This window comes from Pollutimonas subterranea (assembly GCF_002849655.1).
Taxonomy (GTDB): Bacteria; Pseudomonadota; Gammaproteobacteria; order Burkholderiales; family Burkholderiaceae_B; genus Pollutimonas; species Pollutimonas subterranea.
Window position 1 is genome coordinate 1 of the sequence record NZ_PDNW01000016.1, and the last position, 95011, is coordinate 95011.

The 95011-nt window shown below is 59.0% G+C and carries 84 protein-coding genes, 2 tRNA genes, 1 other RNA gene and 1 pseudogene; 35 read left to right on the forward strand and 53 right to left on the reverse strand.

The genetic code is table 11. The features are described 5' to 3' along the window. The 6 genes and pseudogenes from CR159_RS16330 to CR159_RS16355 form a co-directional block, all read right to left on the reverse strand. A pseudogene (locus CR159_RS16330) lies at nucleotides 1-192 on the reverse strand (HTH domain-containing protein); the annotation flags it as partial. A gap of 258 nt (nucleotides 193-450) precedes the next feature. After that, on the reverse strand, nucleotides 451-678 hold the full coding sequence (locus CR159_RS16335; RefSeq protein WP_102075041.1) for a helix-turn-helix transcriptional regulator: 228 nt from the start codon (nucleotides 676-678) through the stop codon (nucleotides 451-453). A 75-nt stretch (nucleotides 679-753) separates the two neighbouring features. Further along, nucleotides 754-1494: a hypothetical protein gene (locus CR159_RS16340; protein WP_102075042.1), complete on the reverse strand. Its 741-nt coding sequence runs from the start codon at nucleotides 1492-1494 to the stop codon at nucleotides 754-756. 3 nt (nucleotides 1495-1497) lie between these two features. Then, the gene (locus tag CR159_RS16345) at nucleotides 1498-2724 is read right to left on the reverse strand and encodes a tyrosine-type recombinase/integrase (RefSeq protein WP_102075043.1); all 1227 of its coding nucleotides are present in this window, start codon (nucleotides 2722-2724) and stop codon (nucleotides 1498-1500) included. Between the two features lie 162 nt (nucleotides 2725-2886). After that, nucleotides 2887-2961, reverse strand: a tRNA-Arg gene (locus tag CR159_RS16350). A gap of 88 nt (nucleotides 2962-3049) precedes the next feature. Beyond that, nucleotides 3050-4039 (reverse strand): tripartite tricarboxylate transporter substrate binding protein BugE, encoded by a 990-nt coding sequence (locus CR159_RS16355; RefSeq protein WP_102075044.1) that lies wholly within the window; start codon nucleotides 4037-4039, stop codon nucleotides 3050-3052. A 198-nt stretch (nucleotides 4040-4237) separates the two neighbouring features. On the opposite strand from CR159_RS16355, the gene CR159_RS16360 reads away from it, so the two are divergent. The 5 genes from CR159_RS16360 (at nucleotide 4238) to miaA (ending at nucleotide 10066) form a co-directional block, all read left to right on the forward strand. Further along, nucleotides 4238-5137, forward strand: a complete 900-nt coding sequence (locus CR159_RS16360) for an AEC family transporter (protein ID WP_102075045.1) — start codon at nucleotides 4238-4240, stop codon at nucleotides 5135-5137. 9 nt (nucleotides 5138-5146) lie between these two features. Next, a complete protein-coding gene (gene tsaE, locus CR159_RS16365; protein WP_102075046.1) occupies nucleotides 5147-5665 on the forward strand; it encodes a tRNA (adenosine(37)-N6)-threonylcarbamoyltransferase complex ATPase subunit type 1 TsaE in 519 nt (172 codons plus the stop codon). Further along, complete coding sequence (locus tag CR159_RS16370) at nucleotides 5635-6978, forward strand: N-acetylmuramoyl-L-alanine amidase (RefSeq protein WP_102075047.1); 1344 nt, start codon at nucleotides 5635-5637, stop codon at nucleotides 6976-6978. The genes tsaE and CR159_RS16370 overlap by 31 nt, the downstream gene beginning before the upstream one ends. Before the next feature lie 257 nt (nucleotides 6979-7235). Next, entirely contained in the window at nucleotides 7236-9116 is a 1881-nt protein-coding gene (gene mutL, locus CR159_RS16375; RefSeq protein ID WP_102075048.1) for a DNA mismatch repair endonuclease MutL, read from the forward strand. Further along, nucleotides 9113-10066 (forward strand): tRNA (adenosine(37)-N6)-dimethylallyltransferase MiaA, encoded by a 954-nt coding sequence (gene miaA, locus CR159_RS16380; protein ID WP_102075049.1) that lies wholly within the window; start codon nucleotides 9113-9115, stop codon nucleotides 10064-10066. The genes mutL and miaA overlap by 4 nt, the downstream gene beginning before the upstream one ends. Before the next feature lie 28 nt (nucleotides 10067-10094). Here the strand turns inward: miaA and purM are convergent, their stop codons facing one another. Further along, a complete protein-coding gene (gene purM / locus CR159_RS16385) occupies nucleotides 10095-11147 on the reverse strand; it encodes a phosphoribosylformylglycinamidine cyclo-ligase (protein WP_102075050.1) in 1053 nt (350 codons plus the stop codon). 135 nt (nucleotides 11148-11282) lie between these two features. On the opposite strand from purM, the gene hda reads away from it, so the two are divergent. The 4 genes from hda to folK are packed head-to-tail and all read left to right on the forward strand — an operon-like array spanning nucleotide 11283 to nucleotide 14554. Then, nucleotides 11283-11969, forward strand: a complete 687-nt coding sequence (gene hda, locus CR159_RS16390; RefSeq protein WP_102075051.1) for a DnaA regulatory inactivator Hda — start codon at nucleotides 11283-11285, stop codon at nucleotides 11967-11969. Between the two features lie 18 nt (nucleotides 11970-11987). Next, nucleotides 11988-12689 carry an HAD family hydrolase gene (locus CR159_RS16395; protein ID WP_102075052.1) on the forward strand — a complete coding sequence of 234 codons (702 nt, stop codon included), beginning with the start codon at nucleotides 11988-11990 and terminating at the stop codon, nucleotides 12687-12689. A 9-nt stretch (nucleotides 12690-12698) separates the two neighbouring features. After that, on the forward strand, nucleotides 12699-14048 hold the full coding sequence (gene pcnB / locus CR159_RS16400; RefSeq protein ID WP_102075053.1) for a polynucleotide adenylyltransferase PcnB: 1350 nt from the start codon (nucleotides 12699-12701) through the stop codon (nucleotides 14046-14048). Between the two features lie 20 nt (nucleotides 14049-14068). Further along, nucleotides 14069-14554 carry a 2-amino-4-hydroxy-6-hydroxymethyldihydropteridine diphosphokinase gene (gene folK, locus CR159_RS16405; RefSeq protein WP_102075054.1) on the forward strand — a complete coding sequence of 162 codons (486 nt, stop codon included), beginning with the start codon at nucleotides 14069-14071 and terminating at the stop codon, nucleotides 14552-14554. Between the two features lie 419 nt (nucleotides 14555-14973). Here the strand turns inward: folK and CR159_RS16410 are convergent, their stop codons facing one another. Genes CR159_RS16410 through CR159_RS16420 form a run of 3 tightly spaced genes read right to left on the reverse strand, consistent with a single transcriptional unit; the run spans nucleotide 14974 to nucleotide 17842 of the window. Next, nucleotides 14974-15792 carry an HpcH/HpaI aldolase/citrate lyase family protein gene (locus tag CR159_RS16410; RefSeq protein ID WP_439650558.1) on the reverse strand — a complete coding sequence of 273 codons (819 nt, stop codon included), beginning with the start codon at nucleotides 15790-15792 and terminating at the stop codon, nucleotides 14974-14976. Next, nucleotides 15789-17018 carry a CaiB/BaiF CoA transferase family protein gene (locus CR159_RS16415; RefSeq protein WP_102075056.1) on the reverse strand — a complete coding sequence of 410 codons (1230 nt, stop codon included), beginning with the start codon at nucleotides 17016-17018 and terminating at the stop codon, nucleotides 15789-15791. The genes CR159_RS16410 and CR159_RS16415 overlap by 4 nt, the downstream gene beginning before the upstream one ends. Continuing rightward, entirely contained in the window at nucleotides 17015-17842 is an 828-nt protein-coding gene (locus tag CR159_RS16420; protein WP_102075113.1) for an HTD2 family dehydratase, read from the reverse strand. The genes CR159_RS16415 and CR159_RS16420 overlap by 4 nt, the downstream gene beginning before the upstream one ends. Before the next feature lie 222 nt (nucleotides 17843-18064). Here CR159_RS16420 and araD point away from each other — a divergent pair, with 222 nt between their 5' ends. Together araD and CR159_RS16430 are read left to right on the forward strand one after the other, a co-directional pair. Then, nucleotides 18065-19798, forward strand: coding sequence for an L-arabinonate dehydratase (gene araD / locus CR159_RS16425; RefSeq protein ID WP_102075057.1), 1734 nt, complete (start codon nucleotides 18065-18067; stop codon nucleotides 19796-19798). Between the two features lie 13 nt (nucleotides 19799-19811). Next, nucleotides 19812-20528: a ribonuclease activity regulator RraA gene (locus CR159_RS16430; RefSeq protein ID WP_102075058.1), complete on the forward strand. Its 717-nt coding sequence runs from the start codon at nucleotides 19812-19814 to the stop codon at nucleotides 20526-20528. Between the two features lie 68 nt (nucleotides 20529-20596). Here CR159_RS16430 and CR159_RS16435 read toward each other — a convergent pair whose 3' ends face one another. Next, a complete protein-coding gene (locus CR159_RS16435; RefSeq protein WP_102075059.1) occupies nucleotides 20597-22123 on the reverse strand; it encodes a fumarate hydratase in 1527 nt (508 codons plus the stop codon). 73 nt (nucleotides 22124-22196) lie between these two features. Further along, entirely contained in the window at nucleotides 22197-22964 is a 768-nt protein-coding gene (locus tag CR159_RS16440; RefSeq protein ID WP_102075060.1) for a crotonase/enoyl-CoA hydratase family protein, read from the reverse strand. Between the two features lie 169 nt (nucleotides 22965-23133). Between CR159_RS16440 and glyQ the strand changes: the two genes are divergently transcribed. From glyQ to gloA, 6 genes are read left to right on the forward strand one after another with little or no spacing between them, the layout of a single operon-like run. Beyond that, nucleotides 23134-24045, forward strand: coding sequence for a glycine--tRNA ligase subunit alpha (gene glyQ / locus CR159_RS16445; protein ID WP_102075061.1), 912 nt, complete (start codon nucleotides 23134-23136; stop codon nucleotides 24043-24045). Next, nucleotides 24042-26192 (forward strand): glycine--tRNA ligase subunit beta, encoded by a 2151-nt coding sequence (gene glyS, locus CR159_RS16450; protein ID WP_102075062.1) that lies wholly within the window; start codon nucleotides 24042-24044, stop codon nucleotides 26190-26192. Before glyQ ends, glyS begins: the two co-directional genes overlap by 4 nt. Continuing rightward, the gene (gene gmhB, locus CR159_RS16455) at nucleotides 26189-26728 is read left to right on the forward strand and encodes a D-glycero-beta-D-manno-heptose 1,7-bisphosphate 7-phosphatase (protein WP_102075063.1); all 540 of its coding nucleotides are present in this window, start codon (nucleotides 26189-26191) and stop codon (nucleotides 26726-26728) included. The genes glyS and gmhB overlap by 4 nt, the downstream gene beginning before the upstream one ends. 2 nt (nucleotides 26729-26730) lie before the next feature. After that, nucleotides 26731-27459, forward strand: coding sequence for a lysophospholipid acyltransferase family protein (locus CR159_RS16460; RefSeq protein WP_102075064.1), 729 nt, complete (start codon nucleotides 26731-26733; stop codon nucleotides 27457-27459). Further along, nucleotides 27446-28315, forward strand: a complete 870-nt coding sequence (locus tag CR159_RS16465; protein WP_102075065.1) for a M48 family metallopeptidase — start codon at nucleotides 27446-27448, stop codon at nucleotides 28313-28315. The genes CR159_RS16460 and CR159_RS16465 overlap by 14 nt, the downstream gene beginning before the upstream one ends. A gap of 49 nt (nucleotides 28316-28364) precedes the next feature. Then, the gene (gene gloA / locus CR159_RS16470; RefSeq protein WP_102075066.1) at nucleotides 28365-28760 is read left to right on the forward strand and encodes a lactoylglutathione lyase; all 396 of its coding nucleotides are present in this window, start codon (nucleotides 28365-28367) and stop codon (nucleotides 28758-28760) included. Here gloA and CR159_RS16475 read toward each other — a convergent pair. Continuing rightward, nucleotides 28757-31021, reverse strand: coding sequence for an acyl-CoA dehydrogenase (locus tag CR159_RS16475; protein WP_255398921.1), 2265 nt, complete (start codon nucleotides 31019-31021; stop codon nucleotides 28757-28759). The two genes, gloA and CR159_RS16475, sit on opposite strands and share 4 nt — an antisense overlap. A gap of 51 nt (nucleotides 31022-31072) precedes the next feature. On the opposite strand from CR159_RS16475, the gene CR159_RS16480 reads away from it, so the two are divergent. Both CR159_RS16480 and CR159_RS16485 read left to right on the forward strand, forming a co-directional pair. Then, nucleotides 31073-31573, forward strand: a complete 501-nt coding sequence (locus CR159_RS16480; RefSeq protein ID WP_439650561.1) for a hypothetical protein — start codon at nucleotides 31073-31075, stop codon at nucleotides 31571-31573. 41 nt (nucleotides 31574-31614) lie between these two features. Further along, nucleotides 31615-31986: a glutathione S-transferase N-terminal domain-containing protein gene (locus CR159_RS16485; protein ID WP_102075068.1), complete on the forward strand. Its 372-nt coding sequence runs from the start codon at nucleotides 31615-31617 to the stop codon at nucleotides 31984-31986. Here the strand turns inward: CR159_RS16485 and CR159_RS16490 are convergent, their stop codons facing one another. Further along, on the reverse strand, nucleotides 31987-32820 hold the full coding sequence (locus tag CR159_RS16490; protein WP_439650562.1) for a helix-turn-helix domain-containing protein: 834 nt from the start codon (nucleotides 32818-32820) through the stop codon (nucleotides 31987-31989). Between the two features lie 87 nt (nucleotides 32821-32907). On the opposite strand from CR159_RS16490, the gene CR159_RS16495 reads away from it, so the two are divergent. From CR159_RS16495 to CR159_RS16505, 3 genes are all read left to right on the forward strand, one after another. Continuing rightward, complete coding sequence (locus CR159_RS16495) at nucleotides 32908-33273, forward strand: putative quinol monooxygenase (protein ID WP_102075070.1); 366 nt, start codon at nucleotides 32908-32910, stop codon at nucleotides 33271-33273. Nucleotides 33274-33379: 106 nt separating this feature from the next. Then, on the forward strand, nucleotides 33380-34369 hold the full coding sequence (locus tag CR159_RS16500) for a ligase-associated DNA damage response exonuclease (RefSeq protein ID WP_102075071.1): 990 nt from the start codon (nucleotides 33380-33382) through the stop codon (nucleotides 34367-34369). 7 nt (nucleotides 34370-34376) lie between these two features. Further along, nucleotides 34377-35984, forward strand: a complete 1608-nt coding sequence (locus CR159_RS16505) for an ATP-dependent DNA ligase (RefSeq protein ID WP_102075072.1) — start codon at nucleotides 34377-34379, stop codon at nucleotides 35982-35984. Nucleotides 35985-36018: 34 nt separating this feature from the next. On the opposite strand, the gene CR159_RS16510 is transcribed toward CR159_RS16505, so the two are convergent. Both CR159_RS16510 and CR159_RS16515 read right to left on the reverse strand, forming a co-directional pair. Then, a complete protein-coding gene (locus tag CR159_RS16510; protein WP_102075073.1) occupies nucleotides 36019-36723 on the reverse strand; it encodes a glutathione S-transferase N-terminal domain-containing protein in 705 nt (234 codons plus the stop codon). 84 nt (nucleotides 36724-36807) lie between these two features. Next, nucleotides 36808-37131: a hypothetical protein gene (locus CR159_RS16515; protein WP_102075115.1), complete on the reverse strand. Its 324-nt coding sequence runs from the start codon at nucleotides 37129-37131 to the stop codon at nucleotides 36808-36810. Nucleotides 37132-37331: 200 nt separating this feature from the next. On the opposite strand from CR159_RS16515, the gene CR159_RS16520 reads away from it, so the two are divergent. Beyond that, nucleotides 37332-39476 carry an ATP-dependent helicase gene (locus CR159_RS16520; RefSeq protein WP_102075074.1) on the forward strand — a complete coding sequence of 715 codons (2145 nt, stop codon included), beginning with the start codon at nucleotides 37332-37334 and terminating at the stop codon, nucleotides 39474-39476. A 51-nt stretch (nucleotides 39477-39527) separates the two neighbouring features. Continuing rightward, complete coding sequence (locus tag CR159_RS16525; RefSeq protein WP_102075075.1) at nucleotides 39528-40757, forward strand: nucleoside recognition domain-containing protein; 1230 nt, start codon at nucleotides 39528-39530, stop codon at nucleotides 40755-40757. A gap of 6 nt (nucleotides 40758-40763) precedes the next feature. Here CR159_RS16525 and rsmA read toward each other — a convergent pair whose 3' ends face one another. The 3 genes from rsmA to CR159_RS16540 are packed head-to-tail and all read right to left on the reverse strand — an operon-like array spanning nucleotide 40764 to nucleotide 45448. After that, nucleotides 40764-41549, reverse strand: a complete 786-nt coding sequence (gene rsmA, locus CR159_RS16530) for a 16S rRNA (adenine(1518)-N(6)/adenine(1519)-N(6))-dimethyltransferase RsmA (RefSeq protein ID WP_102075076.1) — start codon at nucleotides 41547-41549, stop codon at nucleotides 40764-40766. Nucleotides 41550-41555: 6 nt separating this feature from the next. Beyond that, nucleotides 41556-43070, reverse strand: a complete 1515-nt coding sequence (locus CR159_RS16535) for a peptidylprolyl isomerase (protein WP_199173343.1) — start codon at nucleotides 43068-43070, stop codon at nucleotides 41556-41558. Next, entirely contained in the window at nucleotides 43067-45448 is a 2382-nt protein-coding gene (locus tag CR159_RS16540; RefSeq protein ID WP_439650559.1) for an LPS-assembly protein LptD, read from the reverse strand. Before CR159_RS16540 ends, CR159_RS16535 begins: the two co-directional genes overlap by 4 nt. 155 nt (nucleotides 45449-45603) lie before the next feature. On the opposite strand from CR159_RS16540, the gene CR159_RS16545 reads away from it, so the two are divergent. The 3 genes from CR159_RS16545 to CR159_RS16555 all read left to right on the forward strand — a co-directional run bounded on the left by CR159_RS16545 (nucleotide 45604) and on the right by CR159_RS16555 (nucleotide 48208). Beyond that, nucleotides 45604-46635, forward strand: coding sequence for an aminoglycoside phosphotransferase family protein (locus CR159_RS16545; protein ID WP_500796518.1), 1032 nt, complete (start codon nucleotides 45604-45606; stop codon nucleotides 46633-46635). Next, nucleotides 46635-47324 (forward strand): N-acetylmuramate alpha-1-phosphate uridylyltransferase MurU, encoded by a 690-nt coding sequence (murU, locus tag CR159_RS16550; protein WP_102075080.1) that lies wholly within the window; start codon nucleotides 46635-46637, stop codon nucleotides 47322-47324. The genes CR159_RS16545 and murU overlap by 1 nt, the downstream gene beginning before the upstream one ends. 182 nt (nucleotides 47325-47506) lie before the next feature. Further along, nucleotides 47507-48208: a DUF6776 family protein gene (locus tag CR159_RS16555; RefSeq protein ID WP_102075081.1), complete on the forward strand. Its 702-nt coding sequence runs from the start codon at nucleotides 47507-47509 to the stop codon at nucleotides 48206-48208. Nucleotides 48209-48249: 41 nt separating this feature from the next. Here CR159_RS16555 and glnQ read toward each other — a convergent pair whose 3' ends face one another. The 7 genes from glnQ to CR159_RS16590 all read right to left on the reverse strand — a co-directional run bounded on the left by glnQ (nucleotide 48250) and on the right by CR159_RS16590 (nucleotide 53516). After that, a complete protein-coding gene (gene glnQ / locus CR159_RS16560; RefSeq protein ID WP_102075082.1) occupies nucleotides 48250-48978 on the reverse strand; it encodes a glutamine ABC transporter ATP-binding protein GlnQ in 729 nt (242 codons plus the stop codon). Next, nucleotides 48975-49814 carry an ABC transporter permease subunit gene (locus CR159_RS16565; RefSeq protein WP_233208364.1) on the reverse strand — a complete coding sequence of 280 codons (840 nt, stop codon included), beginning with the start codon at nucleotides 49812-49814 and terminating at the stop codon, nucleotides 48975-48977. Before CR159_RS16565 ends, glnQ begins: the two co-directional genes overlap by 4 nt. Nucleotides 49815-49928: 114 nt before the next feature. After that, the gene (glnH, locus tag CR159_RS16570) at nucleotides 49929-50690 is read right to left on the reverse strand and encodes a glutamine ABC transporter substrate-binding protein GlnH (RefSeq protein WP_102075117.1); all 762 of its coding nucleotides are present in this window, start codon (nucleotides 50688-50690) and stop codon (nucleotides 49929-49931) included. Nucleotides 50691-50766: 76 nt separating this feature from the next. Next, complete coding sequence (locus CR159_RS16575) at nucleotides 50767-51558, reverse strand: MetQ/NlpA family ABC transporter substrate-binding protein (RefSeq protein WP_102075083.1); 792 nt, start codon at nucleotides 51556-51558, stop codon at nucleotides 50767-50769. A gap of 18 nt (nucleotides 51559-51576) precedes the next feature. Continuing rightward, entirely contained in the window at nucleotides 51577-52236 is a 660-nt protein-coding gene (locus tag CR159_RS16580) for a methionine ABC transporter permease (protein ID WP_102075084.1), read from the reverse strand. After that, complete coding sequence (locus CR159_RS16585; RefSeq protein ID WP_102075085.1) at nucleotides 52233-53243, reverse strand: methionine ABC transporter ATP-binding protein; 1011 nt, start codon at nucleotides 53241-53243, stop codon at nucleotides 52233-52235. Before CR159_RS16585 ends, CR159_RS16580 begins: the two co-directional genes overlap by 4 nt. Before the next feature lie 197 nt (nucleotides 53244-53440). After that, nucleotides 53441-53516 (reverse strand) — tRNA-Lys (locus CR159_RS16590). A gap of 73 nt (nucleotides 53517-53589) precedes the next feature. Here CR159_RS16590 and CR159_RS16595 point away from each other — a divergent pair. Continuing rightward, entirely contained in the window at nucleotides 53590-54384 is a 795-nt protein-coding gene (locus tag CR159_RS16595) for a metallophosphoesterase (RefSeq protein WP_233208365.1), read from the forward strand. Here the strand turns inward: CR159_RS16595 and CR159_RS16600 are convergent. The 5 genes from CR159_RS16600 to mnmC form a co-directional block, all read right to left on the reverse strand. Next, a complete protein-coding gene (locus CR159_RS16600; protein ID WP_102075086.1) occupies nucleotides 54381-54797 on the reverse strand; it encodes a c-type cytochrome in 417 nt (138 codons plus the stop codon). The genes CR159_RS16595 and CR159_RS16600 overlap by 4 nt on opposite strands. Further along, entirely contained in the window at nucleotides 54794-55369 is a 576-nt protein-coding gene (locus CR159_RS16605) for a ferritin-like domain-containing protein (RefSeq protein WP_102075087.1), read from the reverse strand. Before CR159_RS16605 ends, CR159_RS16600 begins: the two co-directional genes overlap by 4 nt. Before the next feature lie 45 nt (nucleotides 55370-55414). Then, a complete protein-coding gene (locus CR159_RS16610) occupies nucleotides 55415-56113 on the reverse strand; it encodes an RNA polymerase sigma factor (protein WP_102075119.1) in 699 nt (232 codons plus the stop codon). 125 nt (nucleotides 56114-56238) lie between these two features. After that, on the reverse strand, nucleotides 56239-58458 hold the full coding sequence (locus CR159_RS16615; RefSeq protein WP_102075088.1) for a glycoside hydrolase family 31 protein: 2220 nt from the start codon (nucleotides 58456-58458) through the stop codon (nucleotides 56239-56241). A gap of 117 nt (nucleotides 58459-58575) precedes the next feature. Further along, nucleotides 58576-60444: a bifunctional tRNA (5-methylaminomethyl-2-thiouridine)(34)-methyltransferase MnmC2/FAD-dependent 5-carboxymethylaminomethyl-2-thiouridine(34) oxidoreductase MnmC1 gene (mnmC, locus tag CR159_RS16620; protein WP_102075089.1), complete on the reverse strand. Its 1869-nt coding sequence runs from the start codon at nucleotides 60442-60444 to the stop codon at nucleotides 58576-58578. 95 nt (nucleotides 60445-60539) lie between these two features. On the opposite strand from mnmC, the gene CR159_RS16625 reads away from it, so the two are divergent. Beyond that, complete coding sequence (locus CR159_RS16625; RefSeq protein ID WP_102075120.1) at nucleotides 60540-61388, forward strand: inositol monophosphatase family protein; 849 nt, start codon at nucleotides 60540-60542, stop codon at nucleotides 61386-61388. A 24-nt stretch (nucleotides 61389-61412) separates the two neighbouring features. On the opposite strand, the gene CR159_RS16630 is transcribed toward CR159_RS16625, so the two are convergent. After that, nucleotides 61413-63104: an AMP-binding protein gene (locus tag CR159_RS16630; protein WP_102075090.1), complete on the reverse strand. Its 1692-nt coding sequence runs from the start codon at nucleotides 63102-63104 to the stop codon at nucleotides 61413-61415. 96 nt (nucleotides 63105-63200) lie between these two features. Between CR159_RS16630 and CR159_RS16635 the strand changes: the two genes are divergently transcribed. From CR159_RS16635 to mgtE, 3 genes are all read left to right on the forward strand, one after another. After that, entirely contained in the window at nucleotides 63201-64403 is a 1203-nt protein-coding gene (locus CR159_RS16635) for a M20 aminoacylase family protein (protein ID WP_102075091.1), read from the forward strand. Nucleotides 64404-64553: 150 nt separating this feature from the next. After that, complete coding sequence (locus CR159_RS16640; RefSeq protein WP_233208368.1) at nucleotides 64554-64898, forward strand: acyl-CoA thioesterase; 345 nt, start codon at nucleotides 64554-64556, stop codon at nucleotides 64896-64898. Nucleotides 64899-64912: 14 nt separating this feature from the next. Next, entirely contained in the window at nucleotides 64913-66394 is a 1482-nt protein-coding gene (gene mgtE / locus CR159_RS16645) for a magnesium transporter (protein WP_102075092.1), read from the forward strand. Nucleotides 66395-66486: 92 nt separating this feature from the next. Here mgtE and secA read toward each other — a convergent pair whose 3' ends face one another. Next, nucleotides 66487-69228 (reverse strand): preprotein translocase subunit SecA, encoded by a 2742-nt coding sequence (secA, locus tag CR159_RS16650; RefSeq protein ID WP_102075093.1) that lies wholly within the window; start codon nucleotides 69226-69228, stop codon nucleotides 66487-66489. Nucleotides 69229-69326: 98 nt separating this feature from the next. Continuing rightward, a complete protein-coding gene (locus CR159_RS16655; protein WP_233208366.1) occupies nucleotides 69327-70277 on the reverse strand; it encodes a M23 family metallopeptidase in 951 nt (316 codons plus the stop codon). Nucleotides 70278-70320: 43 nt separating this feature from the next. Between CR159_RS16655 and CR159_RS16660 the strand changes: the two genes are divergently transcribed. Further along, nucleotides 70321-70812 carry a DciA family protein gene (locus CR159_RS16660; protein ID WP_102075095.1) on the forward strand — a complete coding sequence of 164 codons (492 nt, stop codon included), beginning with the start codon at nucleotides 70321-70323 and terminating at the stop codon, nucleotides 70810-70812. A 36-nt stretch (nucleotides 70813-70848) separates the two neighbouring features. On the opposite strand, the gene lpxC is transcribed toward CR159_RS16660, so the two are convergent. The 16 genes from lpxC to rnpB all read right to left on the reverse strand — a co-directional run bounded on the left by lpxC (nucleotide 70849) and on the right by rnpB (nucleotide 89697). After that, nucleotides 70849-71772, reverse strand: coding sequence for a UDP-3-O-acyl-N-acetylglucosamine deacetylase (lpxC, locus tag CR159_RS16665; protein WP_102075096.1), 924 nt, complete (start codon nucleotides 71770-71772; stop codon nucleotides 70849-70851). Nucleotides 71773-72023: 251 nt separating this feature from the next. Further along, on the reverse strand, nucleotides 72024-73196 hold the full coding sequence (gene ftsZ / locus CR159_RS16670) for a cell division protein FtsZ (protein ID WP_102075097.1): 1173 nt from the start codon (nucleotides 73194-73196) through the stop codon (nucleotides 72024-72026). 170 nt (nucleotides 73197-73366) lie between these two features. Beyond that, nucleotides 73367-74593: a cell division protein FtsA gene (gene ftsA / locus CR159_RS16675; protein WP_102068761.1), complete on the reverse strand. Its 1227-nt coding sequence runs from the start codon at nucleotides 74591-74593 to the stop codon at nucleotides 73367-73369. A 6-nt stretch (nucleotides 74594-74599) separates the two neighbouring features. After that, a complete protein-coding gene (locus tag CR159_RS16680; RefSeq protein ID WP_102075098.1) occupies nucleotides 74600-75391 on the reverse strand; it encodes a cell division protein FtsQ/DivIB in 792 nt (263 codons plus the stop codon). Between the two features lie 13 nt (nucleotides 75392-75404). Next, entirely contained in the window at nucleotides 75405-76352 is a 948-nt protein-coding gene (locus tag CR159_RS16685) for a D-alanine--D-alanine ligase (RefSeq protein WP_102075099.1), read from the reverse strand. Beyond that, complete coding sequence (gene murC / locus CR159_RS16690) at nucleotides 76349-77755, reverse strand: UDP-N-acetylmuramate--L-alanine ligase (protein WP_102075100.1); 1407 nt, start codon at nucleotides 77753-77755, stop codon at nucleotides 76349-76351. The genes CR159_RS16685 and murC overlap by 4 nt, the downstream gene beginning before the upstream one ends. Further along, nucleotides 77752-78828 (reverse strand): undecaprenyldiphospho-muramoylpentapeptide beta-N-acetylglucosaminyltransferase, encoded by a 1077-nt coding sequence (gene murG, locus CR159_RS16695; RefSeq protein ID WP_102075101.1) that lies wholly within the window; start codon nucleotides 78826-78828, stop codon nucleotides 77752-77754. The genes murC and murG overlap by 4 nt, the downstream gene beginning before the upstream one ends. Next, the gene (gene ftsW / locus CR159_RS16700; RefSeq protein WP_102075102.1) at nucleotides 78825-80018 is read right to left on the reverse strand and encodes a putative lipid II flippase FtsW; all 1194 of its coding nucleotides are present in this window, start codon (nucleotides 80016-80018) and stop codon (nucleotides 78825-78827) included. Before ftsW ends, murG begins: the two co-directional genes overlap by 4 nt. Continuing rightward, nucleotides 80015-81544: a UDP-N-acetylmuramoyl-L-alanine--D-glutamate ligase gene (gene murD, locus CR159_RS16705; protein ID WP_102075103.1), complete on the reverse strand. Its 1530-nt coding sequence runs from the start codon at nucleotides 81542-81544 to the stop codon at nucleotides 80015-80017. The genes ftsW and murD overlap by 4 nt, the downstream gene beginning before the upstream one ends. After that, nucleotides 81541-82713 carry a phospho-N-acetylmuramoyl-pentapeptide-transferase gene (gene mraY / locus CR159_RS16710; RefSeq protein ID WP_102075104.1) on the reverse strand — a complete coding sequence of 391 codons (1173 nt, stop codon included), beginning with the start codon at nucleotides 82711-82713 and terminating at the stop codon, nucleotides 81541-81543. The genes murD and mraY overlap by 4 nt, the downstream gene beginning before the upstream one ends. Continuing rightward, a complete protein-coding gene (murF, locus tag CR159_RS16715; RefSeq protein WP_102075105.1) occupies nucleotides 82703-85483 on the reverse strand; it encodes a bifunctional UDP-N-acetylmuramoyl-L-alanyl-D-glutamate--2,6-diaminopimelate ligase MurE/UDP-N-acetylmuramoyl-tripeptide--D-alanyl-D-alanine ligase MurF in 2781 nt (926 codons plus the stop codon). The genes mraY and murF overlap by 11 nt, the downstream gene beginning before the upstream one ends. Continuing rightward, nucleotides 85480-87216, reverse strand: coding sequence for a peptidoglycan D,D-transpeptidase FtsI family protein (locus CR159_RS16720; protein ID WP_102075106.1), 1737 nt, complete (start codon nucleotides 87214-87216; stop codon nucleotides 85480-85482). The genes murF and CR159_RS16720 overlap by 4 nt, the downstream gene beginning before the upstream one ends. Beyond that, nucleotides 87213-87518, reverse strand: a complete 306-nt coding sequence (gene ftsL / locus CR159_RS16725) for a cell division protein FtsL (RefSeq protein WP_102075107.1) — start codon at nucleotides 87516-87518, stop codon at nucleotides 87213-87215. Before ftsL ends, CR159_RS16720 begins: the two co-directional genes overlap by 4 nt. Continuing rightward, the gene (gene rsmH / locus CR159_RS16730; protein ID WP_102075108.1) at nucleotides 87518-88585 is read right to left on the reverse strand and encodes a 16S rRNA (cytosine(1402)-N(4))-methyltransferase RsmH; all 1068 of its coding nucleotides are present in this window, start codon (nucleotides 88583-88585) and stop codon (nucleotides 87518-87520) included. Before rsmH ends, ftsL begins: the two co-directional genes overlap by 1 nt. An 8-nt stretch (nucleotides 88586-88593) precedes the next feature. Further along, complete coding sequence (gene mraZ / locus CR159_RS16735; RefSeq protein WP_102075109.1) at nucleotides 88594-89022, reverse strand: division/cell wall cluster transcriptional repressor MraZ; 429 nt, start codon at nucleotides 89020-89022, stop codon at nucleotides 88594-88596. A 260-nt stretch (nucleotides 89023-89282) separates the two neighbouring features. Further along, nucleotides 89283-89697, reverse strand: an RNA gene (gene rnpB, locus CR159_RS16740) — RNase P RNA component class A. A gap of 65 nt (nucleotides 89698-89762) precedes the next feature. On the opposite strand from rnpB, the gene CR159_RS16745 reads away from it, so the two are divergent. Further along, nucleotides 89763-91568, forward strand: coding sequence for an ATP-binding cassette domain-containing protein (locus CR159_RS16745; RefSeq protein ID WP_102075110.1), 1806 nt, complete (start codon nucleotides 89763-89765; stop codon nucleotides 91566-91568). Nucleotides 91569-91583: 15 nt separating this feature from the next. Here the strand turns inward: CR159_RS16745 and pyrC are convergent, their stop codons facing one another. Together pyrC and CR159_RS16755 are read right to left on the reverse strand one after the other, a co-directional pair. Continuing rightward, nucleotides 91584-92645 carry a dihydroorotase gene (gene pyrC, locus CR159_RS16750; protein ID WP_102075111.1) on the reverse strand — a complete coding sequence of 354 codons (1062 nt, stop codon included), beginning with the start codon at nucleotides 92643-92645 and terminating at the stop codon, nucleotides 91584-91586. 32 nt (nucleotides 92646-92677) lie between these two features. Next, nucleotides 92678-93877: a M20 aminoacylase family protein gene (locus tag CR159_RS16755; protein ID WP_102075122.1), complete on the reverse strand. Its 1200-nt coding sequence runs from the start codon at nucleotides 93875-93877 to the stop codon at nucleotides 92678-92680. A 203-nt stretch (nucleotides 93878-94080) separates the two neighbouring features. Here CR159_RS16755 and CR159_RS16760 point away from each other — a divergent pair, with 203 nt between their 5' ends. Further along, the gene (locus CR159_RS16760) at nucleotides 94081-94353 is read left to right on the forward strand and encodes an SWIB/MDM2 domain-containing protein (protein WP_102068777.1); all 273 of its coding nucleotides are present in this window, start codon (nucleotides 94081-94083) and stop codon (nucleotides 94351-94353) included. A 66-nt stretch (nucleotides 94354-94419) separates the two neighbouring features. Here CR159_RS16760 and CR159_RS16765 read toward each other — a convergent pair whose 3' ends face one another. Continuing rightward, nucleotides 94420-94785, reverse strand: a complete 366-nt coding sequence (locus CR159_RS16765; RefSeq protein WP_102075112.1) for a DUF4870 family protein — start codon at nucleotides 94783-94785, stop codon at nucleotides 94420-94422. Nucleotides 94786-95011: the final 226 nt, after the last annotated feature.

Sequence of the window (95011 nt, forward strand, 5' to 3'; positions counted from 1 at the left end):
GTGGATCAGAAAATCCCGATGCGCGTCCAGGTGCTTGTGGCGCGACCCGTCATCCTTGTAGGCGCTGATTTGCTTCTCTTCCAACTGCAAATACTTACGCACCGTATTGCGCGAGATGCTCAGTTCCCGACTAATGGCACGGATCGACAGCCCCTTGCCCCGGTCATACAGCCCTTTGATCTTGTGTATCACTACCCACTCCTTCACTGACGCGCTCCCGTTGTCTTTTATATGGCAGGAACGCTACACGTTTCATGGCTTTGCAGCCACCGTCAGGTGGGTCAAAACTATTGGCCATTAGTGGGTCATTTTAATTGGCCATTAACAGCAAGCCAAGATGTTGGGCAATCACGCGAGAGTCTATGCGCGGTTCTGTTCTGACGGTTGCGACCGTGATAGGATCGTTTTGGTCTTTGGCACTCTCAGTGCTATTTGTGGTGGGGACGTTGTTCATTGCACACCCCCCTCATTGCTAGCTTGCCAGCCTTGCGGGTCCGCCATCCATTCACGCACTGCAGACAGACGCCACCGTGTGCATCGTGCAGACAGCTTTATGGGGGCGGGGAATTTGCCGGCCTGCGCGAGCTTCCAAGGCCAGCTACGGGATATACCCAAGAGGCGGGCTACTTCTTTATCGGTAATCAGCCGATCTTCGGGTCGTGTTTGTTGCAGTTCCATGGCCATATCCTTGTGGAAACAATGTTGTGACAAGGATATCTACAAGGGTTTTGCAGCTCCCCCCGAAACTGCAAACTATTTTTTCGGAGCTTCCGTCAGTACGTCATAGACAGTACGCCAGCCATACCCTACTTCAGGTCTACCATCTCTACCAGGATGATGACCTTCTATTCTCTTGGCGATCTGGCTTTTGCTGAGTTTAGGATTCTTTCCTCGGACTTCCTTAGCTTCTCTGAGAATTAGGAGGCGACGCTCTGTCTTTTGTTCGGCCCTATACGATGAAGCATTCCCCTTCTCGGAGCCCTTTTTTACTTTTCGTCCAATTGCTACAGACCCAGCTTCCCGTTCACGACTTGCCCATTGATACCATTGGCTCGCGCTCGTAACTAGCGTTTGGGATTCAGGGGATACTGTCACGGGCAATACGCCCAAACCTATCGGCTCAGACCATAGCGACGCCAAGGCCTGTTGAACGCTATGCAACGCCACTACTGCGACAAGCTCCCAGTTCTCAACATTGTTAGCCTTTACTTTCAACTCCTCCGGTAGGGCACAAATCGCTCTCCAAATAACGGTTCCATGCAGTTGCCAATTGAATCCAGGGGGCGGCAGCTCGTAATCCCAGCCACCCGCACCAATGCCGTTTATGTGCTCACACAGCACGTCCCTCATTGCTTCAACATCAGAAACGGTTCGGCGAGATAACAAGAAACAAATATTCCAGCAAATCGCATGCAAGCCCAATGCCTTTCCGTGCTCAGGAATCGCCCCCAGCCATTGCATCAAGCTCTTTTGATTATCGCTGAGAGTGCTCATGTCTCAAGCACGCTTTGTTGTCAGAGGAACGATATTGCTCCCCGCCTTGCTGTACAGATAATCTGCCCACCATTGCATCATCGTGGTGCGCTCTGCCAGGCGCTGCGAATGATCGTAAGCACGCCGTACCTGATTCCCGTCTTTGTGACTCAACTGGCGTTCGATTGCATCCTGGTTGAAACCATTCTCGTTCAGTATGGTGCTGGCCAGCCCCCGGAAACCATGCGTACTCTGCTCATCGCCATAGCCAATGGACGCCAGTGCCTTATTGACGGTGTTCTCCGATATGGAGAAGCCACGCTTTAGCCCCTCGAACATCAGGGGGCGACCGCCGGTATGCTGCTCAAGCTCTCGTAGTAATTCCAGCGATTGCCTGGACAACGGAATAATGTGTGGGATACCTGAAGCTTTCAGGGTTTTAGTGCCCTTGCGATGCGCCGATGGTATGCGCCATACCTTGGCTTCCCAGTCTATTTCCCCCCATGACGCCTGCCGTAGCTCGTTGCTACGCATGAAACACAACATAATCAACTTTGTGGCAATACGAGTCTGAGGTAGGCCGCCGTAGCTATCGATCAAGTTAATGAATTTGCCCAGCTCGTTCACATCCATGTAACGGTGATGTCTGGCGGGGGGCTTAGGCTTTAAAAACTCACTCAGGCCCGCTGCTGCATTCGACGCAGCACGCCCAGACACCGCAGCATACAAACAAACCTTGCCGATATGAGCAAGTGCCTTGTAGCAAGATTCACCCAGCCCTTTCGCCTCCATCTTGCGTATGGTATCCAGGATCTCCATAGAGGTAAGCTCGGCAATGGGCTTGTCTCCTATCTCAGGGTCTATATGTGTCGTGAAGAGGCTATCTACCCGTTCTGCATGCACATCCGACCAGCCCGTCATTTTCGATGCTCGCCATTCCTGAGCGACGGCCTTAAAACTCGTATCTTTCGACAACCGATCAGCAAGCGCCTTGCCTTTCTTGGCCGCCATCGGGTCCACGCCATCGGCCACCAAGTCTTTTGCTTCTTGGTGCTTGATGCGTGCCTTCGTGAGGCTCACAGAAGGGTACACACCGTAGGCCATTGTCTTGCGTTTGCCGTGATATCGATAGTCCCAGCGCCAGTACTTACCCGCCGCTTTCACTTCGAGATACAGGCCAGTGCCGTCCGTGAGCTTGTAGGGCTTTTCTTTCGGCTTTGCCTGCTTTGCTTGTATGTCGGTCAGTGCCATGACGGTATTTTCCTATCGCTATCTAAGCGTACCGTCAAAAGTACCGCCTAAGTACCGTCCATGTCAATCAATTGCTGTATACGGGGATAGGCAACAAAAAACCCGCAATGCTAGTAAACATGCGGGCCTTTATACAACCTTCAACTGCTATATATCTTAATTTGGCGTCTCCAGCAGGAATCGAACCTGCAATCTTCCCTTAGGAGGGGAAAGTTATATCCATTTAACTATGGAGACAATAAAAATCAGAGCCGAATTATAAGGCAGTCGGCATCAAATAAAAGCCGGGCATGCATGCCCGGCTTTCATCATGCTTGAGTAACGCTTATTTGAGCGAGATATTGCCTTTGGCGACAACGTCTTTGGCCCAATCATATTGCACTTTGATTTCCTTGGCGAACTCTTCAGGCGTGTTGCCTGAACCCGCAGCGCCTTGTTTTTCGAGTGCTTCAGTCACTTTGGGATCCTTCAATGCCACGACTGCCGCGTCGCGCAGCTTCTTGACGATTTCCGGAGGTGTGCCTTTAGGCGCCAACAAGCCGTACCACGCAGGTTGATTAAGCTGCGGGTATCCAACTTCGGCCAGGGTCGGCACGTCTTTCAGGGTAGGCAAGCGTTCCGGCCATGCAACGGCAATGGCGCGCAGATTGCCGGCTTGAATCTGAGACATCGAAGATGGCAGGTTGTCGAACATGATTTCGATCTGACCGCCCACGGCATCCGTTACCGCGGGACCTGAGCCTTTATAAGGAATGTGTACGGCATCGGTGTCGGTAGCAAGCTTGAATGCTTCGCCGAACAAATGCAACACCGAGCATGTGCCCGAACTTCCGTATGAATACTTTCCGGGATTGTCCTTAAGGACTTTGACGAATTCCTTGAAATCCTTTGCCGGGAACTTGGGATTGACTTCGATAACGTTAGGCACGTTGGCAAAGTTAGTGACCGGCACGAAGTCGGTCAGAGGGTCGTAGGGCAAATCATCGGGGCGGCAAGCGGGCAGCACAGCAAGCGTGGACACCGTTGCGATCGACAGGGTATAGCCATCGGGCTTGGCGCGAGCCGCCTCGGCTGCACCGATTGCGCCACCTGCCCCTCCTTTATTTTCGACTACCATGGTTTGGCCGAGCTCCTGGCTCATGCGCTGAGTGACGATACGCGCCACGATATCAGTGGATCCGCCTGGAGCAAACGGAACGATCACGCGTATGGCCTGTTCAGGATAATCGGCGGCGACTGCGACGCCAGCTCCGCCGAGGGAAGCAATACCGGCGGTCAAAGCCAATACTGCAAATCTATTTTGAAATTGAACCATTGGAAGTCTCTCTGTAAGAAATTTTATTTGAGCAACGAGACCGAAATTGTAGACCGGCTTCGCCAACTCCAAATTTAGGATAACAGTAATTTATTGTTGACGTCTGCTACGTTGTGCTACAAGCGCTATGTACGGGCCGGATGCGCATCGCGCAAATGCGCCTAAAATAGCGTCCCACAGTCGCGTTGCCAAGAACCCATGTCCGTCATTCAGCTTGTCCTCCCGGATTTTCTTTCTATCGCCTTGGGATGGATACTGTTTCACAGGTTACGGTTCTCCATGGACTTTTTCAAGGGTGCCGAGCAGCTTGTCTACTTTGTACTGTTTCCCGCCCTGCTGTTCCATTCCATTACCCAGACACCGTTAAGCCCTTCAGGCGCTTATTCACTTTTACAGGCCACTGTGGCCATTATGGCTTTCGGCGTGGCGATTTCCTGGCTCGCGGTGCCAGTATTAAAGCCAAGCGCGCTCGATCATGCATCCGTGGCGCAATGCGCTTATCGCTTCAATACCTATATTGGCTTATCCGTTGCCGGCGGCCTCGCTGGGACAGCCGGTCAGACCATCATGGCGGTTATCGTGGGGTTTGCCGTACCCATCGCCAACATGGCTGCCGTCCATAGCCTGGCACGTCAGAACGGGGGAAAGGTACTCAGGGAAATAAGCCGCAATCCCTTTGTTATCGCCACCGTACTGGCATTGCTGTGCAACATCCTTGCCATACCGATCCCGGAATTTGTCGACGCCACATTGGGCCGCCTGGGCGCGTGTGCCATTGCCCTTGGACTGATATGCGTAGGCGCCACGCTCTCATTGCACGGCGGAAAAGGCGCTGCCAAACTCATGACGTGGATGATCGCCGCACGTTTGCTTGCAATGCCCCTGGCCGCTATTCTGATCGGCTGGATCCTAGGTCTTTCCTTGCTTGAAAAGCAAATGCTGTTGCTTTTTAGCGCCTTGCCTACTGCCTCATCGGCACACGTGCTGGCGGCCCGGATGGGCGGAAACGGGCCTCTTGTTGCCGTCACTATGTCGCTCAGCACCTTGTTGGCCGCACTCACCATACCGCTCTGGCTAACAGTAGGCACTCATCAATAGAGTATGCACATGACATCAAACAGCGCGATCTTAGCGGAAAGATCGATACGTTTACCGGATGAAGAAGCCACTATTCAGCTGGCGACGCGGCTTGCTCCCATGCTTTGCGGCTCCCACCCGGCCGTAAATCCCGATCAACGGGGCGGAAGAATACATCTGCGCGGCGACCTGGGTGCCGGCAAAACCAGCTTCGCGCGAGCCTTTTTACGCGCCGCCGGAATCACCGGAAGAATAAAAAGTCCTAGCTATGCACTGCTTGAAAGCTATAATCTTTCTAACTTAAACTTCTATCACCTTGATTTCTATAGATTTAGCGACTCTCGCGAATGGATGGACGCTGGGTTTCGAGATATACTCCACCCCGAAGCGGTGGTTTTGATTGAATGGCCGGAGCAAGCGGGCGCGCTGCTGCCGCCCCCCGATCTCGACATCAATCTCGAATACGAAGACAACGGGCGACACGCCAGCTTGACTGCCCATAGCAACAAAGGAAAATTATGGCTGACGATACTTGCCCTTCCCGCCTAGGGATTTCGCGGCGCCGGCTCATAGCGACGGCCAGCACTCTTTTTCTCCTTCCCGTGGTGCCTCGCCTGGCCATGGCCGGAACGATACTGGCCGTGCGCACGTGGCCGGCCGACGAATACACACGTGTCACGCTCGAAATGGATAGCGAGCTGAAGGCGGAACACTTCACGCTCGAAGGACCGGACCGGCTCGTGGTCGATATTCAGGGTCTGACGATGAACCGGGCCATCAATGACTTGGTATCGAAAATCAAACCGAACGATCCGTACATTGAGTCGGTGCGCGTGGCGCAGAACCGACCCGACGTGATCCGGCTGGTCATGGATCTGAAACAGCCCATTGCGCCACAGGTCTTCACACTGAAGCCCGTCGGAGAATACAAGTATCGCCTCGTGCTGGACCTGTATCCGCGGGTCGCGCAGGATCCTTTGCTGGCCATCATGAACAACCAGGACAGCGACCCATTGGCGCAGGTGCTGGAAGAACTGGCGCAGAACAATCCGTCGCCCGCCCCTATTCCTTCCGTCGAGGGACAGAAGCTTCCGCCCGTCGTCAAAAGCCCGAATGTCCCGGTAAAGCCTCCCAGCGTTTCCCAGCCACGTGACGAGAACCGTGCCATCCTGGTGGCTCTAGACCCCGGCCATGGCGGTGAAGATCCGGGCGCCATAGGACGCAGTGGTACACGCGAAAAAGACATCGTACTGAGCATTGCGCGCCGCCTGAAGAAGCTCATTGACGCCCAACCCAATATGCGCGCCTACCTGACGCGCGATAACGATTACTTTGTGCCCTTGGGCGTGCGCGTACAGAAAGCCCGCCGCGTGAAAGCCGATCTGTTCATTTCCATACATGCCGATGCATGGATCAAGCCCAGCGCCCGCGGCTCGTCGGTGTTCGCCTTGTCGCAAAACGGCGCCACCAGTTCGGCTGCCCGGTGGATGGCCCAGCGTGAAAACGACGCCGACCTGATCGGTGGAATAAACCTTGGCTCACACAACAAACAGGTTGCCCAGGTACTTCTCGATTTATCCACCGCAGCCCAGATCAACGATTCCATGCGCGTCGGCGATCGCATACTGAGCGAAATCGGCAAGATCAACAAACTGCACAAGAATCGTGTCGAACGTGCCGGGTTCGCGGTACTCAAGGCACCCGATATTCCATCCATATTGGTGGAAACGGCATTCATCAGCAATCCCCAGGAAGAGACCCTGCTACGCAGTCCGGCTCACCAGGATCGCATCGCCCGCGCCATGCTCAGCGGGATCAGCGACTACTTCGCCACAAGCCCCGCGCTCGCGCGCAAGGCATGACTCCTCGCCCGCTTCAGACAGCGGGCGATTTCTGCTTGAAGAGTTTCCACAAGGCGCCAAAGATCACCGGCCCGGCCACCGCATGCTTAACAATTCGGCATGTTCAGCGCTACCTGGAAAAAGATACTGCAATATAGCCCGTTGATTGAAGCAAAGAAGAAACACTGTGATTCAAGACAGTTAAAATCAAGGCTTCGATGCCTGCGCATGTGGGCGCAGTCTTACCACCGCCGCCTCTAGTCAAACGGAACGCCTTTATGCCTGAACGCCGCGTCATAGCGCCTTTGCCCGACTTGCTGATCAGCCAGATTGCCGCTGGCGAAGTCATCGAGCGCCCGGCATCCGTCCTGAAAGAATTGCTTGAAAACGCCATCGACGCCGGCGCGCGGGCGATCGAAGTACGACTGGACGGCGGCGGAATACGCCGGATTGCAGTCACGGACGATGGCTGGGGCATACCCGAAAATGAACTGCACCTTGCACTGACCCGACATGCGACCAACAAGATAAACAGCCTGCATGAACTCGAGTCCGTCGCATCCATGGGGTTTCGAGGCGAAGCACTGGCGTCTGTGGCGTCCGTCGCACGCCTGACCCTGACGTCCCGTACCGCCCAGGCTGCGCATGCCTGGCAGATCGAGGCGGCCCAGGCACAGCCGACCGCGGCTTCTGGCCCTGTCGGCACCACGATCGACGTGCGCCAGCTGTTTGACGAAGTGCCCGCCAGGCGGAAATTCCTGCGCGCCGAGGCCACCGAATACGGCCATTGCGTCGATGCGCTTGATCGCATAGCGCTCGCACAACCGCACATTGCGTTTCGGCTGTTCCATAACGACAAGGCGCAACGCCATTGGCGTGCCGCCGACATTGCGCACCGTGTGCGCGACGTCCTGGGCGCCGAGTTCGTCGAGCAAGGCCTGGAAGTGGAACAGGAACATGGCTTGATCACGCTGCGCGGCATAGTGACCAAGCCGACCTACGCGCGTAGCCGCGCCGATCGCCAATACCTCTACGTCAATGGGCGCTACGTTAAGGACCGCACTGTCTCGCACGCTATACGTCAAGCTTATGCCGATGTCCTGCATGGCGATCGGCAGCCCGCCTATGTGCTGTTCCTGTCGGTCGATCCTGCCGGTGTCGACGTCAATGTGCATCCGGCCAAACACGAAGTACGATTCCGCGACAGCGGTGCGATCCATCGCTTCGTGTCGCAAGCTCTGGCCCATACGCTGGCAAGCGCCGGTGGACAGGCGCTTGCCAGCGGTGCACCTGGTGCCGTCACGTCAGCCGAAGCTTCCGACAACAGCTCCGCCAACCAGCAGGGCGGCTACGGCCATGTCTACGGTATGCCTGGCGGCGAACATGCCTTGCCGGTCACTGACGGCGCACCCAATACCGGTCCCGGTACTTTTCGCGCCCATCAATTCCAGCGTACGTTTTCCTTGCGCGATCCTGCCGCGCAGCCCAGCGCCAACTGGCAGTCGTTCTATCGTCCCATGGAGTCGACAGCTTACGAGCCTGGTCGACAGGAAGAACCGGCAGACGCCGGACAGGAATTTCCCCTGGGCATGGCCTTGGGTCAACTTCATGGCATCTATATATTGGCCCAGAACCGTCACGGACTGATCCTGGTCGACATGCATGCCGCACATGAACGCGTGGTTTACGAGCAATTGAAAAATGCGATGGATGCACAAAGCCTGCCCTGCCAGGAACTCCTGGTGCCCGTCGTATTCGCCGTCACCGAGAAAGAGACCGCCCTTATTGAAGAGCATGGCGACGCGCTGACGGGGTTGGGACTGACCATCACGCCCGCCGGACCAGCCTCTCTTGCGGTGCGGGCCGTACCCGCATTGCTGGCCGGCGGCGATATCGAATCGCTTGCGCGTAGCGTCCTGCGCGACCTGGCCAGCGTAGGCTCTTCGCCACGCCTTACCGAACAGCGCAACGAACTTCTTTCAACGATGGCATGCCATGGCTCCGTCCGGGCGAACCGGCGCCTCACGCTTGACGAAATGAATGGTTTGCTGCGCGAAATGGAGCAAACCGAAAGGGCCGATCAATGCAATCATGGCCGGCCCACCTGGGTGCAGTGGAAGATCGGCGAACTCGACCGAATGTTCATGCGCGGCCAATGAAAATGCCCATAGTATGTCTGGCCGGACCTACGGCCGCAGGGAAAAGCGCTACGACGCTGGCACTGGCCAGTCGCTGGCCGATAGAAATCATTGTCGTGGACTCGGCGACTGTCTATCGCGGGATGGATATAGGCACGGCCAAGCCGACAGAAGATGAGCAAGCCGCCGCCGCACACCATCTGCTCGATATCCGCGATCCCGCTGAAAGCTATTCCGCAGCCGAGTTCCAGGCCGACGCAAGCGCGCTTATCGAAGCCATCCAGGCCAGGGGTAATATTCCGCTACTTTGCGGTGGCACGATGCTGTATTACAAGGCGCTGCGTGAAGGATTGAACGAGCTCCCGCCGGCGGATCCCCAGGTGCGAACCGACATCGACAACGAAGCCAAAGAATGTGGTTGGCCGGAACTGCACCGGCAATTGGCCGCCTACGATCCCCTCACGGCGGCAAGGCTGGCACCCAACGACAGTCAGCGGCTGCAGCGAGCGATTGAAATATACCGTGTCAGCGGCACGCCCATGTCGGTGTGGCTCGCCCAGGCCCGCCCCCAGCAGGACATCAAGCACGAGTTCGTCACGATCAGCCTGGAGCCCTCGGATCGCCTGGCCTTGCATGCAAGAATCGCGCAGCGCTATCAGCAAATGATTTCGCACGGCCTACTGCAAGAGGTGCAGGCTCTGCATCAACGGCCGGATCTGCACACCGGCCTGCCATCGGTGCGATGTGTCGGCTACAGGCAGCTATGGGACTTTCTGGATGGGAAGATCGATATGCAGACCGCGGTGGAACAGGCCGTTGCCGCCACCAGGCAGTTGGCCAAGCGCCAGCTGACGTGGTTGCGCTCGCAACCAGAACGCCATGTTATTGACTGCCTGGCCCCGGACGCCTCAGCGCAGGCGGTCGACAAGATTTCGGCGTTCTGGTCAAGCTCGGCGCCCGCGGGCTCTTAGCTGTATCAGCGTCTACAGCCCAATTGTTCTACACGACCACGGCTTGGGGCGCATCGCCGCTTTCGCGGTCGACGATTTCGCCCAGGATGCTGACTTGCTCGCCATGAGCCGCCAAGGTGGCTTTCACGGCGTCGGCCTGATCGGCGGGCACGACAAGAATCATGCCGATGCCGCAATTGAATACGCGATGCATTTCCGAGTCGGCAACCCCGCCGTTTTCCTGCAGCCAGCGGAAGAGTTCCGGCATGACCCACGCATCGCGATGCAGGCGCGCGGCCAAGCCGGACTGCAGGATACGTGGAACGTTATCGAGCAGGCCGCCGCCGGTGATATGCGCGAGCCCCTTGATCGCCGGGCCGTGCGCAGCCAATGCCGCCAGCACCGACTTCACATAGATGCGAGTGGGTTCCATCACGACATCTTCAAGACGACGTCCGCCCAGGTCCTGGCCGGGCCTGGCATTGGCGTGCGTGAGAATCTTGCGCAGCAACGAGAATCCGTTGGAGTGAGCGCCGCTGGAAGCAAGCCCCAGGATGACGTCGCCCGCGACAATGGATTTTCCATCGATAATGCGCGATTTCTCGACCGCCCCGACAGCAAAGCCCGCAAGGTCGTACTCGCCATCGGGATACATGCCGGGCATTTCGGCCGTTTCGCCGCCGATGAGGGCGCAGCCGGAGAGTTCGCAGCCCTTGGCGATTCCGCCGACCACGCTGGCGGCCGTATCGACCGACAATTTGCCGCAGGCGAAATAGTCGAGGAAAAACAGCGGTTCGGCCCCTTGCACCAGGATATCGTTGACGCTCATGGCGACCAGATCGATACCGACGGTATCATGGCGCTGCCATTCGAAGGCGAGCCGCAATTTCGTGCCCACGCCATCCGTTCCGGACACCAGCACGGGCTCTTTCAGGTGCTTGGGCACTTCGAACAAGGCACCGAAGCCGCCAATGCCCGCCATCACGCCCGCACGCATGGTTTTCGCGGCAAGCGGCTTGATACGGTCGACAAGCGCATCGCCGGCATCAATATCGACCCCTGCATCGCGGTAGGTCAGGGAAGCTGAATGTTTGTTTGTCATGAGAAATGCCGTGGGATGTGCAAGAATTGCGTGTTTAATTAAATACCAGGGTTGATTTTACGATGAACGGAGCCACTGCACGTAACTTGGCCGCCACATGCCGGCCATGCCGCAGCGTCCTTCATTAGACAACACATGACACAGCAACTGATACTGGACTTGTTACCGCCCTCTGCCCCCACGCTCGAGAACTTCGTCGTCGGCGAGAACGGCGCCGCGCTCGACGCATTGCGGCACTGCGAACCCGGCCGCGCCATTTACCTGTGGGGCGCACCGGGCGTGGGCCGCAGCCACTTGCTGCAGGCCGTCTGCGCGCGCCCCGACGCGCTCTACCATGGACCTGGATCAAGTGCTGCCATGCTAAAGAGCATAGCCACCGGCGAGCTGCTGCGGCACAAGCTCATTGCCATCGACAATGTTGAGTTCCTCGACGACGAGGGCCAGGCAGCCTTGTTTGCCCTGTACAATCGCTGGCGTGAGGTTGCCGCCGCCCGGCATGGATTTACGCTGGTCCTGGCAGGCGACCACGCCCCCATGGCGATGCTGGTACGTGAAGACCTGCGTACCCGCCTTGGCTGGGACCTGGTGTTTCGCCTGGAATTGCTCTCCGACCAGGACCGCGCCGAAGCCCTTAAAGCCAGGGCTGCCGAACGAGGCCTGCAGCTTTCGCCCGAGGTAATAAGCTGGGTTCTCACCCACTATGCCCGCGACATGAGCCGCCTGACCTCGCTGATCGATGCGCTGGACCGTTACTCGCTGGAGAAGCACCGGGCAATTACCTTGCCTTTACTGAAAGACCTGCTGGCATCCAGCCAGACCTGATAATTACTTGCGATCTTAATGACAACCCCTAAACGCCTGGCCCTGTTTGACCTTGACCATACCTTGCTGCCCCTGGATAGCGATTATCAATGGGCCGACTTCCTGGCACGCACCGGCCGGGCCGGCGATCCGGCCGAAGCCCAGCGACGCAATAACGACCTCATGGAGCGCTATAACGCAGGCGTACTCACGGCCGAGCAATCGGCTGAGTTCATGCTGGGTTTGCTGACCGGTCCCGAGCCTGCGGAGCTTGCCGCCTGGCATGAGGCTTTCATGCAGGAAGTGATCGAGCCGGCAATTCTACCGATCGCAACCGACCTGGTCCGCGAACACCTCGATCGCGGCGACCTGTGCGCGATCGTGACAGCCACCAACGAATTCGTCACGGCGCCTATTGCGCGCGCATTCGGCATCCCACATCTGATTGCGACGGTGCCCGAAATGCACGAGGGCCGCTACACAGGACGTATCCAGGGAGTGCCCAGCTTCCAGGCCGGGAAAGTGACCCGCGTCCAGCAATGGCTGGATGAAATGGGAATGACACTGGCCGGGTTCGACAGCTCCTTCTTTTACAGTGACTCTCCCAATGACCTTCCCCTCCTGGAAGTCGTGACGCACCCGGTCGCCACTAACCCCAGCGAGGTGTTGCGCGAAGTCGCCGTACACCGGAACTGGAAAATCCTTGACCTGTTCAACGACATGCAAGACGCAAAGTCCTAAAATACATTCATGCTTAAAGAAACAATAAAAAACTTTGTCGGGCGGCTTTTTGCCGCCCCACGCCGTGGACCTGAACGGGTATCCAGGGAAAAACACGGTATAGACCGGCGCAACGTGTCGCGCCATGCCATCAAAGTGTGCGAAGTGTTGCAGCATGAAGGCTACGCGGCCTACATCGTGGGCGGAGCGGTGCGGGACCTCATCGTAGGACTCGAACCCAAAGACTTCGATGTTGCAACGAACGCGACACCCAACCAGATCAGGTCCCTGTTTCGCCGGGCCCGCATCATCGGCAAGCGTTTCCAGCTGGTCCACGTCGTATTCGGCCAGGAAATCATCGAGACGTCCACCTTCCGCGCACCGGCATCGGTCGAGCAGGACACCGACGAACATGGCCGCATCCTGCGCGATAACTTGTTCGGCACGCACGAGGAAGATGCGGCCAGGCGCGACTTCACGCTCAACGCTTTGTACTACGACCCTGTCACCGAAGAAGTCATCGACTACCATCGAGGCTTGCCCGATCTGAAAAAACGGGTTGTGCGCATGATCGGCGACCCGGAGACACGCTATCGCGAAGACCCAGTACGCATGCTGCGCGCGCTGCGCTTTGCGGCCAAGCTAAGCGCGACGATCGATCCGGCTACGCGTGAACCGCTGGTGCGCATGGCACACCTGATCGAAAACGTGCCGTCATCGCGCCTGTTCGACGAAATACTCAAGCTGCTCACCTGCGGGCACGCCATGGATTGCCTGCGCCAGCTCCAGGCGGTCGGATTGCACCAGAGCGTGCTGCCGTCCATGGACCTGACCTTCAAGGAAGAAGGCGGCGAAGAGTTCATCGAACTGGCCCTGGCTCGTACCGATGCACGGGTACGCGCCGGCAAGACAATCAGTCCCAGCTTCCTGTTCGCCGCTCTGCTCTGGAAGCTGGTCAACAAGCGGTGGCAAAAAATTTGCGCCGATGGCGAGCATCCCGCTCAGGCGCTCATGCAGGCTGCCGATTCGGTCGTGGCGGAACAAACTCGCAAACTGGCCATACAGCGGCGCTTCCAGGCGGATATGCGCGAGATCTGGTTCATGCAGGCCCGCTTCGAGCGCGCCAATGCCAAGACAATCTGGCGACTGGTCGAACAGCCCCGCTTCCGCGCCGCGGTCGACTTTCTGCAATTGCGTGCCGAGGCTCATGAAGTGGATAGCGTCCAGGCGCAATGGTGGATGGACTTGGCTAATGCCGATGACTCGAGCCGCGCCGAGATGATCGAAGAGTACGAGGCCGAGCATCGCAGCAAACCGGCGGCGGCACGGCGAAGGCGCAACCCGCGGCGGCGTCCACCCGCCCAGGCAAGCAGGCCCTAGCCCCATGGCGGTCCGCGGCGATGCACGATGATGAGACGGTATATGTAGGCCTGGGAGCCAATCTGGGCGACGCCCGGGCCTGCATCGAGCAAGCGGCCGACCAGCTGGCAACATGGCCCGGCATCTGCCGGTTTGTGTTATCGCCCTTGTACCGCAGTGCTCCTGTCGACTCGACCGGGCCGGACTACGTCAATGCCGTCGCGCAATTCACGACGAACCTTCCAGCAAATGACTTGCTGCGCGTCCTGCAAGACATCGAGCTGGCGCACGGACGACTACGTCCCTATCGAAATGCGCCGCGCACCCTGGACCTGGATTTGCTGCTGTACGGCACCCAGGATATCCGCGAACCGGATCTTACCGTGCCGCATCCCCGCATGCATGAACGCGCGTTTGTGCTCAGGCCGCTAGCCGATCTCGCGCCCGGCCTGCGGTTGCCGCAGGGACCGATCACCGTTCTGCTGGCAGCCTGCTCGGACCAGGTGCTGAGCCGAATGCCCGAATAGACCATTTTTGGTCGAGGTGGTTACAAAGCTCGCTGCAGCGCGGAGGCGTTGGGGACTTTCAGGTTCTTGAGAAAGGCGGGTGTGTCGGGGACTGTTTCGGCTTCACGCGCCACGCCCTGGCGTTGCCAGGGTGCCCGTTCCGGTCAGCACCATCGAGGCGCCCGCGGAACTCGCCCCGGTCGGACCGGTGGTCCGACACCCGTCGGGCTCAAACAGCCGCGGCCTTGCCTCCTCGATGGCACTGACCGGAACGGCGTGCGCGAGGCGCCTGCACAGCCCCCGACACACCCGCCTTTTTGCCTCGGCGAAGCTTGGACGAGCCCACCCACCCCGGACAACGTCATCAGAACAGGACAGCGTCACTAAAGCAACGTGCCGTAAACACTTGAACCGAAAATGCGCTAAAGAGCGGCTTGGCGTCAGGCCGCCTGCGCCAGGATTTGCCTTGCACGCTGTATGACGGGTGCGTCGACCATTTTTCCATCCAGCTGAAAAGCGGACGAACCCGTGGAATTGGCAATATCGATGACACGTTTCGCCCACTCCGCATCGGCTGCCGTGGGCGCAAACGCGGCATGAATCGTGGCGACTTGCTTGGGATGTATGCACAGCATTCCACCGAACCCCATATCGCGGACCTGCTGGGCCAGCTGAAACAAACCGTCCTCATCGGAGAAGTCGGGATAGACGCCATCCAGCGGGGCGGCGAGTCCGTGGGCGGCGCTATGCAGCAGTATCTGGCAGCGTATGTGGTTCAACAGAAGCGCAGCGCCCGCCGTGTCTGGCGCCGTGCCCAGCTCCAGCATGAGATCCAGGCTACCAAAGGAAAGGCGGGCCACTCCCTGTTGCCCCGCCATTTCACCCAGCGCCAGCACACCTTTGGCACTTTCGATAATGGGCAGAACCGTGCTGACGGCTTGAGCGACCTGCTGGACCTGAAGGGCGGACTCGGCCTTGGGCAGCAAAACGGCACGTATGTTCGGATTATCGGCGCATGCGGCAAGGTCGGCGTTGAACCACGGCGTGGTCGCGCCGTTGATGCGAACGCAGAAATCGGCTTGCCGGTTGGCACTCGCGAAATCGCACAGATGCTTGCGGGCCTGGTCCTTGAACGCGTGCTCGACGGCATCTTCGAGATCAATGATTACGGTATCGGCGCCTGCCGCAAGCGCCTTGGAAAAACGCTCGGGACGAGTGGCCGGCACGAACAAGGCCGACCGGATTTGCTGCTGCATCAAATTACCCCTTTTTGCGCCAGACCGCTGATTTGCTCTTCCGAGTATCCCAGGCTGGCAAGAATCGTGGCGGAATTTTCTCCCAATGCGGGAATCTTGTCCATCCGGGCTTGAAAGGCCGAACTCGTCGCCGGCGGCACAAGGGCCGGCAAGGGACCGACGGCGCTGTCCACCTGGCGCCAGCGCTCGCGCTGAGCCAGCTGCGGGTGATTCCAGACATCCTGCATCGTGCTTACATTGGCATTGGCAATACTGGCGGCCTCGAGGCGTTCAATGACCTTCGCGCGCGACAGGGATGCAAACGTGGTCACGATAAGAACGCGCAAGGCTTCCTTGTTGGCAACGCGCTGTGAGTTCGTGTTGAACCGGGAATCAGCGGCCACGTCGGGTTGCATCAGGACGGTGTTGCAGAATGCCGCCCATTCACGCTCGTTCTGCAATCCCAGCATGACTTCACTGCCGTCCCCGACGGGAAACGGACCATAGGGATAGATCGTGGCGTGCGATGCGCCGGCCCGCGGCGGCGGGGCGGCGCCATCGAAGGCGTAGTACATGGGAAAGCCCATCCACTCGACCATGCTCTCCAGCATGGAGACATCAATGCGGCTGCCTTGCCCGGTACGCTGGCGCAGGAGCAGTGCCGACAAGATGCTGCTGTAGGCGTACATTCCGGCGGCGATGTCCGAGATTGAACAACCCGCCTTGGCCGGACTGTCGGGTGTCCCGGTGACGGAAAGAAAGCCGCTCTCGCTTTGAATGAGCAGGTCGTAGGCTTTTTTATCTTGATACGAACCGCCTTCGCCATAACCTGAAATATCGCACACGATCAGCCGCGGATGTTGTTCACGCAGCGCTTCATACGACAGGCCCAACCTGGCGGCGGCGCCGGGAGCCAGGTTCTGCACCAGGACGTCCGCCTGCCCGATCAGGGCTTGCAGGATATCGGCCGCTTCCGGACGCTTCAAATCCAGCGCGAGGCTTTCCTTGGAACGATTGGTCCACACGAAGTGCGAGGCCAGTCCTTTCACCCGCTCATCGTAGCTGCGCGCAAAATCACCAACTCCCGGCCGTTCCACTTTGATGACGCGCGCGCCCATGTCGGCAAGCTGGCGCGTGCAGAATGGCGCCGCAATGGCATGCTCAAGGCTTACCACCGTAATGCCATCCAGCGGGCGTGGTGCCAGGGACGCACCGTTGGAAGCGTTGCTTGACTGCGATGACTGACTCATGCCTTAAACCTCAATTCTGCCTGGTGCGCCAGGGTATCGTCCTGGGCCGCCCAGAGTGTGGCGCCGTCGTCGGTGAGGGAGCCGGCGACCTGGAAAGGCCGAGGCGCAATCAGTGGCCGCAGGCCTCGATAGGCGAATGAAGTGACCTGCTTGTCCGGATTGGCATGGACGAATGCGGCGCACATCAGCGTGGCGATCATGGGCCCGTGCACGACCAGGCCGGGATAACCTTCGACTTCGGTCGCATAGGGCTCATCGTAGTGAATCCGATGACCGTTGAAGGTGACGGCGGAATAGCGAAACAGCCTGACACTGGAAGGCTCGATGGTTTCGGACCATTGCGCCTGGGGCGCCGGCACGCTGCCTTCGAGCTTGGGCGCGGTGGGTTCGCGATAAACGATATCCTGCTCTTCCGAGATGCAAAGTTCGCCGTTCTGGCGATACTCGTGCTTTACCGTCACGAACAGCAGCTTGCCGGTACGGCCTTCTTTTTCCTTGACGGCGAAGATTGTGGATCGCCGCGCAGCGGGACTTCCCACGAGCAAGGGACGCAGGAATTCCAGCCTGCCTCCCGCCCACATGCGATTTCGGTTGTCGGCGGCGGGAAGGAAACCGCCGCGCTGAGGGTGGCCGTCGTCGCCTATCTCGTCATAAGGGACGCCATTGACGAACAAGGCCCAGTGCCATAAAAAGGGCAAGGCCTGGCCAGGGGCCGGCGCTGCGGCATCGAGGCTGAGGGCGATCTTTCGGATATGCCCGATATCGACCGAATCGTCGCATTCTTCAGTGCGGCCCAGCCAGGACGATGGATTCACGGTTGTCATGCTGATCTCTTCGCCTTGCGTCATTTAAAACTGTAGCTTGAATGGTTATAGTGAACTTGTGAATTCGATTTTAAATAACACCGCCTTCACCGCATCTGAACCACGATGGATCAGGGCACGAAAAACCAGCGCAAACCGCCCGATGGCCCACCTTTACACGCTAATATATTAGTGTTTTAATCGCTGCACACGCCCGCTCAACTTACACAGGCTTGATACCGTATGTCAAAACGCTCTTATGAATCGCTACGCAGTGCCCGCTGGTTTGCCCCCGATGACCTGCGCTCTTTCGGCCATCGCTCACGCATCATGCAAATGGGCTACGCGCCCGAAGACTGGGCGGGTCGCCCCATCATCGCCATCCTCAACACCTGGTCCGACATTAATCCTTGTCATTCCCACTTCAAGCAGCGCGTTGAAGACGTAAAACGAGGCATATTCCAAAGCGGCGGCTTTCCCATCGAGCTGCCCGCCATCTCGCTGTCCGAGAACTTCGTCAAGCCGACCACCATGCTTTATCGCAACATGCTGGCCATGGAAGCCGAAGAATTGCTGCGCAGCCATCCCGTGGATGGCGCCGTATTGATGGGCGGCTGCGACAAGACAACCCCCGGCCTGCTCATGGGCGCCATCAGCGCCGGCCTGCCGTGCATCTTTCTTCCGGCTGGCCCGATGTTGCGGGGAAACTGGAAAGGCAAGGTGCTGGGTTCCGGGTCGGATGCCTGGAAATATTGGGACGAGCGTCGCGCCGGCAAAATCACCAAGACCGAATGGATAGGGGTGGAAGGCGGTATTGCCCGCAGCGCCGGCACCTGCATGACCATGGGAACGGCAAGCACCATGATGGCCATCGCCGAATCGATAGGCATGTCGCTGCCCGGCGCGTCATCGATCCCCGCTGCCGACTCCAATCACATTCGCATGTCTTCCGAATGCGGTCGACGCATCGTCGAAATGGTCTGGGAAGACTTGACGCCCAAGCGCATATTCACGCGTGAGAGCTTCATAAACGCCATTGTCGTGGCCATGGCCATGGGCTGTTCCACCAATGCGGTCATTCATCTGGTTGCCATGTCGCGACGGGCAGGATGCCCGGTAAGCCTGGACGACTTCGACGCAGCCAGCCGGAACATACCTGTCATTGCCAACGTGCGGCCCAGTGGCGACACCTACCTGATGGAAGACTTCTTCTACGCCGGAGGCCTTCCCGCACTGATGGAGCGCCTGGGCGACCGCCTGGACCGAAGCCAGCTTACCGTCACGGGCCGTACGCTCGGCGAGAACATCGCCGGCGCCGAAGTCCATAATGACGACGTGATCCGTCCTTTGGACAACCCGCTGTACCATGAAGGCGCCCTGGCCGTCTTGCGCGGCAACCTGGCGCCCTCCGGCTGCGTCATCAAGCCCAGCGCTTGCGCGCCGCAGTTCTTGCAACATACCGGACCCGCGCTGGTATTTGACGACTACCCCAGCATGAAGGCGGCGGTGGAAGACGAGAACCTCGACGTCACGCCTGAACACATCATGGTGCTGCGCAATGCCGGTCCTCAAGGAGGGCCGGGCATGCCGGAATGGGGCATGTTGCCCATACCCACCAAATTGCTCAAGCAAGGCGTACGCGACATGCTGCGTGTGTCCGACGCCCGCATGAGCGGAACCAGCTACGGCGCCTGCATTTTGCATGTCGCACCCGAAGCCTATGTAGGCGGCAACCTGGCCCTGGTAAAGACGGGCGACCTGATCACCGTCGACGTGCCGGGGCGCCGCATTCATCTCGAAGTCAGCGACGAAGAGCTGGCGCAACGCCGGGCCGCCTGGACGCCTCCGCCCAAGGTTTTCGAGCGGGGCTACGGATGGATGTTTTCCAAGCATATATTGCAGGCCGACTCCGGCTGCGACCTTGATTTCCTGGAAACCGAATTTGGCGCCCCAAACCGCGAACCCACTATTTTCTAATTAGGAGCAACACGTGTCCCTGAGTCCCGACCTACGCCAGAAGCTGGCTACCATCAGCACCGCAACGCTATGCACGGCATTGTTCAAGCGCGGCTTGCGCAACCAGTTCATCCAGGATGTCCGCCCGCTAAATCCCGCCTTGCCGAATATGGTGGGCGTTGCGTACACCTTGCGCTACATTCCCGCGCGTGAAGACCTGAATCCCCTGACCGTGTTCCAGAACCGCGATCATCCGCAACGGGTCGCCGTGGACCAATGCCCTGAAGGCGCTGTCCTCATGATAGACAGTCGCAAAGATGCGCGCGCCGCGTCAGCCGGCTCCATACTGGTGTCGCGCCTGATGATGCGCGGCGCCGCCGGCGTGGTCACGGACGGAGGCTTTCGCGATTCACCCGAGATCGCCGGCCTTCCCTTTCCGGCCTACCATAACCGCCCTTCGGCCCCGACCAACCTGACATTGCACCAGGCGCTCGACATCAACGTTCCCATCGGCTGCGGCGACGTTGCCGTTTTTCCCGGGGACGTGATCGTGGGCGATGGCGAAGGCGTGGTGGTCATTCCCGCTCACCTGGCCGAGGAAATCGCCACCGAGGCCGTCGACATGACGGCCTACGAAGACTTCGTGACCGAGGAAGTACTCAAGGGAAGGTCCATCATCGGGCTGTATCCCGCCACCGATGAGCAGGCCCGCGCCGACTTTTCCGCATGGAGGCAGGCGCAGGGTCGATAAGCGGAACAAGAAGTAAAAAACCCACTGCTCAGATGACGCAGTGGGTTTTTGCCATTGAGGCCTAACGCTTATTTCACGGCCATCAATGGAATCTCCGCTATGCGCGCCTTCCACTCCTTGGGTCCTGTTTCATGGACCGACGTACCTGTCGAGTCGACGGCCACCGTCACCGGCATGTCTTTGACGTCGAACTCGTAAATGGCTTCCATGCCCAGGTCTTCGAAGCCGACGACCTTGGCACCGCGGATGGCCTTGGAGACCAGGTAAGCCGAACCACCGACCGCCATCAAATAGGCCGACCCGTGACGCCGTATGGACTCGATGGCCACCGGGCCACGCTCGGCCTTGCCTATCATGGAAATCAGGCCGGTTTTTTCGAGCATCATGTCGGTGAACTTGTCCATGCGCGTAGCGGTGGTCGGGCCGGCGGGGCCGACGACTTCGTCGCCTACCGGATCGACCGGGCCGACGTAATAGATAACCCGGTTGGTGAAGTCCACCGGCAACGGCTCGCCATTTTCCAGCATGTCATTGATACGTTTATGCGCGGCATCCCGTCCTGTCAGCATTTTCCCGGACAAGAGCAAGGTTTGACCGGGCTTCCAGCTGGCGACCTGCTCTTTGGTCAGCGTGTTGAGGTCCACCTGCAGCGACTTGTTGTAGTCGGGAGCCCAATGCACATCGGGCCAGTCCGACAACGACGGCGGCGTCAGCTGCGCAGGTCCCGAGCCGTCCAGCTCGAAATGCACGTGGCGCGTTGCCGCGCAGTTCGGGATCATGGCCACGGGCTTGGACGCGGCATGGGTGGGGAAGGTGTGAATCTTGACATCCAGCACCGTCGTTAGCCCGCCCAGGCCCTGCGCGCCTATGCCCAATGCATTCACTTTCTGATAGAGCTCGATACGCAGCTCTTCCAGTTTAGTCTGCGGCCCGCGCTGCAGCAGCTCGTACATGTCGATGTCTTCCATCAGCGACTGCTTGGCCATCAGCATGGCCTTTTCAGCCGTTCCGCCTACACCTATGCCCAGCATGCCGGGCGGACACCAGCCTGCGCCCATCTGGGGCACTGTCTTCAGAACCCAGTCGATCAGCGAATCGCTGGGATTGAGCATGGCGAACTTTGACTTGTTTTCGGAGCCGCCGCCCTTGGCGGCAACCTGCACGTCGACCTTGTTGCCCGCAACCAGCTCGACACTCACGATACAGGGGGTGTTGTCGCGGCTGTTCTTGCGTGTGAACAAGGGGTCGGTAAGAATCGATGCGCGCAAGGGATTATCGGGATTCAAGTATCCCTGGCGCACGCCTTCATCACACACTTCCTGCATACTGCGGCGCGTGTCGAATCGCACGTCCATACCCACTTTAAGAAATACATTGACCACGCCCGTGTCCTGGCAGATAGGGCGATGGCCTTCCGCACACATGCGTGAATTGGTCAGGATCTGGGCAATGGCATCTTTGGCGGCCGGGCTTTCTTCGAGTTCGTATGCACGCGCCAGATGCTGGATGTAATCGGCTGGATGGTAATAGCTGATGAACTGTACGGCGTCGGCGACAGACTGGATCAGGTCGCGTTCTTGAATGATGGTTGTCATGATGGTCGTTCAATCGTGAAAAAGGCAGGCAACGAAAGGCCCGCCAAAGGTTTCGAATCTGGCGTGATGGCGCTTACTTGCCGGTCCAGACAGGTTTGCGCTTTTCGGCGAAGGCGGTCGCGCCTTCTTTGGCATCGGCCGAAACAAAGATATGCGCCACGCGCGGACGCTGCAGGTCGAACATATCGGCCTGTCGCCAATCACGCGATTCAGCGACGATCTTCTTGGCAGTCTGTACGGCCAGCGGGCCATTCTCGGCAATGATGCGGGCCAGCACCATGGCTTGTTCAAGGGCCTGACCAGCTGGCACCAGGCGATTGACCAGCCCGAATTGCTGGGCGCGCGCAGCCGGCAGCATTTCGCCGGTAAGCACGGCTTCCATGGCAATGTGGTAAGGAATGCGGGAAGGCAGACGCACCATGCCGCCCGAGCCCGGCACGATACCGCGCTTGACTTCGGGCAGCCCGAAATTGGCGTTGTCGGCCGCGACGATCATGTCGCAGGCCAGGGCCATTTCGCAGCCACCTGCCAGCGCGTAGCCTTCGACGGCGGCGATCAGCGGCTTCCTGGGTGGCTTTTCGCACAAGCCGGCAAAGCCGCGTCCTTCGACCAAGGGACGCTGCCCGTTGAACGCAAACGCTTTCAGGTCCATGCCCGACGAGAAGGTATTGCCCGCACCCGTCAAGATGCCGATCACCACATCGTCGTTGTTATCAAGCTGTTCGAACGCCTTGGCCAGTTCGTGCGCGGTCTCGTAATTGATGGCATTACGCGCCTCGGGTCGATTGACCGTGATGATCTGGATGCGATCAATGATTTCAACTTTTACCAAGTCAGACATGGAGCAATCCTCAAAATAGCAGCGGCGCCGCAACGCCTGTTAAAGATGGACGGTAACCCAATATCATACGACCAATTGGAATTGGCCTTCAGCCGGGCCGGCCTTCTTTAGCGCGGAACCAGTTAAAATTGAAAAATTTTGCAGCTTCTCGCTTTAATGGCCTTCGCACATGCTCACTTTTCAGCAAATAATACTAACGCTCCAGCAGTACTGGGATAAGCAGGGTTGCGCCCTGCTGCAACCCTATGACATGGAAGTCGGTGCCGGCACTTCGCATACCGCAACGTTCCTGCGCTCGATCGGACCGGAGCCATGGCGCGCCGCGTATGTGCAGCCTTCGCGCCGGCCCAAGGACGGCCGATACGGCGAGAATCCCAACCGCCTGCAACACTATTATCAATATCAGGTCGTGCTCAAGCCCGCGCCCACTGATATCGTAGACCTGTATATCGGGTCGCTGGTTGCCCTGGGCATAGATCCGCGCGAACACGATATCCGTTTCGTTGAAGACGATTGGGAAAATCCTACGCTCGGCGCGTGGGGCCTGGGTTGGGAAGTCTGGCTCAACGGCATGGAAGTAACCCAGTTCACCTATTTCCAACAGGTCGGCGGCCTGGACTGCAGTCCCACCACCGGCGAAATCACGTATGGACTCGAACGCCTGGCCATGTACCTGCAGGGCGTCGAAAGCGTGTACGACCTGGTATGGACGCAAGGCAACGGCGGACAAAAGGTGTTCTACCGCGACGTGTTCCACCAGAACGAAGTGGAGCAGTCCACCTACAATTTCGAGCACGCCTCCATTCCGATGTTGCTGGCCCATTTCAACGACTACGAAGCCGAGGCGCGCCGCCTGATCGACGTACCCTTGGCGCTGCCCGCCTACGAGGCCACGCTCAAGGCCGCACATACCTTCAACATGCTCGATGCGCGCGGCGCCATCAGCGTCACCGAGCGGGCCACTTATATTGGCCGTATCCGGAACCTGTCCCGCGCCGTCGCGCAGGCTTATTTTGACTCACGCGAAAAACTTGGATTCCCCATGCTTGTCCAGCACGTTGCTGCGGAGGTCGCACAATGACCGCGGCTCCCGATACAGATATCCGGCCCCTGCTGGTTGAACTGCTTACAGAAGAATTGCCGCCCAAGGCGCTGCAAAAGCTGGGCCTGGCATTTGCCGAAGGCATACGCAAGATACTGGATCAGCATCATTTGCTGGCGGCAGGCTGCGTTACGTCCGATTTTTCCACGCCACGCCGCCTGGGCGTCATACTTGATGCCGTATTGGCCCAAGCGCCCGACCAGGCCTATACCGAAAAACTCATGCCGGCCAAGATCGGCCTGACCGCGGCGGGCGAAATCAGTCCCGCATTGGAAAAGAAACTGGCCAGCAAAGGCCTGGGTCATCTTTCCGCATCGGAACTCATCACCGAATCCGACGGTAAGCAGGACTATCTTTACGCACGGGGCGTCGCGACGGGCGCTCTGCTTGGCACGGCCTTGCAGGAAGCGCTCGAGTACGCCGTCGCGCACCTGCCCATACCGAAAGTCATGCGATATCAGTTGGCCGACGGCGCCAGCAGCGTCAAGTTCGTACGTCCCGCCCACCGGCTCATCGCGTTGTGGGGCAACGAAATCGTTGCCACCCAAGTCCTGGGGCTGGATGCAGGGCGCACGACCCTTGGCCATCGGTTCATGGCAAGCCAGGCCATCGACATCGCGTCGCCCGATACCTACGAGCAACAGCTGCATGACGAAGGCAAGGTCATTGCCTCGTTCACCGCGCGCCGGGCGCTGATCAGCGAACAGTTGGAAAGCCGGGCGCAAGCCCTGGGCGCTACGATAGGAACCAGCGCCGAAGCACAGGCTCTGCTGGAAGAAGTCACCGCCCTGGTCGAGCACCCCACGGTCTATGTGGGCGAGTTCGAAGAGCAATTCCTGCAAGTGCCGCCGGAATGCCTGATTCTCACCATGCGCCTGAACCAAAAATACTTTCCTTTGTTCGAGCCGGAAACCGGCAGGCTCACGCACCGCTTCCTCATCGTCAGCAATATGCAGGTCGACGATCCCGTGCATATTGTCGAAGGCAACCAGCGCGTAGTGCGCCCCCGCCTGGCGGACGCGGAGTTCTTTTTCCAGACAGACCGCAAGGTCAGGCTGGCCGACCGCGTTGCAGGGCTCGCCACCAGCGTCTACCACAACAAGCTGGGGTCCCAGCTTGAACGCGTAGAACGCGTGCGGCACATAGCGCGCTACGTCGCCGGCCAGCTGGGCGCCAGCATCGACAATGCCGACCGGGCCGCACTGCTGGCCAAAGCCGACCTGGGTTCGAATATGGTTGGCGAGTTCCCCGAACTCCAGGGCATCATGGGCGGCTATTACGCCAAGGCCGACGGTGAGCCCGACGATGTCGTGCTCGCCCTGCAAGACCAATACCGCATCCGCCTCGATACCCCGGTTTCCGCCGGCACACTGACTTCAGCCGTTCTTTTCATCGCCGAACGCGTCGAAACACTGCTGGGCATATGGGGCATAGGCCTGGTACCCACTGGCGAGCGCGACCCTTATGGCTTGCGCCGTGCCGCCCTGGGCCTGATCAGCGCCTTCGAGCAACTTCAGGCGGGCGGCTACCTGGCTATCCACAATAGCCAGGGATTGCGCCTGTCCGACCTGCTGGCCCAGGCCGCCGCAAGTTTCGCCCCCGATACGCTAAGCGCGACAACCGCCAATGACGTCCAGGCCTTCGTGTACGAGCGCTACCGGAACCAGTTGAACAACGACTTTGACCGCAATGTCGTCGACGCCGTGCTGACGCTCGAACCGCCTTTGCATCAGGTCCATGCCCGTATACAGGCTTGCGCCAATTTCGCGCAACGGCCCGAGGCGGAAAGCCTGGCGGCCGCCAACAAGCGCATTGCGAACCTGCTGAAGAAAGCGGACGAGCAACCCGGCGCCGTCGACCCCGGCATCCTGGCCGAACCGGCTGAACAAGCCCTGGATGCCGTCATCCGCAAACTCAAGCCTCAAGCCGAGGCCCAGTTGGCGCAAGGCGACTTCACCGCCAGCCTGGCCACCATGGCGCAAGCCAGAACCGCCGTCGATACTTTCTTCAACGACATCATGGTCATGGCAGACGATCCCGCCATACGAGCCAATCGCCTGGCCCTGCTGGCGGAGCTTCACCACGTCATGAATCAGGTCGCCGACATTTCCAGGTTAGCCCAGTGAAAATTGCCATACTCGATCGAGACGGGGTTATCAATCACGACAGTGATGCGTATATCAAGAGCCCGGACGAATGGATAGCCCTGCCGGGCAGCCTGGAAGCCATAGCTCGCCTTTCGCGCGCCAACTGGCGCGTGGTTATCGCCAGCAATCAGTCCGGCGTGGCGCGCGGCCTGTTCAGCATGGACGCGCTCAACGCCATCCATGCCAAGCTGCGCCGCGAACTTGCACACGTCGGCGGCAGCGTCGATGCGATTTTCATCTGCCCGCATGGGCCCGATGATGGTTGCACGTGCCGCAAGCCTAAACCGGGCATGCTGTTCGACATAGCAGGCCGCTACGATGTCGACATCAAGAACGTCCCGGCGGTAGGCGATTCGCTACGCGATGTGCAAGCTGCCGCAGCGGCCAATTGCGCGCCCTGGCTGGTCCTCACGGGCAACGGACAGAAGACTCAACATCATCCCGACTTGCCTGCTGGCACCCAGATCAGGACGGATCTCGCCGCCGTCGTCGACGCCTGGCTTTCCGAGGAATAAACATGGCAGTACTTCGCTCAACGCTCTATCAGATTTTTCTTATCGTTACGGTCATCCCTTACGCAATTGCATGCTTGCTGTGGGCGCCGCTGCCCCTGCATTGGCGCTACAAACTCACCATAGGCTGGCCACGCCTGGGCGTCTGGGCCGCCAAGGTCATTCTAGGCATCCGGTGGGAACTGAAAGGGGCGGAGAACTTTCCCGATGGTCCGGCCGTCATGCTCTCCAAGCACCAGTCTGCCTGGGAAACGATGTTCATCATCGGCTACATGCCGCGCGACATGTGTTTTGTGTATAAGCGGGAATTGCATCGGGTACCGTTCTTCGGCTGGGGCCTTGCCCAACTGCGCATGATACCGATAGACCGCGCAAAAGGCCGCGATGCCTTCGAGCAAGTGGTCAAGATCGGACAAGAACGCATTAATGAAGGCCGCTGGCCTATACTGTTTCCGGAGGGCACCCGCATCTTGCCCGGCAAGACGGGACGATACAAGATGGGCGGGGCATTGCTGGCCACCCGCACCAATACGCCAATTATCCCGGTTGCCCACAATGCCGGCGAGTGCTGGCCACGCAATGCCTTCATCAAGAAGCCTGGACTAATCACCGTGTCGATCGGCCCGCTCATCGAAACCGCCGGGCTTGATGCGGAAACGGTGAACCGTAAAGTCCAGGAGTGGATTGAATCTGAAATGCGAGTACTGAATCCCGAGCGATATGGGCCTGACTGAGCAACTCCCCCTCTTTTCCGACACCCCTGCTTCGACCTCGGCGCTGCAGCCTGCCCCGCTGGCAAAGACGGAACACGCTGTCACAACCGTATGTCCGCCGGCCTTGCCGCTTAACGCACGCTGGCGCGAGGTAAAGGCGGCACAGCAGACCATCGGCTATGTGTTGCAACGGTCGCGGCGAAAAAGCATCGGGCTTACCGTCAATGATGACGGCCTGCAGGTTACCGCGCCCAATTGGGTCACACTGGGCCAGATCGACGCAACCGTTGTCGAGAAAGCATCCTGGATACTCGGGAAGTTGCGTATCAGGCAGGCGCGCCAGCAGCACCAGGCTACTGCCGCGACCCTGTGGCAGGATGGCGGGACCATCCCTTACCTGGGCAGCCACATCGTGCTGAAGCTGGACGGCACGCAGAAAACGCCACTATTCCTGGGCGAGGCGTTTACGCCCGCCCACGGCGATGTGCTTAGTCTGGCGCTGCCCTTGGGGGCGGACCGCAACCGGATACGCGACAGCGTGCACGCCTGGCTGCAACAACAAGCCTTGGCGTGGTTTGGCGAGCGGCTTCAGCATTTCCTGGACGCCACCCAATTGAAAATCCGCCGCTGGCGGCTTTCGTCGGCTGCGACGCGCTGGGGATCATGCAGTAGTGACGGCAATATCATGCTGAACTGGCGGCTTATTCATTTTGAACACGATATTATCGATTACGTCATTGCCCATGAGCTTGCGCATCTGCGCCAAATGAATCACAGCAAAGAGTTCTGGCGTGAAGTCGGACTGATACTGCCCGGCTTCGAGCCGGCGCGCAACGCGCTGCGGCAGCACGACCCCAGCTCATTGCCGCTCATTTAACACCCTTGGCCCACCCGCCATTACTCGAACAACCGTCAAGGAGACTGAGTTGCGTTTATTACATACCATGCTGCGTGTCGGCGATCTGGACCGATCGCTGATGTTCTATACCGATGTACTCGGGATGAAGCTGTTGCGCCGTAAAGACTATCCCGACGGCAAATTTACGCTGGCCTTTGTGGGCTACCAGGAAGAAAGCGAAGGCGCCGTCCTGGAATTGACCCACAATTGGGACACATCCTCCTACGACTTGGGCAATGGCTACGGACATATCGCCCTGGAAGTCGAAGACGCCTACGACGCCTGTGCCCGCATCAAGGAAAGAGGCGGCAACGTGACACGCGAAGCCGGCCCCATGAAGCATGGCCAGACTGTCATTGCCTTCGTGGAAGACCCCGACGGCTACAAGATAGAGCTTATACAGCGTAAAGAGCGGGCAGACTAAGCCGCGCTTTGCGGCCGTCGAAAGTCGCCGGCCGCAAAATCGTCAACTTCGACAACCGCAGCCACGGCCTGTTCCGCGGCCTCCAGTGCATCGGCCTGTGCTTGGGTAATCGCGCCGTTAGCATGCGCCAGCCGCCAATCCTTGAGTCCGGCGTGCCGGACGCGATCAAGCAGCGGCTGCACTTCGACCACCAGCTCAAAGGCGCGTTCCAACTGCTCGACGCTGGGGCTGTCATGGCCTTCCCACACCGCACCCACCAGCCGGTCGCGCGTATCGGATGGCTCGAGCAGCATGTTGGCGCAAAGCGCTGTCGTTTTGTCGGACGGCGGTGTAGCCCGCATTCCCGGGGGCAGCAACAACGCGCGCAGCACCCAGCTGGCACTGCGCATGGGAAGATTGAGCAAGACATCGTCCAGCCGCTTTTCGATGGTCGCAAACGCCTGCTCGGCGCACCACTTGACGAGCGGCAGGTCGGATTCGTGCTGTCCCTCGTTTTGCCATCGCTTGAGCACGGCACTAAGCAAGTACAGTTCGGCCAGCACATCGCCCAGGCGCGCCGACAGCATTTCCTTGCGCTTCAGCGACCCACCCAAGGTAAGTAGCGCGATTTCAGAAACCAGGGCGAAGGCCGCCGAATACCGGATCAGTCCGCGGTGATAGGGAGCTACGGCCCCCGTTCCGCGCGGGGCGGAAACGAAACGCGCGGCCGTCCATGCCATGCCGCTGGCACGCAGCGCGTTCTTGGCGCTGTGGGCCAGGTGTTTCCATATCACCGCATCGAAGGCGTCTTCACCTGCGGTCTGGTCGCTATTGCCTAGCGCCACCACTTCTTTCATCAGGTAAGGATGGGCCCGTATGGCGCCCTGGCCGAAAACGATGAGACTGCGCGTAAGGATATTGGCCCCTTCGACCGTGATCGCCACGGGCAAAGCGCGATACAAGTTGCCCAGGTAATTGCTCGGCCCGTCGATAACGGCCTTGCCCGCGTGCACGTCCATGGCATCATTCACGGACTGCCGCATGCGCTCGGTGGCATGCAGTTTCATGATGGCGGACACGACGGACGGCTTGTACCCCAGTTGCAGGCCTGAACACGTGAAACGGCGAGCCGCTTCCACCAGGTACGCGTTGCCCGCGAGACGGCCAAGCTTTTCCTGGATGCCTTCGAACTTGCCGATGGGGATACCGAACTGCGTCCGGACGCGGGCATAAGCGCCGGAGGTATGCGCTGCAAACACGCAGGCCGCGGCAGACAAGGACGGGAGGGAGATTCCGCGTCCGGCGGCCAGTGCGCTCATGAGCATCTGCCAACCCTGGCCCGCCTGCTGCACGCCCCCGATCAGAGCATCGATCGGCACGAATACGTCCTTGCCCTCGGTGGGGCCGTTCTGGAACGCCTGCATGGCGGGCAAGTGCCTGCGACCTATGGTGACGCCAGGCAACCCGGTGGGCACCAACGCAACTGAAATGCCCAGCTCCGGCTTGCTGCCGATAAGGCCGTCGGGATCGGACAGCTTGAACGCCAAACCCATGACCGTCGCGACGGGACTCAGGGTGATATAGCGTTTGCGCCAGTTAAGCAGTATGCCGACCGTGCTAACACCGTCGACATCGCGCCGACATATCACGCCGGTGTCGGTCATTGCCGCTGCATCGGACCCCGCTTCCGGGCTGGTCAGGCCGAAGCAGGGGATTTCTTCACCAAGGGCAAGCCGAGGCAGCCAGTACTGGCGCTGCTCTTCAGTGCCGAACTGCATAAGAAGCTCACCGGGCCCTAGCGAGTTTGGAACCATGACGGTGACACCCGCCGTGACGGACCGCACAGAGATGCGGCGAACCACTTCGGAATGCGCATAGGCCGAAAAACCGAGACCTCCGTATTCCTTGGGGATAATCATGCCGAAAAAGCCATGCTGCTTGAGATACGCCCACACTGGTGCGGGCAGATCGCCATGCTGCCATGTGATTTCCCAATCGTTGAGCATGCGGCAGAGCTGGGCGACCGGGCCGTCCATGAAGGCTTGTTCCTCGGCGCTCAGGGCAACAGGCCTCACATTGACCAGGGTTCCCCAATCGGGCTTGCCCGAAAAGAGCTGAGCATCCCACCAGACGTCGCCCGCTTCAATCGCCTGCTGCTCAGTCGGCGACAGGGTCGGCATGCTTTCGCGCGCCTTGCGGTACAGAGGTTCGGTCAGCCACTGACGGCGCCACGCTCTCCAGTTCATGATGGTCCCTTTGTTGCTTGATATGATGAGCATCATTATCTCCTGAAAGCAGACGACATGAATCCGGGAAGTAATGGCCGGAAGACCATGCTGGCGCTAAAATCATCGTTTGCCCCTGCTTCCGGTTACCACGTGCCTTCTGTGCTGCCCTCTACGCCTGCCCCCACCCGCGAGTCCTGCCCGCCGGGCGCATGCACGTGCGATCGGGAAAAGCTGCTTGATGACCCCGGTAGCGACACGCGCGTCCTGATGCTCACCAAAGACCAGGAGAAAAAGCTCATTGCGCGCATCGAGACTATTTCAAGTTACGCTGATTTGACGCACATCCAGGAGCTTATCCATAGCCAGCTTGGCGTGGTGTTGCAAATCATCCCCAGTGTCCATGGCGTGCGCACGGTGCGCGGCTTGACCATACAATTGGCCCCCCGCCCGGGCCTTTGCAGGAAAACGCGCCAGTCCGTACCCGCCGCCATCCGCAGGTGCCTCGAGCAGAATCCACAGATTGTCTACGCCCTGCTCGATGCGCACGATCTTCTTGGGCCCCGCATCGGCCATGAGCTGCCTGTGCCGGACAACCGAACCGGGTAAACTTACCGGCTTTCCTTCCTGCAAGTGTCGAGATTACCCTTATGTTGATAAAAGCCCTGCGTGTCGGTCTTGGCCAAATGATCGTGCTTGGCGATGCCGTCACGCGCCCACGTCCACAACGGCGTTCCGCCGAAGGCCAGGCCACGGTCGTCAAAGAGGCGGCCGGGCTATCGCTTTATCAGTTTCACGCCTGCCCATTCTGCGTCAAGACACGCCGCGCCCTGCATCGTCTTAATGTACCGGTCACACTACATAACGCAAAGGCGAGCCCCATGCGCGAGCGTTTGCTTGAGGGTGGGGGCAAGATCAAGGTCCCGTGCCTGCATATCGAGGAAGCGGGACAGTCCCGTTGGCTATACGAGTCGAACGAAATCATTGCCTACCTCGAGCAGCGCTTCGCCAGCGTTGCGTGATTACGCAGGCCTGGACATCAATCGGTTCAGGATCGCGACCGCTGCCGCGTCGGCCGGCAAGAATGTTTCCATGGCCAGCTCGGACAAGGTCACATCCAGCGGCGTGCCAAAGACCATGGTCGCGCTCAGCAACGATAGCGCTCCCTCTGCGGTCTGCAGCCGCAAGGGCACGGCAATTGGGCTTTGGGCCTGCGGCTGCGCAGCATTAAGCGGCGGTAGGCGATAGGACAAGAGTTCATCCAGCAGCACCAGCAGAACGGGATCGGCTGTCTGGTCGTATTGGAGGCGCAAACGTTGCAGCAGGTGGGTGCGCCATTCGTTCAAATTCAAGATCCTGGGGGCGAGACCCTCGGGATGCAGGCTCAGGCGCAGCACATTTACCGGCGGCTCCAGCAAATGCGCGGCGACACCGGCCAGCAAAGGCGTTACGGCGCCATTGGCCAAAACCAGTGTCCAATGCCTATCAATGGCCAATGCCGGAAAAGGCTCATGCGCCTTCAAGATGCTTGAAATAGCTGCTCTTGCGTCATGCATGGCGCTGTCAGTCAAGGCGTGTTCGGCGAAATGAGGGGCGTAGCCCGCCGCAAGCAATAAAACATTGCGCTGGCGCAAAGGGACATCGAGCTGCTCGAGAAGCCGCAGCAGCATGTCGCGGCTGGGCCGGGAGCGTCCGGTTTCAATGAAGCTCAGGTGTCGGGCCGATATCTCGGCCTCGCAGGCCAGGTCCAGCTGGCTCAGTCGACGGCGCTGTCGCCATTCGCGCAAATATTCACCGACAGTTGGATTGATGTGTGCCATGCCTGGACAATACCGAGATCGTGTGACGGCGTCCATTACCTTGGAGGTAATCGACGCCACGAGGTCTATCCGGCATAGTGTCCTGACGAATTCCCATCGGGGAAACAAGCTAAGGACCTACCCATGAACCCGCATCCAAGCATTCCTGTTTACTCCATAGGCCATGAAAACCGGCACGACGTGACCTACGTGATCATTTTCACGCTTTTGCCGGGCAAGGAAGAGACATTCCTGAGTTTGATCGAACCTGTTCTGAATGCCATGCGCAATGAGTCCACATTCCGCAATGCAGTTCTGCACCGCGACCCCTTGAAGCCAAATCGGTTCATGCTGTATGAATCATGGTCAGATGCCAACGATGTGATCAACACTCAAATTCACCGCGATTACCGCCAGGATTTCTGGGCGGGCTTGCCCGGACTGCTGGAAAACGACAGGGATATCCAAACCTGGACGCCCATACGCGGCGACTTTGCCCTTGTCCATTAACGTGGAGCAAATGTCTTGCGGTAGACGATGAAGCCAGCCGCGGCCGACACCGGCTGTCTTCCGTTTTCCTTACAATGTAGGTAGTCCAGACAACCAAATCCTAGCCGTGGAAGACATCGTCCAGCTACGTCCAGAAGGTCTGTATTGCCCCGCCGGCGATTTCCATATTGACCCGTGGCGGCCGGTAGCGCGTGCAGTCATTACGCACGGACATGGCGACCACGCGAGAGTCGGAATGGGCGAATACTACACGACCCGTGCCGGCCTGCCTATCCTGCAGTGGCGACTGCAGGACCAGGTATTTCATCCCTACGAGTACGGCGAGGCGTTCCGGCTGGGCCATGCGCAAGTATCGCTGCACCCTGCAGGCCATGTGCTGGGATCGGCGCAGGTCCGCATAGAGGTCAACGGCGTCACATGGGTGATTTCCGGCGACTATAAGCGCCAGCCCGATCCCACGTGCGCGTCGTTCGAAGTGGTGCCGTGCGATACCTTCATCACCGAATCCACCTTTGGCCTGCCCATTTATCGCTGGCCCGATACCGCTCTTGTTGCACGGGACATCGTGCAATGGCGAGACCACTGCGCGGCGCGTGGGCAGACCGCCATCTTGTTTTGCTATGCCTTGGGAAAGGCTCAACGCGTGCTGGCCGAGATCATGGCGCATACCGACAGGCCGGTGCTGTTGCATGGCGCCATGGCGGCCGGCGTAGACATCTATCGGCGCGCCGGCATTCCAATGATACCCACCCGTCTCATCAGCGAAATGCCGGCAGGATCGGATTACGCCGGCGAACTGGTAGTGGCCCCGCCCTCGGCGGCGGGCAGTCCATGGCTGCGGCGCTTTCGAAATGCGCAACAGGGTTTTGCCTCGGGCTGGATGCATGTGCGCGGCAACCGGCGGCGGCGCAATATGGATCGTGGCTTCGTCATTTCCGATCACGCCGACTGGCCGGACTTGATGAGCACCATCAGTGCAACGGGAGCAAGCCGGGTCATCGTCACGCATGGCGATACGCATGCATTGGTGCGCGCTCTCAAGGAAGACGGTATCGCCGCTGAAACGCTGACGACCCAATTTGGCGAGGACGACTGAAACAGACATGGAACGCTTCGCCCTTCTTTACCAGGAATTGGACCGCAGTACGGCAACGTTGGACAAACGCGCCGCCCTGCTGACTTACTTTCGCGATGCACCACCGCGCGACGCTGCATGGGCCCTTTATCTGCTATCGGGTGGAAAGATCACCAGCGCCAAGCGCAAAATCGCCACCACCCCGGAACTGCGCGCATGGATTGCCGAGGCAGCGAACATGCCCGACTGGCTGGTGCAGGAAAGCTACGGCCATGTCGGCGACCTGGCCGAGACCCTGGCCCTGCTGATGCCGGATCCCGATCACGCCATGGAAGATATTCCCTTGGCGGACTGGATCGAACTCCGGCTCCTGCCGGTGGCCAATGGGGCGCCCGAAGACAGGCGGGATGCCATCCTGCAGGCTTGGCGGGGGCTGCCCCTGGACCAGAGACTGGTGTTCAACAAGCTGTTGACCGGTTCCTTGCGTGTCGGCGTCTCCAAGCGATTGGTTCAACAGGCGCTCGCCGAACTTTCAGGAATAGACATTGCGCGCATTGCGCAGCGCATGCTCGGCGCATGGCTGCCTTCGCCCGCCTTCCTGCGGGACTTATTGTCCACGGACATATTGCCCACCGACAGCCAGCAGCCCTATCCCTTCTTCCTGGCGTCACCGCTTGAGGGCGATCCCGGGATGCTCGGCAACATCGGAGACTGGCTGCTCGAATGGAAATGGGATGGCATCCGCCTGCAAGTGATCAAGCGCCGGGGTGGCGTCGCGCTCTGGTCGCGGGGCGAGGAACGCCTCGACGGGCGCTTCCCCGAAATCGAGGCCGCTGCAGCGAGGCTTCCCCAGGACTGTGTGCTGGATGGCGAGTTGCTGGCATGGCGCGCGGATGACGGTGCCCCGTTGCCCTTCTCCGCCTTGCAAACCCGCATCCAGCGGCTCAAGCCGGGACCAAAAATCCTGAAAGAAACGCCCGTACAAGTTCTGGCTTACGACCTGCTCGAATGCAACGGGAAAGACCTGCGATCGCTTCCACAGCTCGAACGCCGCCGCGCACTCGAATCACTGCTCGCGCAAAGCCCGCCGGATTCGCCCCTGCGCGTCTCGCCCCGAATCGATGCCGGCGACTGGGATGAGGCCGGCCTGCTGCGCGCCGGCGTGCGGGAACGCGGCGTGGAAGGCTTGATGCTCAAGCGCCTGACGGCAAGCTACCAGGCCGGGCGACGCCGCGGCGACTGGTGGAAATGGAAAATCGATCCGCTCACCATAGACGCCGTCCTGCTGTATGCGCAGCCAGGACACGGACGACGCAGTACGCTATATACCGACTATACGTTCGGACTGTGGACAGGGGAAACCTTGACACCCATCGCCAAGGCTTATTCCGGCCTCAGCGACAAAGAGATACTTGAACTGGACAAGTGGATCCGGGCAAATACCATAGACCGCTACGGGCCCGTCCGGTCTGTCGAACCGCAACACGTTTTCGAGCTGGCGTTCGAAGCGGTCAATCTATCCAAGCGGCACAAGTCCGGTATTGCCGTCCGCTTTCCCCGCATACTGCGCTGGCGACTGGACAAGCCGGTTGCTGAAGCGGACCGGCTGGAAACATTGCAAGCACTGGCAAAGTAGGACTTGGTGCGCTGTTTGGCGTTCTTTGTGCGGATCAGGTCCGTTTCGGCGTGTCGAGCCCCTTGATGACCGCTGGGCGGGCCACGAATGCATCCAGCACACGCCCGACATTCTTAAAGTCCGAAATCCCCACCAGCTCGCCTGCCTCGTAAAAGCCTATCAGGTTGCGTACCCACGGGAAGGTGGCAATATCGGCGATCGTGTACTCGTCGCCCATGATCCAGCCGCGGTCCTCGAGTCGCTGGTCGAGCACGCCTAGCAGACGCCTGGCTTCGGCCACATAGCGGTCGCGGGGACGCTTGTCTTCGTAGTCTTTGCCGGCAAACTTGTTGAAGAACCCCAACTGGCCAAACATTGGTCCTATACCGCCCATCTGGAACATCAGCCACTGAATGGTCTGATAGCGGCCGGGCGCATCCTGCGGCATGAATTTTCCAGTCTTCTCGGCCAGATAGATAAGGATGGCGCCCGATTCGAACAGCCCCAGGGGCTTGCCATCCGGGCCATCTGGATCCAGGATGGCCGGAATCTTGTTGTTGGGACTGAGCGAAAGAAATTCCGGCGAGTTCTGTTCCTTGTCATCGAAGCGAACCAGATGCGGCTCGTAAGGCAGCCCTGTTTCTTCAAGCATGATGGCTGCCTTGACGCCATTGGGCGTCGGCACTGAATAGAGCTGTATGCGGTCGGGATGCTGCGCGGGCCATTTCTTCGTGATCGGAAAAAGGGAAAGATCGGTCACTGGATATCCTTAAGCGAGGAACGGAGCCTCCAGAATACCCACAAAACCCCGGGACCGAAAGCGCCACTGGACTATGCCATCGGATCAGGCCAGTTCCCAGGCGGCCGCTGCAAGCCCAAATAACAATAGTGTCGCGGAAGCAATAAACCACTGTACCGTTTGCTGATACTCGTGCTCTTCATCGTCGGCAAGCCGCAACGCCCTGTATAGCGCGATAATCTGCAACACGACCGCGGCGGTCAACATAACGCCGGGGATGACCGATTTGCTCGTCCATTCGCCCGGCGCTTCCGTACCCCAGAAACGGAGGAAGGCGAGCGAGAATCCCAGCAAGACGGTGATGGCGGTGATTATCCCCTGCCGGTACCCCTGGGGCAACGGCTTTCGGGCTGTTTCGATTTCAGACATCAAGACTCCCTGATGCAAGGCCGCGCTGTCGACTGGAGGCAACATATTCCTTTCCGCCAATTGTGCCCCTGTCGGACGACGCCGCACAAGCCTTTTACGTCATGACACGCTGCCAAAGTTATTCAATACGTAAACGCTCAGGCGGGGAACCACGGTCCCACGCCGCCACAGGGTAAGATCTGTGCCTTGGAGCCTAAGCTATGACGAGTAAAACCAGTCCTGCCCGATTCGTTCCGCATGGATTCGTTCCCACCGTGGAACAACAAAAGATTCAACTGTCGCAGCATCGTGTCACCTTGATCGAGGCCAACGCAGGCGCGGCGAAAACAACGACCCTGGCGCTTCGGGTCGGTGAAGCGATCGCGCGCGGCGTGAAGCCGGAACAAATCCTCGCCCTGGTGTTTACGCCTGAAGCCCGTGAAGTGATGGAAAAGCGGCTCGTCGAAATAGGCATACCCTACTCCACCTCCGCCCAGATTCATGTGCGCACTTTTGAACAGTTCGCGACTGAAGTACTGAAGGCCATAGAAGGAGCCAGCGCAACGCCATTGACAACCGCCAATGCCTTGAAGCCCCATGCGCTCGCGGCGATCGAGCAGGTCAGTGAAGGTTATGCGGGGATAGCGGAGTTCCTGGACATCAACACCCATAACATTGCCATCAGCCAGTTTCTCGATGGCCAGTTGCGCCTTAAAGCCACGATGGCCCTTGAGCGTTGGGATGACGACACGTCGCTGCAGGAAAAAGCGGAACGCTTGTCCATCCCGCTAACGGATTATCTCTGGACGCTGGAATACGAGCGCATCCGCCAGGGAAATTTCGAAGAAGTCCTTTTCCGGGGGCCGTTTGACGCGACCTACGACCTCGCGTGTCAATTGCACGACTTCCCCGACAGCAAGAATGCACTGCCCCACTATCGCCTTGTGGTCGGTGATGAACTGCATGACTTGAATGAAGCGTCTTTTCGTATCCTGGAAGCATTGCTGGCGATCGATGAACTGTATTTTGTGGGCGCCGGGGACAAGGATCAAGTCATCTATTCCAGCCATGGCGCGGACGAGAGCTACCTGAACCATCGGTTCACCGACCTCTATCCCGGCTCGGTACGCTATCCCTTGACCATGACCTATCGCCACGGCCCGCATCTGGCGTATGCCATGGAAGCGTTCAAGCAGAAGCCGGTCGACTCCAGCCTGCCAGTCAGCACGGTGATCGACCAGCGCCACTACCACGATCGCGATCACGATGATTGCGCAGCACAGGCCGTGGCCGCCATCAAAAAGTGGAAATCAGAGAAGTTGCCTCTGGAGGCATGTGCGATCCTGCTGCGGGACCGACACCAGTCCGTTGCGATTGAAAATGCCCTGATGCACGCTGGCATCGCCTACAGGACACAAGGTATGCAGGGCTACCTTCAGCGTGAAGAGATTCTTTTCCTTCGTGGAATGATGGCCATCGCCTTGAAGAATCTTTCCGCCGTACAGTCGGAAGGGGTCAGGAAGGCAATCGTGGAGTCGCTGGCCATTTTCGGCGAAATAGGCTTTAACGCCCACGATATGAATTTCGCCAGGAATGCGATTGCCCAGGACCCGGACATCCTCAATTCATTCTTCAGCGGCCAGCTCCAGCGCAGCCGGTCGGACAAGGCACGAGCCCGTATCTCGGATGCGGTGTCCTACATGGAGACGCTGCTTGCCGACGCGCCCGCCGGCGCCGTGCTGCAGGAGGTCTGCGATCGCATCGACCTCGAGGCGGTGGCCAGGCGCATCTACGTAAATCCTCATGATGCGGCGGTCGTTGCCAAATCCGTCCAGGGTTTTATTGAGGTTGCCCGGAAGTCGGCCATGAACCTGCGGGAATTTTCCGAATGGATAGGCGCGGCCGATGCCTTCGCTTCGAGCCGCAAAAGCAAAGGCTTCGTCCTGCTCGAGTGTGCCGTCAATGCCAAGGGCAAGGAATTCGATCACGTGATCCTTCCTTTCCTGGAAACGGGTGAGTTCCCAAGCTTGCTGCGCGACATTAAGGAGGAAGAGAACCTCTTTTATGTCGTCGCTACACGCGCGAAAGCGCGCCTGACCCTGATATCGCCCCAGGATGAAGCCAGGCGCAGCCCATTCATCGGCAGGATGGAATTGGCATCGACGCGCTCGCGGGCGCATGCTGCGGTACAAAGCAACCTGGCACAAGCCACTGTAGTTCCCTCCCGGCTCGACTTGAGCGTGTCCTACGCGGACAAGGACCTCGTCAAGGCCCTGGGCGCCCAATGGGATGCCACGCGCAAAGTCTGGTATGTAAAAGCGGGCCTGGATACAAAGCCATTCGAGCAGTGGTTCCGGGAAAAGTAAGCCGTCTCTGCGACAATCGAACCCTGCCACCAACGTCGACCATCAAGCTCCATGCTAAATACCCTCTGGCTCGCCTTTTTCGTCATCGCCGCCCTCTCAGGGCTATATCAATGGATAGCCCTGGACGACGCCGAGGTCTTTTCACGCATCGTACTCAGCCTGTTCGATATGGCGGAGCTCTCGGTGCAATTGATGATTCTTCTGTTTGGCACCCTCGCTCTATGGCTGGGCTTCCTACGCATCGCCGAAGCGGCAGGACTTATCGAAATGTTGGGACGCCTGCTCGGGCCGCTTTTCCGCCGGCTCATGCCTGGCGTCCCGGCGGGGCATCCAGCGCTGGGCCTGATCACCCTGAACTTTGCCGCCAATGGGCTCGGACTGGATAATGCCGCGACGCCCATCGGCCTGCGCGCCATGCGCGAGCTCCAGACACTGAACCCCGATCCGAAATCGGCCACCAATGCGCAGATCCTGTTCCTGGTGCTGAATTCCTCGTCACTGACCCTGCTGCCCGTCACGATCTTCATGTACCGGGCCCAGCAAGGGGCGCCTGACCCAACCATGGTATTCCTGCCGATATTGCTGGCTACGACGGCGTCATCGCTGGTGGGCCTCCTTGCCGTGGCCTTCATGCAAAGGCTCAAACTCTACGACCCTGTCGTCCTGGCGTGGGGAGCGGCGCTGGCCCTTGCCATCGGCAGCCTGATGGCATTGCTGGCCAGCTTGAGCAGTGCGGCGCTCAGCGCCACCTCGTCACTCATGGGCAATCTCACCCTGTTTGGCATCATCATGATCTTCTTGCTGGTGGGGGCACGCAAGAAAGTCCCGGTGTACGAGTGCTTTGTCGAAGGCGCAAAGGAAGGTTTCGAAATCTCGAAAAACCTGCTGCCTTACCTTGTCGCGATGTTGTGCGCGATTGGCGTGCTGCGGGCGTCCGGCGCTCTTGACGCCCTGCTCGACAGCATCCGGTGGCTCGTGCAGCTTGCCGGAATGGACGGCCGCTTTGTCGACGCACTGCCCACGGCCATCGTCAAGCCCTTTTCGGGCAGCGCGGCGCGCGGCATGCTCATCGAGACCATGCAGCATTTTGGCGTCGACAGCTTTCCGGCGCTGTTGGCGGCCACCGTCCAGGGAAGCACGGAGACCACTTTCTATGTACTGGCGGTCTATTTTGGCGCGGTAGGCATCCAGCGAGCCCGCCACGCCGTAGGATGCGCGCTTGTTGCCGACCTGGCCGGCGTACTGGCATCGATAGGCGTTTGCTACTGGTTTTTCGGATGATCCCGATCAGGCCTTGAGGGCGCCTGCAGCCAGCAGGCTGTCGGACAATGCAATGAACTGTTCGACTGAAAGCTCCTCAGCCCGGGACGTAGGCAAAATACCCAACCCTTCCCAATCGATTAATTCAGACCAGTCATTCAATGAGCGACGCAACATCTTGCGACGCTGCGTGAACGCCCGCACGACCAGCTTTTCGAATGCGTTCTGGCTCTGGGGCCTGAGACGCGATTCCGGCAATGGCGCCATCCGTACGACTGCCGACACCACACGCGGCGGTGGATCGAAAGCCTCCGGCGGCACGTCGAACAGCTTGCTCATGCTGTAGCGCGACTGCAGCATGACGGACAAGCGCCCGTAATCGCCGGACCCGGGCGCAGCGACCATGCGGTCGATGACTTCGCGCTGCAGCATGAAATGCTGGTCCACGACATGGTCGGCATACCCGATAAGGTGGAACAACAAGGGACTTGAAATGTTGTACGGCAGGTTGCCGACGATACGCAGTCGCGTTCCCAGCATACCGAAGTCAACCTGCAAGGCATCACCTTCCACCACGGTAAGCCTTTCTTCCGGGTACTGACGACGCAAGCGCGCAGCCAGGTCGCGATCGATCTCCACCGCGGTCAAGTGATCCAGCGACTGCAATAACGGTTTGGTCAGGGCGGATAGCCCTGGACCAATTTCAATGACCGTGTCACCGCGTTGCGGGGCAATTCCGCGCACTATCGAATCTATGATCCCTTCGTCGACCAGGAAGTTCTGGCCAAACCGCTTACGTGCTTGATGAGCCATAAATGATTAACGACGGTTCCGGTTCGATTGAGGGTCAAGGCGATTGTCGATAAAGGCCTGACTACGCAGCTGGCTGAGCCAGTCTTCGAAGGCCGGTTCGATCCGGCGCTGGAACAGGACCTGGCGAGCCTGCATGCGCTTGAATTCGTTTTCCATGTTCTTTGTGCGGCGTTCCAGCACCTGGATAAGATGCCAGCCAAACTGGGATTTCACCGGCTCGCTGATCTGGCCGGGTTCGAGCGCATTCATGGCCTGCTCGAATGCAGGTACCGTTTCGCCTGGCGTCAACCAACCCAGGTCGCCGCCTTGCGGAGCCGTCACATCTTCGGATGAGCGTTTGGCAAGGTCTTCGAACTTCTCGCCATTGACGATACGCTGACGCAATTGTTTCAAGCGTGTCTCCGCCTTTTCGTCCGACATGACCTGGGAGCTTTTGATCAGGATGTGGCGGGCATGCGTCTGCGTGACCATCATCGGTCCCTGGGCCTGCTGTTGTGCCTGCGGAGCCACAGGAGCGGGACCGGGAGCCGGCGCACGTGGCGCCGTGGCGCCGCCTTGTGATGCCTGCCCTCGAGTAAGGACCTTCAGGATATGGAACCCATTGCCGCTTTGGATGATGGCACTGGTTTCACCCGCCTTCAAATTCTCGGTAGCCTGCAGGAACAGATCGGGCCAGCCTTCAGCGGGCCGTACGCCAAGCTCACCGCCGCTGAGTGCCTCGGGGCCATCGGACGACGAGGCCGCAATGCCCGCAAAATCAGCACCGCCGCGAACACGAGCCAGGATGCTTTCGGCTTTCTTGCGAAGTTCCTGTACCTGTGACGACGAAGCGCCTTCAGGAACGGCTACCAGTATTTGGGCCAAGCCGAGGACTCGCGGCCCGCTCTGCTGTACCGGTGCGGCCTGCTGAGGCTGTTGCGCCCGTGGATCTTGGGCGGCAGACGGCAATTGGTTGCCCTGCGTCTTCAAAAATGCGTCGATTTCAGCATCGGAGATGACGATAGTGCTGTCCACCGCGCGCTGGCGCAAGAGATCCATGCGCACCTCTTTGCGCAAGTTGTCCATGTAGGCGTCCCAGGAGACACCGGATTTCTCGATTTCCTGGCGCAGCTGCGCCACACTGATCTTGTTGCGGCCGGCAACCGTCTGGACGGCCTGCTGGACCTGTGCGTCGGAAACCTTGATTCCCAGCCGATCAGCCTCCTGGCGCTCGACCTCTTCGGTAATCATGCGCTGAAGCACCTGCTTCTGCAGAATGGAAAAATCGGGCACTGGTATCTTCTGGCGCTGCAGTTGCTGTTGCGCCGCTCGCGCTTCGGCATTGACTTGCTGCAGCGTGATCACTTGTTGATTCACGACGGCGGCAATGCTGTCGACGAACTGTTGCGACTGTTGCGCGGGGGCGGGTTCGGTTTTATTGCCCCCCGGTTTGGCAGCTACAGCAATGCCCGACGATGTTACGCCCAGGATTGGAATCAAAATGGACGCTAGCCGGCGCTTAGCATGCACACTACGCATTATTCATACCTCTCGAAGGTGGTTTTTTCGGGTATTGGTGGGGTGATGGTTCTATAGCCGGCGATCCGTTCACTTAGCAGGCGCATGGGATCCGTGCCCAGGGAACCGAGGCCCGAGAGTTCCAGCTGGAAGAAAAGCGCGGTGTTGACGTCTTCCCTTGAAACCGCATAACGCTGCATGACCACGCGACCTACCCAACAGCAATCGCCCTTGTATTCAAGTCCAAAGATCGACTGGGTGTTGCGCTTTTCCTGCAAGGAATAGTCGTAACGCCCCAACGCGTACACTTTACTGGTTATCGGCCATTGGCCAGTAACGCTGACCTGTTCTTTACTGCTGTCCATGTATCCTGGAAGATTGCGGACCTCGGGCTCGGCGACTTGCGCCGGATCACGCTGATATCGATATGAAGCGGCGAGCATCGCGAGGCGTTTGGGCTCCCATCGGAAGCCCGCCGTCATGCGGTTGCGATCATTGGAGTCCGGGTTGTATTGTGCGTCGAATCGCACGTCCAGCGTGTCGGTCAATGCCGCGTTGACGCCAACGAGATAATCGGATTTGTTGTTGGTGCGTTTCTTGTCGCCAGGATTCAAGGTAACCAGCTGATCCTCGAAATAAACACGTTGCGCCGCCGACAGCGACAAACGCTCGAATCCCGACTCTTCATCGAGCCAGCGCGTGGTGAGGCCCAGCGTCAGCTGGTTCGCGTTTGCGATCCGGTCCCAGCCGCCACTGAATATATTTTCGTCGAAAGCCTGCGCGAAGTTGAAATCAGCGTAATAGGTATCGAACACAGGGATCTGGGATTGGTCGCGATACGGCACGCGCAAATAGTACAAGCGTGGTTCAAGCGTTTGTATGGAGTCATTGCCGAACAGTGTGGTCTCGCGCTCGAAGGTCATGCCGGAATCGATCGACATGATGGGAAGCACCCGGGATTGCGTGTCCGGCCTGCCCGCATACTGCGGCAGTTGGCCGGCGTACCAGTCGGTACTGTATTGGCTAAGATGCATCCCGACCTTGGGTGTTACGTACCAGCCGGCGCGCACGACGGGGTAGGACACCGTCGTATACGAAGAAAAGCGGGTTCCGTTCGGTGCGATGCGTTGGTCTTTGAAGTTGCTGTATCGCTCAATGTCGCCCTTATAGAAAGGCATCATGAACCGGGTTGCATAGTTTTCAGACTGAACGTCGAAGCCGCCCCAGTTATACCGTGCGCCCCGCACGTAGAGTTCGGGCAGCTTGTTGTACTGCGGCGCGAGGTAACTGGCGGTGCGATCCTGAAGCGTCTGGTAGGTATAGGCGTATAACGACGCGTTGAAATACTTGTACCCACTCCAGTTCAATCCGGCGCTACTGGGCAAATAAGTATTGGAGGCTTCGTTAAGGCCCAGCGATGAGAAGTCCCGGAAATAATCATCGTCCGACACGCGGCGTATGTCGAACGACGCGCTCAATCCGCCACCCAGATTGTGACCATGCTGCCAGGAGTAGTACCAGCGATTTCGATCGGCTTCCTGGTCATTGGCCAGGTAGGTGCCGGCCAGCTGGCCGCTGTACCTGCTTCCCAAATAACGGAATTCGCCGCCCAATTGCAAACCGCGCTTGGCCATATACCGCGGAGTGATCGTTGCATCGTAGTTCGGTGCAATATTGAAGTAATACGGAAGCGAAAACTCCGGCCCGCCGCTGGTGGATGTTCCGTAAGTCGGGACCAGGAAGCCCGATTTGCGCTCCTTGCGTATGGGGAAGGTGAGGAACGGCGAATAAAGGATGGGCACGCCTTTGAAGTAAAGCACGCCATTGCGCGCCGTACCTTCGTTCTCGTCAAAAAGCAGATCGACCCGCGAGGACTTGATAAACCAGGACGGATCCGGACACGGGCAACCCGAATACGTGACCGTATCAAGCCGCATATGGTTGCGGCTAAGGATATCGGCTTTTACTGCTTTACCCGCGCCTCCGGTGGCGCCCAGCCAGAAATTGGGATCGTTGACTTCACCGGTTTCGCTATTGATGTTGTAGTTGATCTCCGGGCCTTCCACAATGCTCGCGTCCCGCATGACGAGACCGTTGCCGCGCACCCGGACCTGGCCGGTAGACCGCTGGTAGTCGATGGAATCGCCCTTTACGACCGAGTCGATACGGCGAACTTCGGCATTGCCCGTAAGCGTTACCAGGCCGTCCTCATCGGACTCCATCTTGTCGCCGATAAGAAACGATGTAATTTCGTTGTCGTCGATATTCCCATGGACTTGCAGGCTCGGAGCCACGCGCAACTCCTGCAGGGGTGACATGTCGACATCCGACCCAGGCTGCTGTGCCTGCGTCGTCGATACGCCGCCCATAGCTAGAAAAATTGCCCACCAAACCAAACGCACGCGTATTTCGTCCTCGAGAAAAACTGACTATATTTTGGCACAGCTGCCGACCCGTATTGATTGGCGACCCGGTATTATAGAGAAGCTGGCGCGTACGTGGTTCACAATACAGCCTGGCGACGCACATTCAACCGCTTACCATGGAAAACCTGATCTTGAACTCCAGTGCTGAATCCCGATTGCCCATACTGAAAAACTGGCTCGCCCGCATCGCCGGCGACCATCGACTGGACCTTGCCAGCCTGGAACCGGCCTCCAGCGACGCCAGCTTTCGGCGCTACTACCGACTCAACACCGCCACCGGCACGGCCATCGTCATGGATGCACCTCCGCAACAGGAAGACTGCCGACCCTTCATCCATGTAACAGGCCTGCTCGCACAGGCAGGCCTTAATGTACCAGCGGTACTGGCCCAGGACCTGCAGCAGGGCTTTCTGCTGCTGACCGACCTGGGCGAGCAAACCTATTATCAGGCAATCAAGTCAGGCCTGGACGATACCCGCTTGCAACAGCTGTATCGCGATGCAATCGCCGCGCTGGTGCGCATGCAACATGCCAGTACGCAAGGCCTGCCGCACTACGATGCCCAACGCCTCTCACAGGAACTCGCTGTCTTTCCAGAATGGTATGCGCAACGCCATTGCCAGGTCCAGCTTGACGAAGCCGAGCAATCCGTACTGAATACCGCCTTTGCCGCCCTGATTCACGATAACACCAGTCAGCCCGGTGTCCTGGTGCACCGCGATTTCCACTCACCGAACCTGATGGTGGGGCTAGCGGCCCACAACCCTGGCATCATCGATTATCAGGATGCACTTGTCGGCGCGCTGACCTATGACATTGCTTCGCTGGTCATGGATGCGCGCACCACCTGGGAAGAGCCGCAGCAATTGGACTGGGCGATACGGTACTGGGAAGCCGCACGCGCCGCCGGCTTACCCGTACCAGCCGATTTTGCCGACTTCCATCGCGCCTACGAATGGATGGGACTCCAACGAAACCTGCGCATCCTCGGTGTGTTTGCTCGCCTCGCCTATCGAGACGACAAGCCTCATTACCTCGATCACATACCCCGCGTAAATGCCTACGTGCGCCAGGTCGCCGGGCGCTACAGCGTCTTTCGCCCGCTTATCCGGCTGCTCGACAAACTCGACGGCCGGCAAGTGACAACCGGGTATACGTTCTGATGCGGGCCATGATCCTGGCGGCCGGCCGGGGAGAACGGATGCGCCCACTGACCGATCACGTGCCCAAGCCGTTGCTCCAGGTTGCAGGCAAGCCGCTCATTGTGTGGCACATCGAAAGGCTGGTGACAGCCGGCATCACCGAAATCGTGGTGAACCTGTGCTGGCTGGGCGAGCAAATAGAACAAACGCTGGGCGATGGCGCCCGATACGGTGCACGCATCAGCTACTCGCCTGAACCCCAAGCCCTGGAGACGGCCGGCGGCATTGCCCAGGCCCTGCCCCATTTCGAAGGGCAGCCGTTTCTTGTCGTAAACGGCGATGTCTGGTGCGACTGGAACCCGGCCGACGCCGCGCAGCGTGTGGCCAGCCTGGCCACCGATACATTGGCATGGCTGATGCTGGTCGATAACCCGGCCCAGCATCCTGAAGGCGATTTCCAATTGCAAGACTCCGGCCTGGTCAGCGACGCGGGCACACAGGACGGCGCCGTCACGCTAACCTTCTCGGGTATCGGCATCTACCGCCCCGCGCTGTTTCACGAGATTGCCGAGCACCAGCCGGCACCATTGGCACCGCTGCTCAGAAAGGCGATGGCCGCCGGCAAAGTGATAGGCAGTCATTACCAGGGGCAGTGGACAGACGTCGGAACGCCACAGCGCCTGATGCAGTTGGACACAGCCATGCGCTAGCGGTTGGTGGCGCTGCACGCTACACTGTTTCAATTCAGAAAAAACGAATGTATCTGGAACTATCAATACGAAAGCAACATCGACAATTGCCGGCAGGCAATGCACGATGCACTATGCTTGAAGGTTTTTCGGCAATGGACCGTGTTGTTTTCCATTGTCCTGCAATACAGGAATAACTCCCCATGTTCGGATCGTCCAAACGCCGTGTCTTTCAACCTACGGCCTACGGCAACACCCGCCGCTCGCGCCGCATACCCCGATGGGTCGTGCTGATGCTGTCTGGCATTGTGCTGGGAGCGGGCGGCCTGCTGTTTCTTCAGAAAAGCTACGGCCCAACCCGGCTCACCGTCGAACAGTCCGAACAACTGCACTACGACCTGAACAGCAGCAACATGGACAAGCAGCGCCTGCAATCGCAATTCAACCAACAGGCGCACGACCTCAAGCAAAAGACGACAACCGTTGCAGATCAGGCGACACAGTTGAAGCAGGCCCAGGAACAAGTCACCAAGCTGACGGCCGAAGTTCAATTATTTGCCGACGCCATGCCGCCAGATCCGCGAGGCACGTCGCCCGGCATCCGCGCAGCGTCTTTCCGCAGCGAAGACGGGCAGCTCCACTACCAGATACTCGTCATGCAGGACAAAGGCAAGACCCAGGCTTTTACTGGCGAAGTGGAACTGGTGGTTGCGGGACGCTACGCCAACCGCAAATCGGGCAACATCGACCTGCCGCCGTTCCCTATCGAATTGGAACAGTACAGCCATGTAGGCGGCGCGGCCGCCTTGCCTGAAGGCTTCACGCCGCGCCAGGTGACTATAAAAATCACCGAGCAAGGTTCAAAAAAATTGAGTGCCACACGCACGATACGTGTCGCATCCTGAACGCTAATCCAATACTTGGCTACGGCGTAAGGCAACGAGCCTTACGCCACGTGCTGCAGGAATTCCTTCAGCCGCTGGCTGGGTGGATTGCTTAGCAGTTCAGCGGGCGGGCCATCTTCGGCTATTTTTCCGCCGTCGATGAAAATAAGGCGGCTGCCGACTTTACGGGCAAACTCCATTTCGTGGGTGACCACGATCATGGTCATGCCCTCTTCCGCGACATCCTGCATGACCTTCAGCACTTCATGGCGCAGTTCTGGATCGAGTGCGGACGTGGGTTCGTCGAACAGCATCAGCTGAGGCCGGATAGCGAGCGCACGGGCAATGGCCACCCGCTGTTGCTGGCCGCCGGAGAGCTCGCCCGGATAGTGGTTGACCTTCTCTTCCAGCCCGACCTTGCCAAGCAGGGCGATGGCCTCTTCCTTGGCTTGCCGGCGTGCGCTACCCCGGGTATGGACCGGACCAAACATGACGTTTTCCAGCGCTGTAAGCTGGGGGAAAAGATTGAACTGCTGGAACACCATTCCGGCTTCACGGCGCAGTTCGCGAACCTGGGCGCCACTGCCCCGCACACTGAGCCCATTGACGGTGATATCGCCTTCTTCAATCGTTTCCAGCACATTGATGCAACGCAACAGGGTCGACTTCCCTGAACCGGACGGGCCAACCACCACCACGACTTCGCCCTTTTCAATGGTCAGGTCAATGCCGTTGAGTACCGTGGTCGGTCCGAAGCGCTTGACGACATTTTTGAACTCGACGATGCTCATACGATTTGTGTCCTGTGTTCGACAAACTTGAGGGTCAGGGCGATGAAGCCGGTCAGAATCAGATAGATAACCGCCACCGCACCCCATATTTCAACCGACCGGAAGTTGCTGGCAATAATCTCCTGCCCCTGCCGTGTCAGCTCGGCGACGCCGATAACGATGAAAAGCGACGAATCCTTCAGGCTGATGATGCACTGATTCCCCATGGCCGGAATCATGCGCCGCAAGGCAACCGGCCCGACGATGTAGGCCAGTATCTTGTAGAAAGGCAGCCCCATGGCCTGGCCGGCTTCCTTGAGCCCCTTCGGCACTGACAGCAAAGCGCCACGCACGATTTCTGCAATATATGCGCCGGAATTGATCACCAACGTAAAAATAGCGGCCAGCAGTGCATCGATGCGCCAGCCGGAAATCAGCGGCAATGCAAAATAAATGAACATGACTTGCACGACGATGGGCGTGCCGCGTATCAATAGAATATATACCTGGGCAAGAAACGACAGCGCGACCGGTATGTATTTTGCGAACCGCCAGAGCACGGCCAGCACGATCACCGTTTGCATGAGCAGCCAGACCCAGTCCGGTACGCCCCCAAGGAAAGTGGTGCCTACCCAGGACGCCAGCCTGATCATGGCGGCGATCAATGCCAGGCTGACTATCGCGATGAATGTGGTTTTCCAGGTAACCAGCACCTTGACGTAGGTGGTCACGACACCCGAGAGGAATCCAATGATGGTCCCGCCGATCAGGCCCAGCAATGTGATCTGTATCGTCATTTTTGCGCCTTCGAGAAGGCTGGGTAATGCGTCCCAGATGGCCGACCATTCAAAAGTCACGTTGTTTGCCCCGAAAACTGCAGGCCCGGCATAGCGAGCTTCGCATCGTCAAATAAAAACGGCGATCAAGGGGTAGCGCTCTACGCCCGATCGCCGTCGATTGTCAGCCTGTACTTAGTTGACTTGGGCTGCTTTTTCGCCAAACCATTTTGTGTACAGGGCATCGTAGGTGCCGTTGTCCTGGATGGCCTTGAGCGCCTTGTTCACGACTGGAACAAGTTCGCTGTCCTTGGGGAAACCTATACCGTAGAAATCGCCGCTTTTCAGCGAACCGACCACCTTGACCTTGCCCTGGCCGCCGGTCTTTGCGAAATACTGCAGATTGGGCGTATCGTGCACCACGGCGTCGACCCGGCCCGTGGCAAGCTCAAGGAACGCATTGTCAATATTGGGGAACAGCTTGAGCTTTGCGTTCGGTACGTTGGCCTTCAGGTAGTCCACGGTGGCGGTGCCGATTTTTACCGCCACATTCTTGCCTTCGAGGTCTTTGGCCGACTTGATGCCGGTATTATCGTTACTGACTAGAATAGCCAGGCCGCTTTCATAATACGGATCGGAAAAATCAATGACCTTCTTGCGATCGTCCCGTATGGTGATACCGGCCAGCGCCGCATCGATGTTGCGTGTTTGCAGGCCTGGAATAATGCCGTTGAAGTCCATGGGCCGTAGCGAATATTTCAGCCCTGCTTCCTTGGCGATGGCATCCCACAGTTCAATGTCAAAACCGGTGTACTTGCCGTCCTGCTTGAATTCAAAAGGCACGAATGCAGTGTCGGTGGCAACGAGTAGCTCTTTGTCCTGAGCGGCATGAGTAACAGGCAGCACCAGGGCAATTGCCAAGCCGGCCAGCGCGACCTTGATTTTGTTCACGAACATATGCGACTCCTTGAGTGGGGCGATATCGTCAAAAATGGTATGGTAACCGAAAGCGCCTAAGGAAGGCACCGTGTCATCAGAAGGCGGGAACAATGGCTCCTTGGTATTTTTCCTGTATGAATTTCCGGGTTTGCGGGCTTTGCAAAGCATCCACCAGTTTCTTGATGGCCGGCGAATCTTTCTTGGCTTCGGTGGTTGCCAGCAAATTGGCGTAAGGCGAGTCGGCGCCCTCGATGAACAAGGCATCCTTGACGGGATTCAATCCGGCTTCCAGCGCATAGTTGGTATTGATCAAAGCCATGTCGACATCCGGCAAGATACGCGGCAGCGTGGCGGCTTCGAGTTCACGGAATTTCAGTTTTTTCGGATTCTCGGCAATATCGCGCGATGTCGCCAGAATATTGGACGGATCCTTCAGCGTGATCAGCCCCTGCTTTTGCAACAACAGCAGGGCCCGAGCCCCATTGGAAGGGTCGTTGGGCAAGGCAATCAGCGCACCATCCTTCAGCTCCTTGATGTCCTTGATTTTTTGGGAATACGCCCCAAACGGCTCCACATGGACCAGGCCCACGGAGACCAGGCCGGTCTTGTGTTCTTTATTGAACGAATCAAGATAAGGCTTGTGCTGGAAGAAGTTGACATCGATGTGACCCTCTGCAACCTGCTGGTTCGGCTGGACATAGTCAGTGAATACTTTGATGTCCAGCTCCACACCTTCCTTGGCCAGGACCGGCTTGACCAGTTCGAGCAACTCGGCATGAGGTACAGGGGTAGCCGCTATGCTGAGGGACTCAGCCTGCGCCGCCGCGCCGGCAAATAGCGTGGCAATGGAAAAAGCCAGGGTTGGCACGATTTTTCTAATAGACATGTTTTTCTCTCCAGAAAGTTATCTGCGGTTCAGTCTCGCGACCAGGCGATCGCCAAACACTTGTAGAAGCTGAACCATTACAACAAGAATGGCGACAGTCACCACCATGACGTCGGTCTGGTAACGTTGGTATCCAAAACGCAAGGCCAGGTCGCCCAGGCCTCCGCCGCCAATGACACCCGACATGGCCGAATAGCCAACCAGCGCAATGGCAGTGACGATCATTGCGGCCACGATGCCGGTAGTGGCTTCGGGAATGAGGGCCAGCAGAACCGTCTGGCGCGAATTGGCCCCCATCGCCCTGCATGCTTCGGACACTCCGGGATCCAGTTCGCGCAATACATTTTCCACCAGCCGGGCAAAAAACGGAGCGGCACTGGCCACCAGAGGCGGCACAGCCCCCTCCACGCCCAGCGATGTACCTGCCAGGACGCGGGTGAACGGGATCATGACGATCAGCAGAATAAGGAAGGGAACCGAGCGCAATACGTTCACGACGAACGAAAGTACCTGATAGACAGGCCCATTTTGAAGCATCTGGTGCTTGCTGGTCAGGAACAGGATGACGCCCAGCGGCAGGCCGATAATGACGGTGAAAATCAGTGAGAAGCCGGTCATCAACAAGGTGTCGATAGTCGCCTCACCTATCAAGGCCCAGTCGATATTCGTAAACATCATGGCCGCAGCACCTCGCACTCAATGCCGGCATTCGTCAGTACGCCCGCAAGTTTTTCCTGTGACGCCGCGTCTCCCTGTACCGCAATGACGAGTTGCCCATAGGGCGTGTCTTTGATGCGGCCCACCGACCCCTGCAGGATGCTCAGGTCCAGGCCAAGCTTGCGGCTGACATGACTGAGTATGGGCTTGACGGTGGAATCGCCCCGGAAGCTCAAGCGCAGCAATTGTCCTTCTATACCCTGCGCCATCTCGCGCCAGCCCTCGGCATCGACGCCGCTTTCCGACAGCAATGACTGCGTCACCGCGTGACTGGGGTGCAGGAAGACATCGAGCACAGTACCGCTTTCCACAATGACGCCGGCATCAATGACGGCGACGCGATCGCAGACATTGCGGATGACGTCCATGCCGTGCGTTATCAGTACTATGGTCAATCCCAGGCGCTTGTTGATGTCAAGCAGCAGCCGCAGAATCGACTGCGTCGTTTCTGGATCCAATGCCGATGTTGCCTCATCGCAGAGCAGCAGTTCCGGACGATTGGCCAGCGCGCGCGCTATGCCCACGCGCTGCTGCTGGCCTCCTGACAACTGCCGGGGGTATTTGCTGGCGTGATCCATCAGCCCTACCAGCGTCAGGACCTCGTGTGCACGTTCTATCTGTTGCCTGCGCGTCAGCCCCGCCAGCCGCAGCGGAAAACACACGTTATCGAGAACGGTACGCGAACGCAGCAAGTTGAAATGCTGGAAGACCATCCCGACCCCATGCCGGAACTCTCTGAGCTGCGGTTCACTCAGCGCTGTAATGTCCTGGCCGTTCACCGTCACACTGCCTTGCGTGGGCCTCTCGAGCAGATTTAACATACGGATCAGCGTGCTTTTTCCCGCACCCGAACGCCCGATAATGCCGAAGATCTCGCCTTTACGAATGTGCAGGTCGACCCCTGCCAATGCGTGCGAGACACGACCCGGCGAAGCATAGGTTTTATGGATGTTTTCCAGGAAGATCAAGATACAGGCTTATAAAGAGAATAAGGCTTCCGACCATAGCATCACAATTTAGCATAAGCAGATCCGATACTTAAGGCAATCCTAATGGTTTACACGGATGTAGAATGCATGAAAACTTAAGTACAAGGTCAGCTCCGGCCGTGTACGGCCAAAAAAAAACCAGCCCGAAAGGACTGGTTTCTTTTAAAAAAGATCGGTGGTGGGTCGTGCGCGACTCGAACGCGCGACCATCGGATTAAAAGTCCGGTGCTCTACCAACTGAGCTAACGACCCGACCGAAGAACGAGATTATGACGCCATTTAAAAAGCCTGTCAAATCACTACTGCAAGAACACCTGGAACAAGCATGGCCCATCCAGCAAGACCTATACGCCTGAATATACTGTCCGACCTTCATCTTGGCAGCGCGGGCCTGCCTCTGCCCCATACCGAGTCCGACATTGTCATTCTCGCAGGCGATATTGCGCGTCCAAAAGAAGCGCTGCAATGGGCGCGCGGTTTCAGCAAGCCCGTACTGTACGTAGCCGGTAACCACGAGTTCTACGGCGGCAGCCTGGATGCCACGGTGGACGACCTCAAGGCGCATGCCCGGGGAACCGATATACATATCCTGCACAACACAGAAATTGTGCTGAAAGGCATACGTTTCCTGGGTTCTACCTTGTGGACCAACTTCAATTTGTACGGCACACAGGCTCGCGAACAGGCGATCACGGAGTCGCTGGCATTCATACGGGATTTCACGCGCATCAAGGCCAGCGCTTCGTCAGAAAAAACCTTTTCGCCAACCGAAATGGAAGCGCTTTTCAACACCAACCTGGCATGGCTGGACAAAAAGCTCGGCGAGCCCTACGAAGGCCCCACCGTGGTCATTACGCACCACTCGCCCTCGCCCAAAAGCATCCACCCCCGGTTCGACGGCTCGCTGATCAATAACTGTTTTGTATCCAACAGCGAACATCTACTGGGCGCAGACCGGGCTGCGCTATGGATACACGGACATACCCACGACAGCTTCGACTACCATGTCAATGGCACCCGGGTCGTCTGCAACCCACGGGGCTATGCCAGGGACGGCGTCAATGAAAACGTCGCTTTCAACCCTGAACTGGTCATAGAGGTGTCCGTGGCACAGCCTTAACGTACCAGGCAGGCCGCGGAGTTATTCTCTTTTTTCAGATACGCGATCAAATCGGCGCGCTCTTGCTTATCGGGAATGCCGGCATATCCCATGGAGGTGCCCGGCACCACGTGCATTGGATCCGCCAGGAACAAATTCAACGTGTCGTCGTCCCAGATGATTTTCGATTCCTTCATGGCTTGCGAGTAAGCGTATCCCGGTATGCTGCCGGCTTGCCGGCCAAACAGGCCGCAGTGCCTGGGGCCGGTACGGTCATAAGCCAGTGCATGACACGCAAGACAGCGTGAATACACGGCTTCGCCGTTTACCACATTGCCGGGCGCCACATTCCGGGACCAGGCGTCGGACGATCCGGCCACGCCATACACACACAAGCTTGCCCCCAGGACCGCCAGCCACTGTATCTGGGTCATGATACGAACGCGGAAGGCACGGGGTCCTCCCCAAGCGCGTTGCGCAATATCGCCCAATGCATGGCTTCGTCGCCCAGTATGCTGGCTGCCGCGCGGGCAAGGTCGCGATTGTCGAAAACAGGCACGGCGCCCAGATAAGCACTTACCGCTCCTTTTTCAAGCATGGCGGCAAAGCGCAATACGTCGGCCTGCGATTTCAGCGTGTCGACTGGAAATATATACTTTTCCTTGGCGGATACGGGCTTACCGCCCAGCTTCCGTATGGTCTGCGACAAGAGGTCGGCATGCTCTTTATGCTGTCCTTGAAACGTCACAGCCAGATCCAGTACCGGCTTTTGCAATAAGCCGCTTTCCGCTCCCAGCTGATATGCGGCAATGGCTTCCAGCTCGGCACCCAGTGCCGTGTTCAAGATTCGCACGTCGGACGCCAGGGGCGCATTGCCCTTGGCCAGTGCTTCCTGCCCGGCCATCAACGCGACGGCAGCACCAGACAACAGCAAACCGGATTGACCCAGAAATGCCCGGCGTGCATTGCCGGTTGCGGGATCGTTGACGAAACTGAGAAATGACATGGTACTTCTCCTTGGGGGACAGCACATTGAGAAATCATTGTCTGACTATCGTGCTTCGCGTAGCCGGGATATCACCGATGCCACCATCCGGTCACAACGCACTCCGGCAAACGCAAAAGCGGTATCGACCACGTTGACGCCCATATCGGCATCCAAAGACTTGCGCATCAGCTTGCGGGCGCGGAAATAACGGGTGCGCACCGTGGCAGGCGGGATCCCCAGGCACGTCGCGGTTTCCTCTACCGTCAGGTCTTCGACCGCCCGCAATATGAATACCGCGCGGAACAGGTCGGGCAACTGGTCGATACGGGCCTCAAGCAACTGCCGGGTCTGGGCGCGTACAAGAGCCGGCTCCGGCTGATCCGATGAAAATTCGTCTACTGTCATAGTTGCCGTGACATCGCCACGCTCAGCATCGTTATTGAATTCCAGCCACGTGGCGAGCCGATTTATCTTGCGCAAACGCCGGTTGGATTCGTTGACCACAATACGCACCAGCCAGGTGGACAAGACTGAGTCCCCTCGAAAGCTGGCGATGGCCCGATAGGCTTTGTAGAACGCCTCCTGCACCGCCTCTTCTGCATCGGCATCGTTGCGCAGGATGCTGCGCGCCACCCGGTAAAGACGCTGGTTATAGCGGCGCATCAGAACTTGCAGCGCGTCAAGGTCTTCCATCACGAGGCGCTGCGCCAACTGTGTGTCGCTACACAAGCCAGCGGCAGGCTTGATAAGAGCAAGAGGCATGATCATCAGCCAGAAAGTGAGTCAGTTACCGCATTAGATACCGCCCAGGCAGCTGACGTTCCCGCAATTGAAAAAAGGGAGGCATCGCCTCCCTTCCTCTTTCCGTCACCTGGCACCGCTGTCCGTCAACGAGCCCGTGAAATTCTCACTTCCGCACCGCGGCGTTTCACTTCCAGCCCTTCGGCCGGCAAGATGCGCAATCCTTCCAGGCCCTTGATGTAGCTGGAGCCCTGCATTTGCATGACGCGTATCTTATTGCGCATGACAACGGGACTGTGCTCGGGCATGCCGAACATCCAGACTTCATCCAGGATGCGTGCCGAGTTGAAATCACCCGTATGCTGCGCGGCAGGCCCCAGGCACAGCATATGGCCTTCACGACCGAATACGGGCAAGGTGTCGAGCCCGGCCTCTACCGTCCAGGTGGTTCCGCCCTCGTAACGCCAGCCGGTGTTAAGGTCCCACCAGGCGTCGCCCTTGGGCAAATACACCTGGATCTGCGTTCCAGGCTTGACGGCAGGCGCCACGAGCAATGCCGGTCCGAGCAGGTACTGGGTATCCCATACCTGGGCCACCGGGTCCCCGGGGAACGCCAGGGCCATCGAGCGCTGCACAGGCAGGCCCGTACGTACCGAATCCTCGACGATGCCCAGCACGTAGGGAATAAGCCGATAGCGCCACTGCAGCCAATGCTGGACCAGTTCACGCGTTGCAGCGTCGAATGCCGTGGGCAGGAGCGCCGGTATACCCTGGAATGTGAAGTTGCCGGAAAAGACGCTCATGGCCAGCCAGCGCAGGTAAAGCTCGGGCGTCATACCGGCGACCGGCTGCTGGGACGAACCCAGGTTATGAGTCTGCACCGGAACACCGCTGTCCGCCAGCGACAAGGCGGTGCGCAGGGTGTGCTCCAGCCCCGACCAGTCGTTGGCGACCTGGGGTCCGGTTTGCCAGGCGAAGCGCTGGACGGCGGGAAACAGGTCGGCGCTGCAGACGACGCCTTCCTGCGGAGTTTTATGGCCTGCCACGGCGGCAAACAAGGCCTGCCGGGCCAACAAGGGATATATGGTGCGCAGGATGGCACCCGACTCGCCTCCGCGTGCCGTGATCCCGTCGGGGATATCGATCTGCACATTGCAGACAGGAGACGCCGAACCTTCGTCCAGCGATTGCCGCTGGCGCTCGGACCAAAGTTTATAGACGTCCTTGTTCGTCAAGTCCAGCAAGCCGAACTCTTGTCCGCCCGTAAAATCGTTGCCCGGAAAGATCTGCGCGTTGCCGTCTTCGTCGTTGATCAGCAGCCAGCCGCGGTCTTCCCATTCACTGAACAAATGCGTGTCGCGAAGGACGCCCGGGAATGAAGGCGCCGCAATCTGAATATTCAGCTCCTGTGCACGAGCGAAAAGGTCGCGCGCGTCCGGTACGCGGTCGGGCGCCCATTCGAACGCTGGCTTGTCCGGCTGAAATCCATATACCGCCGGCGGTGCAAGGCGCAATACATCGAGGCCCCACTGGTTATCCCGGAATTCCTGCACAACGCGGAGCGTTTCATCGATGGGCTGGCCGGGGGCCTGGTCCAGCCATACACCCATGGGTCGCAGGCCGGGCTGTCCGGAACGGCCTGTGAGGGCCGTATACTGGTTAATGATTTCCGCAGGCTCGCCGGCAAATATGAAGAGGTCGAAAATGGGGTCGTGCACCTGCGCCGAGTAGAGGTCGGCATCGGCACGGCCCAGGTCATGCTCGACACGCTGCAGCGTATTCACATAAAGCCCCCACCCCTTGGGGCTCCATACCAGCGGCAGTGCCCTGGCGACCGGGTCGTCTGAAACCAGGAAGCCGCCACGGCGGTCCTGCTCTCCGGTGGACTCGCCCAGCCCATGCAAGGCATCGTCGCCATCCAGCTCGAAACCAAAGTTCCAGATCACAGAGTCGTCGGCGCGATCGCAAGACAGCACGGCGTCCTGCCGTGCACGCAAAATGCACTCATCACCGCGGTACAAGGAGAGCTGGAAAGGCGAGCGCAAGACTTCCAGCACTATATCGCCCTGTTCAAGGCGCCAGCCCAGGCCGGCCGATTCGGCGATCGAACTGACCGCGAGCTCGCCCACAGGTTCCTGCCGGGCAAGCAGCATTTCGGCATGCGCACGAGTTCGCGCGCTGGGCTTCTCACTTTGAAGCGACTCCGCCGCCGCACAACGCAACCGGTAGACACCGGGCGCGTGGGCTTCAATGTGAAGCTGCAGCTCGCTGTCCTGGAAGGCGAAGTCGGCTCGCGTCGATTTCGCGGAAAGAAAGTTCAGAGTAGTAAGTTGCGTCACGTGAGCAAGGTCAGACTTGGGCGGCACAGCGCAATCCTTGGGGCATACGCCCAAAAAGCATTTAAAAGCCACTATTTTGACGGATTTACGCTATAAAATAAAATGGCGTGGCTTTACGCGCCTTTCAAAACCGTAAAAAACAGATCATCTTGGGGAAATGCTACGTAGCAACTCCCGTTCCAGCGGCAAAGGTTCCTGGTTCAGCGTAGCGCCTATTATGTCACCGGCCAGCGACGCCCAGCTCAGTCCCCTGGACCCATAGGCACAAGCAAGCCACAATCCCGGCGCTTCGTCAATATGGCCGATTACCGGCAAACGGTCGGCCACTGCCGCCCGCCACCCGGCCCAGCCATCGCCGGACTGCGATGAACGAGCAAGTCGGGAAGGTATCACATTTAACAAGCCAGCCACTTTTTTATTGATCTCAGCGTGCCCTTCAGGGGTGACTTCGCAGGTTTCGGCGTCGAGCAAATACGTACTGCCGCCGACAAAACTCGCATGCTGCGCAGGCAAACAGTACCCATCACCGGCCAGGACCACCCGTGGCGATTCGACATGGGTTTCGGAATAAACACTAACCTGCCCCGCTAGCCGGTACATCGCTTCAAATTTTGGGCGCGGTGCAATCCCCGGCACAACGGACAGCAGATCAACCGCCCGGGCGGCGTTTGCCACTACCACCTGGCCCGCGGACGCCAATGCGTTTCCCCGGGAATCCATGGCCACCCATCCGATGGCATTATCGCGTCTCAATGAGCTTGCTTCGCCCACCATACAGCGTATACGGGAATGAGACAACAGAGCTTCAATCAAGGCCTGCGGCTGGGCACGCTGGCCGTCGGCAAACCACAGCCCTCCACTATCCACCCGCGTCCCTGCGCGTTCAGAGGCCTCGGCGCCATCCATCCACCGGACCCAATCGCCTGGAAAGCGCAAGCGCTCCAGCGACTCCCGCCGTATCGCGGCGTTCGCACTGTCCGGCACCAGCTCGATGGTACCGCAACGCAGTGGCCGAGCTTCGCCGCCCAGGCCCTGCCATCGGTGCAAGGCACGGGCCACGCCGGCACGGCTCAATCGGGCCCGGATGTCATCGTCGCGGCTGATGACCGGCGTTATGGCGGCGGCAATATGCCCTTGGTGGCTGGCGCCCAGGCCTTGCGCGAAAACCGGATCCATGACGGTTACATCGTGACCGCGAGTGGCCAGGGCATAAGCCACGCCGGCCCCTGCCAGGCCTCCTCCTATGACCAGCACGTCGTCCTGTGGCGGACACGGACTGCACTGCCGCCCCATGCCGGGACGAAGCGTCGCAACAGTGATCTCCCGCTTCCCGCCATGTCCCGGCACTTTCGACACCAGGAAGCCGGCGTCTCGGAGCCCTCGCCGTACCTCACCGGTGCAGCACCAGGTGGCAACGGTGGCGCCGGCATTGGCCATGCGCACCAGTTGCCCGAACAAGGCCCGCGTCCACATATCGGGGTTGACCTTGGGAGCAAAGCCATCCAGGAAAAAGGCATCGACACAGGCGCTGGCCTGGCGTGCAAGCCGGGCAACCGTCCCAAAGGCCAGGGTAAGCGTCAGCTTGCCGCCCTCAAATTCCAGCTGGTGCAGTCCGGGCAACAACGGCGGCCATGCGTCGATGAGCTGTGACGCCAATGCGCGTTCAGGCTCCGGCACGGAGTTCATCAGTACAGACCGGAGATCTTCGCGCGTGAAGGGATGCGCTTCGAAAGCGATGACGTGCAGCCGTTTGCTGCGGCACGGATCGCCGCGCCAGGCCTGCCACAGGGCGAGAAAGTTATTGCCCAGCCCGAATCCCGTCTCGCAGACGGTGAACGTTTCTTTAGCCCGCCATCTTTCGGGAAGGCGATTGCCGTGAAGAAAGACCCTTGCAGCCTGTTCGAGAGCTCCCCATTGAGGATGATAGACATCGCCAAACACCGCACTGAGGGGTACACCCTGTTCGTTGAATGCAATTCTTGCCGGAATCAGCGCTTCGTAGTTATCGGACATACATGGACTGGCGCAACCTCAAAAATAAATCATCGTCACGTACAATGATGCCTGCTGGAGCATCACGACACACTTTTGTTGACCTGGACGCATGTATGCAATCTCTCCGACTTCCGCTTAGCGACTGCCTGGACGCCGCCGTCACGGCCGCACACGCCGGCGCTGCCATTTTACAATCGTACGCCCACAACAGGGCCGAATTGGTTATCGACAAGAAGATGCGTAACGACCTGGTATCCCAGGCCGACCGCGAAGCCGAAGAGGCCGTCATTGAGATCCTGCGCGAACGCACGCCTCAATTGGGCATCGTTGCCGAGGAAAGCGGAGGACAAACCTCTGGAATAGCCACCTGGTATATAGATCCACTCGACGGCACGACCAATTTCCTGCATGGCATCCCCCAGTACGCCGTATCGATCGCGCTGATTGCGCACGCCGGAGCCGTTATCACCGGCGATACGCCGCTTGAGCACGATACACCGGTCATTGGCGTCATTTACGATCCCAACCGCGAAGAACTCTTCACCGCCATGTACGAAGTGGGCGCATGGCTCAACGAGCGGCGCATCAACTGCTCGCAAACCGAAACGCTAAGCGAGTCGGTGGTTGCTACGGGCTTCCCGTTCAGGGATTTCTCGTTCGCCGAGCAATACATGCCCACCCTCGACTATGCCATCAACAATACCCGGGGCGTACGCAGGCTGGGTGCGGCGGCACTGGACCTCGCCTGGGTGGCCTGCGGACGATACGACGGCTATTGGGAAATGGGGCTTGCTCCGTGGGATGTTGCCGCGGGCGCGGTCATTGTCCGGGAAGCCGGCGGCATCTGCGAAGATATCCATCATCGCGACCCGTGGCCCATCAAGGGTTATGTCTATGCCGGCAACGTGCATACCGCCCCTGCGCTCGACGCCATGATCCAGCCCCACCTTATTCAAAAATAAAACCCCTGCAGCGCCTGCCGCCGATCAGGCGGCGGGTGCCTGGCCCGCCAGAGCTTCATCGCGCAAGCTGCGTCGCAGAATCTTGCCGACATTGCTTTTGGGCAGCTCGCTACGGTATTCGAATAAGCGCGGGCGCTTGTAGCCGGTCAGCCGGTCCCTGCACCATGCCTTCAGTGCCTGGTCATCGAGGTCCGGATCTTTCCTGACGACGAAAAGCTTCACCACCTCGCCAGCATGACCGTCCGGCACCCCTATTGCCGCGCATTCCAGCACGCCCGGATGCCCCGACACCACCTCTTCCACCTCCGCGGGATAGACATTGAAGCCGGAGACGAGAATCATGTCTTTTTTTCGATCGATGATGCGCAGACGCCCTTCAGGGCTCATGGTGGCGATATCACCCGTCTTGAAAAAACCGAGGCTGGAGAACGCCTCCTTCGTCTCGTCAGGTCGCTGCCAGTATCCCGGCGTCACTTGCGGCCCCCGCACGGCAAGCTCGCCTGGCTCGCCTCTTGGAACCTCACGGTCCTGGCGGTCCAGCAGCATGACTTCCGTGGAAGGCACGGGAAACCCGATGTCGCCCGAGTACTCAGTGGCATCGGTGGGATTGGCCGAGACCACGGGAGAGGTTTCAGACAAGCCATAGCCTTCGATCAACGGAACCCCTGTGAGGGCTTGCCACTTATCAGCGACCGGCCTGAGCACGGCCGAGCCGCCCCCCAGGCACAGGCGCAAGCCTGAAAAATCGAGTGCCGCGTAACCTTTACTGTTTACCAGGCTATTGAACAATGTATTGACGCCCGGAAATACATGGACGGGATCGCGACGCCATGCCCGCAGAATGCTGGACAGGTCGCGCGGATTGGCGATGAGCACGCCGCACATTCCGGCATGGACCGCGAAAAGCCCACATATCGTCAACGCGAATATGTGATACAGCGGCAAGGCGCTGAGAATCGTCAATGGCTGGCTTGCCAGTTCCCCCAACGCCGGCTGTGCCACCGCGTCGACCTGCAGGACATTGGCAACCAAGTTCCGGTGCGTGAGCATTGCCCCTTTAGGCACGCCGGTCGTACCGCCGGTGTACTGCAACAGCGCGATGTCGTCCAGGGTAAGTTCAGGCCGATCAAGGCGAAGGCGGCCGCCCTGCCGTAGCGCCGTGCTGAAGCGCACGGCCTCGGGCAGCGTGCCGGATGGTATGGCTTTTTTAATATGACGCAGCGTAAAATTGATGGCTCGGCCTTTCCAGCCCAGCATATCGCCCGCCATGACCTTGACCACACATGGCGGCCTAACGTCCGTCGGCACCGCGTCCAACGCCGCTGCGAAATTCTCGAGGATGAAAATGGCCTGTGCACCGCTGTCGCGCAGCTGATACTCCAGCTCCCTCCCGGTATACAGCGGATTTATATTCACGACCACCATGCCGGCACGAAGCGCACCGAGCAACGCCACCATGTATGGCATTACATTAGGCATCATCAGTGCGACACGACTGCCCTGCGGCAACCCTTGCTGCTGGAGCCAGGCCGCAATGGCGTCAGCACGGCGGTCAAGTTCCCGGTAGCTGATACCGCAGCCCATCAGGGTGAGAGCCCGGCGTGAACCATGCTTGCGGCACGCCTTGTCGAGCATGTCGACCAAGGAGGTGTAGGCATTCACATTGATTTCTGCAATCGGGGCTTTGGTAAGTTGCCGCTTGCGAGCCGTGTCCATATGCGTGATAGGCTATACGCCCTTTTTTGTTTCGAGAATTTGATGATACGCTGTCACAGGCGCAAAGTTCGTCGACGCACTCAACAGGACCGAATCATGAAATTATCTGAACCTATTGTCGGATGGAAATCCGAGATTACCGCAATTCGCCGCGATATCCATGCCCATCCGGAACTGGCCTACGAAGAAGTCAGGACGGCGGACGTGGTAGCCGGCAAACTCGAATCCTGGGGAATACCGGTACATCGCGGACTTGGAATCACCGGCGTGGTCGGTACCATACACGGTAAAAGCCAGAATGGCCGGGCGCTGGGCCTGCGCGCCGATATGGACGCGCTACCCATGCAAGAGCTCAATACCTTCGAGCATGCCAGCAAGAACGCGGGCAAAATGCACGCCTGCGGGCACGACGGGCACACCGCCATGTTGCTGGCAGCAGCGCGCTATCTTGCGGAAAACCGCAATTTCGATGGCACCGTATATGTCATATTCCAGCCCGCCGAGGAAGGATTCAGCGGCGCCAAGGCCATGATAGACGACGGTTTGTTTGATCTATTCCCCATGGATGCCGTGTTCGGCATGCACAACTGGCCCGGCATGGACGTAGGCACCTTCGGCGTCATAGCCGGCCCCATCATGGCCTCGAGCAATACGTTTTCCATACGCCTGGAAGGCAAGGGTGCGCATGGCGCCATGCCCCATCTGGGCGTCGATCCGGTCATGGCCGCGGTACAACTGGCCCAAAGTTTCCAGACCATCATCAGCCGGGACCGCAACCCCCTGGATCCCGCCGTGCTGAGCGTTACACAAATCCATTCGGGCTCCGCCGATAACGTCATTCCCAACGACGCGATATTGCGCGGTACGGTGCGTACTTTCTCCGAGCAAACGCTCGACCTTATCGAAAAGCGCATGGCCGAAATCACCGAGCACACCAGCCGGGCATTGAACTGCACCGCTGAATTCAATTTTGTCCGAAAATACCCGCCTACGGTGAATCATGAACGCGAAGCCGCTTTGTGTGCGCAAGTAATGACGGAGATCGTCGGGGCCGACAAGGTCGACCAGGCCGTGCAGCCGTCCATGGGCGCCGAAGACTTCGCCTTCATGCTGAAGGAAAAGCCTGGCTGCTATGTATGGATAGGCAACGGCCAGGGCGATCATCGCAGCATGGGGCACGGAATGGGCCCTTGCATGCTGCATAATGGCAGCTACGATTTCAACGACGATCTGATCCCGCTGGGTGCCACATACTGGGCAGAGCTCGCAATGCAATGGCTGGCGATGCCCGCACGCTGATCCAGCGGCACTGACCGATCATCAACAACGCTTAACGGCCTGCTCAATCAAATGCGCAGGCCGCTCATGAATCTGGAGTCCGCAGCCTTGAGTACCGATAACCATCGTACCGTTTTACCCCCTCCAGAAACGCACGCGGTATTGCGCGTCATGCCGCAGCCTTCCGATGCAAATATTCACGGCGACGTGTTCGGGGGCTGGATCATGTCGCAAGTGGATATCGCCGGGTCGATACCGGCCACCCGCCGTGCCGCCGGCCGGGTAGCCACTATCGCCGTCAATGCATTCCTTTTCAAGCAGCCGGTATTTGTGGGCGACCTGCTCAGCTTTTATGCCGAGATCACGAAGGTCGGCACCACGTCCGTTACGGTATCCGTCGAAGTCTACGCCGAGCGTCAACGACTGGAGCTCGAAGTGGTAAAGGTGACAGAAGCCACGCTTACTTACGTTGCCACCGATGACCAGCGCAAGCGGCGTACTCTTCCACCTGTCTAAAGCAAGGCTCGCCTATGTCGGATACCCCAGTCAAGCCGGAGGAAGGCGAGGCCATAGTCATACCGCGCCGCCTTGACCCCGAAGATGCGCAACTGGCATTGCAGCAACTGCAATCGATACTCAAGCGACAGGAAGTCGTCGAGGCGCTGGCACACCGCCAATACGAAGAAGACGACCGCTCCAACCTCCTGGAAGGCTTGCTGCACCGGCAGCACGAAAACGAGATCAAATCGATCGTCAACGATTTGCATCCTTCGGACATCGCCTTCATTCTCGAATCGCTACCGGTAAACGAACGCCAGGCGGTATGGCAGCTGGTCAGTGCCGAGCACGACGCCGACGTGCTTCTCGAAGTCGATGACTGGGCCCGGGAATCGTTGATCCAGTCCATGGACCACCAGGACCTGATCGCGGCGACCGGGAACATGGACGCCGACGAGATCGCCGATCTGGCTGCCGACCTGCCTGCCGATGTCATTGCGGAAGTGCAAAAAGGACTGACCGACGAAGAACGGGCCCAGCTCATCGAAGCGATGGGCTATCCCGAGGACACCGTCGGCGCCATCATGGACTTCGAAATGGTCCGGGTGCGTGAAGACGTGTCGCTGGAGGTCGTGCTGCGCTATTTGCGGCGTTTGCACGAACTCCCCGACCACACCGACCAGATCTTTGTCGTTGACCGCCAGGACAAGCTGCAAGGGACGCTGTCGCTATCCACCTTGCTGGTGCGCGAACCGGACATGCTGGTGTCCGACGTGATGTCCACGGAATACCTGACTCTCAACCCGCTTGACTCCGACGCCGACGCGGCGGGCGCGTTCGAACGCTACGATCTGGTCTCGGCCGGTGTGGTCGACGACCAAGGGCGGCTGATCGGTCGCGTCACCATCGCCGAAGTGGTGGATGTGATCCAGGAAGACTCCCAGGAACAAGCGCTCTCGCGGGCCGGCCTGCAGGAAGAGGATATCTTCGCGCCCGTGTTCAGCGCCTTGCGCAACCGGGCTCCCTGGCTGTTCGTGAACCTGTGTACGGCGTCGATAGCCTCGCTGGTTGCCTCGCGCTTCGAAGACACGGTCAGCCAGATCGTTATCCTGGCATTCCTGATGTCTATTGTTGCCGGCATCGGAGGCAATTCGGGTAATCAAACCATGACCATGATCATCCGCGCGCTGGCGGTGGGCCGTGTCACCAGTTCCAATGCATGGCGACTGGTCAAGCGCGAACTGACGGTAACCTTGATGGTCGGCGCCTGCGGCAGCCTTGTGGCCGCAAGCTTTGCCTGGGCTATTTCAGGTTCCTTGGCCATCGCCGCGGTCATGATGACCGCGATGATCTGCAATATGCTGATCGGTGCAGCGCTGGGAGTGCTCATACCCATTCTGCGCGACCGCTTCGGCAAAGACCCGGCAATGGGCTCCTCGGTACTGTTGACCTTCGCCACCGACTCACTGGGCTTCCTGATTTTCCTGGGCTTGGCCACCCTATTCCTGATGTAGCAAAGCCCCCGACGCAACACAGACCAATTAAAAACCGGGCTTGCGCCATCGTGGCGCAAGCCCGGTTTTGGCTGCGTGCCCTTTCGAGGCGTCTAAACCAGCTTGCCGTGGCAGTGCTTGTACTTCTTGCCGCTGCCGCATGGGCAAGCATCGTTGCGGCCCACTTTGGGGATGCCTGCGCCGGCGGCGGCCAGGGCTGCCGGCGTCTGGTCGAGTCCGGGGTCTTCTCCGCTTAGCGCCGCATCGTAGTCCGAATGATGGTAGGTAATGTTGTCCAGGCGGGATTCGGGTTCTTCGACCTCGACTTGCTCCGGCGACTGGATCTTGACGGTCATCAATACCCGGACTACCTCGTTGCGGATCCTGTCCAGCATATCGGAGAACAGCTCGAAAGCCTCGCGCTTGTACTCTTGCTTGGGATCCTTCTGGGCGTAACCACGCAGATGGATGCCCTGGCGCAAGTGATCGAGCGCCGACAAGTGGCCGCGCCAATGGGTATCGATGGACTGCAGCAACATGGAGCGCTCGAACGGCGACCAGCCGTCTTTGCCGACCAGGTCGACCTTGGCCTGGTAGACCCGTGTCGCCTCGGCAACGACCCGTTCCAGCAGGTCGTCATCGGTGAGAGCGGGCTCTTTCTCGAGCATTTCGGCAAGAGGTATGGAAAGCTGCCATTCGGCTTCAAGCGCCGCCTGTAATCCGGCGACGTCCCACTGCTCTTCCATGGACTCTTCGGGAATATAGGTGCGGAACTGCTCGGTCATGGCCGCCGTGCGCAGGTTGGCCATGGTATCCGATACATCGGTCGATTCCAGGACTTCGTTGCGCTGTGCATAAAGCACTTTGCGCTGGTCGTTGGCGACGTCGTCGTACTCAAGCAGTTGCTTGCGTATGTCGAAGTTCCGGCCTTCGACTTTGCGTTGGGCGGATTCGATCGAACGCGATACCATGCGCGCCTCGATAGGCTCGCCTTCAGGCAAACGCAGCCGCTCCATGATGGAGCGCACACGGTCGCCCGCAAAAATACGCATCAGGGAGTCTTCCAGCGACAGATAAAAGCGCGATGAGCCTGGATCACCCTGGCGGCCGGCACGACCACGCAGCTGGTTGTCGATGCGCCGCGATTCGTGGCGCTCGGTGCCGATAATGCGCAAGCCCCCCGCCGCCTTTACAGCGGCATTGGCGGGCGCCCACTCGGCCTTTATGATTTCGATACGACGTTCTTTTTCGTCGGCGGACAGCGAGTCGTCGGCACGCACAAGGTCGATTTGCTTTTCGACACTGCCGCCCAGCACGATGTCGGTACCACGGCCCGCCATGTTGGTGGCAATGGTGATGTGGCCGGGCTTGCCCGCTTCGGCCACGATTTCGGCCTCGCGCGCATGCTGCTTGGCGTTGAGCACTTCGTGAGGCAGTTTGGCATTGACCAGCATGCCGGAAAGCAGCTCGGAGTTTTCAATACTGGTGGTGCCCACCAATACCGGTTGGCCGCGCTCGTGGCAGTCTTTGATGTCGGCCAGGATGGCGTTGAACTTTTCCGGATCGGTCTTGAAGACCTGGTCATTCTGGTCCAAGCGCGCCATGGGGCGATTGGTTGGAATAATGACCGTTTCCAGCGAATAGATTTCCTGGAATTCGTAGGCTTCGGTATCGGCGGTTCCTGTCATGCCGGCCAGCTTGCCGTACATGCGGAAATAATTCTGGAAGGTAATCGAAGCCAGGGTCTGGTTTTCGTTCTGGATCCGGACGCCTTCCTTGGCTTCGACGGCCTGATGCAGGCCATCGGACCAGCGGCGACCCGCCATCAGGCGGCCTGTGAACTCGTCAACAATGACGACCTCACCGTCTTGCACGACATATTGCTGGTCGCGGAAGAACAGGTTATGCGAACGCAAAGCGACCATCAAATGATGCATCAGCGAAATATTGCGCGGATCGTAAAGCGACTCGCCTTCAGGCAGCAGGCCAATGCGTACGAGAGTCTCTTCCGCGTTCACATGGCCTGCTTCCGAGAGATGAACCTGCTGGGCTTTTTCATCGACCCAGAAGTCCCCTTCAGGTTCCGGTTCGTGCGCCTTGGGCTCGGCCGCCATGCGCTTCAGCAGGGGCGGCACGGCATTCATGCGTATATATAGTTCGGTATTGTCTTCGGCCTGGCCGGAAATAATGAGCGGCGTACGGGCTTCGTCGATAAGAATGGAATCGACTTCATCGACAATCGCGTAGGACAGCACACGCTGGCGACGGTCCTCGGCACGGAACTCCATATTGTCGCGCAGGTAATCGAAGCCGTATTCGTTGTTCGTGCCGTAAGTGATATCGGCGGCATACGCTGCGCGTTTCTCTTCGTTTTCCTGCTGGGGAACGACCACACCGACGGTCATGCCCAGGAACTGATACAAGCGCCCCATCCATTCGGCATCGCGCCGGGCCAGGTAATCGTTGACCGTAACGACGTGCACGCCCTTTCCAGCAAGCGCATTGAGGTAGACCGCCAGGGTGGCCATGAGGGTTTTACCCTCACCCGTGCGCATTTCGGCGATCTTGCCGTTATGCAGCGCGATGGCGCCAAGCATCTGGACATCGAAATGGCGCATGCCAAAGACACGCTTGCTGGCCTCGCGAACGACAGCAAAGGCTTCCGGCAGCAAATCGTCGAGCGTGACGCCTTGCGCGATGCGCTGACGGAACTCCACAGTCTTGGCGGTGAGATCCGTATCAGCCAGAGCGGCCACTGTGGGCTCGAACGCGTTGATCTGCGTTACTTGCTTGCGATACTGTTTGAGTATCCGGTCGTTACGAGTACCAATGAGCTTTTTTAGCAGAGAAACCATTCTTTTGTCGTGATGCGTCCTTGTTGCGCCTGAACGCGAAAGTCGGCATGCTTGTCTTTTTTGAGTTGGCGGATGAAACCGCAGGAAAACAATACAGTTTAACGCACCTGCGGGACTATGGCTTCAACCGCTTTCGTGGCGTCCACCATCATCTGATTCGGGGCTTCTTGCTTGGCCAGGAACAGAGTCGGATCGAGGGCATGACCCGCCATGCGGACCTCAAAGTGCAGATGTGCTCCCGTAGAGCGGCCGGTGGATCCGACACGGGCAATTTCCTGGCCCTTTTCAACCAGGTCACCCCGCTTTATCTTGATGGAGGAAGCGTGTGCGTAGCGTGTGACCAGTCCATTTCCATGGTCAATCTCGACCAGCTTTCCATAGCCCGGCACGTAGCGCGCCTGCGTCACCACGCCACCCGATGCCGCGTGTATCAGCGCCCCTTTGGGGGCTGCAAAGTCCAGCCCTTCGTGCATCGCATGGCGCCCCGTCACGGGGTTGCGGCGCCAGCCGAATGATGAGCTCAGGTAAGGGTAGTTGACAGGGGTGTAGGTAGGCAGGCTCGCCTCGATGCCCTCGCGTCTGGTCAACACCAGATCCAGCATGGCAAACCAGTCTTTCTGCTCGGAAAGTTGCTCTGCAAGGGAGTCGAGTTCGCGGCCCAGGCTCTGGGCCGTCCATGCCGCGCCCTGCTCGTCGGTGATATAGTCCATGATGGGGACCGCGACGTGATCCAGGCTGGCGTAGATTTCAGGATCGGTATACGAAATCCCGGCGGCATCGGCGACCCGCTTGCTGACACCATCCATGGTAATCAGCCGGGCCTGCAGATCGCCCACTTTCGATGCCAGCAAATTCACGTTCTGGCGGATATATGCCGAATCGCGCGAGGCCTGCTCTGTAATGACGCGCTCCTGCTCAGGATTCAGCACGGGACGGGCATTTAGCTGCGACTGAACCCAGGCACCGGCAACAGCGGATGCAACCATGGCGGCACCCGCGGCCAGGGTCACTATGACGACCCTGAATTTTTTCTTATTAGAATCAGACAATCGATTCCTCATAAATAGATATCTCACTGTAGACCTACAATTAATGTCGCGCTCGTTTCGTTTTATCAGGTCCCCGCGTCCCTTGAACAAGGAGCTTCCCGCCACGCTCGCGGTGAGCTGGCTGGGAAGCGACCAGCAGGGCTCGCAGGTATTGACGACAGCACGTAACTTGATCGCGGTAGAGCACGTGGCAAAAAACGCCATGCCGCCCGCGTTGGCACTGGTATGCAAAGTGGCACGTATAGACAGACAGCAAATTACCCTGGCAGTTCCCAGTGCCGCCTACGCATCCAGACTCAGGCAATTGGCGCCGCGCATTCTCGTGCTGTTGAACGACAACGGTTGGAACCTTACCGAAATCATCGTGAAGGTTCAAGCGGGGTTATTACAGGGCCAGACAAAAACGACATCCCGGCAAGTCGAGCCGCTTGATGCGACAGCCTTGGCGGCATTTGACGAATTGCAACAGAATCTTCCGTCCGGGCCGCTGGCCGACGCCATAGGACGATTGCTTGCGCATCATCGAGACCGATGATGCTGGTGAATGGAGCCAGGAATCAATGAAATACGCTTAGGCGAATTTCCATTCCTGGCTAAATGACTTGGGCGCCGTTTCAGCGGACTCGTAACCAACGAGCTCCCAGCTGTCTTGCTGGGCAAGCAAAGCGCGCGCAAGCTGATTGTTCAGGCCATGCCCCGACTTGCACGCCACATAGCGAGCCACCAGGGGCTTGCCGATAAGGTATAAATCGCCAATGGCATCGAGGATCTTGTGCTTGACGAACTCGTCGTCGTAGCGCAGGCCATCAGTATTGAGGACTCGGTATTCGTCCATGACAATGGCGTTATCCAGGCTGCCGCCGCGAGCAAGGCCTGCCGCCCGCAAGGCTTCCACTTCGCTGACAAAACCGAAAGTACGCGCACGCGCTATGGTTTTGACATAAGAATCTTTTTCGAAATCGACCTCGGCGAAATTGGCCGTGGAGTCGATGGCGGGATGGTGAAAATCGATGGCGAATGACAGGGCGAAGCCGTTGTAGGGCTCGAGCCGGGCCCACTTCAGGTCATCGCCTTCGCCCTCGCGAACCTCGACGGTTTTAAGAACCCGGAGGAACTTCTTGGGCGCCATCTGTTCCTGCAAGCCGGCGGAGCGCAGCAGGTACACGAACGTTCCTGCGCTGCCATCCATGATGGGCACTTCTTCGCCGGTAAGGTCGATGTGAAGGTTATCGACACCCAGTCCGGCAAGCGCCGACATAAGGTGCTCTACCGTGGACACCCGCACATTGCCCTGCTGCAATACCGAAGCCATGCGCGTATTGCCGACTTGGTCCGCCAACGCGGGCAAGTGGACGACGTCGGGGAGATCAACGCGATGAAACACGATACCAGTGTCGGGCGCGGCCGGGCGCAAGGTGATTTCAACCCGCCGGCCTGAATGCAGGCCGACCCCTTTGGTACTGATGGATTTCTGTATGGTGCGTTGACGTAACATATTCTTTAAATTATGAGTTTCATGTTTTGCTGCAAACACATGAAGGACCATTGTAACCGCATGGAGGGTAAACCACTAAACACATGTGTTTCAAATAACTGCAAGGCGCACGCTTTAGCGTTCCCGCCCAGGAAAACGACGACGCACTTGCCCGGGGAGGGAGAAAGTGCGTCAGTCGGCCTGACAAGACAAGTGATTTGTCCCGCAGGCATGTGAGGGGTGGTTTACTGCTTCTGGATACTTCCTGCCGGTCAGTCCGCCTGTTTGCGCAGGAACGCCGGTATATCGAAATGATCCATGCCAGCCGTCTCAAGTGCGCGCACCTGGGCCGAAGCCTGGCTGCGCGGGTTACGAATCACCGAAGGCACTTCGGAGCTGCCGAAATCGTGCCCGCCTGACATCGGTATATTGTCCGTTCCCGTACGGTAAACCTCGGCGGTGTTCTGCACCAACTGCGGACGGGCTACGGCGGCACGACCCAGACCGGTAGCCACGACCGTCACGCGCAAGTTTTCGCCCATGGACTCATCGTAGGCGGTACCGAACACGATCGTCGCGTCATCGGCAGCATAACTGCGGATGGTGTCCATGATCTCACGGGTTTCACGCATCTTGAGGGTGCGGCTTGCGGTGATGTTTACCAACATGCCGCGTGCGCCATGCAAGTCCACGCCTTCGAGAAGTGGGCAGGCGATGGCGCGCTCGGCAGCAACACGCGCACGGTCTGTACCGGCTGCTATCGATGTACCCATCATGGCTTGGCCTTGTTCGCCCATGATCGTCTTGACGTCTTCAAAGTCAACGTTCACGTTACCTTCGACATTGATGATTTCCGCAATGCCGGCGCAGGCGTTATGCAATACATCGTCGGCCGACTTGAAGCAGTCTTCCTGCGTCGCGTCATCGTCCATCAAGTCATACAAGTTCTCGTTAAGCACAACGATCAGGGAATGCACGTGCTTGGAGAGTTCGCAAATACCGTCTTCCGCCATCTTCAGGCGCTTGTTTCCCTCGAACGAAAATGGCTTGGTCACGACGCCGACCGTGAGTATGCCTAACTCTTTGGCGACCTCTGCCACGACGGGACCGGCACCGGTGCCTGTACCGCCACCCATGCCTGCCGTAATGAAGACCATGTGCGCGCCCGTCAGCGCTGCGCGGATTTCCTCGCGCGCGGTCTCGGCGGCAGCCTTGCCCTGTTCGGGCTTGGCGCCGGCGCCAAGGCCCGTACGGCCCAGGCGAATCTGGACGGGCGCCTCGGTCGTTGCCAGGGCCTGGGCATCAGTATTGGCACAAATGAAGTCCACGCCGCTGACACCCGAGCGGATCATATGAGCCACGGCGTTGCCGCCTGCGCCCCCCACTCCCACAACTTTGATCACCGTCCCATTTGCGCTCGTATCGAGCATTTCGAAATTCATCATGATGACTCCCTCACATATCCAGAAAAGCGATAATTACAAAAAGTGTTTTTCCCCGGTACTGCTTTTATTTTTGGAATGGTTTCAAACGAGATGCCAGCCATACCGGCTCGCAACTGATTTGAAACGCTTCCGGAACAGGTTTTGTCCCACCTGTCCTTAGGGCGCGAGCCCTAATTCATGAACCACTCCTTCATGCGTGCCAGAAGAGTCTTGAAACTACCCTTCTGCTGGGCCACCTTGCGGCCCCGCGCACGCTGCAAACGGGCCTCGGACAACAGCCCCATTGCGGTGGAAAATCGCGGATTATGCATAACATCCGCCAGACTGCCTTCGTAAGCCGGCACACCTACGCGCACCGGTTTCAAAAATACGTCTTCGGCAAGCTCGACAATGCCCGGCATCAGGGATGTGCCTCCCGTCAGCACCACGCCCGAGGCCAATAGATCTTCGTAGCCGGATTCGCGCACGATCTGCTGCACGAAGGTGAACAGCTCTTCTATCCGGGGCTCGATGACGGCACCCAGCGCCTGGCGTTTTACCTGCCGATTGGGCCTGTCGCCCAGACCCGGCACTTCAATGTGTTCGTCGGCATTGGCCAGCACCTGCTTCGCAATGCCGAAGCGCAGCTTGATTTCTTCCGCATCGGGCGTGGGCGTGCGCAACATGGCCGCAATATCGCTGGTGATCTGGTCACCCGCAATAGGCACCACCGCGGTATGCCTGATGGCACCGCCGGTGAAAATAGCCACGTCGGTCGTGCCGCCCCCTACATCAACCAGCACCACGCCAAGCTCTTTTTCGTCCGAAGTCAGGCAGGCCAGGCTGGACGCCAGGGGTTGCAGGATCAGGTCCTGCACTTCCAGTCCGCAGCGGCGCACGCACTTGACGATATTCTGGGCTGCGCTGACGGCACCAGTGACGATATGCACCCGCACCTCGAGACGCAGGCCGCTCATGCCGATGGGCTCCCGGATGTCTTCCTGCGAGTCCACGATAAACTCCTGGGTCAGCACGTGCAGCACCTGCTGGTCAGTCGGAATATTCACAGCCTTGGCTGTCTCGATAACACGCGCGACATCGGTGGCGGTGACCTCCTTGTCTTTCACGGCCACCATCCCGCTGGAATTGAAACTGGTGATGTGGCTGCCGGCAATCCCTGTATAAACTTCACGAATCTTGCAGTCGGCCATCAGCTCGGCCTCTTCGAGGGCCCGTTGAATCGAGTTGACGGTCGATTCGATATTGACAACGACGCCTTTACGCATCCCCTGGGATTCGTGTTGGCCCAGGCCCAATACTTCGAAACGCCCTTCTGGCAATATTTCAGCCACTACGGCCACCACTTTGCTGGTGCCGATATCGAGTGCAACGATCAGGTCCTTGATGTCACGGGTCATAATTTTCTATTTGGTAGGTGGAGTTGAAACAGGGGCCAACGTGATGGCAAATCCGTTGGGATAACGTAAATCGGCATAGCTGATCGCACGACCGTCGAGCCGATCATTGAGTACGGGCCACGCCTGCACGAACCGCTCGATACGCGCCGCAAACGGCAGCGCACCGGACCGCCCGTGAGGGTCCGCCATATCGGCAGCTGGATCGCGCCCAAGGCTCAGGCGGGTGCCATCGGACAGCTTGACATCCCAGGCATACCGCGGGCTGAGCGTGACCTCGTGGACACGAAGGCTTAGCGGCGCAAACCAGCGCGCGATCTCGGCGTAGCGCTGAACGACCAGCCGCTCGGAGCTTTCAGGACCATGAAGTTGCGGAAGTTGCGCCTCATCGTCGAGCTCGCCCTGGTTGGCGGCAAAAGCCTCGCCCCATGTGTTGATCATCTGATCTTCATTCCACAATGCCAGGGGCTGCTGCTCTTCGATCTGTACGAACAGCTCGCCGGGCCAGACGCGACGCACACGTGCATGGCGAACCCAGGGCACCGTCTCGATCAATTCCCTCGTGTCATCCAGGTCGATCGAAAAAAAGTTGCCTTTTATTTTGCTGGCTATTGTCGCCCGAACAGTCGCTGTAGAGACGTAATTCAGTGTATCGGTCTGCATCGGCGCTATCCGAATTTGAGCGATATGGAAATAAGGACGTTGCGCAACCCAGACGACCGCGCCCGCGATCATTGCCAATACCGCCAGCAATGCCAGCGTATTCGCGATGAAGTTGGTGAGGCGCGGATCGGAAAACACGATAAGTTCCTGTTCAGACGGCTGCGGGCTGCTGCACTTTGCAGCAGGCGGTTGACAATATCGCGACGCAGAGCTCGGCATAGCTCATTCCCGCTGCCTTGGCGCCCATCGGAACCAGCGAATGGCTGGTCATTCCTGGCGACGTGTTCATCTCCAGCAGCCAAGGCTTGCCAGAGGCATCCAGCATGAAATCGGCCCGCCCCCAGCCTTCGCATGACAGCGCGACGTAGGCTTGCTCGGCAATGCGCAGAATGGACTCGGTGAGCGAGGCATCGAGCTGCGCAGGACAAATGTATTGGGTATCGTTTGATACATATTTGTGCTCGTAATCGTAGTTGCCGCCAGGCGCCACGATCTCGATAATGGGCAGGGCCCGTGCCGATTTACCTTTTCCCAGAATCGCTACGGTCAATTCGCGACCTTCAATGAACTGCTCGGCCAGCACTTCTTCGTCATATTGGGCCGCCAGCTCATACGCCCGGTGCAGTTCGGGCAGTCCATCGACCTTGGTCACGCCCAGCGTCGACCCTTCATGCGGAGGCTTCACGATCAGCGGCAATCCGATTTCGCCAGCGACGCGCTCAAGATCGGAGTCGGCGGTCAGCACCGCGAACGCCGGGGTGGGCAACTGTTGCTGCAGCCACACCTTCTTGGTCATGATCTTGTCCATTGCCAGACTGGATCCCAGCGGACCGCTGCCGGTATAGGGCAGGTTCAACAATTCAAGTGCACCCTGGAGGGTGCCGTCTTCCCCATAGCGACCATGCAAGGCGATAAAGACGCGATCAAAGCCCGAGCCGATCAAGTCCACCAATGTATACCGGCCCGTGTCGAACAGATGGGCGTCGATGCCGACCCCGCGCAAGGCCTCGTGCACGCCCTGTCCCGACATCAGGGAGACCTCGCGCTCCGCCGACCGGCCACCATACAGCACGCCTACCCGGCCAAAATTTTCGTTCATGCGAGTTCTCCTACTTGTGCGGGCACGCGGCTGATCGAACCGGCACCCATGACTATGACCACATCGCCATTGCGGGCGAAATCCAGAATTGCCTGCGGAAGCTCAGCCACTTGCTCGATGAACACTGGTTCGACGCGTCCTGCTACGCGCAGCGCACGCGCCAGCGCCCGCCCGTCGGCGGCAATCAATGCTTGTTCGCCTGCGGGGTACACGTCGGTCAACAACACGGCATCGGCCGACCCCAATACACGGACAAAATCTTCGAAGCAATCACGGGTACGCGTGTATCGGTGCGGCTGGAATGCCAGCACGATGCGCCGCTGCGGCCATGCGCCGCGTGCCGCTTCCAGCGTAGCCGCCATTTCCACGGGATGATGGCCGTAGTCGTCGATGAGCGTGAAGCTGCCGCCGCCATGCTGTTGCGCAACGGCAAAATCACCAACTTGAGTAAACCGGCGACCGACCCCATTGAAGCTGGCCAAGGCACTTGCGATGGCTGCGTCCGGCACTCCCAATTCGGTGGCGACGGCGATTGCCGCCAAAGCATTGAGCACATTGTGGCGACCCGGCAGATTCAGTGCTATCGACATCACCGGCAGCATGCCGGTCGCCCCCTGGCGCTCCACATCGAACCGCATTACCGTCCCTTCGGGCTGCAGATTCACGGCCCGGACCTGGGCGTCGGTGTCGATGCCATAGGTCGTGACGGGCCGCGATACAAACGGAATGATTTCGCGGACATTGGCATCATCGCTGCACAGCACGGCGGTGCCGTAGAAAGGCAACCGATGCGTGAACTCGATGAATGCGCTTTTCAGCCGGGCGACATCATGACCATAGGTGTCCATATGGTCGACGTCTATATTGGTGATGATGCCCATGACCGGCAATAGGTTCAGGAAAGAAGCATCCGATTCATCGGCCTCCACGACAATGAAATCGCCCTGCCCCAGCCGCGCATTGGCGCCCGCGGAATTCAGCCGTCCACCGATCACGAATGTTGGATCCAGGTCGCCGGCCGCCAGCACGCTGGCCACCAGGCTGGTCGTCGTGGTTTTGCCATGGGTTCCGGCTACGGCTATGCCCCGCTTCAAGCGCATGAGCTCGGCCAGCATCAGGGCGCGCGGCACGACGGGAATGCGCGCGGCACGAGCGGCCAGCACCTCGGGATTGTCGTTGGATACCGCCGTCGACGTGACGATAGCGCCGGCACCCTTAATGTTTTCTGCAAGGTGCCCGATGGTAATGCGTGCACCCAGCGATGAAAGGCGGCGTGTTACGGCCGACTCTTGAATGTCGGACCCGCTTATGGAATAGCCCAGCGTCAGCATGACCTCGGCGATACCGCTCATCCCCGATCCGCCTATGCCCACGAAATGTATGCTTTGAATACGATGCTTCACGCCCGTCCCCCAACTAATTGTTCGCACGCGTCAGCAATGTGCTGCGTTGCATTCAAGCAAGCGTGTTCATGCGCATGACGGGCGACTTCAGCCAATTGGGCGCGAGTCAGGCCGCGCAACCATTGGGCGAGCCACTCTGGCGTCAACTCGGATTGTTTCTGCAACCAGCCGCCGTGGCAGTCGCTTAGATAACGGGCGTTGGCTGTCTGGTGATCGTCGATAGCGTGCGGCAAAGGCACGAACAAAGCCGCCACCCCCACAACCGCCACTTCGGCCACCGCCATGGCGCCGGCTCGACAGATCACCACGTCGGCCTCGGCCAATGCACCGGCCATATCGTCGATAAAAGCGTGGCATTCCGCCTGCACGCCCAGGTCCTCATAGGTGTCGCGCAACGCTTCCACGTGCTGCTGACCCGCCTGGTGGGTCACAATCGGCCGCTCGTGGTCGGGCAATTGGGCCAAGGCCTGCGGAATCACGGTATTCAATGCCGCCGCGCCCAGGCTGCCCCCGATTACCAGCACCCGGAGTGGGCCTTGGCGCTGAGCATAGCGCTGTTCCGCCGGGACGACCTGCGTCAGCGCCTGCCGGACTGGATTACCAACCATGACCGCGCCGGGCAATGCGCCAGGAAAGCCGACAAGCACCTTGCTGGCCATTTTGGCGAGCCAGCGATTCGCCGTTCCAGCGACTGCATTCTGCTCGTGGATGACGACCGGAGTGCGCTGCACAGCAGCCATCAGCCCGCCCGGGAAGGCAACATAGCCCCCCATGCCCAGGACCACGTCGGGCTTCACCCGACTCAGGGCCCTGCGCGCCTGCATGCAAGCATGCCCGAGGGTGAACGGCAGCTTCAGCAGGGTAGACAGCCCTTTGCCTCGCAGGCCCGAGAAGCGCAAAGGTATCAGTTCAATGCCTTGCGGAGGAACCAGCTTGCCTTCCATCCGCTCCGGATTACCCAGCCAGCACACCTTCCAGCCGCGCGCCTGCATCTCGTGCGCAACGGCCAGGCCGGGCATGATGTGCCCGCCGGTACCGCCAGCCATGACCAGGAGGATGCGAGTCGTACTCATGTGCGCTTTCCTCGCATCAAATTGCGATTCTCGAAATCGACACGCAGCAACAAGGCCATCGCGACAAGATTCATCACGATGCCCGAGCCGCCATAGCTGACCATGGGCAGCGTCAGGCCCTTGGTCGGCAAAAGGCCGACGCACACGCCAATGTTGATAAAGGCCTGCACCCCGAACCACAGCGCCACGCCCTGGGCGACCAGGCCGTTGAAGATGCGTTCCATGGCGATAGCCTGGCGGCCTATTTCGAAGCCGCGCCAGATGATGAAGACAAATAATGCGATCAGACAGCTGAGGCCGACGAAGCCAAGTTCCTCGCCAATTACGGCAACAATGAAATCGGTATGCGCCTCGGGCAGGTAGTGCAGCTTTTCCACGCTGGCACCCAGGCCAACACCGAACCACTCTCCCCGTCCGAGCGCGATAAGCGAATGCGACAACTGATAGGCGCTGCCATAGGCGTTGTCCGGATTCCATGGATCAAGATAAACGAACAGGCGTTCACGGCGCCACGGCGAGAGCCAGATCAGCAGCAGGAAGCTTCCGACCATTATGCCCAGCAGTGCGGAAAACAATTTTCCATTGATGCCGCCAATAAAAAGAATACCGACGGCGATCGCGACAATCACCATGAAGGCGCCCAGGTCAGGCTCCAGCAGCAGAACCATGCCCACCACCGCCAAAGCACAAGCCATGGGCAAAAAGCCGCGCACAAAATTCTGCATGTGCTCTTGCTTGCGCACGGTGTAGTCGGCCGCATAAAGCAACACGGTAAGCTTCATTAATTCCGATGGCTGGAAACTGATCGGGCCCAAAGGAAGCCAGCGCCGGGCCCCGTTCACCTCGCGTCCTATGCCGGGAATCAGCACAACGACCAACAACAACAGGCCAAGAAGAAACAGAGGCACCGCGAATTTCTGCCAGACCTTCATCGGTATGCTTACCGCAAACAGCGCGCAAAACACGCCGACCAGAATGAATAATCCGTGCCGGATAACAAAATAGAAGCGGCCGTAGCTCTCATAGCGCGGCCCATCGGCCAGCGCGATCGATGCCGAATACACCATGAGCAGGCCAAACATCACCAGGGTGCTTGCCGCAATGATCATGGAAATATCAAAGCTGGGCATCGTGGTTCGCCCCGGCTTCACGGCATTGACGCTGGAGGTCAAGTCGGCAATCAGGCTCATGCGACCTCCCCGCGGCTCAAGGCCAGTTCATTGACTTCTTCAATAAAACAGCGACCCCGGTGACCATAATCCTGGAACATGTCCATGCTCGCGCAAGCGGGCGATAGCAGGACCGTATCGCCAGGCTGCGCGAGCTCCAGGCTGCGGCTCACGGCCTGTGCCAACGAAGCCGTGCATTCCACGGGCACCTGCGCATCGGCCAGCACCCGCTCAATGCGCGGCGCATCCTGCCCGATGAGTACGACGGCGCGTGCATGCGCACGGACAGCCCTGGCCAGGGGGGTGAAGTCCTGGCCTTTGCCCAGGCCGCCTGCTATCAGGACTACCTTGCCGCCCATTCCGTCCAGCGCCGCTACGGTGGCGCCTACATTGGTGCCCTTGCTGTCATTCACGAAGTCCACGCCGCCTATCGTACGCAGGAACTGCGTGCGATGAGGTTCGCCGTGGTAGTCCCGCAGTGCGTGCAGCATGGCTGCCCATCCGAGACCCAGGCTGCGGACCAGCGCCAAAGCGGCCAATGCATTCAAGGCATTGTGCTGGCCGCGCACGCGCAGCGCATCTACGGGCATCAGCCGCGCAGCCCGCCCCGCGCCGCGCACCGGCTCAGTGGCCGGCTTCTTGCGGCGGCTGGTGGGAACGGGCAGTTCAAAATCCGTGGCATCGGCGGCGACGATCCACGCCATGCCATTGCTTTCTTCCAGACCCAGGTCGCCTTCCAGTTCCGGCATTCCACGGCCAAAACTGCGCACGTTGACGGCCTTGATGTCGGACACCATATCGACGACACAAGGATCATCGCGGTTGATGATGGCGATGCGGGCCATCGTCAGCAAACGTGCCTTGGCGCCCGCATAGGCTTGCATGGAGCCGTGCCAGTCGAGGTGGTCCTGGCTTACATTCAATACCACGGCGGCGTCTGGGGCCAGCGTGAAGATGGCCTCGAGCTGGAAGCTTGATAGCTCCAGCACCCAGACATCCGGCAATTGCGCGGCTTCCAGGGCGTCGCTTAACGCCTGCAACGCGGCCGGGCCGATATTGCCGGCGGCCTGCGCGCGGCGCCCGCAGGCCTGCACTAGTTGGCGCGCCATCGCGGTGACGGTTGTCTTGCCGTTGGTGCCGGTAACCGCCAGCACACCGGGCTTGTAGCCCTGTTCCGACATGTCGGCCAGCGCCCTGGCGAAAAGCTCGATCTCGCCCACTACGTCGATACCGCGCTGCCTGGCCATCTCGAGAAATGACCTGACCGGCTCTTCGGACGGTGCTAGCCCCGGACTAAGCACTATCGTGTGCACATCGTGCAAGGCTTCTTCTGAAAATACACTGGACCCCAGGCGATAGTCGACGCGCGAGCCATCCAGACGGGCCTGCAGACTCGCGAGTCCCCCGGGCTGCAGGCGCGTATCGATCACGCGCAACGAGGCGCCGTGTTGCGCACACCAAAGCGCCGCGGCCGTGCCCGTCTCGCCCAGCCCGAGAATGAGGGTAAGGCCGTCGACGCGCAAGGAGGGGAAATTCATCGTGTTCATCGCAGCTTCAGACTTGCCAGGCCAATAAGCACCAGCATCATGCTGATGATCCAGAATCGCACAACAACCTGTGTCTCCTTCCAGCCGGAGACTTCAAAGTGATGATGCAGCGGCGCCATTCGGAAAATGCGCCTGCCCTCACCATAGCGTCTCTTCGTATACTTGAACCATCCCACTTGAATCATCACGGAAAACGTTTCCACCACGAAGACGCCGCCCATGATGAACAGCACAATCTCTTGCCGTACGATCACGGCAATAGTCCCCAGGGCGCCACCCAGAGCCAAGGCACCGACGTCGCCCATGAAGACCTGTGCCGGATAAGCATTGAACCAGAGGAAAGCCAGGCCAGCCCCCGCGATCGCGGCGCAGATGACCATCAACTCCGAGGCGCCCGGTATATAGGGAAACAATAAGTATTTCGAATAATCGACGCGGCCGACCACGTAGGCAAAAATCCCCAACGCGCTCCCGACCATCACGGTGGGCATGATCGCCAGGCCGTCCAGGCCGTCGGTAAGATTCACTGCATTGCTGGACCCGACAATGACCAGCCACGTCAGGGCCACGAAGCCGAAAACACCCAATGGATAGCTGACGCTTTTGAAGAACGGCACGATAAGATCGGCACGGGTTGGCAGCGGCATCGTCAGACCACTGAGCACCCAGTCCCGGAACAAAGGCCAAAGCTCCGCGTTCGCCGGCGCGGACACCGCGAAACTCAGATAGACGGCCGCCACCATACCTATGATCGCCTGCAAGCAGAATTTGCGGCGCGACGACATTCCTTCCGGATCGTGATTGACGACCTTTTTGTAATCGTCGGCCCACCCTATCCAGCCGAACCCGAAGGTAACCAGCAAGACCACCCATACGAAACGATTGGTCCAGTCCGCCCATAACAATGTACTGACGCCCACCGAAATCAGAATCAGCACGCCGCCCATGGTGGGGGTGCCATTCTTCAACAAATGCGTTTCGGGGCCGTACGTGCGCACGGCCTGGCCGATTTTCAGCTCGGTAAGCTTGCGGATGACCCAGGGGCCGGCGAACAGCCCGATAAGCAATGCCGTGCCGCAGGCCAGCACCGCGCGGAATGTGATGTACTCGAAAACGCTGAAGGAGCGTATATGCGACTCTGACAGCCAGCGAGCAAGTTCAAGTAGCATGGCGAGTCTCTTCGTGTTGATTCATCAGTTGTTTTTCAAGTGCTCGCACTACTCGTTCCATGCGTGTGCTGCGCGACCCCTTTACCAGGATATGGGCCGGAAGCAGCGTTATAAGGTGATTGTTCAGTTCGTCGATGTCTTCAAACGCACGGGCGGCGGGTCCAAACGCTTGCGCGGCATGGGCGCAGGCGGGTCCGAAGGCCAGCAGACCGCCGATGCCCTTTTCCTGGGCATAGCTACCTACTTCGGCATGCATGGCATGGCTGTTGGCGCCCACTTCGGCCATATCGCCCAGGACCAGTATGGTCTTGCCGGACAATTGCGCCAGCACGTCGATGGCCGCACGTACAGAATCCGGGTTGGCATTATAAGTGTCATCGATCAACTGGAAGCCACCGGCCAATTGCCGCGGTTGCATACGGCCGGATACAGGGTTGAAAGCCTCCAGGCCCCGTACGATATCAGTCACCGCAGCGCCGGCCGCGCATGCGCATGCCGCGGCCGCCAATGCGTTGCGAAGGTTATGCAAGCCAGGGGCCGCAAGAGCCAGGTCCGCGTCGCCAGCCGGCGTGTGCAAGCGGCACAGCGTACGTGTGGGCTCCGCATGAATCTGATCGGCATGTACGGCAAATTGCGAGTCGAAACCGAAATCCACGATCTTGCGCTCGCCAGCCAGGGACGTCCATAAGCCTGTGTAGGCATCGTCACCGGGAAATACCGCGACGCCATCGCGCGGCAATTCTTGAATAACGGTGCCGTTCTCCATGGCCACCGCCTCTACCGTATGCATGAATTCCTGATGTTCGCGCTGGGCATTATTGACCAGCGCCACTGTGGGCTGCGCAATTCGAGACAATACGGCGATCTCGCCGGGATGGTTCATACCCAGTTCAACCACGGCGGCACGATGTTGATCGTTCAAGCGCAAAAGCGTCAACGGCACACCAATGTCATTGTTCAGGTTGCCCTGTGTTGCCAGGCTGGCATCAGGCGTCAACCAGGCTCGAAAGATGGATGCGATCATCTCCTTGGTCGTCGTCTTTCCGTTGCTGCCCGTCACACCAATTAGCGGCAATGTGAAAAGACGACGCCAGGCCGTGCTGATCCGGATCAACGCAAGCCGTGTATCGCCCAGCACAAACTGCGGCAAGGCCAATGAGTCATCCTTGTGCTCCACGATGGCGGCACATGCGCCCGCTTGCATGACTTGTGCCAGGTAGGCGTGGCCATCGAACGCGTCGCCCTTGAGCGCTACGAACAGCTGTCCGGCCTGGATATGACGTGAATCGGTCGATAGCGTGAGTCCCCGTCTCAAGGCAAGGGCAAAACGCGCCCATTCGCGATCGTCGAAAGGAACGCGCAAACCCTTGGCTTCCTGATAAGTCTCGTGGCCCTTTCCGGCCAGCAACACGACATCGGCCGCAGCAGCGGTCCACACTGCCGACAGGATGGCCAGCGCGCGGTCCGGCTCGATGCGAGGAGCGTGCTGCATGTCCGCAGATATCTGATGGATTATTTCCAGCGGATCTTCCATGCGCGGGTTGTCGTTGGTAAGGATGACGCGGTCGGCGTGCGTTGCCGCAATCTTGCCCATGATGGGGCGCTTGCTGCTGTCGCGGCCGCCACCGCATCCAAAGACGCATACCAGGCGACCGCCTCGCGCCGTGGCAAGGTCCCGCAGTGCCAGCAGCGCGCGTTCCAGTGCGTCCGGGGTGTGCGCGTAGTCCACAACCACCATAGCGGCAGACGCGGCATCGCCCGCAGGGGCTTCGACAACCTGCAGCCTTCCCTCAACACACTGCAGCGTGGCCAGCACGCGCGCAATCCGCGGCAGCCCCCAGCCCAGTTCCTGCAATACCCCAGCAACCAGCAACAGGTTTGATACGTTGTGTTCGCCTACCAGCCGCGTCAATAATTGGGCCTTGCCCCCCAAAGCGAGCAGGTTGAAGACGACACCGTAGGCGCCGGTCTGGATATCGTGAGCCTGAAGGTCCGCGGTATCAGCGCTGCCCAGGGAATACGACAGGGCGTTGACCAAAGGCGCGAGCGAAAGCAATTCCCGTCCGGCGGAATCGTCGGCATTGATGACGGCGGCCCGCAGGCCAGGACTATCGAACAGCGCGAATTTCGCAGCCTTGTAGTCCTGGAGCGTTCCGTGATAATCGAGGTGATCATGCGTCAGGTTGGTGAAACCGGCGATCTCGATATGCACATGATCGAGGCGACCCTGGTGTATGCCGATCGAGGAAGCTTCCAGCGCCACCACGGCTGCACCGGCATCGCGCATCACGGCCAGGCTGCGATGCATCGTCAGCACATCCGGTGTCGTCAAGGCGCCGCCCAGGTTGGAGCCATCCGGCAAGGTCACGCCCAAGGTACCTACCGTGCCGCAGGATACGCCTTCGGCGTTCAACGCCGAAGCAATCCACTGGACGCAAGTCGTCTTGCCATTGGTGCCCGTAACAGCCACCACGGAAAGCGCCAACGACGGCTCGCCGTACCACAGGTGCGCGATCAAGCCGAGCTTTTCAGACAGGTCTGGCACCTCGATACATGGGATGGACATCCCGGGCACAGGAGAGCCGGCCTGGAAGACAATGGCCGAAGCACCCTGCTCAATCGCGGACTGAACATACGCACGTCCGTCGCTGGCCAAGCCGGGGCAGGCAAAAAACACATCGCCAGCATGAAGCTGGCGTGAATCCAAGCCAAGATGCGCGCTACGCGCAACATGCCGGTTTAGCCACGAAATGATATCTTGCGCCGTCATGGTCGCGCCTCCGGCTTAGGCCCGACAGCCACCACTGACTCTATCGGGGCATCGGGCTGGACGCCCAAGCGCCGCAAGCTGCTGGCGACCACATCGGCAAAAATCGGCGCAGCGACACGGCCACCATAATACGCGCCCGCCTTGGGCTCATCGAGCATCACCGCCACGACGATGCGCGGATTTGAAACAGGGGCAAATCCGACGAAGGAACTTCGGTACTGCGACTTGCTGTACGCCCCGTCTATGATCTTGCGGGCGGTGCCGCTTTTGCCGGCCACACGATAGCCCTGCACCTGGGCGAGCTTGGCGCCATCCGGCCCGGCAGCCGCCTCAAGCATGGCACGAACCTGGCCTGTCACCTTGGGCGTATAAACCTGAACGCTGGTGGGCTTGCCTTCCCGCTTGAGCAAAGTAAGCGACACCATGTCGCCATTGCGGGCAAAGGCGGTATAGGCGTGTGCAATTTGCATGAGGGACACGGACAACCCATAGCCATAGGCCATGGTGGCCCGCTCAATGGGACGCCAACGCTCCCATGGACGCAAACGACCGGACGCCATGCCCGGAAAATTGGCCTGCGGGGCGCGACCGAAACCCAGCTCGGTGAACTTGGTCCACATTTCCTGGGACGTGAGCTGCTCCGATATCATGGTCATGCCGATATTGCTGGAGCGCCGCAGGATTCCAGCGACATTCAGCGTGCCGTTGCGGCTGACGTCCGAAATCGTGTTGCCTTTATAACGGTACTTGCCGTTGCCGGTATCAAAAAGCGTGGAAGTGGTAATGCGCTGTATGTCGAGCGCCAGTGCGGCCGTGAAGGGCTTCATGATGGAGCCCGGCTCGAACGTATCGGTCAAGGCACGGTTGCGAAGTACCGGGCCCGTGCGATCATTTCGATCATTGGGGTCGTAACTGGGCAGGTTCACCATGGCCAGGACTTCGCCCGTGCGCACATCGATGACAATCCCGGCGGCCGCCTTGGCATTGTTATCGACCATGGCCTTTTTCAGCGCCGTGTACGCATCGAACTGCAAGCCGGCATCGATCGAAAGATTCAAGTCGCGGCCATTGACCGGCGGCACGATGGCCTGCACGTCTTCCACGACACGGCCGAGGCGATCCTTGATCACACGACGCGACCCGGGCTTGCCGGAGAGTTCGGAGTCGAAGGCCAGCTCAACGCCTTCAATGCCTACGTCTTCAATATTAGTAAATCCCACCACATGGGCGGCTACATTGCCCTCCGGGTAGTAGCGGCGCATTTCCATTTGCTGATGAAAGCCAGGCACCTTCAAGCCGCGGATCTTGTCGGCGACGTCCATGGATACCTGGCGCTTGATGTACACGAAATTCTTCGTCTCATCGACCAGGCGGCTTTTGATGTCCTTCACCGAAAGTTCCAGAAGCTTGCCAAGCTCGGCCAACTGCGCGTCACTGGCCGATCGGGTGTCTTCCGGAATGGCCCAGATCGCCCGGACCGGAACACTGGAGGCCAGTACCACCGAACCGCTACGATCAAACAGCTTTCCGCGGGTAGCGGGCAGCACCAAGGTGCGCTCATAACGGCGCTCGCCTTGCTGCTGCAGGAATTCAGTGGACAGGCCTTGCAAATACATGGCTTTGGCGGCCAAGGCTACAAAACCCAGCATCAACAGTATCAACACCAGGCGTGAACGCCACAAGGGCATCTGTACGTTCAGTACAGGGCTTTCGTAGAATCGGACGCGCTTCACGGGGCGCCTCCGGTGTCTTGGGCTGACGGCGTCTGCGCGGCCTTGCCCTTGATATAAATGGTACGGCCGGGGGTCGTCACATCCATTTCCAGCTCCGCGCGCGCCGCGCCGTCTATACGCGCATTACGCGCGAGCTCAGCCCGTTCAAGCTGCAGGCGGCGCCAGTCCGTATCAAGTTCGCGGGCCTTGTCCTCGAGCCGGTCCGTCACCACGAACAGCTGTCGCGACTGAAACCGGGCCGTCACCAACGATATCGCTGAAATCATCAGCAATACCGCAAAGAGAATGCTTACGCGCCCCATTACCGGCGCCCTCTTTTGCCTGGCGTCGTCGCTGAAGCGAGGCTCATTGCGGTAATGAATGAAGCACCCTGGTCGTCGGGCAAGGGGGTGGCGGTACGCTCGGCCACGCGCAGCACGGCCGAGCGGGCACGCACGTTTTCCGTCGCCTGCTCGGCCGTGGGCAATATACGACCGAGCGAGCGCAGGATGGGCTGTGGCATATCCTTCTCGAAGATAGGCATGCGGGCATGCGCCTCGGCAGGGCGCGCCGCCGCCGAAATGCACTGCTTGACCATGCGGTCTTCAAGAGAATGAAAGCTGATCACCGCCAAGCGACCTCCAGGAGCCAATACTTTTAGAACTGCCGCGAGGGCGAGAGCGAGCTCCTCGAGTTCTTGATTGATGTAAATCCGTATAGCCTGAAAGGTGCGAGTGGCCGGATGCTGGCCCTTTTCCCGCGTACGGACGACGCTGGCGACGAGCTCGGCGAGGTCGAGCGTTGTACGCATCGGCCTGGATTCGCGGCGAGCAACAACCGCCTTTGCAATCTGGAAAGCAAACCGTTCTTCGCCATATTTTGCTATGACCTCCTTTAACTCTTCAACACTGACTTGCGCCAGCCATTGCGCAGCGGTCAGACCGCTGCTTGTATCCATCCGCATATCCAGCGGGCCTTCGCGCATGAACGAAAACCCCCTGCTGGCATCGTCGATCTGGGGGGATGAGAATCCCAAATCAAGCATGACGCCATTGACCTTTTCAATGCCCAGCTTTTCGAGCCGTTCCGGCATTGACGCGAAACCGCCATGTACCACGACCACACGTCCATCTTCGCGCTGCAGGGCATGTGCCGCATCGATCGCTTGCGGATCCTTGTCGAATACCACCAGCGTCGCCTTCGGGGACAAGCGGGACAGCAAGTAACGACTATGGCCACCACGGCCGAAAGTTCCGTCTACAAAGACCCCTTCCGCCAATGGCGGCGGCATCTCCGTCGCGGGCTCGCGTTTTTTCTTGACGCCAAAATCGCGGTCAACGAGGGCGTTGACCGTAGGCTCCAACAGCACGGATCGGTGCAAAAACTCCATAAGCGGATTCAGAAAGAAAAATGTTCCAGGACCTCGGGCATGCCCTTGGCAAGATCTTCGGCCTCGCGGCGGGCCCACTCGGTTGCGTCCCACAGTTCGAAATGGCTTCCCATTCCCAACAGCATGGCCTCACGGGTCAGGCCTACCGCACTGCGCAATTCGGGTGCGATCAGAATCCGGCCAGATCCGTCCATATCCACATCCTGCGCATTACCCAACAGCAAACGCTGCAGGGGGCGGGCAGACATTGGGAAACGGGCTACCTGTTCGCGCTTTTCCTCCCACACATTGCGGGGATAAAGAAGCAGACAGCCATCTGGATGACGCGTAAGGGTAAGGCGGCCTTCGACCTGGGAAACGAGCGCGTCACGATGCTTGGTCGGAATTGACACCCGACCCTTGGCATCCAACGTGAGAGCGCTGCTACCCTGGAACAAAATTTCTTCCCCACTTTATTGCACAAAAACCTACTTTTCCCCACTCTACGGTATGGATTGCGGCAGGTCAAGCGACTCGTTGCAATTATTTCAATGACAACAAGCACTTAGCGCCGGTTTGGCGCAAAGCGAAAAAAAAATACGTATTGAAATCAAGAAATTGGCAGGGTATGTGAAGGTCTAGTGTCACGAGCCCGCTCGGAATCGCGTCCAGAACTTTGCAATTGCTGACATATTGGCCGGCAGAAGTAATTCAGGAAAAGTGAGGCAGATCTATAGGCCGGATTCTGTATACCAGGCGAACCTGGCAGGCAATCATTCCTCTGGGCCCGACATTGCTGTCGCGCTCTAGCCATCTACCCGCATACTCGAGCGAGCCGCTCTTTTGGCACGAAGCCAGGCGTATGCCTATTTGATGTTGCTCCGGGTAGAGGTTGCCGCGTTTCACCCTGCTGCGCCGTGCCCGGTTACCCGGACACGCAACACGGAGATGGCCGTGTCAGTGCACACCTTGGGTGTGCCCGCGCCGCAGACTCGTCTCTGTGGCCCTATTCCTCACCCGTGCCGCATGCATGACGCACGCTGCACGGGTGGACGGCCGTTAGCCGCTACCCCGCTCTGTGGAGTCCGGACCTTCCTCGATGCCGTAAGCACCGCGATTGCCCAACCTGCCTCACAGACATCAGTGTAACCTGCGACAATAGGGACTTCGCACTGACTATTGGTTTATTTTCGCTTTTATGGCCGCCAACACCCTTATAACCCTAAGCAACGTCCAGCTTGCCTACGGACATCACCCTTTACTCGATCACGCCGACTTTGCCGTCCAACCGGGCGAACGTATTGGTCTTATCGGACGTAACGGCGCAGGAAAATCTTCTTTGCTGAAGCTGCTCGATGGCCGGACAATGCCGGACGACGGCGAGATCATGCGCCTGGGCGGATTAAAAATTGCCACTGTAGAACAGGAACCGGAGCTTGACGAGTCACTGACGGTATTCGATACGCTCTGCGGCGACATAACCGAAAGTGAGGACTGGCAACGACCATCGCGGGTCAATACGCTTATCGAACAATTGGGCCTGTCCGCCGATGCGCTCATCGCCGGACTATCGGGCGGCACCCGCAAGCGGGTCGCCCTTGCACGCGCACTTGCTGACGAGCCCGATTTGCTCTTGCTGGACGAGCCCACCAACCACCTCGACTTCATCGGCATAGGCTGGCTTGAAAATCTCCTGCTTACTGCACGGTGCAGCACCATCATCATTACCCATGATCGTCGCTTCCTCGACGCCGTCGCCACCCGTATCGTGGAGCTCGACCGCGGCAAGCTCTTCAGTTTCCCTGGCAACTTCTCGACGTGGCAGCAACGCAAGGCCGAATGGCTTGAAGCCGAAAAGCAGCAGAATGCAAAGTTCGACAAAGTACTTGCCCAGGAAGAAGCCTGGATACGCAAGGGCGTAGAAGCCAGGCGCACACGTAACGAAGGCCGGGTACGCCGGCTGGAACAACTCAGGCGCGATCGCGCATCGCGACGCGAACGGGTCGGCAATGTAAGCCTGGCAGTCGCCGAGGGGCAGCGCTCGGGCAAGCTGGTCGTCGAGCTTGAAAACGTCAGCCACAGTTACGGCGATCGTACCTTGATACGCGACTTTTCCGCGACCATCATGCGCAAAGACCGCATAGGCCTGATTGGTCCTAATGGCGCGGGCAAAACCACGCTGCTGAAAATCATTCTGGGCGAGCTGCAGCCCACCAGCGGCACAGTGCGCCTTGGAACCAATCTTACCGTCGGGTACTTCGACCAGATGCGCGCACAACTGGATGAAACGGCAACACTCGCCGACACCATCAATCCCGGCAGCGAATGGATAGAAATCGGCGATCAGCGCAAGCACGTCATGAGCTATCTGGAAGACTTCCTGTTTCCGCCCGCCCGCGCCCACTCACCAGTGCAAAGCCTGTCCGGTGGTGAGCGTGCCCGCCTGGTTCTGGCCCGCATGTTCGCCCGCCCCACCAATATCCTGGTGCTCGACGAACCCACCAATGACCTGGATATCGAAACACTGGAGCTGCTGGAAGACCTGCTGCAAGACTATCCCGGCACGGTGCTGCTGGTCAGCCATGACCGGGCATTCCTTGATAACGTGGTCACCCAGACATTCGCCGCCGAAGAGAACGGCCATTGGCAGGAATATGTGGGCGGCTATGACGAATGGCTGGCACAGCGCCCTGCCCCGCCCGATGCGGCAAGCGAAAAAGCCCGCAAGAAGGAAGCGGCCGCCGCCGAACGAGCCAAGCCTGCCAAAGCCGTCCGGGTCACGTCGTGGGAACTTCGCGAGCTCGAAGAACTTCCCGATACCATTGCCCAGCTAGAGGCAAAGCAGACCCAACTTGCCGCCAAGCTGGCGGACGGCAGCCTTTACCGCGACGCGCCGGCCGAGGTCGATGTCATCAACGAGCAATTGGGCGCCATCGAGCAACAGTTGCTCACGCTGTTCGCGCGATGGGAAGCGCTGGAGGAAAAGAAAAACGGCGGATCCTGATCAGACCGCACTGCTTTACAGGGCGACCTTCCAACCCAGTGATTCCCCGCCCGCGAGCGGCACCACCGTCGTGTCAGCCATAGGCAGCTCGGCGGGTATCGTATATGCCTCGCGATTCAAGGTAAGCGTACCCTGATTGACCGGTAAGCCATAGAACGCCGGGCCATTCAAGCTGGCGAAGGCCTCTAGCTTGTCCAGGCTGCCCACGCTATCGAAAGCCGTGGCGTACAGCTCCATGGCATGCAGGGCGGTATAGCAGCCGGCGCAGCCGCAAGCGTTTTCCTTCAAGCCTTTGGCGTGCGGCGCGCTATCGGTGCCCAGGAAAAATCGGCCTGAACCGCTGCTGGCCGCCTGCAGCAAAGCCAGGCGGTGCCGTTCGCGCTTCAACACCGGCAGGCAGTACCAATGAGGGCGCATTCCCCCCTGGAACAGGGCATTGCGGTTATACAACAAATGATGCGCGGTAATGGTTGCCGCCACCGGGCCAGCGGCCTCGCGCACATAGTCGACGCCGTCGCTGGTGGTCAGGTGCTCGAAGACCACTTTCAACGCTGGAAAGGCACGGCGCAATGGAATCATGATGCGATCGATGAAGATCGCTTCACGATCAAACAAATCGATTTCCGGATCAGTGACCTCACCATGGACCAACAAGGGCATGCCGGTGGCCTGCATCGCTTCTAGGGCCGGCACGCATTTTCCAAGCAAGTCGGTAACGCCCGCATCGGAATTTGTAGTGGCTCCCGCCGGGTATAGCTTGATTCCGTGCACGAAACCGGACTTGCTGGCGCGGACCACTTCGTCGGCGCTGGTATTGTCGGTCAGGTACAAGGTCATCAGCGGTGTGAACGACGTCGTCGACAGGCCCGCCCGCTCCAACGCTGAATAAATGCGATCGCGATAAGCGTGCGCCAGCTCCGTCGTGGTGACTGGCGGCCGCAGGTTGGGCATGATGATGGCGCGGGCAAATTGCCGGGCTGTATCCGCGACCACCGAGTCCAGTACGGCGCCATCGCGCAGGTGAAGGTGCCAATCGTCTGGCCGCGTGATTGTCAGGGTATCAATAGGGCTTTGCATGCGTAGGAACTTGAATAGAAGTCAATCGGACATTATCGCCCGGATACAAGAGGCATGCTGCGCTCGACCAGGCGGCTGAACATTGCACTTCCCGCGGGAATCACCGCATCATTGAAATCGAATGCCGAGTTATGCAGGACGCATCCCGACTCCGCTCCTCCTTGACCCAGCCTGAAGTAAGCCCCGGGCCGCCGCTGGAGCATGAATGAAAAATCTTCCGAGCCCATTGAAGGTATCAGATTGGGCACGACCATGTCGGCGCCAAATAACTCGGTGGCCACATCGGCGACAAAGGCCGCGTGTTCCGGCGTATTGACCGTCGCCGGAAACAGCCTGTGGTACTTCATGGTGATCGTGGCCTTGAACGCGGCGGCAATTCCGTCCACGACCTCCTGCATGCGCTGAATGATTTGTTCCTGCACGACCGGATTGAAGGTTCGCACGGTTCCCACCATGTGCGCATCTTTCGGAATTACATTCATTGCTTGCAAGTTGCCGGCCGTGACGGCAGCCACCGTCACGACGGCGGAATCCGGGGCCGGAACGTTGCGGGACACAATGGTTTGCAGCGCACTGATGAGCTGAGCGGCAATAACGACGGGATCATTCGTCTGATAGGCATGGGCGCCGTGTCCGCCCCGGCCTTCGATATGGATCTCGAAATGGTCTGCTGCCGCCATCATGGGTCCTGGATTCACCCCAATAACGCCGGCCGGCAAACCAGGCCAGTTATGCAAGCCGTAAATCGCATCACACGGAAAGCGTTCGAACAAACCATCATCGAGCATGGCCTTGGCGCCGCCCAGGCCTTCTTCCGCAGGTTGGAAAATAAGTACGACACGGCCGTTGAAATTGCGGGTCTCCGCCAGGTAGCGCGCTGCCCCCAACAGGACCGCGGTATGGCCGTCGTGGCCGCATGCATGCATGACCCCGGCATTGGTGGATGCGTAAGGGTGCGAGCCTTGCTCCAGTATAGGCAGGGCATCCATATCGGCCCGCAGGCCTATGCTTCGGGCGCTGTCGTTGCATTTTCCGTCGAGCACGCCGACGATACCCGTTTTGCCGATACCCCGGTGAACGGTGTAGCCCAGGGCCGCGAGCGCATTGGCGACCAGCGCCGAGGTGCGCACTTCCTGGAAGCCCAATTCGGGATGAGCGTGAATATTTTGACGTACCGCCGTCAGCTCGTCATGGAACAGATTTATTGCTTCAATAACACTTCTTGCGTACATCGGATAAGGCTCCAGGCGCACCGGCCCCAAGGGATGGATTTGGCTTGCGTGAAACATTACCATACCGGCGCGCCTATGGCACGGCGTAGTTCAATTTCGGTTTATGACAAACTCTCGTACACAAATTACTTGGTCTTTATGCAAGTCTCACGTTATGCTGCGGTAGAAGCGTTTTTTCAACTATCAGTTAGGAGCCCTATTCCATGGCAACAACCGAGAAACCCGCCCGTAAACCTAATGCGGCGTTCATGAAGCCACTCACACCTAGTGCTACCTTAGCTGCCATTATCGGACCCGAGGCAGTCCCACGCACTGAAGTCACCAAGAAAATATGGGACTACATCAAAAAGCACGACCTGCAAGACCCCGCCAACCGCCGCAACATCAATGCTGACGACAAATTGCGTCCTTTGTTCGGCAAAGACCAGGTTTCGATGTTTGAGCTCACAAAGCTGGTAAGCGGCCACCTCAAGTAAGGCGCCCGAATCCATAAAAAAAAGCTGCCAGGAAAGCCTGGCAGCTTTTTTTTTGATTGCTTCCGATCAGTATCCGGCGATAGGCGGGCTACCCGACAAAAGAGCCAGCCAGCCTTTTATGACCCGGTACACGATCCATACCAGAGCGATGACGCCTGTGATCCAGCCGATGAAAATAAAAGTTGCCAGTGCGCTGAGGACCATCCAGAGCAGCCCCCACCAGAAAGTCTTTATTACCCAGTCGAAGTGCTGCGCGTACAAGGTGCCGGCCGCGTCGGCCCGCTTCAGGTAGGCGAGCACGATGGCGGCGATGGTCGCTACGCCAAAAAAACCTGCGCTCAGCAAACCCAGTGCAAAAAGGCCGTAGATGAGATGCGTCAGGTTGCGCATGGACATGCCTTTTCCTTCGTCTGGCGGGTACACCTGGGTCATACGAACCTCCGGAAACAATGTAGTGAAACTGATGAGATATTACTGAGCCCTATTTTACCCGACTTGATTTATCGGCGTAGCGGTCGCTCGTCACAAAACGCGCGCCCAATACAAAAACCCCCGCACGTTTACACGGGCGGGGGTTTTCTTACTGCATAAGAGCTTGACGATGACCTACTTTCACAGACGTACGTCCACTATCATCGGCGCAAAGGCGTTTCACGTT

Coding starts and splice junctions, on each gene's coding strand:
- CR159_RS16335 (WP_102075041.1), bottom strand. CDS start 678: ATGGAACTGCAACAAACACGACCCGAAGATCGGCTGATTACCGATAAA.
- CR159_RS16340 (WP_102075042.1), bottom strand. CDS start 1,494: ATGAGCACTCTCAGCGATAATCAAAAGAGCTTGATGCAATGGCTGGGG.
- CR159_RS16345 (WP_102075043.1), bottom strand. CDS start 2,724: ATGGCACTGACCGACATACAAGCAAAGCAGGCAAAGCCGAAAGAAAAG.
- CR159_RS16355 (WP_102075044.1), bottom strand. CDS start 4,039: ATGGTTCAATTTCAAAATAGATTTGCAGTATTGGCTTTGACCGCCGGT.
- CR159_RS16360 (WP_102075045.1), top strand. CDS start 4,238: ATGTCCGTCATTCAGCTTGTCCTCCCGGATTTTCTTTCTATCGCCTTG.
- tsaE (WP_102075046.1), top strand. CDS start 5,147: ATGACATCAAACAGCGCGATCTTAGCGGAAAGATCGATACGTTTACCG.
- CR159_RS16370 (WP_102075047.1), top strand. CDS start 5,635: ATGGCTGACGATACTTGCCCTTCCCGCCTAGGGATTTCGCGGCGCCGG.
- mutL (WP_102075048.1), top strand. CDS start 7,236: ATGCCTGAACGCCGCGTCATAGCGCCTTTGCCCGACTTGCTGATCAGC.
- miaA (WP_102075049.1), top strand. CDS start 9,113: ATGAAAATGCCCATAGTATGTCTGGCCGGACCTACGGCCGCAGGGAAA.
- purM (WP_102075050.1), bottom strand. CDS start 11,147: ATGACAAACAAACATTCAGCTTCCCTGACCTACCGCGATGCAGGGGTC.
- hda (WP_102075051.1), top strand. CDS start 11,283: ATGACACAGCAACTGATACTGGACTTGTTACCGCCCTCTGCCCCCACG.
- CR159_RS16395 (WP_102075052.1), top strand. CDS start 11,988: ATGACAACCCCTAAACGCCTGGCCCTGTTTGACCTTGACCATACCTTG.
- pcnB (WP_102075053.1), top strand. CDS start 12,699: ATGCTTAAAGAAACAATAAAAAACTTTGTCGGGCGGCTTTTTGCCGCC.
- folK (WP_102075054.1), top strand. CDS start 14,069: ATGCACGATGATGAGACGGTATATGTAGGCCTGGGAGCCAATCTGGGC.
- CR159_RS16415 (WP_102075056.1), bottom strand. CDS start 17,018: ATGAGTCAGTCATCGCAGTCAAGCAACGCTTCCAACGGTGCGTCCCTG.
- CR159_RS16420 (WP_102075113.1), bottom strand. CDS start 17,842: ATGACAACCGTGAATCCATCGTCCTGGCTGGGCCGCACTGAAGAATGC.
- araD (WP_102075057.1), top strand. CDS start 18,065: ATGTCAAAACGCTCTTATGAATCGCTACGCAGTGCCCGCTGGTTTGCC.
- CR159_RS16435 (WP_102075059.1), bottom strand. CDS start 22,123: ATGACAACCATCATTCAAGAACGCGACCTGATCCAGTCTGTCGCCGAC.
- CR159_RS16440 (WP_102075060.1), bottom strand. CDS start 22,964: ATGTCTGACTTGGTAAAAGTTGAAATCATTGATCGCATCCAGATCATC.
- glyQ (WP_102075061.1), top strand. CDS start 23,134: ATGCTCACTTTTCAGCAAATAATACTAACGCTCCAGCAGTACTGGGAT.
- glyS (WP_102075062.1), top strand. CDS start 24,042: ATGACCGCGGCTCCCGATACAGATATCCGGCCCCTGCTGGTTGAACTG.
- CR159_RS16460 (WP_102075064.1), top strand. CDS start 26,731: ATGGCAGTACTTCGCTCAACGCTCTATCAGATTTTTCTTATCGTTACG.
- CR159_RS16465 (WP_102075065.1), top strand. CDS start 27,446: ATGGGCCTGACTGAGCAACTCCCCCTCTTTTCCGACACCCCTGCTTCG.
- CR159_RS16475 (WP_255398921.1), bottom strand. CDS start 31,021: ATGATGCTCATCATATCAAGCAACAAAGGGACCATCATGAACTGGAGA.
- CR159_RS16480 (WP_439650561.1), top strand. CDS start 31,073: ATGCTGGCGCTAAAATCATCGTTTGCCCCTGCTTCCGGTTACCACGTG.
- CR159_RS16485 (WP_102075068.1), top strand. CDS start 31,615: ATGTTGATAAAAGCCCTGCGTGTCGGTCTTGGCCAAATGATCGTGCTT.
- CR159_RS16490 (WP_439650562.1), bottom strand. CDS start 32,820: ATGGACGCCGTCACACGATCTCGGTATTGTCCAGGCATGGCACACATC.
- CR159_RS16495 (WP_102075070.1), top strand. CDS start 32,908: ATGAACCCGCATCCAAGCATTCCTGTTTACTCCATAGGCCATGAAAAC.
- CR159_RS16505 (WP_102075072.1), top strand. CDS start 34,377: ATGGAACGCTTCGCCCTTCTTTACCAGGAATTGGACCGCAGTACGGCA.
- CR159_RS16515 (WP_102075115.1), bottom strand. CDS start 37,131: ATGTCTGAAATCGAAACAGCCCGAAAGCCGTTGCCCCAGGGGTACCGG.
- CR159_RS16520 (WP_102075074.1), top strand. CDS start 37,332: ATGACGAGTAAAACCAGTCCTGCCCGATTCGTTCCGCATGGATTCGTT.
- CR159_RS16525 (WP_102075075.1), top strand. CDS start 39,528: ATGCTAAATACCCTCTGGCTCGCCTTTTTCGTCATCGCCGCCCTCTCA.
- rsmA (WP_102075076.1), bottom strand. CDS start 41,549: ATGGCTCATCAAGCACGTAAGCGGTTTGGCCAGAACTTCCTGGTCGAC.
- murU (WP_102075080.1), top strand. CDS start 46,635: ATGCGGGCCATGATCCTGGCGGCCGGCCGGGGAGAACGGATGCGCCCA.
- CR159_RS16555 (WP_102075081.1), top strand. CDS start 47,507: ATGTTCGGATCGTCCAAACGCCGTGTCTTTCAACCTACGGCCTACGGC.
- glnQ (WP_102075082.1), bottom strand. CDS start 48,978: ATGAGCATCGTCGAGTTCAAAAATGTCGTCAAGCGCTTCGGACCGACC.
- glnH (WP_102075117.1), bottom strand. CDS start 50,690: ATGTTCGTGAACAAAATCAAGGTCGCGCTGGCCGGCTTGGCAATTGCC.
- CR159_RS16575 (WP_102075083.1), bottom strand. CDS start 51,558: ATGTCTATTAGAAAAATCGTGCCAACCCTGGCTTTTTCCATTGCCACG.
- CR159_RS16580 (WP_102075084.1), bottom strand. CDS start 52,236: ATGATGTTTACGAATATCGACTGGGCCTTGATAGGTGAGGCGACTATC.
- CR159_RS16595 (WP_233208365.1), top strand. CDS start 53,590: ATGGCCCATCCAGCAAGACCTATACGCCTGAATATACTGTCCGACCTT.
- CR159_RS16600 (WP_102075086.1), bottom strand. CDS start 54,797: ATGACCCAGATACAGTGGCTGGCGGTCCTGGGGGCAAGCTTGTGTGTG.
- CR159_RS16605 (WP_102075087.1), bottom strand. CDS start 55,369: ATGTCATTTCTCAGTTTCGTCAACGATCCCGCAACCGGCAATGCACGC.
- CR159_RS16610 (WP_102075119.1), bottom strand. CDS start 56,113: ATGCCTCTTGCTCTTATCAAGCCTGCCGCTGGCTTGTGTAGCGACACA.
- mnmC (WP_102075089.1), bottom strand. CDS start 60,444: ATGTCCGATAACTACGAAGCGCTGATTCCGGCAAGAATTGCATTCAAC.
- CR159_RS16625 (WP_102075120.1), top strand. CDS start 60,540: ATGCAATCTCTCCGACTTCCGCTTAGCGACTGCCTGGACGCCGCCGTC.
- CR159_RS16630 (WP_102075090.1), bottom strand. CDS start 63,104: ATGGACACGGCTCGCAAGCGGCAACTTACCAAAGCCCCGATTGCAGAA.
- CR159_RS16635 (WP_102075091.1), top strand. CDS start 63,201: ATGAAATTATCTGAACCTATTGTCGGATGGAAATCCGAGATTACCGCA.
- CR159_RS16640 (WP_233208368.1), top strand. CDS start 64,554: ATGCCGCAGCCTTCCGATGCAAATATTCACGGCGACGTGTTCGGGGGC.
- mgtE (WP_102075092.1), top strand. CDS start 64,913: ATGTCGGATACCCCAGTCAAGCCGGAGGAAGGCGAGGCCATAGTCATA.
- secA (WP_102075093.1), bottom strand. CDS start 69,228: ATGGTTTCTCTGCTAAAAAAGCTCATTGGTACTCGTAACGACCGGATA.
- CR159_RS16660 (WP_102075095.1), top strand. CDS start 70,321: ATGTCGCGCTCGTTTCGTTTTATCAGGTCCCCGCGTCCCTTGAACAAG.
- lpxC (WP_102075096.1), bottom strand. CDS start 71,772: ATGTTACGTCAACGCACCATACAGAAATCCATCAGTACCAAAGGGGTC.
- ftsZ (WP_102075097.1), bottom strand. CDS start 73,196: ATGATGAATTTCGAAATGCTCGATACGAGCGCAAATGGGACGGTGATC.
- ftsA (WP_102068761.1), bottom strand. CDS start 74,593: ATGACCCGTGACATCAAGGACCTGATCGTTGCACTCGATATCGGCACC.
- CR159_RS16685 (WP_102075099.1), bottom strand. CDS start 76,352: ATGAACGAAAATTTTGGCCGGGTAGGCGTGCTGTATGGTGGCCGGTCG.
- murG (WP_102075101.1), bottom strand. CDS start 78,828: ATGAGTACGACTCGCATCCTCCTGGTCATGGCTGGCGGTACCGGCGGG.
- ftsW (WP_102075102.1), bottom strand. CDS start 80,018: ATGAGCCTGATTGCCGACTTGACCTCCAGCGTCAATGCCGTGAAGCCG.
- murD (WP_102075103.1), bottom strand. CDS start 81,544: ATGAACACGATGAATTTCCCCTCCTTGCGCGTCGACGGCCTTACCCTC.
- mraY (WP_102075104.1), bottom strand. CDS start 82,713: ATGCTACTTGAACTTGCTCGCTGGCTGTCAGAGTCGCATATACGCTCC.
- murF (WP_102075105.1), bottom strand. CDS start 85,483: ATGACGGCGCAAGATATCATTTCGTGGCTAAACCGGCATGTTGCGCGT.
- ftsL (WP_102075107.1), bottom strand. CDS start 87,518: ATGGGGCGCGTAAGCATTCTCTTTGCGGTATTGCTGATGATTTCAGCG.
- rsmH (WP_102075108.1), bottom strand. CDS start 88,585: ATGGAGTTTTTGCACCGATCCGTGCTGTTGGAGCCTACGGTCAACGCC.
- CR159_RS16745 (WP_102075110.1), top strand. CDS start 89,763: ATGGCCGCCAACACCCTTATAACCCTAAGCAACGTCCAGCTTGCCTAC.
- pyrC (WP_102075111.1), bottom strand. CDS start 92,645: ATGCAAAGCCCTATTGATACCCTGACAATCACGCGGCCAGACGATTGG.
- CR159_RS16755 (WP_102075122.1), bottom strand. CDS start 93,877: ATGTACGCAAGAAGTGTTATTGAAGCAATAAATCTGTTCCATGACGAG.
- CR159_RS16760 (WP_102068777.1), top strand. CDS start 94,081: ATGGCAACAACCGAGAAACCCGCCCGTAAACCTAATGCGGCGTTCATG.
- CR159_RS16765 (WP_102075112.1), bottom strand. CDS start 94,785: ATGACCCAGGTGTACCCGCCAGACGAAGGAAAAGGCATGTCCATGCGC.